General features: G+C 71.8%; 96 protein-coding genes, 1 pseudogene and 2 riboswitches (2 of these 99 running past the window's edge). Of the genes and pseudogenes, 40 read left to right on the forward strand and 57 right to left on the reverse strand.

Features of this window, described 5'->3' with window-relative positions; all coding sequences use genetic code 11:
- The 3 genes from ENE75_RS11690 to ENE75_RS11700 form a co-directional block, all read right to left on the reverse strand.
- Nucleotides 1-1235: the 5' portion of an MFS transporter gene (locus ENE75_RS11690; RefSeq protein ID WP_128198480.1), read on the reverse strand. 1 nt of this gene lie to the left of the window's left edge; only the first 1235 of its 1236 coding nucleotides appear in the window; the start codon lies at nucleotides 1233-1235; the stop codon is cut by the window's left edge — 2 of its three bases fall inside, at nucleotides 1-2.
- Complete coding sequence (gene glpK / locus ENE75_RS11695) at nucleotides 1232-2734, reverse strand: glycerol kinase GlpK (protein ID WP_128198481.1); 1503 nt, start codon at nucleotides 2732-2734, stop codon at nucleotides 1232-1234. Before glpK ends, ENE75_RS11690 begins: the two co-directional genes overlap by 4 nt.
- A gap of 76 nt (nucleotides 2735-2810) precedes the next feature.
- On the reverse strand, nucleotides 2811-3740 hold the full coding sequence (locus ENE75_RS11700) for a porin (protein WP_128198482.1): 930 nt from the start codon (nucleotides 3738-3740) through the stop codon (nucleotides 2811-2813).
- A 196-nt stretch (nucleotides 3741-3936) separates the two neighbouring features.
- Between ENE75_RS11700 and ENE75_RS11705 the strand changes: the two genes are divergently transcribed.
- Entirely contained in the window at nucleotides 3937-5757 is a 1821-nt protein-coding gene (locus ENE75_RS11705) for an SLC13 family permease (RefSeq protein WP_128198483.1), read from the forward strand.
- Between the two features lie 25 nt (nucleotides 5758-5782).
- On the opposite strand, the gene ENE75_RS11710 is transcribed toward ENE75_RS11705, so the two are convergent.
- The 11 genes from ENE75_RS11710 to ENE75_RS11760 all read right to left on the reverse strand — a co-directional run bounded on the left by ENE75_RS11710 (nucleotide 5783) and on the right by ENE75_RS11760 (nucleotide 16298).
- Nucleotides 5783-6775, reverse strand: coding sequence for a porin (locus tag ENE75_RS11710; RefSeq protein ID WP_128198484.1), 993 nt, complete (start codon nucleotides 6773-6775; stop codon nucleotides 5783-5785).
- A 147-nt stretch (nucleotides 6776-6922) separates the two neighbouring features.
- Entirely contained in the window at nucleotides 6923-7837 is a 915-nt protein-coding gene (locus tag ENE75_RS11715) for a mechanosensitive ion channel family protein (RefSeq protein WP_128198485.1), read from the reverse strand.
- Complete coding sequence (locus ENE75_RS11720) at nucleotides 7834-8334, reverse strand: universal stress protein (protein WP_158288923.1); 501 nt, start codon at nucleotides 8332-8334, stop codon at nucleotides 7834-7836. The genes ENE75_RS11715 and ENE75_RS11720 overlap by 4 nt, the downstream gene beginning before the upstream one ends.
- Nucleotides 8335-8428: 94 nt before the next feature.
- The gene (gene glcF / locus ENE75_RS11725; protein WP_128198487.1) at nucleotides 8429-9679 is read right to left on the reverse strand and encodes a glycolate oxidase subunit GlcF; all 1251 of its coding nucleotides are present in this window, start codon (nucleotides 9677-9679) and stop codon (nucleotides 8429-8431) included.
- Nucleotides 9679-10314 (reverse strand): class I SAM-dependent methyltransferase, encoded by a 636-nt coding sequence (locus tag ENE75_RS11730; RefSeq protein WP_128198488.1) that lies wholly within the window; start codon nucleotides 10312-10314, stop codon nucleotides 9679-9681. Before ENE75_RS11730 ends, glcF begins: the two co-directional genes overlap by 1 nt.
- Nucleotides 10314-11405, reverse strand: a complete 1092-nt coding sequence (glcE, locus tag ENE75_RS11735) for a glycolate oxidase subunit GlcE (protein WP_375138490.1) — start codon at nucleotides 11403-11405, stop codon at nucleotides 10314-10316. The genes ENE75_RS11730 and glcE overlap by 1 nt, the downstream gene beginning before the upstream one ends.
- Complete coding sequence (locus tag ENE75_RS11740; RefSeq protein WP_128198490.1) at nucleotides 11402-12895, reverse strand: FAD-linked oxidase C-terminal domain-containing protein; 1494 nt, start codon at nucleotides 12893-12895, stop codon at nucleotides 11402-11404. Before ENE75_RS11740 ends, glcE begins: the two co-directional genes overlap by 4 nt.
- A 76-nt stretch (nucleotides 12896-12971) precedes the next feature.
- On the reverse strand, nucleotides 12972-14177 hold the full coding sequence (locus tag ENE75_RS11745; RefSeq protein ID WP_128198491.1) for an FIST signal transduction protein: 1206 nt from the start codon (nucleotides 14175-14177) through the stop codon (nucleotides 12972-12974).
- 22 nt (nucleotides 14178-14199) lie between these two features.
- Nucleotides 14200-14760, reverse strand: a complete 561-nt coding sequence (locus ENE75_RS11750; RefSeq protein ID WP_128198492.1) for a PhaM family polyhydroxyalkanoate granule multifunctional regulatory protein — start codon at nucleotides 14758-14760, stop codon at nucleotides 14200-14202.
- Nucleotides 14761-14832: 72 nt separating this feature from the next.
- On the reverse strand, nucleotides 14833-15315 hold the full coding sequence (locus ENE75_RS11755; RefSeq protein ID WP_128198493.1) for a retropepsin-like aspartic protease family protein: 483 nt from the start codon (nucleotides 15313-15315) through the stop codon (nucleotides 14833-14835).
- Nucleotides 15312-16298 (reverse strand): fumarylacetoacetate hydrolase family protein, encoded by a 987-nt coding sequence (locus ENE75_RS11760; RefSeq protein ID WP_128198494.1) that lies wholly within the window; start codon nucleotides 16296-16298, stop codon nucleotides 15312-15314. Before ENE75_RS11760 ends, ENE75_RS11755 begins: the two co-directional genes overlap by 4 nt.
- 96 nt (nucleotides 16299-16394) lie before the next feature.
- On the opposite strand from ENE75_RS11760, the gene ENE75_RS11765 reads away from it, so the two are divergent.
- The 5 genes from ENE75_RS11765 (at nucleotide 16395) to ENE75_RS11785 (ending at nucleotide 21773) form a co-directional block, all read left to right on the forward strand.
- Entirely contained in the window at nucleotides 16395-16682 is a 288-nt protein-coding gene (locus ENE75_RS11765; protein ID WP_128198495.1) for a BTH_I0359 family protein, read from the forward strand.
- Between the two features lie 121 nt (nucleotides 16683-16803).
- Nucleotides 16804-18306 (forward strand): putative bifunctional diguanylate cyclase/phosphodiesterase, encoded by a 1503-nt coding sequence (locus tag ENE75_RS11770; protein ID WP_128198496.1) that lies wholly within the window; start codon nucleotides 16804-16806, stop codon nucleotides 18304-18306.
- Nucleotides 18307-18436: 130 nt separating this feature from the next.
- Nucleotides 18437-20155, forward strand: a complete 1719-nt coding sequence (locus ENE75_RS11775; RefSeq protein ID WP_199232295.1) for a sensor domain-containing diguanylate cyclase — start codon at nucleotides 18437-18439, stop codon at nucleotides 20153-20155.
- Nucleotides 20156-20176: 21 nt separating this feature from the next.
- Entirely contained in the window at nucleotides 20177-21226 is a 1050-nt protein-coding gene (locus tag ENE75_RS11780) for a homocysteine S-methyltransferase family protein (RefSeq protein WP_128198498.1), read from the forward strand.
- Nucleotides 21227-21257: 31 nt separating this feature from the next.
- The gene (locus ENE75_RS11785) at nucleotides 21258-21773 is read left to right on the forward strand and encodes an OmpA family protein (RefSeq protein ID WP_128198499.1); all 516 of its coding nucleotides are present in this window, start codon (nucleotides 21258-21260) and stop codon (nucleotides 21771-21773) included.
- A 32-nt stretch (nucleotides 21774-21805) separates the two neighbouring features.
- On the opposite strand, the pseudogene malQ reads toward ENE75_RS11785, so the two are convergent.
- The 3 genes and pseudogenes from malQ to glgB form a co-directional block, all read right to left on the reverse strand.
- Nucleotides 21806-23362 (reverse strand): annotated as a pseudogene (malQ, locus tag ENE75_RS11790) (4-alpha-glucanotransferase); the annotation flags it as partial.
- An 18-nt stretch (nucleotides 23363-23380) separates the two neighbouring features.
- Nucleotides 23381-25477 (reverse strand): glycogen debranching protein GlgX, encoded by a 2097-nt coding sequence (gene glgX, locus ENE75_RS11795; protein WP_128198501.1) that lies wholly within the window; start codon nucleotides 25475-25477, stop codon nucleotides 23381-23383.
- On the reverse strand, nucleotides 25474-27663 hold the full coding sequence (glgB, locus tag ENE75_RS11800; RefSeq protein ID WP_128198502.1) for a 1,4-alpha-glucan branching protein GlgB: 2190 nt from the start codon (nucleotides 27661-27663) through the stop codon (nucleotides 25474-25476). The genes glgX and glgB overlap by 4 nt, the downstream gene beginning before the upstream one ends.
- A gap of 394 nt (nucleotides 27664-28057) precedes the next feature.
- Here glgB and malG point away from each other — a divergent pair, with 394 nt between their 5' ends.
- From malG to ENE75_RS11835, 7 genes are read left to right on the forward strand one after another with little or no spacing between them, the layout of a single operon-like run.
- Nucleotides 28058-28948 carry a maltose ABC transporter permease MalG gene (malG, locus tag ENE75_RS11805; protein ID WP_128198503.1) on the forward strand — a complete coding sequence of 297 codons (891 nt, stop codon included), beginning with the start codon at nucleotides 28058-28060 and terminating at the stop codon, nucleotides 28946-28948.
- Entirely contained in the window at nucleotides 28945-31596 is a 2652-nt protein-coding gene (locus ENE75_RS11810; RefSeq protein WP_128198504.1) for a glycoside hydrolase family 13 protein, read from the forward strand. The genes malG and ENE75_RS11810 overlap by 4 nt, the downstream gene beginning before the upstream one ends.
- A gap of 26 nt (nucleotides 31597-31622) precedes the next feature.
- The gene (locus tag ENE75_RS11815; protein WP_375138486.1) at nucleotides 31623-32042 is read left to right on the forward strand and encodes a DUF1924 domain-containing protein; all 420 of its coding nucleotides are present in this window, start codon (nucleotides 31623-31625) and stop codon (nucleotides 32040-32042) included.
- The gene (locus ENE75_RS11820; RefSeq protein WP_128198506.1) at nucleotides 32039-32506 is read left to right on the forward strand and encodes a diheme cytochrome c; all 468 of its coding nucleotides are present in this window, start codon (nucleotides 32039-32041) and stop codon (nucleotides 32504-32506) included. Before ENE75_RS11815 ends, ENE75_RS11820 begins: the two co-directional genes overlap by 4 nt.
- Nucleotides 32478-33233, forward strand: coding sequence for a cytochrome b/b6 domain-containing protein (locus tag ENE75_RS11825; RefSeq protein WP_128198507.1), 756 nt, complete (start codon nucleotides 32478-32480; stop codon nucleotides 33231-33233). The genes ENE75_RS11820 and ENE75_RS11825 overlap by 29 nt, the downstream gene beginning before the upstream one ends.
- Before the next feature lie 9 nt (nucleotides 33234-33242).
- Nucleotides 33243-33914 carry a response regulator gene (locus ENE75_RS11830; RefSeq protein ID WP_128198508.1) on the forward strand — a complete coding sequence of 224 codons (672 nt, stop codon included), beginning with the start codon at nucleotides 33243-33245 and terminating at the stop codon, nucleotides 33912-33914.
- Entirely contained in the window at nucleotides 33911-35266 is a 1356-nt protein-coding gene (locus tag ENE75_RS11835; protein WP_128198509.1) for an ATP-binding protein, read from the forward strand. The genes ENE75_RS11830 and ENE75_RS11835 overlap by 4 nt, the downstream gene beginning before the upstream one ends.
- Here the strand turns inward: ENE75_RS11835 and ENE75_RS11840 are convergent.
- The 6 genes from ENE75_RS11840 to ENE75_RS11865 form a co-directional block, all read right to left on the reverse strand.
- Nucleotides 35254-35826 (reverse strand): TMEM165/GDT1 family protein, encoded by a 573-nt coding sequence (locus ENE75_RS11840; protein ID WP_128198510.1) that lies wholly within the window; start codon nucleotides 35824-35826, stop codon nucleotides 35254-35256. The genes ENE75_RS11835 and ENE75_RS11840 overlap by 13 nt on opposite strands.
- 10 nt (nucleotides 35827-35836) lie before the next feature.
- Nucleotides 35837-36013, reverse strand: a riboswitch (yybP-ykoY riboswitch).
- 37 nt (nucleotides 36014-36050) lie between these two features.
- Nucleotides 36051-36413 carry a DnaJ family domain-containing protein gene (locus ENE75_RS11845; RefSeq protein ID WP_233259036.1) on the reverse strand — a complete coding sequence of 121 codons (363 nt, stop codon included), beginning with the start codon at nucleotides 36411-36413 and terminating at the stop codon, nucleotides 36051-36053.
- A 16-nt stretch (nucleotides 36414-36429) separates the two neighbouring features.
- Nucleotides 36430-37785 carry a tetratricopeptide repeat protein gene (locus ENE75_RS11850; RefSeq protein WP_128198512.1) on the reverse strand — a complete coding sequence of 452 codons (1356 nt, stop codon included), beginning with the start codon at nucleotides 37783-37785 and terminating at the stop codon, nucleotides 36430-36432.
- Between the two features lie 31 nt (nucleotides 37786-37816).
- A complete protein-coding gene (locus ENE75_RS11855; protein ID WP_128198513.1) occupies nucleotides 37817-38191 on the reverse strand; it encodes a diacylglycerol kinase in 375 nt (124 codons plus the stop codon).
- Nucleotides 38188-39471: a sensor histidine kinase gene (locus ENE75_RS11860; RefSeq protein WP_128198514.1), complete on the reverse strand. Its 1284-nt coding sequence runs from the start codon at nucleotides 39469-39471 to the stop codon at nucleotides 38188-38190. The genes ENE75_RS11855 and ENE75_RS11860 overlap by 4 nt, the downstream gene beginning before the upstream one ends.
- On the reverse strand, nucleotides 39468-40121 hold the full coding sequence (locus ENE75_RS11865) for a response regulator transcription factor (RefSeq protein WP_128198760.1): 654 nt from the start codon (nucleotides 40119-40121) through the stop codon (nucleotides 39468-39470). The genes ENE75_RS11860 and ENE75_RS11865 overlap by 4 nt, the downstream gene beginning before the upstream one ends.
- 7 nt (nucleotides 40122-40128) lie before the next feature.
- On the opposite strand from ENE75_RS11865, the gene ENE75_RS11870 reads away from it, so the two are divergent.
- Together ENE75_RS11870 and ENE75_RS11875 are read left to right on the forward strand one after the other, a co-directional pair.
- Nucleotides 40129-41922, forward strand: coding sequence for a phosphoethanolamine transferase (locus ENE75_RS11870; RefSeq protein WP_128198515.1), 1794 nt, complete (start codon nucleotides 40129-40131; stop codon nucleotides 41920-41922).
- Nucleotides 41919-42653 carry a phosphatase PAP2 family protein gene (locus ENE75_RS11875; protein WP_233259037.1) on the forward strand — a complete coding sequence of 245 codons (735 nt, stop codon included), beginning with the start codon at nucleotides 41919-41921 and terminating at the stop codon, nucleotides 42651-42653. The genes ENE75_RS11870 and ENE75_RS11875 overlap by 4 nt, the downstream gene beginning before the upstream one ends.
- Here ENE75_RS11875 and ENE75_RS11880 read toward each other — a convergent pair.
- The 8 genes from ENE75_RS11880 to ENE75_RS11915 all read right to left on the reverse strand — a co-directional run bounded on the left by ENE75_RS11880 (nucleotide 42586) and on the right by ENE75_RS11915 (nucleotide 54067).
- Nucleotides 42586-44310, reverse strand: a complete 1725-nt coding sequence (locus ENE75_RS11880) for an ArnT family glycosyltransferase (protein WP_128198516.1) — start codon at nucleotides 44308-44310, stop codon at nucleotides 42586-42588. The two genes, ENE75_RS11875 and ENE75_RS11880, sit on opposite strands and share 68 nt — an antisense overlap.
- A gap of 7 nt (nucleotides 44311-44317) precedes the next feature.
- Nucleotides 44318-44605 carry a lipid-A-disaccharide synthase N-terminal domain-containing protein gene (locus ENE75_RS11885; RefSeq protein WP_128198517.1) on the reverse strand — a complete coding sequence of 96 codons (288 nt, stop codon included), beginning with the start codon at nucleotides 44603-44605 and terminating at the stop codon, nucleotides 44318-44320.
- A 10-nt stretch (nucleotides 44606-44615) separates the two neighbouring features.
- Complete coding sequence (locus ENE75_RS11890; protein WP_233259038.1) at nucleotides 44616-45353, reverse strand: glycosyltransferase family 2 protein; 738 nt, start codon at nucleotides 45351-45353, stop codon at nucleotides 44616-44618.
- A 79-nt stretch (nucleotides 45354-45432) separates the two neighbouring features.
- Nucleotides 45433-46821: an amidase gene (locus ENE75_RS11895; RefSeq protein WP_128198519.1), complete on the reverse strand. Its 1389-nt coding sequence runs from the start codon at nucleotides 46819-46821 to the stop codon at nucleotides 45433-45435.
- Between the two features lie 90 nt (nucleotides 46822-46911).
- A complete protein-coding gene (gene malF, locus ENE75_RS11900) occupies nucleotides 46912-48411 on the reverse strand; it encodes a maltose ABC transporter permease MalF (RefSeq protein ID WP_128198520.1) in 1500 nt (499 codons plus the stop codon).
- Nucleotides 48408-49628, reverse strand: a complete 1221-nt coding sequence (gene malE, locus ENE75_RS11905; RefSeq protein ID WP_128198521.1) for a maltose/maltodextrin ABC transporter substrate-binding protein MalE — start codon at nucleotides 49626-49628, stop codon at nucleotides 48408-48410. Before malE ends, malF begins: the two co-directional genes overlap by 4 nt.
- Nucleotides 49585-51105 carry a tryptophan halogenase family protein gene (locus ENE75_RS11910; protein WP_128198522.1) on the reverse strand — a complete coding sequence of 507 codons (1521 nt, stop codon included), beginning with the start codon at nucleotides 51103-51105 and terminating at the stop codon, nucleotides 49585-49587. Before ENE75_RS11910 ends, malE begins: the two co-directional genes overlap by 44 nt.
- A 121-nt stretch (nucleotides 51106-51226) precedes the next feature.
- Nucleotides 51227-54067: a TonB-dependent receptor gene (locus ENE75_RS11915; RefSeq protein WP_233259040.1), complete on the reverse strand. Its 2841-nt coding sequence runs from the start codon at nucleotides 54065-54067 to the stop codon at nucleotides 51227-51229.
- Between the two features lie 295 nt (nucleotides 54068-54362).
- Here ENE75_RS11915 and ENE75_RS11920 point away from each other — a divergent pair, with 295 nt between their 5' ends.
- Together ENE75_RS11920 and ENE75_RS11925 are read left to right on the forward strand one after the other, a co-directional pair.
- Nucleotides 54363-56966, forward strand: coding sequence for an alpha-amylase family glycosyl hydrolase (locus tag ENE75_RS11920; RefSeq protein ID WP_158288924.1), 2604 nt, complete (start codon nucleotides 54363-54365; stop codon nucleotides 56964-56966).
- A 28-nt stretch (nucleotides 56967-56994) separates the two neighbouring features.
- Entirely contained in the window at nucleotides 56995-58338 is a 1344-nt protein-coding gene (locus tag ENE75_RS11925) for an MATE family efflux transporter (protein ID WP_128198524.1), read from the forward strand.
- On the opposite strand, the gene ENE75_RS11930 is transcribed toward ENE75_RS11925, so the two are convergent.
- Together ENE75_RS11930 and glk are read right to left on the reverse strand one after the other, a co-directional pair.
- Nucleotides 58315-59061, reverse strand: a complete 747-nt coding sequence (locus ENE75_RS11930) for a sugar nucleotide-binding protein (RefSeq protein ID WP_128198525.1) — start codon at nucleotides 59059-59061, stop codon at nucleotides 58315-58317. The two genes, ENE75_RS11925 and ENE75_RS11930, sit on opposite strands and share 24 nt — an antisense overlap.
- Before the next feature lie 34 nt (nucleotides 59062-59095).
- The gene (gene glk, locus ENE75_RS11935) at nucleotides 59096-60139 is read right to left on the reverse strand and encodes a glucokinase (RefSeq protein ID WP_233259058.1); all 1044 of its coding nucleotides are present in this window, start codon (nucleotides 60137-60139) and stop codon (nucleotides 59096-59098) included.
- A gap of 224 nt (nucleotides 60140-60363) precedes the next feature.
- Here glk and ENE75_RS11940 point away from each other — a divergent pair, with 224 nt between their 5' ends.
- The 3 genes from ENE75_RS11940 to metH all read left to right on the forward strand — a co-directional run bounded on the left by ENE75_RS11940 (nucleotide 60364) and on the right by metH (nucleotide 66103).
- Entirely contained in the window at nucleotides 60364-62274 is a 1911-nt protein-coding gene (locus ENE75_RS11940) for a glucokinase (protein ID WP_128198526.1), read from the forward strand.
- A 92-nt stretch (nucleotides 62275-62366) separates the two neighbouring features.
- A complete protein-coding gene (locus ENE75_RS11945; protein WP_128198527.1) occupies nucleotides 62367-63161 on the forward strand; it encodes a PEP-CTERM sorting domain-containing protein in 795 nt (264 codons plus the stop codon).
- Nucleotides 63162-63246: 85 nt separating this feature from the next.
- Nucleotides 63247-63339, forward strand: a riboswitch (S-adenosyl-L-homocysteine riboswitch).
- 19 nt (nucleotides 63340-63358) lie between these two features.
- Complete coding sequence (metH, locus tag ENE75_RS11950; protein ID WP_128198528.1) at nucleotides 63359-66103, forward strand: methionine synthase; 2745 nt, start codon at nucleotides 63359-63361, stop codon at nucleotides 66101-66103.
- 3 nt (nucleotides 66104-66106) lie between these two features.
- Here the strand turns inward: metH and ENE75_RS11955 are convergent, their stop codons facing one another.
- The gene (locus tag ENE75_RS11955) at nucleotides 66107-66760 is read right to left on the reverse strand and encodes a trimeric intracellular cation channel family protein (RefSeq protein ID WP_128198529.1); all 654 of its coding nucleotides are present in this window, start codon (nucleotides 66758-66760) and stop codon (nucleotides 66107-66109) included.
- A 153-nt stretch (nucleotides 66761-66913) separates the two neighbouring features.
- Here ENE75_RS11955 and pobA point away from each other — a divergent pair, with 153 nt between their 5' ends.
- From pobA to ENE75_RS11975, 4 genes are all read left to right on the forward strand, one after another.
- The gene (pobA, locus tag ENE75_RS11960) at nucleotides 66914-68083 is read left to right on the forward strand and encodes a 4-hydroxybenzoate 3-monooxygenase (RefSeq protein WP_128198530.1); all 1170 of its coding nucleotides are present in this window, start codon (nucleotides 66914-66916) and stop codon (nucleotides 68081-68083) included.
- A gap of 105 nt (nucleotides 68084-68188) precedes the next feature.
- Nucleotides 68189-69346, forward strand: a complete 1158-nt coding sequence (locus tag ENE75_RS11965) for an ABC transporter substrate-binding protein (protein WP_128198531.1) — start codon at nucleotides 68189-68191, stop codon at nucleotides 69344-69346.
- Between the two features lie 75 nt (nucleotides 69347-69421).
- Nucleotides 69422-69724 carry an antibiotic biosynthesis monooxygenase family protein gene (locus ENE75_RS11970; RefSeq protein ID WP_128198532.1) on the forward strand — a complete coding sequence of 101 codons (303 nt, stop codon included), beginning with the start codon at nucleotides 69422-69424 and terminating at the stop codon, nucleotides 69722-69724.
- 2 nt (nucleotides 69725-69726) lie between these two features.
- Entirely contained in the window at nucleotides 69727-71142 is a 1416-nt protein-coding gene (locus tag ENE75_RS11975) for a M20 family metallopeptidase (protein ID WP_128198533.1), read from the forward strand.
- Here ENE75_RS11975 and ENE75_RS11980 read toward each other — a convergent pair.
- The 3 genes from ENE75_RS11980 to ENE75_RS11990 are packed head-to-tail and all read right to left on the reverse strand — an operon-like array spanning nucleotide 71099 to nucleotide 74170.
- A complete protein-coding gene (locus tag ENE75_RS11980) occupies nucleotides 71099-71563 on the reverse strand; it encodes a MarR family winged helix-turn-helix transcriptional regulator (protein WP_128198534.1) in 465 nt (154 codons plus the stop codon). The genes ENE75_RS11975 and ENE75_RS11980 overlap by 44 nt on opposite strands.
- The gene (locus ENE75_RS11985) at nucleotides 71535-73391 is read right to left on the reverse strand and encodes a feruloyl-CoA synthase (RefSeq protein ID WP_128198535.1); all 1857 of its coding nucleotides are present in this window, start codon (nucleotides 73389-73391) and stop codon (nucleotides 71535-71537) included. Before ENE75_RS11985 ends, ENE75_RS11980 begins: the two co-directional genes overlap by 29 nt.
- Nucleotides 73388-74170 (reverse strand): crotonase/enoyl-CoA hydratase family protein, encoded by a 783-nt coding sequence (locus ENE75_RS11990; protein WP_128198536.1) that lies wholly within the window; start codon nucleotides 74168-74170, stop codon nucleotides 73388-73390. The genes ENE75_RS11985 and ENE75_RS11990 overlap by 4 nt, the downstream gene beginning before the upstream one ends.
- 78 nt (nucleotides 74171-74248) lie before the next feature.
- Between ENE75_RS11990 and ENE75_RS11995 the strand changes: the two genes are divergently transcribed.
- The gene (locus tag ENE75_RS11995) at nucleotides 74249-75127 is read left to right on the forward strand and encodes an amidohydrolase family protein (protein WP_128198537.1); all 879 of its coding nucleotides are present in this window, start codon (nucleotides 74249-74251) and stop codon (nucleotides 75125-75127) included.
- Nucleotides 75128-75152: 25 nt separating this feature from the next.
- On the opposite strand, the gene ENE75_RS12000 is transcribed toward ENE75_RS11995, so the two are convergent.
- A complete protein-coding gene (locus ENE75_RS12000; RefSeq protein ID WP_128198538.1) occupies nucleotides 75153-75665 on the reverse strand; it encodes a hypothetical protein in 513 nt (170 codons plus the stop codon).
- A 47-nt stretch (nucleotides 75666-75712) separates the two neighbouring features.
- Between ENE75_RS12000 and ENE75_RS12005 the strand changes: the two genes are divergently transcribed.
- Together ENE75_RS12005 and ENE75_RS12010 are read left to right on the forward strand one after the other, a co-directional pair.
- Nucleotides 75713-76333: a Crp/Fnr family transcriptional regulator gene (locus ENE75_RS12005; RefSeq protein WP_158288925.1), complete on the forward strand. Its 621-nt coding sequence runs from the start codon at nucleotides 75713-75715 to the stop codon at nucleotides 76331-76333.
- 121 nt (nucleotides 76334-76454) lie between these two features.
- A complete protein-coding gene (locus tag ENE75_RS12010; RefSeq protein ID WP_128198540.1) occupies nucleotides 76455-76808 on the forward strand; it encodes a 2TM domain-containing protein in 354 nt (117 codons plus the stop codon).
- Nucleotides 76809-76849: 41 nt separating this feature from the next.
- Here the strand turns inward: ENE75_RS12010 and ENE75_RS12015 are convergent, their stop codons facing one another.
- Both ENE75_RS12015 and ENE75_RS12020 read right to left on the reverse strand, forming a co-directional pair.
- Nucleotides 76850-78448, reverse strand: a complete 1599-nt coding sequence (locus tag ENE75_RS12015) for a M81 family metallopeptidase (RefSeq protein ID WP_128198541.1) — start codon at nucleotides 78446-78448, stop codon at nucleotides 76850-76852.
- Entirely contained in the window at nucleotides 78445-79425 is a 981-nt protein-coding gene (locus tag ENE75_RS12020; RefSeq protein ID WP_128198542.1) for a Bug family tripartite tricarboxylate transporter substrate binding protein, read from the reverse strand. Before ENE75_RS12020 ends, ENE75_RS12015 begins: the two co-directional genes overlap by 4 nt.
- Nucleotides 79426-79520: 95 nt before the next feature.
- Between ENE75_RS12020 and ENE75_RS12025 the strand changes: the two genes are divergently transcribed.
- On the forward strand, nucleotides 79521-80540 hold the full coding sequence (locus tag ENE75_RS12025; RefSeq protein ID WP_128198543.1) for a GlxA family transcriptional regulator: 1020 nt from the start codon (nucleotides 79521-79523) through the stop codon (nucleotides 80538-80540).
- Between the two features lie 33 nt (nucleotides 80541-80573).
- Here the strand turns inward: ENE75_RS12025 and ENE75_RS12030 are convergent, their stop codons facing one another.
- Nucleotides 80574-81755, reverse strand: a complete 1182-nt coding sequence (locus ENE75_RS12030; RefSeq protein WP_128198544.1) for a class I SAM-dependent rRNA methyltransferase — start codon at nucleotides 81753-81755, stop codon at nucleotides 80574-80576.
- Between the two features lie 146 nt (nucleotides 81756-81901).
- Between ENE75_RS12030 and ENE75_RS12035 the strand changes: the two genes are divergently transcribed.
- Nucleotides 81902-83860 (forward strand): hypothetical protein, encoded by a 1959-nt coding sequence (locus tag ENE75_RS12035; RefSeq protein ID WP_128198545.1) that lies wholly within the window; start codon nucleotides 81902-81904, stop codon nucleotides 83858-83860.
- Nucleotides 83861-84026: 166 nt separating this feature from the next.
- Here ENE75_RS12035 and xerC read toward each other — a convergent pair whose 3' ends face one another.
- The 9 genes from xerC to phnC are packed head-to-tail and all read right to left on the reverse strand — an operon-like array spanning nucleotide 84027 to nucleotide 92236.
- The gene (xerC, locus tag ENE75_RS12040) at nucleotides 84027-84938 is read right to left on the reverse strand and encodes a tyrosine recombinase XerC (protein WP_128198546.1); all 912 of its coding nucleotides are present in this window, start codon (nucleotides 84936-84938) and stop codon (nucleotides 84027-84029) included.
- 2 nt (nucleotides 84939-84940) lie between these two features.
- Entirely contained in the window at nucleotides 84941-85615 is a 675-nt protein-coding gene (locus ENE75_RS12045; RefSeq protein WP_128198547.1) for a DUF484 family protein, read from the reverse strand.
- A 34-nt stretch (nucleotides 85616-85649) separates the two neighbouring features.
- A complete protein-coding gene (gene dapF / locus ENE75_RS12050) occupies nucleotides 85650-86498 on the reverse strand; it encodes a diaminopimelate epimerase (RefSeq protein WP_128198548.1) in 849 nt (282 codons plus the stop codon).
- A 34-nt stretch (nucleotides 86499-86532) separates the two neighbouring features.
- Nucleotides 86533-87351, reverse strand: coding sequence for a phosphonoacetaldehyde hydrolase (phnX, locus tag ENE75_RS12055; RefSeq protein ID WP_128198549.1), 819 nt, complete (start codon nucleotides 87349-87351; stop codon nucleotides 86533-86535).
- Entirely contained in the window at nucleotides 87338-88432 is a 1095-nt protein-coding gene (locus ENE75_RS12060; RefSeq protein ID WP_128198764.1) for a TIGR03364 family FAD-dependent oxidoreductase, read from the reverse strand. Before ENE75_RS12060 ends, phnX begins: the two co-directional genes overlap by 14 nt.
- A gap of 17 nt (nucleotides 88433-88449) precedes the next feature.
- Nucleotides 88450-89556, reverse strand: a complete 1107-nt coding sequence (locus tag ENE75_RS12065; protein WP_158288926.1) for an iron-containing alcohol dehydrogenase — start codon at nucleotides 89554-89556, stop codon at nucleotides 88450-88452.
- Nucleotides 89557-89576: 20 nt separating this feature from the next.
- Nucleotides 89577-90395: a phosphonate ABC transporter, permease protein PhnE gene (gene phnE / locus ENE75_RS12070; RefSeq protein WP_128198551.1), complete on the reverse strand. Its 819-nt coding sequence runs from the start codon at nucleotides 90393-90395 to the stop codon at nucleotides 89577-89579.
- Between the two features lie 16 nt (nucleotides 90396-90411).
- Nucleotides 90412-91368, reverse strand: a complete 957-nt coding sequence (gene phnD, locus ENE75_RS12075; RefSeq protein ID WP_128198765.1) for a phosphonate ABC transporter substrate-binding protein — start codon at nucleotides 91366-91368, stop codon at nucleotides 90412-90414.
- Between the two features lie 37 nt (nucleotides 91369-91405).
- On the reverse strand, nucleotides 91406-92236 hold the full coding sequence (gene phnC, locus ENE75_RS12080) for a phosphonate ABC transporter ATP-binding protein (protein ID WP_128198552.1): 831 nt from the start codon (nucleotides 92234-92236) through the stop codon (nucleotides 91406-91408).
- Nucleotides 92237-92322: 86 nt separating this feature from the next.
- Between phnC and ENE75_RS12085 the strand changes: the two genes are divergently transcribed.
- A complete protein-coding gene (locus ENE75_RS12085) occupies nucleotides 92323-92886 on the forward strand; it encodes an HD domain-containing protein (RefSeq protein ID WP_128198553.1) in 564 nt (187 codons plus the stop codon).
- Nucleotide 92887: 1 nt separating this feature from the next.
- Here the strand turns inward: ENE75_RS12085 and ENE75_RS12090 are convergent, their stop codons facing one another.
- Both ENE75_RS12090 and ENE75_RS12095 read right to left on the reverse strand, forming a co-directional pair.
- On the reverse strand, nucleotides 92888-93769 hold the full coding sequence (locus ENE75_RS12090) for an LpxL/LpxP family acyltransferase (RefSeq protein WP_375138487.1): 882 nt from the start codon (nucleotides 93767-93769) through the stop codon (nucleotides 92888-92890).
- Between the two features lie 11 nt (nucleotides 93770-93780).
- Nucleotides 93781-94623, reverse strand: a complete 843-nt coding sequence (locus tag ENE75_RS12095) for a lysophospholipid acyltransferase family protein (RefSeq protein WP_128198554.1) — start codon at nucleotides 94621-94623, stop codon at nucleotides 93781-93783.
- A gap of 147 nt (nucleotides 94624-94770) precedes the next feature.
- Here ENE75_RS12095 and metK point away from each other — a divergent pair, with 147 nt between their 5' ends.
- The 4 genes from metK (at nucleotide 94771) to ENE75_RS12115 (ending at nucleotide 100292) form a co-directional block, all read left to right on the forward strand.
- Nucleotides 94771-95952: a methionine adenosyltransferase gene (metK, locus tag ENE75_RS12100; RefSeq protein ID WP_128198555.1), complete on the forward strand. Its 1182-nt coding sequence runs from the start codon at nucleotides 94771-94773 to the stop codon at nucleotides 95950-95952.
- Nucleotides 95953-96221: 269 nt separating this feature from the next.
- On the forward strand, nucleotides 96222-97367 hold the full coding sequence (locus tag ENE75_RS12105; RefSeq protein ID WP_128198556.1) for an ATP-binding protein: 1146 nt from the start codon (nucleotides 96222-96224) through the stop codon (nucleotides 97365-97367).
- 116 nt (nucleotides 97368-97483) lie between these two features.
- Nucleotides 97484-97834 carry a nucleotide pyrophosphohydrolase gene (locus ENE75_RS12110; RefSeq protein ID WP_128198557.1) on the forward strand — a complete coding sequence of 117 codons (351 nt, stop codon included), beginning with the start codon at nucleotides 97484-97486 and terminating at the stop codon, nucleotides 97832-97834.
- Between the two features lie 25 nt (nucleotides 97835-97859).
- A complete protein-coding gene (locus tag ENE75_RS12115; RefSeq protein ID WP_128198558.1) occupies nucleotides 97860-100292 on the forward strand; it encodes a DNA/RNA helicase domain-containing protein in 2433 nt (810 codons plus the stop codon).
- A 43-nt stretch (nucleotides 100293-100335) separates the two neighbouring features.
- Here the strand turns inward: ENE75_RS12115 and ENE75_RS12120 are convergent, their stop codons facing one another.
- Nucleotides 100336-100617, reverse strand: coding sequence for a hypothetical protein (locus ENE75_RS12120; RefSeq protein ID WP_128198559.1), 282 nt, complete (start codon nucleotides 100615-100617; stop codon nucleotides 100336-100338).
- Between the two features lie 151 nt (nucleotides 100618-100768).
- Between ENE75_RS12120 and ENE75_RS12125 the strand changes: the two genes are divergently transcribed.
- Complete coding sequence (locus ENE75_RS12125) at nucleotides 100769-101401, forward strand: glutathione S-transferase family protein (protein ID WP_128198560.1); 633 nt, start codon at nucleotides 100769-100771, stop codon at nucleotides 101399-101401.
- Here ENE75_RS12125 and ENE75_RS12130 read toward each other — a convergent pair whose 3' ends face one another.
- The 3 genes from ENE75_RS12130 to ocd all read right to left on the reverse strand — a co-directional run bounded on the left by ENE75_RS12130 (nucleotide 101402) and on the right by ocd (nucleotide 107422).
- On the reverse strand, nucleotides 101402-102334 hold the full coding sequence (locus ENE75_RS12130; protein ID WP_128198561.1) for an MBL fold metallo-hydrolase: 933 nt from the start codon (nucleotides 102332-102334) through the stop codon (nucleotides 101402-101404). It abuts the gene before it with no gap.
- Between the two features lie 112 nt (nucleotides 102335-102446).
- Nucleotides 102447-106184 (reverse strand): trifunctional transcriptional regulator/proline dehydrogenase/L-glutamate gamma-semialdehyde dehydrogenase, encoded by a 3738-nt coding sequence (gene putA, locus ENE75_RS12135; protein ID WP_128198562.1) that lies wholly within the window; start codon nucleotides 106182-106184, stop codon nucleotides 102447-102449.
- A gap of 110 nt (nucleotides 106185-106294) precedes the next feature.
- Entirely contained in the window at nucleotides 106295-107422 is a 1128-nt protein-coding gene (gene ocd / locus ENE75_RS12140) for an ornithine cyclodeaminase (protein ID WP_128198563.1), read from the reverse strand.
- 260 nt (nucleotides 107423-107682) lie between these two features.
- On the opposite strand from ocd, the gene ENE75_RS12145 reads away from it, so the two are divergent.
- Complete coding sequence (locus tag ENE75_RS12145) at nucleotides 107683-108015, forward strand: hypothetical protein (protein WP_128198564.1); 333 nt, start codon at nucleotides 107683-107685, stop codon at nucleotides 108013-108015.
- Here the strand turns inward: ENE75_RS12145 and ENE75_RS12150 are convergent, their stop codons facing one another.
- A complete protein-coding gene (locus tag ENE75_RS12150; RefSeq protein WP_128198565.1) occupies nucleotides 108016-108948 on the reverse strand; it encodes a LysR family transcriptional regulator in 933 nt (310 codons plus the stop codon).
- A gap of 81 nt (nucleotides 108949-109029) precedes the next feature.
- Between ENE75_RS12150 and ENE75_RS12155 the strand changes: the two genes are divergently transcribed.
- The 4 genes in view from ENE75_RS12155 to ENE75_RS12170 are tightly spaced (at most 55 nt apart) and all read left to right on the forward strand, a layout consistent with a single transcriptional unit that may run on beyond the window.
- Entirely contained in the window at nucleotides 109030-110223 is a 1194-nt protein-coding gene (locus ENE75_RS12155; protein ID WP_128198566.1) for a M20 aminoacylase family protein, read from the forward strand.
- Between the two features lie 55 nt (nucleotides 110224-110278).
- Nucleotides 110279-111274: a Bug family tripartite tricarboxylate transporter substrate binding protein gene (locus ENE75_RS12160; RefSeq protein ID WP_128198567.1), complete on the forward strand. Its 996-nt coding sequence runs from the start codon at nucleotides 110279-110281 to the stop codon at nucleotides 111272-111274.
- A gap of 17 nt (nucleotides 111275-111291) precedes the next feature.
- Nucleotides 111292-112704, forward strand: coding sequence for an amidase (locus ENE75_RS12165; protein ID WP_128198568.1), 1413 nt, complete (start codon nucleotides 111292-111294; stop codon nucleotides 112702-112704).
- A 42-nt stretch (nucleotides 112705-112746) separates the two neighbouring features.
- Nucleotides 112747-113133, forward strand: the 5' portion of a protein-coding gene (locus ENE75_RS12170; RefSeq protein WP_128198569.1) for an Lrp/AsnC family transcriptional regulator. Its footprint extends 36 nt past the window's final position; only the first 387 of its 423 coding nucleotides appear in the window; it begins with the start codon at nucleotides 112747-112749; its stop codon lies beyond the right edge, outside the window.

Here is a 113133-nt window from a genome sequence, read left to right on the forward strand (position 1 = left end):
CAGCCGCGCGGTGTGGCCCAGCGCTGCACCGCCGCGGCCAGCAGCGTGAAGCCCAGCATCAGCGCGAGAAGCCCTGCTGCGCCGTCATGGGGCACGAATCCCACCGCGTAGCCGCCCAGCGCACCGGTGAGCTGCTGCGTCAGCCCGGCCCCGGCCGCCGCGGCGCCCGCCAGCGCCGGCACCACGCCCACGGTGCCGGCCAGCGTGGGCGGCATGAGCAGGCCGTGGCCCAGGCCCAGCAGCACCAGCGGCGCGGCAAAGGCCACCGGCCCGCTCAGGGCCGGCGCGCCGGTCAGCGCCAGACCCAGGCCCAGCGCCAGGCCCGCCACCGACAGTGCCTGCCCCCAACGCATCAGCCGCCGGTCACCCACGCCACGCGCCCAGCGCGTGGCCAGGCCGTTGCCGACGATGTAGCTCAGCGGGATGGCCATGATCACCCAGCCCATCTGCGCCGGCCCCACACCCATGGCGGCCAGCACCTGCGGCGCGCCGCCCAGGAAGGCGTAGAAGGTGGCGGTGGTCAGGCCCAGGATGCCCACGAAGCGCAGGTAGGCGCGCTCGCGCAGCAGCCGCGCATAGGCTGCGGCCATGGTGCGGGCCCACGGCTGCGCGGTGGGTGAAGCGTGTGCCGCGGACCGTCCCGTGGGCAGCAGCCGCCACGACGCGGCGGCCAGCACGAGCGCCAACGCGGCCACGAACCAGAAGTTCGCCGCCCAGCCCAGACGCTCGTGCAGTTGCCCGCCCAGCAGCGTGGCCCCGGGCGGGCACAGGCCCATGGCCATGCCGACGAAGCCCATCACGCGGGTGCGCTCCGGGCCCTGGAACAGGTCCTGCACCAGGGCGCGGCCCACCACCATGCCGGCGGCCGCACCCGCGCCCTGCAGCACGCGCGCGGCCACCAGGGCCGGCAGGCTGGGCGCCAGGGCCGCCACCACCGAACCGGCTGCGGCCACCGCCAGCCCGGCCAGCAGCACCGGCCGCCGGCCCAGGCGGTCCGACAGCGGGCCGTACAGCAGCTGAAACACCCCGTAGGCGAGCACGAAGCCGCTGAAGCTCAGCTGCACGGCGGCCGTCGAGGCGCCGAACGTGCGGCCCCAGTCGGGCATCGACGGCAGGCAGATCGTCATGGCCACGAGGCCGAAGGCGATCTGCGCGATCAGCGCGACCACGGTGGCCGGTGTCGGGGCCGCACGCGCCGGCGCGACGTCTGCCGTGGCGCCGGTGGGCGATGTCACGCGGCGGTCGCCTGCCGCACCGCGTGCGCCCAGCGGGCCATGCGCTCGGCGGCCTCGTCGCGTGTCATCGCCGGCTCGAAACGGCGCTCGGCCTGCCAGAGCGCGGCCAGTTCGTCGCGCCCCGCGTAGACGCCGGTGGCCAGGCCGGCCAGGTAGGCCGCGCCCAGTGCCGTGGTCTCCACCACCTGCGGCCGCACCACGGGCACGCCCAGCAGGTCGGCCTGGAACTGCATCAGGTCGTCGTTGACGCTGGCACCGCCGTCCACGCGCAGCTCGGTCAGCGGCGGCGCGCCCATGGCCTTGGCGTCGGCCTGCATGGCGTCGAGCAGCGCGGCACTCTGGTAGGCAATGCTTTCCACCGCCGCGCGCGCGATGTGCGCCACCGTGCTGCCGCGCGTCAGGCCGGTGATGGTGCCGCGCGCGTCGGCGTTCCAGTAGGGTGCGCCCAGGCCGGTGAAGGCCGGCACCACCATCACGCCGCCGCTGTCGGGCACGCTGGCGGCCAGGGCCTGGACCTCGGCGCTGGACGAGATGGCCTTCAGCCCGTCGCGCAGCCACTGCACCACGGCGCCGGCGACGAAGACGCTGCCTTCCAGCGCGAACTCCGGCGTGGCGGAGGTCTGCGCCGCGCTGGTGGTCACCAGCCCGTGGGCCGACGGGCGGAAGCGCTCGCCGGCGTGCATCAGAAGGAAGCACCCCGTGCCGTAGGTGTTCTTCGCCAGCCCGGGCGTGAAGCAGGCCTGGCCGAACAGTGCGCTCTGCTGGTCGCCGGCGACGCCGGCGATCGGGATCGGCGCGCCGAACAGCGCCGGGTCGGTCTCGCCGTAGACGTGGGCCGACGGGAAGACCTTGGGCAGCACGCTCTCCGGGATGTGCAGCAGCTTGAGCAGCTCGTGGTCCCACACGTTGTGGCGCACGTCGAACAGCATCGTGCGCGATGCGTTGCTCACGTCGGTGGCATGCACACGCCCGCCGGTGAGCTTCCACAGCAGCCAGCTGTCGATGGTGCCGAAGGCCAGGTAGCCGCCGGCGGCCTCCTGGTGCGCGCCGGGCACGGCGTCGAGCAGCCAGCGCAGCTTGGTGCCGGAGAAGTAGGGGTCGATCAGCAGGCCGGTGTCGGCCCGTACCAGGTCGAGTGCGCCCTCCTGCGCGCGCAGCCTGGCGCAGACGGGTTCGGTGCGGCGGTCCTGCCAGACGATGGCGCGGTGCACGGGCTTGCCGCTCTGGCGGCCCCAGAGCACCGTGGTCTCGCGCTGGTTCGTGATGCCGATGGCGGCGATGTCCGCCGCCGACAGGCCGCTGGCGGCCAGGGCCTCGCGCGCGACGACCAGCTGCGTGTCCCAGATCTCCTCGGCGTCGTGCTCCACCCAGCCGGGCTGCGGGAAGTGCTGCGTGAACTCGCGCTGGGCGCTGGCCACGATGCGCCCGCTGCGGTGGAACACGATGGCACGTGAACTGGACGTGCCCTGGTCGAGGGCGAGCAGATGCTCCTTCGGCATGGCGGCGGGTCTCCTGGTCTTGTGCCGCCGACTCTAACGCCGGCCGGCACACGACCCTGAGCCACGCCGCCGGGCTTCAGAAGTTGTGGCGGATGCCCAGGTCCCAGCCGGTCTTCTCGCGGCCGGCGGCCACGGGCTTGACGTTGACCAGGTCGGCATACACCGTGGTGAGCTTGGACAGCGGGTAGTGGTAGCCCACACCCAGCTGCTTGAACGGGTCGGCCACGCCTTCGTTGTCGCGCTGGCCATAGCTGGCACGCAGTTCGCCGCCGCCGACCTTGGTCTTCAGCGCCAGCAGCCAGGCGTCGACGTCGCGGTCGTTGCGGTCGGTGCCGGTGCCGTACAGCGCCGACAAGGTCACGCCGGCCACCGTGTAGCGCGCCATCACGCTGGTGAACTGGTCGTCGGCGTTGCCCGGGTTGTCCAGGCCCAGGGCCACGTAGAGCGGGCCGCTGCCGTAGCTGATGGCAAAGTTCATCGGTCGGTCGTCCAGCCCATCGCCCTCGGCGATCTGCGCGCCCAGGCCCAGGCCGCCGAAGCTGGCGCGCCAGGTGATGGTGTTGCTGTAGCGGCTGCTGCCGACGTTGCCGTCGTAGATGTTGCCGTTGCCGGCAACCGTGTCGCCGGCCCAAGGGTCGGCGGCTTCCTGCACCATCTTGACGGCCGGGTTGTCGTCGCGGCCGAAGGTCACGGTGCCGAAGCTGCCGGCCAGGCCAACGACCGACTTGCCGCCCCAGAACGGCTCGCCGGCGGCGCCGGTGTCGGCGTCGAAGCGGTGCTCCAGGCCGAAGACGGCGCGCAGGCCGCCGCCCAGGTCTTCGCTGCCGCGCACGCCCAGGCGGCTGCCGGAGCCATTGCGCAGTTCGGTGTTGTCGGCCGCGTTGGCGCGCTGGGCGATGGACAGGTCGACCCGGCCGTACAGCGTGACCTGCTGGGCACTGGCGGAGGTGGACAGGCCGGCCAGCAGGGCCAGGGCGGTGCCGGTGAGGGCAGTAGAGGAGCGCATGGGAAACCTCGATGCAGATGACGGTGATGGCGGCCGAAACCGCTGCGACAGCCGTCTTCGTGGGCAGCCGCCGGGACGGGTCCATGACAGCCCGAAAGGACCATGCAGGTTCGGGCGCTGTCACGCCGCTGTCGCAACGGCGTGTCCGCCGTGGGGCTGCTTCCCTGGGCACGCCGCGTTCCGCTAGCCTGCGCACATGTCGCTCGAACTCCTGGCCATCGGCCCCCTGTCCGGCCACGCGGTGCTGATGCTGGTCTTTGCGCTGGGCGTGTTCGCCACCTTCGCGCTCGACCGCTTCCAGATCGGCTCGGTCTGCCTGGCGGTGCTGATCCTGCTGCCCACGCTGTTCTTCGTCTTTCCGCACCCGGACGTCGAGCCGTACCGCTTCTTCGGCGGCTTCGGCCATCCGGCGCTGGTGGCCATCTGCGCGCTGATGGTGCTGGGCCATGCGCTGGTGCTCACCGGCGCGCTGGAACCGGCGGCGCGGCGGCTGGCGGTGCTGGTGGAGAAGTCGCCTCGGCTGGCGCTGCTGGCGGTGCTGCTGCTGGCCGCGGCGGCCAGCGGCGTGATGAACGACACGCCGGTGGTGGTGCTGCTGATGCCGCTGCTGATCGCCGCGCTCAAGCGCGCCGGCCAAGGGCCGGGCTTCATGTTGATGCCGATGAACTTCGCGGTGCTCATCGGCGGCATGGCCACCACCATCGGCACCTCCACCAACCTGATCGTCGTCTCGCTGGCGGCGTCGCTCGGCGCCCAGGCCTTTGGCATCTTCGAGTTCTTCCCGCTGGTGGCGCTGGCCGCAGCGCCGGCGCTGGTGTACCTGTGGCTGGTGGCGCCCTGGCTGCTGCGCCACGTGAGCCCTGCGCCCACGGCCGAGGCGCAGCCGGTGTTCGAGGCCGAGCTGCGCGTGGCAGCCGGCAGCTGGCTGGACGGCGCGCAGGTGCGCGAGGTGCTCAAACGCAGCCGCGGCCGCCTGCCGCTGCGGCGCATCCGGCGCGCCGGCGGTTCCCTGCTGGCGCCGCTGCCCACGGCCACGCTGCGTGCCGGCGACAGCCTGGTGGTGCAGGACACGGCCGAGCGGCTGAAGGAGCACGAACAGCGCCTGGAGGCCAAGCTGCATGCCATCGACGAGGAGCGCGCGCCCGACGCCGAGCACGCCGTGGTGGCGGCGCAGCTGGTGGTGACGCCGGAGTCCCCGCTGGTGGGCCGCACCGCACGCGGCGCGCGCTTTGCCGACACCTACGGCCTGATCCTCATCGGCCTGCGCAAGGCCTCGGGCGCCACGTCCACCCGCGAGCAGCTGCCCGACCAGCGCCTGGCCCCCGGCGACGTGCTGCTGCTGCAGGGCCCCACGGAAGCGCTGCAGGCCCTGCAGCGCGACGCGCTGGGCCTGCTGCTGGACGAGCGGCTGGCGCTGCCGCGGCAGCGCAAGTCGCTGCTGGCGCTGGGCACGCTGGCCGGCGTGGTGGGCAGCGCCAGCCTGGGCGGGGTGCCGATCGCGCTGGCGGCGCTGGTGGGCGTGCTGGTGCTGCTGGGCACGCGCACGGTGGCCTGGAAGGAGGTGGGCAGCGCGCTGTCGGTCAACGTGGTGCTCATCGTCGCGGCCAGCCTGGCGCTGGGCGACGCGCTCACCGTCACCGGGGCCACCGGCTTCCTGGCCGGCGGCTTCGTGCAGCTCACGCAGGGCTGGCCGGCGATGGCGGTGCTGGCGGCGCTGATGGGGCTGGTGGGCGTGCTGACCAACTTCGTCAGCAACAACGCCGCGGCGGCCATCGGCACGCCGCTGGCGGTGGAGGTGGCGCGGCTGCTGGGCCTGCCGCCGGAGCCCTACGTGCTGGCGGTGCTGTTCGGCTGCAACCTCTGCTACGTCACGCCGATGGCCTACCAGACCAATCTGCTGGTGATGAACGCCGCAGGCTACGCCTTCCGCGACTTCGTGCGCGTGGGCGGCCCGCTGTTCCTGCTGATGTGGGCCAGCCTGAGCTGGGTGTTGGCCCGGCACTACGGCCTGGTGTGACCGCCGCCGTGCCGGGCCGCTGCCGTCAGAACCGGTGGCGGATGCCCACCGCGTAGCTGGTGCCCGAGCTCAGGCCGCTGAGCTTGTCGCTCATGTAGACGGCGTAGAGGTCGGTGCGCTTGGACACGAAGTAGTCGTAGCCCAGGCTGAAGGTGGTGCGCTTGGCGCCGGTGTCGGGGCTGATGCGGCCCCACTGCGCCAGCAGGCTGCCGGCGCCGAACTTGACGCTGGTGCCCAGGCCGGTGATGTCGTAGCCGTTGCCGGTGGCGTCGTTGTCGACGTTGCCGTACTGCGCGAACAGCTTCGCGTCGCCCAGCGCGTAGGAGCCTCCCAGCTGCCAGGCCTTGGTGTTGTCCACCGTGTCGCCCTTGGACACCGACTGCCAGGCGAAGCCCAGCGCCAGCGGGCCGCCGAAGTACAGCGCGCTCAGGCCGCCGTTCTTGCCGCCATTGGCTTCGCCGGCTGCCACGTGGGCGGTGAAGCTCAGGCCGCCGAACTTCGGGCTGCTGTACTTGATGGAGTCGCTCCAGCCGGTGTCGCCGGTGACGGTGCCGCTGGTGAAGGTGTGGCGGATCGACGGCGAGAAGCCGAAGCTGTCGCCGAAGGCGTTGAACAGCAGCGTGTTGACGAACAGCGACGTGGTGTTGCGGCCGATGTTCAGCGCACCCAGGCTGGGCGTGGACAGGCCGACCCAGCTGCTGCGCGCCCAGAAGGTGTCGCCGTTAAAGCGGCCGGCGGCGCCGGTGTCGCTGCGCATGAAGGACTCGATGGCGAACGACGCGGTCAGGCCGCCGCCCAGGTCCTCGCTGCCCTTGAGGCCGAAGTAGCTGGTGGTCATGTTGCCGCTGACCACGCCCTTGGTGGCGTCAGCGCCCGGGTTCTTGAAGCTGCCGACCGACATGTCGACCAGGCCGTACATCGACAGGCTGCTCTGGGCCGACGCGGGCAGCGCTGCGACCAGGCATGCACCAGCAGCGAGCGCGGCACGGGCGGCCACGGCAAGGGATTGCACTCTCATGGGGACTCCGACGGTTGTGGGCCGGTGACGTCCGGCTTCTCCGCAAGACCGCCAGCAAGCACCGTGCCCGTCAGGGAAGGCGCCGGGCCGCCCCAAGCTCTTCAGCGCCCCTCGGGGGCCGGGACGGGCCTGCCCGTTCCTTGGGGCTCACGCGTTCGTCAGGCGTACGTCGATCGCACCGCTCTTGACGTGCAGGTCGCGCTGCGGGAACGGGATCTCGATACCGCGTTCGGCCAGCGCGTCGTCCAGTGCCCACATCAACCGTGCGTGCGTGCCGGCGGGCGAGGTGGTCAGCCGGCGGTCGGCCCAGACCACGAGTTCGTAGTTCACCGCGCTGTCGCCGTAGGACACCAGCCAGGCCGTGGGCTCGTGGCCGGCGTCGTCGAGCACGCCCTCGACGGTGCGGGCCGCCGCGATGGCGGCCTCGCGGACCTTTTCCTTGGGCGTGCCGTAGGCCACGCCGAAGGGCACGCGCATGCGGCGGTAGGTGGCGTCGAAGGTCCAGTTGATGACGCGGCCGTTGATGAACTCGGAGTTCGGCACCAGCACGTCGATGGCGTCGTTGGTGGTCACGCGGGTGTAGCGCATCGCGATCTCGCGCACGTGGCCACGCACGCCGGACTCCAGGTCGACGAAGTCGCCCACGCGCAGGCCGCCTTCGAGCAGGATGATGATGCCGCTGATGAAGTTGGAGAAGACGTTCTGCAGCCCGAAGCCCAGGCCGAAGGCCAACGCGCCGCCCACCAGCGCCACGCTGCTGAGGTCCAGCCCCACGTAGTTGAGCACCACGATCGTGCCGAGCACCCACACCGTGTAGCGGGCCAGGCGCGAGACCATGTGCAGGCGCGCCAGGTGGGCCGGGTTGTCGGCATGCGCGCCGGCACCGCGGCGGGCGGCACGCAGCAGCAGGCGTTCCAGCGCTCCGGCCAGCCACCAGATGGCCAGCACCAGCACCACCGCCAGCGCCAGCGACGCCAGCGTCACCGGCGTCACCGGCGTCTCGCCGACCTTGAACAGCGGCTGCTGCAGCCAGCGGGTGACGGTCGACAGGTCCAGGTTCATGTGGCGGCGGCCGGGGCAGCCGCCGACGCATCGCCATGCAGCTTGACCACCAGCACCGGCCGGTCGGCGATCTTGGTCAGGTGCGCCATCACGCTGCCCAGCACCAGCCGCGCCAGCGCACCACGGCCGTGAGAGCCGACGATGATCATCGCGCAGTCGTGTTCGTTGGCTGCGTGGTTGGCCGCCTCGGCCGGGTCGGCGCCCACCGTGACGAGGGTGCGCGAGGGCACGCCCGCGGCCTGAGCCAGGCCCTGCGCGCTGGCGAAGGCGCGGCCGGCCTGCTCGCGGCCAAGTCGCTCGTGGTCAGCCGTGGGGTCGAACATGGCCACGTCCACCTCGGCCATCATCGGCGGCGCAGGCGGGATGGCGGCCAGGAACAGCAGCTCACTGCCCAGGGCGCGCGCCAGCCGCACTGCTTCTTCGGCCGTGGCGTGGCCCAGCGGGGAGTCGTCGACGAGGGCGAGCAGACGGGGGTAGGTGGCCGGGGCGGTGGTCATGCTGGGCTCCAGGCGGAGGATCGATGACGACGAATGTACCCGCGCCCGTTTGCGCTGGCCCTCGGGATGCCCCGCAGGCCCACGGCGCCGGTCTTCAGCGCAGGGCCTCGTCCACCACCTCCACCCAGTGCCGCACCGGCGTGCGGCTGGCATCGCCCAGGTGCTGGATGCAGCCGATGTTGGCCGAGACGATGGTCTCGCCCGGCTCGGCCGCCAGCGCGGCGAGCTTGCGGTCGCGCAGCTGCTTGGACAGTTCAGGCTGCAGCACGCTGTAGGTGCCGGCGCTGCCGCAGCACAGGTGGCTGTCGCTGCCAGCCAGGCGCACGGCGAAGCCCAGTTCGCGCAGGCCGACCTCGACGCCGCCGCGCAGCTGCTGGCCGTGCTGCAGCGTGCACGGCGGATGGAAGACCAGTTCCGTCGTCGGCTGGAAGCCCTTGCCCAAGCGCGACTTCAGCCGCGGCAGCAGGTCGGGCAGCAGTTCCGACAGGTCCTTCGTCAGCGCCGAGATGCGGGCGGCCTTCTGGGCGTAGGCCGGGTCGCCGGCCAGCGCGTGGCCGTAGTCCTTGACGGTGACGCCGCAGCCGCTGGCGTTCGTCACGATGGCCTCGACCTGGCCCTCGCTGGTGAGGCCCTCGACCAGCGGCCACCAGGCGTCGATGTTGCGGCGCATGTCGGCCAGGCCGCCTTCGTGGTCGCCCAGGTGGTCGCGGATGGCGCCGCAGCAGCCGGCACCGTCGGCCACCAGGGTCTGGATACCGGTGGCGTCCAGCACGCGCGCGGTGGCACTGTTGATGTTCGGCATCATGGCCGGCTGCACGCAGCCCAGCAGCATCAGCACCTTGCGCGGGTGCGTCTGCGTGGGCCATCGGTGGGCGTCGGGGCCAGGCTTAGGCGGCACCTTGCCCTTCAGCGCGGCCGGCACCAGCGGGCGGAACAGCTGCCCGAGCTTCATCGCCGGACCGAACATCGGGCTGGTCAGGCCGGCCTTCAGCGCGCCACGCAGCAGGCGTTCCCCGCGCGGGCGCTCCACCTTGGCCTCCACCACGCGGCGGCCGATGTCCACCAGGTGGCCGTACTGCACGCCGCTGGGGCAGGTGCTCTCGCAGTTGCGGCAGGTCAGGCAGCGGTCCAGGTGCAGCTGGGTGGCGCGCGTGGGCTCGGCGCCTTCGAGCACCTGCTTGATCAGGTAGATGCGCCCGCGCGGGCCGTCGAGCTCGTCGCCCAACAGCTGATAGGTGGGGCAGGTGGCGGTGCAGAAGCCGCAATGCACGCACTTGCGCAGGATGGCCTCGGCCGCGTCGCCGTCGGGCGTGCCCTTGAACTCGGGGGAAAGGTTGGTCTGCATCAGTCGAGTTCGTAGCTCAGCACCCAGTAGTGCGTGTGGTCGGTCCAGCGCGGGTCGCGGGCGCGCGGGCCCAGCATCGAGAACGCCTGGTCGGCCGTAGGGAAGTTCTTCAGCACCTCGTGGGTGCTGCCATCGTCCAGCGGGCGCTGCTGCCAGGTGTTGCCGTCGGCATCGCGCCGCGAGATCGGCGTGCTGCTGCCGGCCACGAAGTGGTTGTCCAGCATCACCACACGCGCACCGGGTTCCAGCCGTGCGTGCAGCGTGCTTAGCCAGGCGGCCAGCCGCTGCAGCGGCACATGGCTCCACCAGAAGCCGGCGAACGCGGCATCGAAACGCTCGTCGCCCACCTCGGCCAGCGTCCAGGCGTCGGCCACGCGCAGCTCCACGCAGGCCGGCATCGGCTTGGTGCCGGCGATGGCCAGCGTCTCCGGGTTCAGGTCGGTGGCCAGCCAGCGCCGTGCGTCGCGCGCGCCGTGCGGTGTCCACCAGCCGGTGCCTGCCGCCACCTCGACCACGCGCCGGCCGGTGAACAGCGCCGGCAGCGCCGCCTCCATCGCGCGCAGGTCGGCCTGGCGCTCCGGCTTGGCGTAGACGCGCTCGTAGATCCGCGCGCGCTGGCGGTAGTAGTCCTGCATCAGAGGCCGGGGTAGAGCCGCCCGGGGTTGAGGATGCCCGCCGGATCGAAGGCCGACTTGAGCTCGCGGTGGATGCGGTCCAGCGGCGGCTTCAGCGGTGCGAAGACGCCCGCGGCCCTGTCCTTGCCGCGGAACAGCACCGCGTGGCCGCCGGCGTTGGCCGCCGCCTCGCGCACCTGCGCGGCCGGTAGCGGCGTGCACAGCCAGCGTTGGCCACCGCCCCATTCCAGCAGTTGTTCACCCGGCAGCTTGATGGGGCCGATGACCTGCGGCACCGACAGCCGCCACAGCGTGGCACCGCCGTCGACCGCCTTCTTTGCGCCGACGAAGAACTCGTCGGTGTGGTCGCGCAGACCATTCCAGAACGACGCCGCCATGACCGGGTCGACGACCTCGCCGCCCAACTGCTTGGCCGCCGCATCGACCGCGGCCGCCGCACCCGACAGCCGCAGCACCAGCATGCCGTCCCACCAGGCGCTGGCCGACAGCGGCAGCGGCTGGCCGCCCCAGCGGTTGACCTGGCCCAGGGCCTGGGTCTGGTCGAGCTCGAAGCGCAGCGTCAAGGTGGCCGGCGGCAGCGGCAGCACCTTCAGCGAGACCTCGCAGATCACGCCCAGCACCCCCATCGACCCGGCCAGCAGGCGCGAGACGTCGTAGCCGGCCACGTTCTTCATCACCTGGCCGCCGAAGCTCAGCAGTTCGCCCTGGCCGTTGAGCATCGTGGCGCCGAGCACGTAGTCGCGCACGCCGCCCGCGGTGGCGCGCGCCGGGCCGGCCAGGCCGGCGGCGACCATGCCGCCGACGGTGCCGCCCGCGGCGAAACGCGGCGGCTCGAACGGCAGGCACTGGCCATGGGCCGCGAGTGCAGCTTCCAGGTCGGCGAGCGGCGTGCCCGCGCGCACGGTGACCACGAGCTCGCTGGGTTCGTGGCTGCTGATGCCGGCCAGCGGCGTCAGGTCGAGCACCTCGCCCTGCAGGGCACCGCCGTAGAAATCCTTGGTGCCGCCACCGCGCAGGCACAGCGGGGTCTTCGACGCGTGCGCCGACTTGATGCGCTCGACGAGCGATTCGAGTGCCTGATCAGCCATCAGAACCTTTCGAGCTCCGGGAACGGCAGCAACCCCTTCTTCACATGCATCTTCCCGTACTCGGCGCAGCGCTGCAGCGTGGGAATGACCTTGCCCGGGTTCAGCGTGCCGGCGGGATCGAAGGCGCGCTTCAGCGCGAACATCGCCTCGCGCTCCGCGGCGCTGAACTGCACGCACATGCTGCTGAGCTTCTCCACGCCCACGCCGTGTTCGCCGGTGACGGTGCCGCCCAGCGCCACGCTGGTTTCCAGGATGTCGGCGCCGAACTGCTCGCAGCGGTGCAGCTGGTCGGGGTCGTTGGCATCGAACAGGATCAGCGGGTGCAGGTTGCCGTCGCCGGCATGGAACACGTTGGCGCAGCGCAGGCCGTACTTCTGCTCCATCTCGGCGATGGCGCGCAGGATGTCCGCGAGACGCTTGCGCGGGATGGTGCTGTCCATGCACATGTAGTCGGGGCTGATGCGGCCGCTGGCGGGAAAGGCGTTCTTGCGCCCGCTCCAGAACCGCAGCCGCTGCGCCTCGTCCTTGCTGACCTCCATCCGGGTGGCGCCGCAGCCGGTCAGCACGTCCAGCATGCGCTGGATCTCCTCGGCCACCTCCTCCGGCGTGCCGTCGCTCTCGCAGAGCAGGATGGCCTCGGCCGTCAGGTCGTAGCCGGCCTTGACGAAGTCCTCCACGGCGGCGGTCATCGGCTTGTCCATCATCTCCAGCCCGGCAGGGATGATGCCGTGGGCGATGATGGCGGCCACCGCATCACCTGCGCGGCCGATGTCATCGAAGCTGGCCATGATGCAGCGCGCCAGCTTCGGCTTGGGCACGAGCTTGACCGTGACCTCGGTGGTCACGGCCAGCATGCCCTCGCTGCCGACGACGATGGGCAGCAGGTCCAGTCCCGGCGCGTCCAGCGCGCCGCCGCCGAACTCCACCGGCTCGCCCTCCACCGTGAACCCGCGCACGCGCAGCACGTTGTGCAGCGTCAGGCCGTACTTCAGGCAGTGCACGCCGCCGGAGTTCTCGGCCACGTTGCCGCCGATGGTGCAGGCGATCTGGCTGCTGGGATCGGGCGCGTAGTACAGACCGTGCGGCGCCGCCGCCTCGCTGATGGCCAGATTGCGCACACCGCACTGCACGGTGGCCGTGCGCGCCAGCGGATCGACCTGCACGATCTTGTTGAACTTGGCCAGGCTGAGCGTGACGCCCAGCGCGTGCGGCAGCGCACCGCCGGACAGCCCGGTGCCGGCGCCGCGCGCCACCACCGGCAGTGCCAGGGCGTGGCAGGCCTTGAGCACCGCGGCCACCTGGGCCTCGGTCTCCGGCAGCGCCACCACCAGCGGGCGTTCGCGGTAGGCGGTGAGCCCGTCGCACTCGTAGGGCGTGGTGTCCTCGGGCTGCCACAGCAGGGCATGGGCCGGTAGCACGGCCGACAGGGCCGCCACCGCCTCGCGCTGACGCGCTGCGCGGTCGGCGCCGACGAGAGTTTCGGGCGCGTTCATGGGCGGGACTGTAGCCGTTCGCCGGGGCCGTACCTCCCTGCCCGGATCAAGACCGCTGCAACCGCCGGGTGCGGAATCAACCCGGCGCGACGAACACCGTCAGCACCCCCGTGTAGCCGTACACGTGGTGCCTGGCGATCTCGCCGGCGGCAAAGAACCCGGCCAGCGGCACGTCGCCCAGGGCGTGGCGCACGATCTGCAGTTCCGCCGACGGCCCGCCGAAGTGCGGGCCACCGCGGCCGGAGCAGCTGATGTAGAGCGCGCCCAGGATGCGCCGCGCTGGATCCGCGGGCGGGGTGCCGGGCACGGTCTCCGCCGGCAGGGCCTCGGCCACCTCCTCGCGGATCTCGCTGCAGATGCGCACGAGGTCGCGCCGCGCAGCGGCCACGTCGCGCTGGCAGAAGGCCAGGCGCATGCCGGGTTCGACCATGTCGGCCACGGCGAAGGCACGGCGGCCGGGGTCCAGGCCGATCAGGTGGCGCACGCGGGTGTCGGTGCCGAACTGGCCGCCGCGGCCGATCAGCGTCTCGCCGGCATCCGACAGGCCCACCAACGTGGCCCGCAGCCGCGGCAGCACGGCGCGCGGGTTGTCCAGGTCAGCGATGCCCAGGTCGGCCAGCAGCTGCGGCAGCGCGGGCTGGCCGTCGAGTTCCAGCACCACGTGGCGGTCGGCGGCGGTAACGGTACGCACCGGCCCCACGGGCTGGCTGCCCTGGGTCACGCGGGACAGCAGCGGCACGTCGGCGCCGAAGGCCACGCCCGACAGGCCGCCTTCCCAGACGCCGTTGGCCAGCGTCAGCGTGTGGCTGCGCGACGCGGCCAGGCCACCGAAGAGGTAGCCGCTGTCGGTGCGTTCGCTGAGCTCGTGGATGAGCCCGGCCACGTCGGGCGTGGACGGGTCGGCGTGCACCAGCGCCGCGAAGGCGCCAGGGGTGTTCAAGGGGTGGGCGCCGGAGAAGACCCGGTAGCCGTGGCGCGGCAGCGTGCTCAGCAGCAGCACCAGCGCCGGTTCGTCGAAGTACTCGACGCCGCTTGCCGCGACGCCCACGCCCACGCAGCCCACCCAGTCGGTGCCGGGCCAGCGGCTGCGCAGTGCCGCGCGCAGGGTCTCGGCCTGCGGCGCGTAGGCGTCGGTGAAATAGCACCAGCCCAGCGTGGGCGACACGGTCTCGCCCTGGGCGTCGCGATGAGCGTCCAGTTGGGCATCCACCTGGGCCACGGCCATGGCCAGCGCCATGCGCCAGTCCGGGTGCGCCGCATGGCCGCTGCAGAACGGGGACATGCCGGGTGTGCTCCCGCGGCGGTCAGCGCCGGGCTCGGGTCCGCGCCGGCTTCTTGCGTGCCGGGGCCGGCTTGGCCGCCGGCGACGTCGGCGACGCCGCAGCGGTGGCCGCTGCGGCAGCGGCCGGCAGGTCCTTCATCGCATTGGCCGCGATGTCGCCGAACTGCTTGGTCAGCGCCCCCCACCAGGCCATCGGGTCGACGCCCGGCGCGGCCGGCGCCTCGGCGGCCTTGGCGGCGGCCGGCTTGCGCGCCGCGGCGGGCGCCGTCGCCTCGGCCGCCGCCGGCTTCATCGTCATCGCCTCGCGCAGCGCATCCACGGGCACGTTCATGCCCTGCAGCGTGTTGAGCGTCATGCGCTGCACCTCCAGGGCCTGGATGGTGGCACCGATCATCTTGGCGTTCTGCTCCAGCCAGAACTGCACGGTGCGCAGGTCGCGGATGCGCTTGTCGATCTCCTCAGGATCCAGCGACGGGGCGATCCACTGACCCATGCCGGGCAAGCTGTCGCCGGCGCCCTTGATCAGGCCCTGCAGGAAGTCGAAACCGGGCATCAGGCGGGCGAAGCTGGCGGGGTCGGCCATGGCGGAAGGCTCCTGGGGTTCGTCGAGAGACCGGCCCATTGTGCGCGGTCTGCCCAGGCGGTCAACGCGGGGTCAGCGCGACGGCCCCTCGAAGGTGAGCCGCCCGTCCTGCTGCGTGAAGCGCATCCGGCCCAGCACGTCCATGCCCAGCAGCGGCGAGCGCAGGTCCGGCAGCACCGTCACGCGCAGGCGCTGCACAGCGATGCCGCCCTCGAGCACCAGGTCCACGCGCGCCTCGTAGCCGGTGGCGATGCCGCCGGCGGTGGCCGACTGCACTTCACGCTCCGGCTCCAGCCCCAGCTGCTCGGCCAGCGGCCCGGGCAGCGCCGTGCGCGTGGCGCCGGTGTCGACCAGGAACTCGATCTGGCGCCCATTGATGCGGCCCGGCCAGTGGAAGTGGCCGTCGCCCTGGCGCTGGAGCACCAGGCCGCTGCCTTCGATCAGCCAGCTGGTCTGGCGCCCGGCCGCCAGGAAGGCCTGCACGGCCAGGAACAGCGCCGTGCCCAGCACGAGCCAGACGGTGGCGATCTTCAGGCTGCGGGGCAGCTCCCTCATGCCGCGTCCACGCCGGCAACGGTCTGGGCGATGGCGCCGAACACGCTGAGGCCGTCCGTGCCCTTGACCTCGATGCGCACGGTGTCGCCAAACGCCATGTACGGCGTGCGCGCCTCGCCGTGCTCGATGGTCTCCAACGCCCGCTTCTCGGCGATGCAGGCGTAGCCGGCGGCCGCGTCGGCATTGCTGACCGTGCCGCCGCCGACGATGCTGCCGGCGCGCACGTGCCGGGTGCGCGCCAGATGGGCCAGCAGCTGGCCGAAGTGGAAGTGCATCTCGGCCGCATCCAGCCGTGCCACCGGCTTGCCGTTCCAGGCCACGCTCACCGGCAGGTGCAGGCGGCCACCCTGCCAGGCGGCACCCAGCTCGTCGGGCGTCACCGCCACCGGCGCCCAGGCGGTGGCCGGCTTGCTCTGCACCAAGCCCAGCAGCTTGTCCAGCTCGGCCGGCACCAGGTGGCGCAACGTCCAGTCGTTGCCCAGCATCAGCAGGCGCACCCCTTCGAGTGCGGTGTCGGGGGCCACGCCCATGGGCAGATCGCCCGTGACCACCGCGATCTCGGCCTCGAAGTCGATGCCGGCCTCGGCGCTGGGGAAGACGGCGTCCTCGCAGGGGCCGAGGAAGTCGTCGCTGCCGCCCTGGTACATCAGCGGGTCGCTGCGCAGGTTCTGCGGGATCTCGGCACCACGCGCGTGCCACACGCGCTCGGCGTGCGACAGGTAGGCCGAGCCGTCGGCCCACTGGTAGGCGCGCGGCAGCGGCGCCATGCACAGGCGCGGGTCGAAGGCGAAGGCGTGGCGCGCCTTGCCGTGATTCAGCGTGACGTACAGGTCCTGCAGCTGCGGGCTGACGAAGTTCCAGTCGTCCAGCAGCTGCTGCATCCGGGTGGCGATGCCGGTGGCGTAGTGCGCCTGCGTCAGGTCGCGCGAGACGACGACGAGCTGGCCGTCGCGCGAACCGTCACGGTAGGTGGCGAGTTTCATGGCGTCCGTATTGTGCGTGCGCGTCGGCGCCACGGGCCGCTCGAGGGCTTGAATCCGGCGGGGCGGGCCCCAACTGCCCGGCAAGGAGATCCACCCATGCAGATGCTCTACCACTCGGACAGCTTCGTCGTCGTGCGCTTCGACGTGCCGGCCCCCGGCGGCTCGGGCAGCGCACAGGGCGACGGCGGACCGGCGCTGACCCGCGGCGGCTTCGAGATCGTCGACCGCCGTGCGCAACGCGAGATCTTCCTCGAAGGCGCGCTGGCCGAACACTTCCAGCAGGGCGTTCAGGCTCTGGTGGACAGCAACCCCACGGAGGAGGCGCTCGACGAGTTCATCGGGCGCTGGACGGCAAGCGCCCAGCAGCCGGTGACGCTGCACTGAGCGCCTGCGCGGCCCCTGACAACGGCCGCATCCCGGGCCGCCGTGCGACGGATTGCACACGGGGCCCTGCCGAGGTCGGGCAGGCCCTCAAGCGCCCTTCGCGGCGGCCGATGACCCCCGGATGGATCCTGTTCTCGGTCAGTCCGGCGGGCTGGCCACGCCCCTCCTGGCCGTGCTGGCTGCAGCCACGCTGGTCGCTGCCGTGGCCGTGGGCGTGGCCTGGCACCTCTGGCAACGTCTGCAACGCCTGACCCGGCAGGCCGCCGACACGGTGCCCGCCGCGCCGACCGACACGCACGTAGACGCCCGCACCGGGCTGGTGACGCTCGAGGGGTTGGAGCTCGCACTGGCGCGGGCCGAGGAGCGTGCCCCGCCGGGACCGGGCAGCCTGTGCGTGCTGCTGATCGACCTCGACGGCTTCTCGGCAGTCAACGACGCCGTGGGGCACGCCGTGGCCGACGAGGTGCTGCGCACGGTGGCGAAGCGGCTGGCCAAGCTCGCACCCGGTCGGCTGGCCCTGAGCCGCCTCGGTGGCGACGAGTTCGTGCTTGCCGTGGCGGGTCCGCTGGCGCAGGCCCAGGCGCTGGCCGGGCGGGTGCTCGATGTCGTGCGCGAGCCCTTGCTGGCGGGTGACGGGCGCCCGCTGGCGCTGCAGGCGTCGGTGGGCATCGCGGCCTGGCCGCAGCACGGCGCACGCGAGCGCCTGCTGGCCCAGGCCCAGGTGGCCGTTCGCACGGTCAAGCAGACCGGCGGCAATGCCTGGGCCGTGTTCGACCCGCAGATGGCGGTGGACGAGCGCGCGCAGGCGGCCCTGGTGGCGGCCCTGCGCTCGGCCGTGGCACGGCGCCAGCTCGAACTGTTCTACCAGCCCAAGATCGATGCCCGCACCCTGCGCGTGACCGCCGCCGAGGCCCTGCTGCGCTGGCACCACCCCGAGCGCGGCATCGTCAGCCCGGCGGTCTTCATCCCGCTGGCCGAACGCCACGGGCTGATCGGCGAGATCGGCAACTGGGTCATCGGCGAGGCCTGCCGGCAGGCCGGCGTCTGGCGGCAGCAGGGGTTGCGCATGCGCGTGGCCATCAACCTGTCGCCCTTCCAGATGCGCCAGGACGACCTGGTGGACCGCCTGCAGGAGGCGCTGGCCGCCAACCAGTTGCAGCCGGCGCGCTTCACCGTGGAGATCACCGAAACGCTGGCGCTGGAGAACACCCAGGCCACGCAGCGCACCTTCGAGCGCCTGCGCGAGGCCGGCCTGCACGTGGCGATCGACGACTTCGGCGCCGGCCAGACCAGCCTGGCGTACCTGAAGAGCCTGCCAGCGTCCGAGCTGAAGATGGACATGGGCCTGGTGCGAGATCTGGCCACCAGCGAGGACGCGCGCAAGATCGCCGACGCCGTGATCCGCCTGTCGCATGCGCTGGACAAGCGCGTGGTGGCCGAGGGCGTGGAGACCACCGAGCAGCGCGACCTGCTGGTGGCCATGGGCTGCGACGAACTGCAGGGCTACCTGTTCGCGCGCCCTATGTCGGCCGCGGCACTCGGGCTCTGGGCCATGGACGACGGTGCCAACGCGAGCCCGGTCTTCGCCCACTCGCTGTTCCAGGAAACCCAGCCGGTGCCCTGAGTCGTCTCGCCCGGCGTGCATCGCTGGGTCCGCCGTCCCTTGGCAGGCGCAAGGCGGCCATCGGCTAGCATCCGCTTCACACAGAAGAAGAGCCGGGCGACCCCGTCGAAGCACCGGGCGCTCCATCACCGTGAACCCACTGGCCAGGCTACCGCTGCGGGCGCTGCTGACCCTGCCCTACGTCGGCCTCGTGCTGGTGTTGGCGGTCATCGTCGGCCTGTTGTCGCTGCGCGCCGGCCAGGATGCCGTCGACACCTGGTCGGAACAGCTGCTGGTGGAGACGGTCAAGCGCATCGAGCAGGCGGTGGACCGCCACGTGGCCGGCTCGGCCGCAGTGCTGGAGGCGGCTTTCCCGCGCGGCGTGGCGGCGCCGATGTCGCTCGACGGCGAGATGGACGCCTTGCGCACGCGCTTCTGGCTCGCCACCTCCGTGCACCGGGACCCGAACAACTACGCCTACTACGGCGACCGCGAAGGCCGCTTCTTCGGCCTCTGGCGCCACGACGAGCAGGCCGCCGAGCTGCGGCTGCGCCTGACGGGCAGCGGGCCGCGCAGCATCCACCGCTTCAGCGGCATCCATGGCGCGCTGGGCGCGCTGGAAGAGGAGTCGCGCATCTTCGACCCGCGCGAACGCCCCTGGTTCAAGGCCGGCGAATCGAACGCGCTGCACACCTGGACCTCGATCTACATCGACTTCCGCACCGAGGCGCTGGTGGCCACGCGGGCACGCCGCGTGCTGGACGCGCAGGGCGCCTTCGCCGGCGTGGTGGCCACCGACCTGTCGCTGCAGCAGGTCAACCACTTCCTGCGCCGGCTCACGCTCAGCCCCAACGGCATCGCGCTGGTCACCGAACCCGGCGGGCTGATGATCGGCGTCTCGCGCGGCGCCCACATGCAGGCCGGTGGCGATGGCGCGGCACAGCGGCTCAACGCAGCCGACAGCCCCGATGCCTTCGTCGCCGCCACCTATGGCGCCGTGTCGGCCATGCTGGCGGCATCGCCGCAGGGCGAGGCACAGGCGGCGCACTTCACGCTGCCCGACGGCGAGGTGGTGCAGGTGGGCTACTCGCGCCTGCGCGACGACGCCGGCCTGGACTGGCAGGTGATGGTGGCGGTGCCGCGCGACGATTTCGTGCAGGGCGTGCAGGCCGGCTTTCGGCGCAGCCTGTGGCTGGGCATCGGTGCCGCGGTGGTGGTGACGTTGCTGGGCCTGTGGATCGTGGCCACCATCACCCGCGAGCTGCGCCAGGTGGCCGACGCCGCCACGCGCCTGGGCGAGGGAGCGCTGGACACGCCGCTGCACAGCAGCCGCCGTGACGAGCTGGGGCAGCTGGTGCGCAGCTTTACCGCCATGCGCTCGCGGCTGCTGACCGACCCGCTGACCCATCTGGCCAACCGCACCGCGCTGCAGCGCCGCATCGAGCAGCGGCTGCAACGCCACCGCCGTCGCGACGACAGCAGTCCCTTCGCCCTGCTCTTCATCGACTTCAACCACTTCAAGGCCATCAACGACCGCCATGGCCATGACGTGGGCGACGCCGTGCTGCGCGAGATGGCCGAGCGACTGAGCGGCGCCGTGCGCGCGCTTGACCTCGTCGCACGCTACGCCGGCGACGAATTCGTGGTGCTGCTGGACGGCATCGGCGGGCGGGCCGACGCCGAGGCCGTGCGCGAGCACCTGGACCGGTTGCTGCGTCAGCCGCTGCAGGCGCTGCCGCCGGGCACGGCCGATGTCGCAACCCCTGAAGGCGCAGCCATCGGCCTGGCAGTCTGTCCCGAAGACGGCGAGGATGCTGACGCGCTGATCCGCCACGCCGACGCCGACATGTACCGGCGCAAGCCCGGGTAGCCCCGCTCCTTACAATCGGGCATGCCCGAAACCGCCTACACCCGCGGTGCGGCCCTGCCCGCGCTGCTTGCCCGCCGCATCGCCATCATCGACGGGGCGATGGGCACGATGATCCAGCGCCACGCGCTGACCGAGGCCGACTTCCGCGACACGCGCCTGGCCGATCACCCGAAGGACCTGAAGGGCAACAACGACCTGCTGGTGCTGACCCGGCCCGACGTGATCCGCAGCATCCACGACGCCTACCTGGCCGCTGGCGCCGACATCATCGAGACCAACACCTTCGGCGCCACGTCGATTGCGCAGGAAGACTACGCGCTGGCCCCGCTGGCGCGCGAGATGAACGTGGCCGCCGCGCGCATTGCGCGCGAGGCGGCCGATGCCGCGTCCACACCGGAGTGGCCGCGCTTCGTGGCCGGTGCGCTGGGCCCCACGCCGCGCACCGCGAGCATCAGCCCCGACGTCAACGACCCCGGCGCGCGCAACGTGAGCTTCGACGAGCTGCGTGCCGCCTACCGTGAACAGGCCGAAGGCCTGCTCGAGGGCGGCGTGGACCTGTACCTGGTCGAGACCATCTTCGACACGCTCAACGCCAAGGCCGCCATCTTCGCGCTCGACGAGCTGATGGCCGACACCGGCGAGCGGCTGCCGGTGATCCTCAGCGGCACCGTCACCGACGCCTCGGGCCGCATCCTCAGCGGGCAGACGGTGCCGGCCTTCTGGCATTCGGTGCGCCACGCGCGGCCGCTGGCCGTGGGCCTGAACTGCGCGCTCGGCGCGGCGCTGATGCGCCCGTACATCGAGGAACTGGGCAAGGTGGCGGCCGACACCTACATCAGCTGCTACCCCAACGCCGGCCTGCCCAACCCGATGAGCGAGACCGGTTTCGACGAGACGCCACCGGTCACCGCCGGCCTGATGGCCGAGTTCGCCAAGGCCGGTTTCCTGAACATCGCCGGCGGCTGCTGCGGCACGACGCCGGAACACATCGCGGCCATCCGCCAGCAGGTGTCGGCCTACCGGCCGCGCTCGCGCCACGACCCGTTGTTCAGCGGCCTGCTGGCCGCCTGAACCACCTGCATTCGCTTTCAAGGAGATCCTGATGTTCGACGAACTGGATGATGGCGCCCGCACCGGCGTCTGGGTGGCCCTGGGGGTCGTGGCCTTCGTGCTCTTCGGCCTGCTGGGCGGCCTGGCGATCCGGCAAATCAAGCCAGCCGCTGCGCCGCTGGCTTCCGCCGCGGCCCCGGCCGCCGCGGTGGACCTGGACGCGCTGCTCGACGTGCCGCTGGCCGGCGACCTGGCCGGCACGCTGTACTTTGAGGTCGGCCAGTCGGGGCTCACGCAGGCCGACGGGCCGGCGGTGCTGGCGGCCATCCGCGGTGCGGCCGATGCCGCGCCGGCGCGCCGGCTGGTGATCTCCGGCTTCCACGACGCCAGCGGCGACCCGCAGATGAACCACGACCTGGCCAAGCAGCGCGCGATCGCGGTGCGTGATGCGCTCGTCGGCGCCGGCGTGGCGCGCGAGCGCCTGCAACTGCGCAAGCCGGCGTCCACCGACGGCGGCAGCGCCGACGACCCGCAGGCGCGTCGCGTCGAGGTGCACCTGGTCGACTGAGCCCCGCTGCCCGGCGGGTGCCGGGCGGCCGCTCAGTACGTGGGCGGCTCCGCCGGCGGCGGCGCCACGCCGATGGGCGCGAACGGGCCACGGCCGCTCGCCGCCGTCAGCAGCCCCAGCACGCGCCCAGGCTCCGGACCGACCTGGTCCCAGCCGAAGCGCCAGGTCCAATTCGGGCCACCCAGCGTGCCCGGCGTGTTCATGCGCTGATCGCTGCCCAGGCCCAGTACGTCCTGCAGCGGGAAGACGGCCAGGTTGGCCACCGAGTTCAGCGCGGCGCGGATCATGGCCCAGTGCACGTCGTGCTCGCCGCAGGCCAGGTAGGTGCCGGCGAAGCGGCGTTCCTGGTCCTTGGCGCTGCGCCACCAGCCCAGGGCGGTGTCGTTGTCGTGGGTGCCGGTGTAGACCACGGTGGCGCGCTCGTACATGTGCGGCAGGAACTCGTGGTCGCCGCCGCCGCCGAAGGCGAACTGCAGGATCTTCATGCCCGGGTAGCCGCAGCCCTGGCGCAGCGCGTGCACGTCGGGCGTGATGTAGCCCAGGTCCTCGGCGACGATGGGCAGCGTGCCCAGTTCGGCGGCGATGGCGTCGAACAGCGCCTGCCCCGGGCCCTTGAGCCAGCGGCCCTGCTGCGCCGTGGGGCTATCGGCCGGGATCTCCCAGTAGCCGGCAAAGCCGCGGAAGTGGTCGATGCGGAACACGTCGGCCTGGTGCAGCATGCGCTTCACGCGCGCCGTCCACCAAGCGTAGCCTTCCTTCTTCATGCGGTCCCAGCGGTACAGCGGGTTGCCCCAGCGCTGGCCCAGCGGTCCCAGGTCGTCGGGCGGCACACCGGCGACAACCTTCGGCTGGAAGTCCTTGTCCAGCAGGTACAGGTCGGGCCGGCTCCAGCAGTCGGCGCTGTGGTGGGCGATGAAGATGGGCAGGTCGCCCATCAGGTGGATGCCCCGGGTGTTGCAGTAGGCCTTGAGCAGCGCCGCCTGGGTGTCGAAGCACCACTGCACCCACTGCCAAAAGCCGATCTCGGCGGCGTGTTCGGCACGCGCCTGCTTCATGGCCGCAGCCTTGCGCGACGCCAGCGGAGGTGCCCACTGCCACCAGGGCTGGCCGCCGTGGGCGGTTTCCAGCGCCATGAACAGGGCGTAGTCGTCCAGCCAGCCGGCCTGCTCGGCGGCGTAGTTGGCCAGCGCGGCACGGTCGGCGTCGCTGGCGCCGGCACCAAAGCCGGCGTAGGCCGCACGCAGCTGCGCCATGCGCCAGGGCACGACACGGCCGAAGTCCACGCGCTGCGGGTCGAAGCCGCCCTCCGGCAGCGTGGGCTCGGGCAGCCAGCCCTTCTCCACCAGCGGTTCCAGCGCCACCATCAGCGGGCTGCCGGCGAAGGCGGAGACGCTCTGGTAGGGCGAATCGCCCGGGCCGATGGGCGTGGTGGGCAACCACTGCCACAGGCGCTGGCCGGCGCCGGCCAGCCAGTCAGCGAAGTGGTAGGCGCCGGGGCCGAAGTCGCCGATGCCGTGAGGGCCGGGCAGGGAGGTGACGTGCAGCAGCACGCCGCTGGCGCGTTGGTTCAGATCCATCGTGGCTCGCGAGGCGGATGAGGGGGTGGGTCAGTCGGTGTCGTGCAGCAGCACCACCGTCCACGGCGGCACCACCAGCGGTGTGTGCGCCGGTGGCTCGCCGGCGGGCAGTTCGCCGCTGCTGTCCAGCGCCAGGGTCCAGCGGTAGGCCGGCAGCGTGAACGGCGTCGGCTGGTCTTCCGGGTTGAAGAGCAGCAGCACGCGGTGGCCCTGGCCGGGGCTGATCTGGCAGGCGAAGGCGTGTTCGTGCGGGCTGTGCCAGTCGCCGTCGATCATCGGCCGGCCGCCGGGACGCAGCCAGACGATGGCGCAGTCGTCGCCGCTGCAGGGGCCGGGCGCGTACCAGCGGTCGTGGTGCAGCGCCGGCAGCGCACGGCGCAGCGCGATGCAGCGCGCGGCGAAGGCGCGCAGGTCGGCATCGGCGTTCGCCCAGTCCAGCCAGCCGGTGGGGTTGTCCTGGTTGTAGGCGTTGTTGTTGCCGCCCTGGCTGTTGGCGATCTCGTCGCCGGCGCAGAACATGGGTGTGCCCTGGGCGAAGGCCAGCGTGGCCAGCATGGCGCGGCGCACGCGGTCGCGGCGCAGTCGGATCGCCGGGTCGGCGGTGGGCCCTTCGACGCCGAAGCTGGCCGCCGGTTCGCCGTCGCGGCCGTCGCGGTTGTGCTCGCCGTTGGCCTCGTTGTGCTTGCGGCTGTAGCTGGTCAGGTCGGCCAGCGTGAAGCCGTCGTGCACGGCGATGAAGTTGACCGAGGCGCTGGGCCGGCGCTGGCCGTGGTGAAAGAGGTCGCTGCTGGCGGTGAAGCGGCGCGCGAAGTCACCCCGGTGCACGCCGCGCTGCAGCCAGTAGCGGCGCACGGTGTCGCGGAACTGGTCGTTCCATTCCAGGAAGCGGCCCGGGAAGCGGCCCACCTGGTAGCCGTCGTAGGCCGCGTCCCAGGGCTCGGCGATCAGGTGCACGCGGGCCAGCACAGGGTCCTGCCGCAGCGCGGTGAAGAAGGCGGCGTTGGGGTCGAAGCCATGCGCGGTGCGGCCGAGCACCGGCGCGAGATCGAAGCGGAAACCGTCCACGCCATAGGCTTCGACCCAGTGGCGCAGCGAGTCGAGCACGAACTGCGTCACCCGCGGGTGCGCCACGTTGAGCGTGTTGCCGCAGCCGGTGAGGTTCTCGCAGCGACCGCGGTTGTCGGGCGCCAGCCGGTACCAGCTGGCGTGGTCCAGCCCGCGCCAGCTGAGCGTGGTGCCGTGTTCGTCGCCTTCGGGCGTGTGGTTGTAGACCACGTCGAGCACCACCTCCAGGCCGTGGGCGTGCAGCGTGTCGACCATCTGGCGGAACTCGGCGGCCACCGCGGCGGGGTCGACGTCACCCGAGCGGGCGCAAGCGGCGTAGCGCGGGCTGGGGCAGAAGAAGCCCAGCGTGTTGTAGCCCCAGTGGTTGACGGCACCGCGCGCGGCCAGCGCCGGCTCGTCCAGCGCGTAGAACACCGGCAGCAGCGACAGCGTGGTGACGCCCAGCGCCTGGAAGTGCGCGATGGCCGCCGGGTGCGCCAGGCCCGCGTAGGTGCCGCGCAGCGCCTCCGGGATCTCCGGGTGCTGCATCGTGAAGCCCTTGACGTGCAGCTCCAGCAGCACCAGGTCGGACACCGCGTGGCGCGGCGGCGTGCTGGCCGGCGGCGGCAGCGGCGCGGCCACCCGCGCCTTCAGCGCCCAGGCGGCGTTGTCGCGGGCATCGAAGCTGCTGGCGTTGTCCGGGTGGCCGGGTTCGTAGCCGTGGTGCTCCGGCCGCCAGACGTGGGTGCCGACGATCTCGCGCGCCCACGGGTCCAGCAGCAGCTTGTGCGGGTTGAAGCGGTGGCCCTGCTCGGGTGCATAGGGACCATGCGCACGCAGGCCGTAGACCAGGCCCGGCCCGGCGCCCGGGAGGAAGCCGTGGAAGACGCCGTCGTGCGGGCCGTGCAGGGCCAGCCGCTTCAGTTCGGTGTGGCCATCGGCGCTGAACAGGCAGAGTTCGATGCGCGTGGCGTGTTCGCTGAAGACGACGACGTTCACGCCGCCGTCGCGCGCCACGGCACCGAAGGGCTCGTGGCGGCCTTCGTCCAGGGTGTCGGGAAACGTCTCTGGCAGGGGCATCATGCGGGGGCCAGGAACAGGGTGGCCAGCGGCGGCAGCGTCAGGGCCAGCGACTGCGCCCGCCCATGCGCCTGCACCGGCTGCACGTCGACCACACCACCGTTGCCCAGGTTGCTGCCGCCGTAGAAGGCGGAATCCGTGTTCAGCAGTTCACGCCACTGCAGCGCGCCCTCCGGTACACCGAGGCGGAAGCCGTGCCGCGGCACCGGCGTCATGTTGCAGACCACGATCACCGGGCGGCCGGCCTCGTCCTGGCGCAGCCAGGCGTACACCGACAGCGCGCGCTCGTCGGCCGCCAGCCACTCGAAACCGTGTCCGTCGCAGTCCAGCCGGTGCAGCGCAGGCTGCTCGCGGTAGAGCCGGTTGAGGTCGCGCACCAGCTGCTGCACACCGGCATGCGCGGGCTGCTGAAGGTCACCCCAGGGCAGTTCGACGTCGTGGTTCCACTCGCTGCGCTGGCCCCATTCCTGGCCCATGAACAGCAGCTTCTTGCCCGGGTGACCCCACATGAAGCCGTAGTAGGCGCGCAGGTTGGCAAAGCGCTGCCACTCGTCGCCCGGCATCTTGCCCAGGAGAGAGCCCTTGCCGTGCACCACCTCGTCGTGCGAGAGCGGCAGCACGAAGTTCTCGCTGAAGGCGTAGACCAGGCCGAAGGTCATGCGGTCGTGGTGCCAGGGACGGTGCACCGGATCCTCGGCCATGTACTTCAGCGTGTCGTGCATCCAGCCCATGTTCCACTTGTAGTGGAAGCCCAGGCCCCCCAGGTACGTGGGCGCGGACACGCCGGGGAAGGCGGTGCTCTCCTCGGCCAGCGTGATGGCGCCGGGGCACTCGCTGCCCAGCACCTCGTTGACACGGCGCAGCAGCGCGATGGCCTCGAGGTTCTCGCGCCCGCCGTGCACGTTGGGGATCCACTCGCCGGCTTTGCGCGAATAGTCGCGGTAGAGCATGGACGCCACGGCGTCCACGCGCAGCCCGTCGGCGCCCATGCGCTCGCACCAGTACAGCGCACTGCCGGCCAGGAAGTTGCGCACCTCGTGCCGGCCGAAGTTGTAGATCAGGGTGTTCCAGTCGCGGTGGAAACCCTCGCGCGGGTCGGCGTACTCGTACAGCGGTGTGCCGTCGAACTTCGCCAGGCCATGGGCATCGGACGGAAAGTGCGCCGGCACCCAGTCCAGGATCAGGCCGACGCCGGCGGCCCGGCAGGCCTGCACAAAGCGCGCGAAGCCGGCCGCGTCGCCGAAGCGCGAGGTGGGCGCGTAGAGCCCCAGCGTCTGGTAGCCCCAGCTGCCGTCGAAGGGATGTTCGGTGACCGGCAGCAGCTCCAGGTGCGTGAAGCCCAGATCAGCGGCATAGGCCGGCAGCGTGGCGGCCAGCGTGTCCCAGTCGTGGAACGAGCCGTCGGGGTGGCGCCGCCAGGAGCCCAGATGCACCTCGTAGATGCTGACCGGCGCCTGGCGTGCGTTGGCCTCGGCGCGACCTGGCGGGAGCGGTTGGGGCGGCGGCAGGGGCCTGGCCACGACGCTGGCGGTCTCGGGCCGGTTCTGCGCGGCACGGGCGTAGGGGTCGCCCTTGAGTGGCAGCACGGCACCGTCGGGCGTGCGGATCTCGAACTTGTAGCGGTCACCCGGGGTGGCGTGCGGCACGAACAGTTCCCACACGCCGCTGGCGCCTCGCGTGCGCATGGGGTGGCGGCGGCCGTCCCAGCCGTTGAAGTCGCCGACGACGCTGACGCGCGCGGCGTTGGGCGCCCAGACGGCGAAGCGCACGCCGTCGACGGCGTAGACGCCTTCACCCAGCGTCAGCGGGTGCGCACCCAGCACCTCGAAGGGCCGCAGATGCGTGCCCTCCATCAGGTAGTGCAGGTCGGCGTCGGCGATCAGTGTTCCGATGCGGTAGGGGTCGGCCAGGCGCTGCGTGTGGCCGGCAGCCCAGGTGACGCCGAGCCGGTAGTCGAAGGGCGTGCGCCGGCGCGGCACCACGCCTTCGAAGAGGCCGTCCTCGTGGCGACGGTCCAGCTCGGCCAGCGTGCGGCCGGTCTTCGTCTCGACGACGTCGACCTGGGTGGCGCCTGGCAGCCAGGCGCGTACCCACAGATGCCGCTGGGCATCGGTGTGCATGCCCAGCACCCCAAACGGGTCGGGATGGCGGGCTTCGCGCAGGGCGTGGAGGTCGGCGTCGCTGATCATGGCTTCACGGTGTACCAGCCCTGAGTGTCTGCGATCGACCCAAACTCGCCTTCGGCTCCTTTGGGTCTGGCGACCCGATTTCCGTGGGCTCCCCCGAGCCCCCTCCAAGAAGGGGCTCCAGCATGTGCGACGGCTCCCCGCCAGCCCCCCTCCGAGAGGGGGACTCCAGCCAGATGGACGAGTCGGCCTGCCGGCCGACCGCTTCGCTGTGTCCGGCCGCGGAGGGCGGGTCTGGCCTGGCGCGAGGTAAAGGAGGAGGCGAGCGCCCTGCGCGAGCCGGGGGACAGGAGCGCCAGGCCAGACCCGCCCTCCGTGGCCCGCGCCAATGCAAACGGACATAGGTCCAACGTCCGCTCCGGGTCGGAAGAGGACGCTCGAAGAGGAGTCCGCTGACATGGCCATCGTCACCGGCAGGAAGCATCAATGGCGCGTCTGGGCGCTGCATGCCGCGTTGTGGGCACTGCTCGCGCTCACTTTGTTTCCATTGCTGGCCGTGGTCAGCATCTCGCTGCGGCCGGGCAACTTCGCCACCGGCAGCCTGATCCCGAGCGAGATCAGCCTCGAGCACTGGAAGCTCGCGCTGGGCATCCCCACCGTGGACGCCCAGGGCAACCTGGTGCAGCCGCCGTTCCCGGTGCTGCTGTGGCTGTGGAACTCGGTGAAGATCGCCTTCGTCTCCGCAGCGCTCATCGTCACCCTCAGTGCCACCGCGGCCTATGCCTTCGCGCGCATGCGGTTCGCGCACAAGGGGCTCATCCTCAACAGCATGCTCGTGCTGCAGATGTTCCCGGTGGCGGTGGCGCTGGTGGCCATCTACGCCATCTTCGAGGGCATCGGCCGCACCATCCCGTGGCTGGGCGTGGAGACGCACGCCGGGCTCATCGTGGCGTACCTGGGCGGCGTGGCCACGCACATCTGGACCATCAAGGGCTACTACGACACCGTCCCGGCCGAGATCGAGGAAAGCGCCAAGGTCGACGGCGCAACGCCCTGGCAGGCCTTCCGCCACGTGCTGCTGCCGATGGCCGTGCCCATCCTGATGGTGGTGTTCGTGCTCGCCTTCATCGGCGTGATCATCGAGTACCCCGTGGCCAGCATCCTGCTGCGCGAGGAGCCCAACCTCACGCTGGCCGTGGGCTCCAAGTTCTTCCTCTACGACCAGCGCTACCTGTGGGGCGACTTTGCCGCGGCGGCCGTGCTGTCGGGCCTGCCGATCACGCTGGTGTTCCTGCTCGCGCAGCGCTGGATCGTCTCCGGCCTCACCGCAGGCGGCGTCAAGGGATGAGGGCGGCGTTCGCCGCGCTGCTGCTCGCGGGCCTGCCCGCCGTCGCTTCCGCGGCCGATTGCGCCCACCCGCTGGACGGGCGCGAGCTCTACCTGCGCGGCACGTTCAACAGCTGGAACGCGGCAGACGCGCAGCGCTTCGTCTGGGCCTGCGACCGCTTCGAGCTGGTCACCCCGTTGCAGGGCGAGCACCGCTTCAAGGTGGCCGACGAAGGCTGGAGCGCCGATGCCGATCTGGGCGGCACGCCCGAGGCGCTGGCGCTGCGCGGCACCGAGATGCAGCGCCGCTTCGAGCCCGGCCACTACCGCTTCACGGTGGACCCGGCGCGCACGCGGCTGCGCATCGAGGCCTGCCCCGGCCCGGCACCCTTCGGCGACACGGTGCTGTTCCTGCGCGGCACGATGAACAACTGGGCCGCGCTGGACGACAACGCGCTGCAGTACCACTGCGACGCCTACTACCTGAACCTCACGCTGCAGGGCCGCCACGAGTTCAAGCTCGCCGACGCCGCCTGGACGCCGCGCACCAGCTTCGGCGTCGGGCTGGGCAACCACGTCGGCGAGTTCCGCGGGGCGCACACGCTGCGCCTGAGCTTCGAGCCCGACGGCCGCCACCGCGTGGAGATCGGCCCGCGCCGCTTCGCCGACCCGCAGGCCGCCGCGGTGGACGACCCGGTGGCGCTGGGCTTGCGCTTCGACTCGCGCAACCCGGTGCACAAGCGGCCCTTCGGCGCCCAGCCTGCGGGCACGGCCTTCGACTACGCCGTGACGGCACCGGCTGGCGTGGACGCGCTGACCCTGGTGATCGAGCGCCGCCGGCACGAGGGCAACCAGGAGGTGCTCGAGTACACCGAGGCGGCCCGGGTGGCGATGACCCGCGAGGCCGACGGCACGCGCTGGACCGCAAGCCACCGCTTCGACGCCGTCGGCATCTGGGGCTACTGGTTCGAGGCCCGCATCGGCACCCGCGTGTTCGCGCTGCAGAACAACGCCGCCCCCATCTTCTGGACGCGCGAGAAGGGCAGCAGCGGCCGTGCCGAGGTGACGGCGTTGCCCGCCTCGCCGCGCGTGATCCGCCGCTTCCGCCAGACCATCCACGCGCCGGACTTCCGCGTGCCCGACTGGGCGGCCGACGCCGTCTACTACTACGTCTTCCCCGAGCGCTTTCGCAACGGCAACCCGGCCAACGACCCCGTGCCCGGCCGCGACCGATCCCACCGCGGCACGGTGGAGAAGCACGCCAACTGGCTGGACAAGCCGTTCCGCCCCGGCAGCGGCGACGGCTCCGACGCGCGGCACAACAACGACTTCTTCGGTGGCGACCTCCAGGGCCTGATCGACAAGCTCGACCACGTCCAGGCCCTGGGCGCCAACGTGCTCTACCTGACCCCGGTCTTCCAGGCCGCCAGCAACCACAAGTACGACACCGCCGACTACCACCGCATCGACCCCGCCTTCGGCACGAACGCGGACTTCACGCGCCTGACGCGCGAGGCCGCCCGGCGCGGCATCCGCGTCGTCGTCGACACCAGCCTCAACCACACCGGTGCCGACTCGCGCTACTTCGACCGCTACGGCAACTTCGGCGGCCAGGGCGCCTACAGCGGCAGCGTGATCCGCGCCGATTCGCCCTACGCCTCCTGGTACCGCTTCGACCCCACGCAGGTCGACCCCGACAAGCGCTTCACCGGCTGGGTGGGCGTGACCGACCTGCCGGAACTCGACAAGGCCTCGCCCGCCTGGCGCGACTTCGCCTACCGTGCGCCGGACTCGGTGACGAAGCGCTGGCTGGACGCCGGCGCCGCCGGGTGGCGCATGGACGTCGCGCCCTGGGTACCGGATGACTTCTGGCGCGAGTGGCGCGCCGCCCTCAAGGCCCACCGGCCCGATGCCATCACGATTGCCGAGACCTGGTTCGACGCCGCCAAGTACTTCCTCGGCGACAGCTTCGACTCGACGATGAACTACATCTTCCGCAACACCGCGCTGGCCTATGCCGCCGGTGGTGATGCGAGACAGCTCGTCGGCAACCTGGAACTGATGCGCGAGCACTACCCGCCGCAGGCCCTGCACGCGCTGATGAACCTGCTGTCCAGCCACGACCAGGCGCGCAGCCTGCACGTGCTGGGCTGGCACGACGATGCCGACGCCGAACAGGCCGCCGAGGCCAAAGCCCGCTACCGCGTGGCCCTGCTGCTGCAGATGACCTGGCCCGGCGCGCCGGCCGTGTACTACGGCGACGAGGTGGGCCTGGGCGGTGGCGACGACCCCGACAACCGCCGCCCCTTCCCCTGGGCCGACCTCGGCGGCCGGCCCGACGAGGCGATGCACGCCGAGTTCCGCCGCCTGATCGCGCTGCGCCATGCGCTGCCGGTGCTGCGCCGGGGCGAACTCGGCGCGCCGCTGCACGTTGACGCCCAGGTGATGGCCTGGCCGCGCCGGCTGGGCGACACCTTCGCCGTCACCGCGACCAACAACGCGGCCGAGCCACGCACCGTGACGCTGACGCTGCCGGCCGGCAGCCCGCAGGTCTTCGAGGACCGGCTGGACGGCTCGCGGCACGACGCCGTCGATGGCCGGCTGACCGTGACCCTGCCCGCGCGCTGGGGCCGCGTGCTGGTCAACACGGCCGGCGCGCAGCGGCCTTAAGACGGCCCTAAGCCGGCGCCGCGACGATGCGGCGCATGGACATACCACGCACCCTTTCCCTCCGCACCGCAGGGCTTGCGGTGGCCCTGGCGGGCCTGGTCGGCCTGGCTTCGGCCGCCACCCCGGCAGACCTGCTGGCCGGCTACCAGGCGCAGGCCGGCGAGGCGCCTTCCGCCACCCGCGGCCAGGCCTTCTTCACCCAGCGCCACGGCGGCGAGTGGGCCTGCGGCAGCTGCCACGGCCACCAGCCGGTGGGCACCGGCCGCCACGCCAGCACCGGCAAGCCCATCGAGCCGCTGGCGCCTGCGGCCAACGCCCAGCGCTTCACCGACGCGGCCAAAGTGGAGAAGTGGTTCCGCCGCAACTGCAAGGACGTGCTCAGCCGCGAGTGCTCGGCCGCCGAGAAGGCCGACGTGCTGGCCTGGCTGATGGAGGTCAAGCCATGACGCGTTGGATGATCCCGCTGATGGGCGCGGCGCTGCTGCTGGCCGCGGTCTCGGCGCGTGCCGACCTGCCACGGCAGGAGCTCTCCGCCGCCTACAAGGCCGATTGCGCCGCCTGCCACGTGGCCTACCCGCCGGCCCTGCTGCCGGCCGAATCCTGGCAGCGCCTGATGGGCGGGCTGGACAAGCACTTCGGCATCGACGCGTCGCTGGACGCCGCCACCACGAAGGCCATCGGCGACTGGCTGGCCGCCCGGGCCGGCACCTACAAGAAGGTGCAGCGCGAGCGCGCCGCGCCGCCGCAGGACCGCATCACCCGCAGCGCCTGGTTCGTGCGTGAGCACGACGAGGTGCCGGCTTCCACCTGGCAGCGCGCCGACGTGCGCAGCCCCGCCAACTGCAGCGCCTGCCACCGGCAGGCCGACCAGGGTCTCTACGATGAACACGACATCCGCATCCCCCGCTGACCTCCCGGGCCAGGCTGGAGAAAGGCCCCGCCCCGCCGCTGCCGCCGGCACCGTGCGCATCCTCGTCTGGGACGCGCCGGTACGCGTCTTCCACTGGCTGATGGTGGCCTGCTTCGCCACCGCCTACCTCACGGCCGAGACCGAGCGCTGGCGGCTGCTGCACGTGACCGCCGGCTACACCATGGCCGGCCTGGTGGCCTTCCGGCTGCTGTGGGGCCTGCTGGGCACCCGGCATGCGCGTTTTGCCAGCTTCGTGCGCGGCCCGCAGGCCATTGGGCGCTACCTGAAGTCGCTGGTGGCGGGGCACCCGGAACACCACGTCGGCCACAACCCGGCCGGGGCCGTGGCCATCCTGCTGCTGCTGGGCTTGACCATCGTCAGCACGGCCACCGGCTACGCGATCTACAACGAACTCGGGCCCGAGGCGCTGGAAGAGGTGCACGAGTTCGCCGGCAACGCCATGCTCGCGGTGGTCATCGCCCACGTGGCGGCGGTGCTGCTGTCGAGCCGGCTGCATGGCGAGAACCTGGTGCGCGCCATGGTCACCGGCTTCAAGACCGGCCCGGCGGCCGACGGTGTGCGCAGCGCCTGGCGCAGCCTGGCGGCCCTGATGCTGGTGGCCGTGCTGGGCTTCTGGGCCTGGCAGTGGCAGACCGCGCCGGTGCCGGGCGATCTGGCGACGGCAGGCCAGCACGCCACGCACGACCACGACGACGATGACGACTGACTGAACCGCATGCGCATCCTGCTTGCCGAAGACGACCCGCTGCTCGGTGACGCCCTGCGCGCCGGCCTGCGCCAGGCCGGCTGCCAGGTGGACTGGGTGCGCGACGGCGCGGCGGCGGAGCGGGAACTGCGCGCCGAACCCTACGCCGCGGCGGTGCTCGACCTGGGCCTGCCCCGGCGCGACGGCCTGGACGTGCTGGCCAGCGTGCGCCGCGCCGGCGTCACGCTGCCGGTGCTGGTGCTCACCGCCCGCGACGCCGTGCCCGACCGCATCCGCGGCCTGGACCTGGGCGCCGACGACTACGTGGTCAAGCCGGTGGACCTGGACGAGCTGGCCGCCCGCCTGCGCGCCCTGGTGCGCCGCGCGCACGGTCAGGCCGACGCCACGCTGCACGCCGGCAGCGTGGCGCTGGACCCGGCGGCGCGCACGGTCACGCGGGACGCTGCGCCCGTGAGCCTGTCCACGCGCGAGTTCGACCTGCTGCACGCGCTGATGCTGGACGCCGGCCGCGTGCTCAGCCGCGAACAGCTGGAACAGCGGCTCTACGGCTGGGGCGCCGAGGTCGACAGCAACGCGGTGGAGGTGCACGTGCACCACCTGCGGCGCAAGCTCGGTGCCGGCCTGATCCAGACCGTGCGCGGCGTCGGTTACCTGCTGTCGGCCGACGGCGGCGGCGCGTGAGCACGCCGTCGCTGTCGCGCCGCCTGCTGGTGCTGGTGATGGCACTGGTTGGCCTCACCTGGATCGGTGCGGCCGTCTACACCTGGATCGACGTGCGCCACGAGCTCGACGAGCTCTTCGACGGCCACCTGGCCCAGGCCGCGGCGCTGCTGGTGGTGCAGGCCGCCGACTTCCACGAGGACGACGACGACGAGGTGCCGGAGTCGCCGGTGCTGCACCGCTATGCGCCGCGCGTGGCCTTCCAGGTGTTCCACGAGGACCGGCTCGTGCGCCGCTCGGCCAACGCGCCGGTGCAGCCGATGGTGGCCGCCGGCGCGCGCACCGACCATGGCTTTGCGCGCGTGCGCATCAGCGGTGAGCCGTGGCGGGTGTTCGTGGCGCGCGGTGCGGAACAGGACGTGCGTGTCTACGTCGGCGAGCACGAACACGCGCGCGGCGCCGTGCTGCGCGCCGTGCTGCGCGGCACGCTGTGGCCGCTGGCGCTGGCGCTGCCGGTGCTGGCGCTGGCCGTGGCCTGGGGCGTGCACGGCGGCCTGGCGCCACTGCGCCGGCTGGGCCGCACGCTGGCCGCCCGCGTGCCCGGGGACGTGTCGCCGGTGGGCACGCCCGATGCGCCGGCCGAGATGCGGCCGATGCTCGATGCGCTGGACGGCCTGTTCACGCGCATCGCCACGCTGATCGATGGAGAGCGCCGCTTCACCGCCGACGCGGCGCACGAGTTGCGCACGCCGATCGCCGCCATCCGCGCCCAGGCGCAGGTGGTCCTGGGGGCGCAGGACGACGCCGAACGCCGGCACGCGCTGCAGTCGGTGCTGGCCGGCTGCGACCGCGCCACGCGGCTGGTGGCGCAGCTGCTGGCGCTGGCGCGGGTGGAATCGACGGCCGCTGCCCGCGCCGATGGCACGCCGACCGACCTGGCCGCCCTGGCGCGCCGCACCGTGGCCGATCTCGCGCCGGCGGCGTTGGCGCGCCAGCAGACCCTGGGGCTGGAATCGCCTGCCGCCTGCCCCGTGCCGGCCGACGAGACGCTGCTGGGCGTGCTGCTGCGCAACCTGGTGGACAACGCGCTGCGCTACAGCCCGCCCGGGGCCGAGGTGCGCGTTTCCGTGGCTGCCGGCGGCACGCTGACGGTGGAAGACGGCGGGCCGGGCCTGGACGCAGACGCGCGCGTACATCTGGGCCAGCGCTTCTACCGTGCCGACACTGCCGCGGCCAGTGGTGCGGCGGGCAGCGGCCTGGGCTGGTCCATCGTGCGGCGCATCGCCGAACGCGAGCGACTGCTCGTCGACGTCGACACGTCGCCGGCACTCGGCGGCCTGCGCGTGCGGGTCACGCCGCGTCAGAACAGCTGACCGACGTTCAGCAGCGTCAGCGCACCCAGCACGGCGAAGATCAGCGCGCTGACGCCATGCACCAGGCGCATCGGCACCGCACGCGCCACGCGGTCGCCCAGGAACACCGCCGGCACGTTGGCCAGCATCATGCCCAGCGTGGTGCCGGCCACCACCGCCCACAGGTCGCTGAAGCGCGCCGCCAGCGCCACGGTGGCGATCTGCGTCTTGTCGCCCATCTCGGCCAGGAAAAAGGCCACCACCGTGGTGCCGAAGACACCGAAGCGCAGGCGGTCCGGGGTGGCGTCGTCGTCGACCTTGTCGGGGATCAGCATCCACGCCGCCATCGCGACGAAGCCACCGCCGACCACCCAGCGCAGCAGGTCCGGCCCCAGCCAGGCGGCGATCCAGCCGCCCACCAGGCCCGCGGCGGCATGGTTGGCCAGCGTGGCCACCAGGATGCCGGCGACGATGGGCCAGGGCCGGCGAAAGCGGGCGGCCAGCAACAGCGCCAGCAGCTGCGTCTTGTCGCCCATTTCGCCGAGGGCGACGATGCCGGTGGAGACGAGGAAGGCTTCCATGCGGGGAACGGATTCCGGGGCCGAGGCAACCGATGACCACACCCCCGCGGGCCCGAGGCGCGGCGGTGCGGTCAGCGGTCTGGCCAGGCCTGTGCGGCTGCCGGCGCCATGGCCCGGATGATCCAGGCCAAGTCTGTTGACGCGGGCCCCTGCGGCGGCAGGGCGGCTACTCCCCGATGACGAGTGCGCCCGATTCTACGGGGCCGGTGCCACGCACATGAGGCCTACAGGCTGCCGGAGTGCCTGAGCTTCTCCAGCCGCAGCGCCAGGTGCTGGCGCTTCTCGGCGATGCGCTGCATCAGCGCGCGCTGCATGGCGGCGTCCGTGGTCGCGGCCAGCTCGCGTTCGAGTGCCGTGATCTCGCGCATCACCTCCACCTCCGGCGGCACCACGCCGGCGTCCTTCAGGATCTTGTAGGGCTGGCGCAGTTCGACCGGCGTCTCGTCCCAGCCGTCGGCCACCGCCAGCGGCTTGCCCCAGCTGGGCGCGGCACGCAGTTCGCCGGTGGCCTCGCTGGCCCGCAGCGCCTGGCCGATGTGGTCGTCCAGCAGCTGCAGGCGCTGAGCGCGCTTGTCTTCGGCGTTCACGGAAGAACCGGCGGGCTCATGCGCGCGCCATCTCGCCATCGCCCAGCTGCTCGATCCAGTGCCGCGTGAGCGGCGTGGCCGGCTTGGCCATGCGGCGTTCGTTGAGCAGCGCTCGGCCAAGCGCGCGGCGCTGGCCGCGGGCAGCCGCAGCGAGCAGGGTCTGGTCGATGAGGTCGCGCTGCGCATGGCTGCCGCCGAAACGCTGCGCCTGCTGGCGCGCGGGGTAGAGCGCGTCCACCGCACCGTCGGCGTCGCCGCGGGCCAGGGCCAGCATGCCGCGCATCAGCGGCAGGCCGACCTCGCGCGCCATCGCGTGGTTGTCGCGCCGCACGTCGTCGGCGGCCAGCGCACGCTGGGCGCAGCGCGCCACCCAGTGTTCGGCACGCGCCACGTCGTCGGCCGCCAGCAGCGCCAGCACCGCGTGCAGGTCGTTGAAGGCGTAGTGACCGGCGTGCGCCGGGTCCAGGTCCCAGCCAGCGGCCAGCTGGGCGCAGCGCTCGGCCACGTCGGTGCCGTGCAGGTGCAGCCGCCAGAGCATGGCGGCCGCGTCCACGCGGTTGAGCGTGACCTGCAGCGCGTCACCGCTGAGGTGCTTGTCCACCAGGCGCAGCACGCCGGCCAGGTCCATGGCCTCGAGCCGGAACAGCGCCTTGTGCCACCACAGGTGCACCGCGAAGCCGTTGCCCTCCGCCCACTGGCCCTGCTGCTGGCGCAGCCACGCGGAGCCGTCGTCGAAGCGGCCCTGCATCTCCATCACGTGGGCCACGGCGTGCACGGCCCAGGGCACGCGCGGGTCGGCGGCCAAGGCCTGGCGGCCGATGTCCTCGGCGGCGGCGTACTCGTGGTTCTCCTCCAGGCCGAAGGCGTAGAGGCCGAGCACGCAGGGGTACAGCGGGTCGCCGGCCTCCCATTCGGGCAGCACGCGGGCCGGGCGCGCGCGCAGCTGCGAGGCGTCGCCGCGGTAGAAGTCCCACAGGTGGGCCCACTGCAGCGCCAGCGCGTCGCGGGGGTGTTCCTGCAGCAGCTGATCCCAGAGCCGGCCGGCCTGGGCCCAGCGCCCTTCCAGCACCTGCTGCAGCGCCGCGTGGTGGGCACGCTCGCGCTCCGGGGTGTCGGGGCGCAACCGATCCTCGGCCGCCTGCAACTGCGCGGCGGCCTCGGGCACCAGGGCCGGTTCGGTGAGGCTGAGCAGGAAGCCGGCGTGCATCAGGTGCGGCAGGCACCAGCCGTCGTCGGCGGCGCGGGCAGCGTCCAGGTCGGCCAGCGGCACGTCGTAGAACGACATCATCCGCCACAGCGCGGTGTCGACGGCGTCGCGCGCTGCGGCCGAACCACTGCCGGTTGGCAGGCCTCGCCGGTCCGGTTGCCCCATGGGGCGGACTGTACTTCAGCCCGGCTTCAGGTCAGGCGGGCCACAGCGCCACCGTCCACGTGGCCACGGCCAGCAGCAGGCTGAGCATCACCGCCGCACTGCCCAGGTCCTTCGCGCGGCCGAGCAGCGGGTGATGTTCCACGCTCAGCGCATCGGCCAGCGCCTCCACCGCGGAGTTCAGCAGTTCGACGATCCAGACGAACAGCACGCTGGCGATCATCGCCAGCGCCGCCCAGCGCGAGGGCGCGGCGAACAGCGCCACCACGATCATCGGCAGGCCCAGCGCCAGCTCCTGCCGGAAGGCCGCCTCGTGGCGCACGGCGGCGCGCAGCCCGGCCCAGGAGTAGCGCGCGGCGTTGGCGATGCGGCGCAGGCCGCCGCGGCTCTTGAAGGCGGAGTCGTTCATGTCGACGAGGTCTCGGCGGTCAGGTGCAGCCGGGCGACGAAGCCCTGCGCGCTGTCGGGCAGTTCGAGGCGGCCACCGTGCGCACGCGCCACCAGGTGGGCCAGCACGAGGCCCAGGCCCGAGGCACCACCCGCGTCGCCCGACGCGATGCGCGCGCGCAGCGCCGCCAGCCGCTCGGCGTCGAGCCCGGGCCCGTCATCGGCCACCTCGACGACGCCCGGCGCCGGCAGACGCACCCACACCTGGTGCGCGCCGTGGCGCAACGCGTTGTCCAGCAGGTTCATCAATGCGGCGGCCAGCAGATCCGCGTCGGCGTCGGTCTCGACGCCCGGGGCCACCGTGACCGTCAGCCCATCCACCGGCAGCCGGGCCAGCAGCGCGTCCAGGCGCAGCGGCGCGCGCTGCAGCTCCACGCCGCTGCGGAACAGCGCCAGCAGCGCCGCCACCACGCGTTGCAGCCGGCCGGCGGCCGACCGCACGCGTTGCAAGCGCGGCTGCAGCGCGTCCGGGGCCTCGCGCAGCGCCACGGCCAGCTGGGCGTCGATGCCGGCCAGCGGGGTGCGCAGCGCATGGGCCGCGTGGGCGCTGAACGCGCGCTCCTGCGCCAGCCGCTGGCCGAGCTGCAGCGCCAGCTGGTCGATGGCCTGGTGCATCGGCTGCAGCTCGGCCCGCTCCGCCGTGCCCAGGGTGGCGCCCGGGGCCAGCAGGTCGTGGCCGCGCAGGCGTTCACCCAGACGTTGCAGCGGGGCCAGTTCGCCGGCCACGCGCAGGCGCAGCCACAGGTGGGACAGCAGTGCGATCGCCAGCGTGGCCAGCGCGGCGTTGAGCACCACTTCGAGCGTGGCCTCCACCTGCTCCTCGCGCGACTGCGCCACGTACAGCATGCGCCCGTCTACACCCACCGCGGTGCCGAACACGCGCCAGCCGGCACGGTCGGCAAAGCCGGCGCAGGGGGCCGCGCTCAACGGCGCCACCGGCGCCCGCGACGAGCGCTGCAGCACCTTGGGCATGGCGTCGGCACCGTACTCGACCACCTGCCACGCATAGCGGTCGCTGGCACGTTCCGGCGCCCCGATGCCGGCGTGCAGATTGCCAGGCTCGTGGGCCAGGTGAGGCCGCATCGCCTCGGCCGCCCCCTGCAGCGTGTCGTCCAGCAGTTCATCGACCTCGTGCCGCACCGCCAGCCACACGGCTGCGGCCACGGCCAGGCTGGACGCCAGCGCCGCGGCCAGCAGCGTCCACGCAAGCCGCCGTGCGATCGAGGGCAGCGGCGGCGTCACCCGGCGATCCGGTAGCCCAGCCCGCGCACCGTTTCGATCAGCGTGCGGCCGAGCTTGCGGCGCAGCGCCGAGACGTGCACCTCCAGCGCATTGCTGGCCAGCTCGGCCTCGAAGCCGAGCACCAGGCGCTCGAGATCGGTCTTGGGCACGATGCGCCCGGCGCGCAGCACCAGCGCCTCCAGCACCGCCCACTCGCGGGCCGTGAGCTCGGTGCGCACGCCATGCAGCCACACCACCTTGGCACCGACGTCGACCTCGACGTCGCCGAAGCGCTGACGGGCGCCGGCGGCACCGGCCAGCCGGCGGCTGACGGCGCGCAGACGGGCCGACAGCTCCTCCGGGGCGAAGGGCTTGACCAGGTAGTCGTCGGCACCGCTGTCGAGGCCTTCGATGCGCTCGCTGAGCCGGTCGCGGGCGGTCAGCATCAGCGCCGGCGTGGTGTCGCCGCGGGCCCGGCGGTGGCGCAGCCACTGCAGGCCGGAACCGTCGGGCAGCTGCCAGTCCACCAGCAGCGCGTCGAAGGGCTCGCCACGGCGCGCGTCGACAGCGGCGAGGTCACGGCACCAGTCCACCACGTGCCCCTCGGCGCGCAGGTAGTCCGCCAGGCCCTCGCCCAGGATGTCGTCGTCCTCGATCAGCAGCAGTCGCATCGCGGGCATGACGGTAGCACTCCGGGCGGCCACGTGGCTTCAGCCCGGCTTCAGCCGCCTTCAGGGGTGCTTCAGCGCGGTGGCCTGCAATGCATGGGTGAGCGAACGCATTCCCACGCGCCGTGCAGCGCCCTTCCGTTTCAGCGCCACCGTGGAGCAGGTGGTGGCGATGTCCAGCCTGTTCTGGCTGCTGTCGGCCAATCCGCTGTTCTTCAGCGCGGCGCTGCAGGGTCGCACCCTGTCGGCGCCGTCCACCTGGGCCTTCGGCACCGGCCTGGCCGCGCTCGTCTTCGGCGTGCACTTCCTGCTGCTGTCCCTGGTGGCCAACCGCTGGACCGTCAAGCCGCTGGTGGCCGTGCTGCTGGTGGCATCGGCGGCGGCGGCCTGGTTCATGCAGGCCTACGGGGTCTACATGGACCCGACCATGCTGCGCAACGTGCTGCGCACCGACGTGGCCGAGGCGCGCGAGCTGTGGTCCTGGGGCCTGCTGGCCCACATGGCGCTGTATGCCGGGCTGCCGCTGGCGCTGCTGTGGCGCGTACGCATCGAGCCGCGTCCCTGGGGCCGGGCGGCCCTGCGGCGCGGCGTGGCGGTGGCCCTGGCCGTCGGTGGGGTGGTCGCGGTGCTGGCAGCCATGTTCCAGCCGCTCGCCTCGCTGATGCGCAACCACAGGGAGATGCGCTACCTGGTCACGCCGGCCAACCTGGTGTGGTCCACCGGTGCCGTGCTGGCGCGCGACGCCCGCGGTGCGGCCCAGCCGCGGCAGCCGCTGGGCACCGATGCCGTGCTGGTGCGCGACGGCAACCCGCGTCCCCGCGTGCTGGTGATGGTGGTGGGCGAGACCGCGCGGGCCGCGAACTGGGGGTTGTCCGGCTACGCCCGCCAGACGACCCCGGAACTGGCGCGGCTGCCGGTGCTGAACTTTGCGCAGGTCAGCAGCTGCGGCACCAACACCGAAACCTCGCTGCCCTGCATGTTCGCGCCGGTGGGCCGGCGCGACTACGACGAGGGCCGCATCCGCGGCGGCGAGTCACTGCTGCACGTGCTGGCCCATGCCGGGGTGGACGTGCACTGGCGCGACAACCAGTCCGGCTGCAAGGGCGTGTGCGACGGCCTGCCGCAGGACACCGTGGCCGGCCTCAACCCGCCGGGACTCTGCGAGGGCGGCCGCTGCCTGGACGAAGGCCTGTTGTCCGGCCTGGACGAGCGGCTGGCGCGCATCGCCGGCCAGGGCGGCACCCACGTGTGGGTGCTGCACATGCTGGGCAACCACGGGCCGTCGTACTTCCGCCGCTACCCGCCGGCCTTCGCGCGCTTCCAGCCGACCTGCAACGACGACGACCTGCGCAACTGCAGCACCGAGCAGATCGCCAACGCCTACGACAACGCGCTGCTCTACACCGACCACGTGCTGGGCAGCCTGGTGGCCACACTGCAGGCCCATGCGGCGCAGGTGGACAGCAGCATGCTCTTCGTGTCGGACCACGGTGAGTCGCTGGGCGAGAAGAACCTCTACCTGCACGGCATGCCCTACGCGATCGCGCCGGACGAGCAGACGCAGGTGCCCATGGTGATGTGGTGGTCCGACGGCATGGTGCGCCGCACCGGGCTGGACCTGGCCTGCCTGCGTCAGCGCGCCACCGAGCCGGCGGCGCACGACCACCTCTTCCACACCGTGCTGGGCCTGCTGGACGTGCGCACCTCGACGCTGGAGACCGACTGGGACCTGACGGCCGGCTGCCGCGCCCCGGGGGCCGCCGGCACTCAGGCCGCGGGCGAGCAGGCGCCGGCACGGCCGTGACGGTCTCGATGGCCGTGCCGGGACCCCGGCCACCGGCGTGGGGGCGGGACCTCGCCGTCACGCTGCTCGCGGCGCTGCTGCTGCTGTGCTGGGACGCCAGCGGCGCCGACCTTTGGGTGTCCCGTGCCGTGGGTGGCGACGCCGGCTTCCCCTGGCGGGACGCCTGGCTCACGCGCCACCTGCTGCACGATGGCGGGCGCTGGGCCGCCGGCGTGCTGCTGGCCGGCCTGGTCTGGCGCGCCTGGCGCTGCCCATCCGGTGATCCGCTGGGCGCACGCGCCCGCTGGGGCACGCTCGGCGTCGTGCTGCTGAACCTCGTGGCCGTGCCGGCGTTCAAGCGCGCCAGCGCCACCAGCTGCCCCTGGGATCTGGCCGAGTTCGGCGGCTCGGCGCAGTGGGTGTCGCACTGGTCCTGGGGTGTGCTCGACGGTGGCCCGGGGCACTGCTTCCCGTCGGGCCACGCCGTGGCCGCGTTCTGCTTCCTGGCGCTGTACTTTGCGTGGCGCGACGTGCGGCCAGCCGTGGCCCGGCGCTGGCTCCGGGCCGTGCTGGCATTCGGGGCGCTTTTCGGCGCTGCGCAGGTGCTGCGTGGCGCGCACTACGTGAGCCACGTGGCCTGGTCGGCCTGGGTCTGCTGGGCACTGTCGGCCGGGGTGGATGCGCTCAGTCGCCTTCGTCGTCGGCCGCGGCCTCGGCCGGCCGGCGCAGCGGCAGCCGACAGCCCGGCCTGACGGCGTCGAGCTGGAACATCCACCACTGCCAGCGGTTGGCGTGGCCGGCCAGCGTCACGCGGTCGCGGTCCACGCAGGCCTGCACCGCCACGTGGCGGGCGAAGATCCAGCGCCGCTCCGGCGCCTCGCGCAGCCAGGCCACCGCGCGTTCGAACTGCTCGGCCGGCTCGTTGCGGAAGCCGAAGTCGTGCATCGGCCGCGGTGCCATCAGCAGGTTCTGCTCCTTCCAGGCCACCATGACGATCTCGCCATCGGGGCCGGCGATGCGGTCGGCCGCCTGCATCACCTCGGCCGAGGTGACGCTGGGATTGGCCAGCGGCGCCACGCCCACGCCCCAGACCACCCAGAAGGCGCCCAGGCCGGCCAGCAGCGCCGGCACCCCGCGCCTGGCGCGGAACACCGCCGCCGCGACGAGGAAGGCCGCACCGGCCACCAGCACCCAGATGAAGATGGGGCGCAGTTCGTCGGCGTGCAGGCCGCGCTCCAGCATCGTGGCCTGCAGCCGTGCCCAGCGGCCCGACAGCGCCCAGGCTGACAAGCCCAGCAGCACGGCCCCGAAACCCACCGCCAGCGCCAGCGCCGTGCGGTGCAGCCAGGCGGCGTGCTCCAGGCGCAGCAGCGTGGGCGCCAGCGCCACCGCCAGCATCGGCAGCATCGGCATCACGTAGACCTCACGCTTGCCGGCGGCCAGCGTGAAGAACAGCAGCACCAGCGCGCACCAGCCCACCAGCACTGCCAGCCGGCCATCGCGCTCTCGCCAGCCGGCGGCCCAGTCGCGCACGCCGGCCACATAGGCCAGCGACAGCGGGAAGAAATGCAGCAGCAGCACCGGGCCGAAGTACCACCAGCCCTTGCCGTAGTGCCCGCCCACCTGCCCGGCATAGCGCCGTGCCGTCTGGTCGAACAGGATGTTGCGCATGTAGTCCAGGTATTCCGGCTGCCCGCGCGTCAGGGCCACGCTGGCCATGGGCACCAGCCACAGCGCGATGGCGCCCAGGAACGCCGGCGCACCCAGCGCCCAGCGCCAGCCGTCGCCCTGCTTGCGCGCCAGCCCCGGCCAACCGGCACGGCGGGCCAGCACATAGGGCAGCAGCATCAGCAGCGCGATCACGCCCACGCCCTTGGTGATCACGCCCAGGCCGGCGACGAAGCAGCCGGCCCAGTACCAGCGCCAGGCCGGACCGAGCAGCAGGTGGCGCGCCAGGGCGTAGCAGGCCAGGGTGATCTCGAAGGTGATCAGCGGGTCGATCTGGGCGCGCTTGAACTGGAAGCCGAACATCAGCGCCGACAGCACGCCGATGGCCGCCAGCAGGCCGGCGCGCGGGCTCCACAGGCGTCGGGCCAGGTCCCACACCAGCACCAGCGTGCCCAGGCCGGCCAGCAGCGAGGGCAACAGGAAGGCCACGCGCCACTCGCGCACGATCAGGTAGCTGGCCGCCTGCAGCCACATCAGCATCGGCGGCTTGTCGGGGTAGAGCTCGCTGCCACGGCGCGGGAACAGCCAGTCGCCGCTTTCGACCATGGTCTTGGCCACGAGCGCGAAGCGCGGCTCGTCCGACGGCCAGGGGTCGCGCAGGCCGATGCCGGCGCCCAGCACCAGCAGCGCGGCCAGCAGCAGCCAGGCCAGCGCGCGACGGTCGGCCGCGGTGGTGTTCACGCCGGGCTCACTCGCCGGGCGTCGGGGTCTGGCGCTCGCGCCACAGGAACTGCAGGTTGCGCGCGTAGATGAACAGGCCCGCGGCCTGGCCGACGATGAACACCGGGTCCTGGCGATGGATGGCGTAGGCCAGCAACGTGGCGCCGCCGGCGACGCTGAAGTACCAGAAGGCCTTGGGGATCACGCTCTTCTTGAGCTTCTCGCTGCTGAGCCACTGCACGATGAAGCGTGCCGAGAACAGCGCCTGCCCCAGGAAGCCCACGGCCAGCCAGCCGCCGTCGATGTCGAAGTTCATGCTCTGTTCCTCAGCCGCTGACGCGCTCGGCCACCGGCACCTTGGCGCGGCGCTGCAGCCACATCACGCCGCACAGGTCCACCAGGCCCACCCACAGGCGGTTGTGCACGCCGTAGTGCGACTTGCCCATCGTGCGGTGCCGGTGCGTCACCGGCACCGATTCCGTGCGCCCGCCGGCACGGCGGAACAGCGCGGGCATGAAGCGGTGCACGTGGTCGAACCAGGGCAGGGCCAGGAAGTCGTCGCGCGCGAAGACCTTGAGCCCGCAGCCGGTGTCGGGCGTGGCGTCGCCCAGCAGCGACGAGCGCACGCCGTTGGCGATGCGCGAGCTGAGCTTGCGCAGCGCCGTGTCCTGCCGCTTGTTGCGCCAGCCGGCGATCAGCACCGGGCCCGTGCCCGAGCCCTGCAGTTCGCGCCAGCGCCGCGCGAGTGCCGGGATGTCGGCCGGGGCGTTCTGCCCGTCGCCGTCCAGCGTGGCGATCAGCGGCCCCTTGGCGGCGCGCACACCCGTGAGCAGCGCAGCGCTCTGGCCGCAGTTGTTGCGGTGGGCCATCACCGTCAGCCAGGGGCGCGTGCGGGCCAGGTCCTGCAGCACGGCCAGTGTGTCGTCGCTGCTGCGGTCGTCGACGAAGACGGCCTCGTAGGCGCCGAGTTCATCGACGCAGGGCGCCAGCGCCGCCTCGATCTCGGCCACCAGCGGCGGCACGTTGGGCGATTCGTTGTGGACGGGGACGACGACGGAGATCACGGCAGGTCCGGCTTCGGGCAAACCCGGGATTGTGCCGTGCCGACCCTCTGCAGCACAGCGCGTGCGCTTCAGGCTGGCTTCAGGTTCGTAACGGTGGCGGCGGGGGCAGCGGGTCGCACAACTGCTCCCACAGACGCGCCACGCGCAGCACACCGACATCGTCGTGCCGGTGACCGACGATCTGCAGGCCGATCGGTGCGCCAGCCGACGACATCGCGCAGGGCACGCTGATGGCCGGCTGCTCGCTCATGTTGAAGGGCACGGTGAAGGCGATGTGGTCCATCGCCGTGGCCGGGTCGTTGGTGGGGCCTGCCCACTCGGCCGGGAAGCGCGAGACCGGCGCCACCGGCGAGATCAGCACGTCGTACGGTGCGGTGGCCGCCACCGCGGCATCACGGAAGGCGCCCATCTGGCTGTAGCCGTGGAAGACGTCGGCGGCGCCGAGTTCGGCGCCCTTGGCGATCCAGGTGCGGATGTAGGGCAGCACCTGCTGCTGGCGTTCGGGCGGCAGGGCCTGGAAATCCAGCCAAGAGCGCATGCGCCAGAAGGCGTCCATGCCGTCGCCCATGGTGCGTGTGGTGAAGGGCGCCACGGGTTCGACGACGGCGCCGGCGGCCTCGAACCGTCGCGCTGCGGCCTGGACCGCGGCCAGGATCTCCGGCTCGACGGGCAGGCCCCAGCCGGCGTCAAGCCACAGGCCGATGCGCAGGCCCCTGGCGTCGCGCGCGGGGGCCATCCAGTCCAGCGCCTGGAAGGGCAGGCTCATGCTGTCGCGCACATCGGGTTGCGACAGCACGGCCATCATGCGGGCGGCGTCGTCCACCGTGCGTGTCATCGGCCCGGCCACGCGGCCGGCATAGGGCGGGTGGATGGGCACGCGGCCGAGGCTGGGCTTCAGGCCAACGACGCCGCACCAGGCCGCGGGCAGGCGGATGGAGCCGCCGATGTCCGTGCCCACGTGCAGCGGCCCGTAGCCGGCCCCCGCCGCGGCGCCGGCGCCGGCGCTGCTGCCGCCGGGGTTGGTGGCCGGGTCCCAGGGGTTGCGGGCCAGCGCATGGAAGCTCGACAGGCCCGACGACAGCATGCCCCAGTCGGGCATCGTGGTCTTGGCCAGCAGCACCGCGCCGGCCTCCTTCAGGCGTGCGGCGGGCGGGGCATCCGCCGGCGCCGGGGCCAGCACGGTGGCCGCGGTGCCCAGCGGCACCGGCAGGCCGGCGGTGGCGATGTTCTCCTTGATCGTGCACGGCACGCCTTCCAGCGCCCGCGCGTTGCCGGCGCGCCAGCGTGCCTCGGCGGCGCGGGCCTGCGCCAGCACCTGCTCGGGTTCGAAGGCCCACAGCGCGTGCAGTACCGGCTCCCAGCGCTGGACGTGGTCGATCAGGTCCTGCGCCACCTCCACCGGCGAGAGGCTGCCCGCCTCGTAGCGGGTCAGCAGTTCGTGCGTGGACAGGGCGTGCAGGGCAGTCATGTGATGGGCCTGGATGAAGTGGGGCCGGCGGCAGCCTGCGCCGCCGGCCCTGGCCATTGTGCGCGGTCGACCGGTCAAGGTCGACGCCGCTCAGCGCCGCGCCGCCTCGTCAGCCACCCGCGTGAAGCGCATCTGAAGCAGCGTGATCGCCGCGACGATCAGGAAGATCACGGTGGAGATGGCGGCAGCCAGCCCGAACTGCTGGCCCGAATCCTGGAACGCGATGCGCCAGGTGTACGACACCAGGATGTCGGTGGTGCCCGCAGGCAGCGTGGTGTCCAGGCGGTCGGGACGCCCGCCGGTGAGCAGGCTCACGAGCACGAAGTTGTTGAAGTTGAAGGCGAAGGCCGCGATCAGCAGCGGCGTCAGCGGCTTGACGATCAGCGGCGCGGTGATGCGGCTGAAGTTCACCCAGGGTCCGGCGCCGGAGACGGCCGAGGCCTCGTACAGGTCGGCCGGGATCGACTTGATCAGCCCCGAGCACAGCACCATGATGTACGGGAAGCCCAGCCAGACGTTGACGATCAGCAGCATCGTGCGCGCCAGCGTGGGGTCGCTTAACCAGGCCGGGCGGATGCCGAACAGGCCGTCGAGGATGAAGTTGATCTCGCCCAGGTTCTGGTTGAACAGGCCCTTGAAGACCAGGATGCTGATGAAGCCCGGCACCGCGTAGGGCAGGAACAGCACCAGCCGGTAGGCGCCACGGAACGGCAGCGCCTCCCAGTTCAGCAGCACGGCCAGCAGCAGACCCAGCGCGCCGGCGATCACCACGGTGGCGGCGGAGAAGACCACCGTCCACACCAGCACGCCCAGGAAGGGTTCGCGGAAGCGGCCTTCGCTGAACACGGTGGCGTAGTGCGAGAAGCCCACGGCGACGCGGTAGCCGGGCTGCAGGCGGTCACCGTCGGCACTGGTGTAGAAGCCGGTGGCGTCGTCGGGGCGGTAGGCGATGCCGGTGATGCGGTCGGTCAACGCACCGTCGGTGGCCTCCTCGTACAGCGGCTGGACGTGGCCGAAGCTGCGCAGACTGGCCAGGCGCAGTGGCGGGCCCGACGGTGGTTGCAGCGTCAGCTGGCGCAGCGCCGGCAGCAGGGCCACACGTTCGGCCATGGACAGCGTGGTCGCCGGCGGGTCGGCAGGTGTCAGCGCCGCCGTCAGCGGTGCATCGCGCAGGGCCAGCGGTGGCGTGGCCAGGCCGCCGTCCAGGTGCACCCGCACGCCATCGGGCCCACCCTCGAGCGCGAAGCTTCGCAGGCTGCCAGGGGCCAGCGTGGACGATTCGCGCAGCACCTCGCGCGCGCGCTCGAACTCCAGCAGGTTGCTGGCGCTGTAGTTGGTGAAGCCTATGCCCACGGTGTAGAGCATCGGGAAGATCACGAACACCACGGCCGCGCCGATGCCCGGCAGCAGGTAGCGCAGCGCATGGGTGCGCGGGCTGGTGTAGGCCCACACCGCCAGGCCGCCGCAGACCAGCAGCAGCACCGCCAGCAGCGTCTGCCCCACGGCGTGCACCTGCACCACGGCAGCCAGGATGATCGCCACGCACGCGGCCGCCAAGGCCGTCGATCGCCATCGCCGGGCCATGGTCATTCGCCCCGGATGCGGCGCGCCGCCGCCTGCAGTGCCGCGGCCGGGTCCTGCCGGCCTTCGGTGAGGTTGGTCAGCGCCGTCTTCAGTGCCGCCCAGAACCGGCCCATCTCGGGCACGCTGGGCGTGGGCACGCCGTCGCGTGCGCAATCCATGATGCCGGCGATGCGCGGGTCCACGGTCTGCTGCGCAAAGAAGCGGCGGCTGGCGGCGGCGCCGATGGGCTCGGCGCGGTCGATGGCGCGCAGGCCTTCGGGCTGCAGCAGGTAGTGCTCGATGAACTCCACCGCCAGCTCGCGCTGGCGCGTGGCGCGGTTGATCATCAGCCCCTTGATGCCGACGAAGGGTGCAGCCGGCCGGCCCGCCAGCGCCGGGATGCGCGCGATGCCGAAGTCCATGCCCACGCGCCGGAGGTTCACCCAGGCCCAGGGCCCGTTGATGACCATCGCCACGCGGCCCTGGGCCATGGCGGCCTCCATGTCGGCGTAGCCGCTGCCGGTAGGCATGCGGCCCTCGCGGATCAGCCGGTCCAGCAGTCGAGCGCCCTGCAGCGCCCCGGCGTTGGCGACGCCGGTGTCGCTCGGGTCCCAGCCGCCGTCGGCACGCTGGCGGAAGGCGTAGCCGCCGTGGGCCGCCAGCAGCGGCCAGCTGAAGTAGCCGTTGGTGTAATCCCAGAGCACGGCGCGGCGGCCGTCGCGAGCCAGGCGGTCGTCGAGCGCGATCAGCGATGCCCAGTCGCGCGGCGGCTCGGGCACCAGGGCCAGGTTGTGGATCAGCGTGATCGCCTCGATGGCGTACGGGTAGCCCCAGGTGCGGCCGCGCAGCGTGAAGCCGCGCCAGGCCAGCGGGTCGATGTCGGCCCACAAGTCGGGGGAAGGATCCACCGCATGCAGCAGACCAGCAGCGATCCACTCGCCGATGCGGTCGTGCGCGTAGACGTAGATGTCCGGGCCCTTGCCGGCACCGGCGGCCTGCTGGAACTTGGCAGGTCCCTCGTCGGGCGTCTCCACCACCACCGGCACGCCGGTGTCGGCGGTGAAGCGTTCGCCGACGGCACGCATGGCCTTGGCACCTTCCACCGTGAACCAGCAGACCAGCGGGGCAGGCGCGGCGCGCAACGCGCGGGGCATGGCCAGCGCAGCGGCCGTCGCGCCCAGCAGCAGGCGCCGCCGCGGTTCAGTTCGCCGGCGCGCGGCAGTGCTGGCCGATGAACTGCGCATGGTCGGGCATGGCCTCGGCACAACGCCCGATCAGCGCGTGCACCTCCTGCAGGTAGCGCGCCACCTCGGCGCCGTCCAGGCTGTCGACCAGCGGGTGGTAGCCCTCGGGCACCAGGCCCTGCCCCAGCATCACCTGCAGCCAGGCCACCTCGGAGAACAGCTCGTTGTTCTCGCGCAGGATGCGGCCGTGCGTGCGGAAGAGCATCAGCTTGGCCTGCAGCGTTTCCGGCACCGCCATCTCGCGGCAGGCCGTCCAGAACGGCGAATCGGTGCGCTCGTTGAGGTGGTAGTGCAGGATGATGAAGTCGCGGATGCGCTCGTACTCGAAGCGCGACAACCGGTTGTATTCGTCGATGTCGACGGCACTGAAGCGCTGCGCCGGGAAGAAGTCGATCAGGCGGGCGATGGCCGTCTGGATCAGGTGGATGCTGGTGGACTCCAGCGGCTCGAGGAAGCCGCTGGACAGGCCGATGGCCACCACGTTGCCCTGCCAGCAGTGCCGGCGCATGCCAGTGGCAAAGCGCAGCGTGCGCGGCTCGGCCAGCGCTTCGCCGTCCAGGTTGGCCAGCAGCACGGCGGTGGCCTCGTCCTCGCTGACGTGGGCGCTGCAGAACACATGGCCGTTGCCGGTGCGGTGCTGCAGCGGGATGCGCCACTGCCAGCCCGCCCGGTGGGCCGTGCTGCGCGTGTACGGGGTGAAGGGCGAGGCCGAACTGCAGGGCACGGCGATCGCGCGGTCGCACGGCAGCCAGTGCGTCCAGTCCTCCCATCCGGCCTTGAGCGTCTGTTCGATGAGCAGGGCACGAAAGCCGGTGCAGTCGATGAACAGGTCGCCTTCGATGCGCCGGCCGTCGGTGAGCGTCAGCGCCGTCACGTGCCCCCGACCAGGGTCGACCGCCACTTCGGCGATGCGGCCTTCCTCGCGCACCACGCCGCGCGCCTCGGCCTGCCGGCGCAGGTAGGCCGCATAGAGCCCGGCATCGAAGTGGTAGGCGTAGGCGATGTCGTTCAGCGGCGAGTTCTGCACGTCGCCCGGCGGCCGCATGAACCGGTTCCGGTAGGCCGCGCGGTGCGTGATCGCGAAGTCGCCCAGCGGCGGTGCGTCGCCGGCCAGGTGCTGCTTCAGCCAGTACTGGTAGAACGGCACCGTCCAGAGGTCCTGCCCGAAGCGGCCGAAGGCGTGCATGTAGCGCGCACCCAGCCGCCCCCAGTTCACGAACTCGATGCCCAGCTTGAAGCTGCCGCGCGTCTCGCGGATGAACTCGTCCTCGTCGATCTCCAGCACCCGGTTGAAGAGCTGGATCATCGGGATCGTGGCCTCGCCGACGCCGACGGTGCCGATCTCCTCGCTTTCCACCAGCGTCACCGCGATGCGGCCGCGCAGCACCTTGGACAGCGCCGCGGCCGTCATCCAGCCGGCTGTGCCGCCGCCAGCGATCACGACACGTTGCAACGGGGCCTGGGTGTTCGGGTTCATGGCTTTGGTGGCAAGAGGCAGGACATGCGGGTTGTAGCAGCGCGGGCCTGAAGTGACACCACCCCGGCAGCCCGGAGGCCGGCGGGGTGGCGCGCGTGAAGCGGGCTCGCGCCCGCCGGCGTCAGAACTTGTAGTTCGCGCCGAACAGGTAGGTCTTGCCGTAGCGCTTGGTGTCGGTCGGATTGTTCCGGTCCGTCTGGTACTGGCGGAACAGCGCGTCGGTCATGTTGTTGCCCTGGAACAGCAGCGACAGGCCCTTCAGGAACGAGGTGTCCGGGAAGGTGTAGCCCACCTGCAGGTCGACCACGGTCTCGCCACGGATGAAGGTGACCGCGGTGTCGTCCTTGTAGTCGGTGATTTCACCCAGGAAGTCCGAGCGGGTGCGCGACGCGACGGCTATCTGCAGGCCGTGCTTCTCGTAGTACAGCTTGAAGTTCGTGACCTTGCGCGACAGCCCTGGCAGCGGGATGTTGAAGGCGCCGCCCACGTCCAGGCCAGACAGCTGGCCCGGGCGGATCGTGATCGAGCTGCTCGTGTCGCTGTGGTTCACGAACAGGCCGAAGCCGTCGAGCACCGGCGTGAGCATCGAGAACGGCAGGTTCACGGCCAGTTCGAAGCCGTGGATGCTGCCGCCGCTGCCGTTGGTCGGCCGCGTCAGGATGCCCACGGTGCCGCGGTCAGGCACCGCCGCCCCCGGCGCCAGGACCGGCGCGAAGTCGAAGGCCTGGGGCAGGGTCAGCACATAGGTCTGGATGTCCTTGTAGAAGCCGGCGAACGAGACATAACCCTTGTTGCCGCCGAAGTACTTCTCCAGCGAGATGTCCAGCGCGGTGGCTCGGAACGGCTCGAGTTCCGGGTTGCCGCCGCCAGCCGCGAAGTACGACTGCTCACCCGGGTCGGTCGGCGTGACGATCGACGGCGCGTCGATGCTGGCGCGCATGTCGTTCATCTTCGGCCGCGACAGCGTCTTGCCCAGGCCCAGGCGGGCCACGGTGTCGGGCGCGACTTCCAGCGACAGGTTCAGGCTGGGCAGCACATCGCTGTAGGTCTTGCCACCGCTCTGGCTGGTGCAGGTGTCGGGCGTGGTGCCGGCGCATTGCCCGGCGTCGTTGACGAAGCCGCTGGAGCGTTGCTTGGTGCGCACCAGCTGGGCGCCGAAGTTGCCGCTGAACGGGAAGCCGAACAGCTCGCCGTCCATGTCGGCCTTCGCGTAGCCGGTGGTGACGTCCTCGTCGACACCCCAGTTGCGGTTGATCACCGTGCCGTAGGTGTTGGGGCGCAGCTGGTAGATGCTGCCCAGCGAGTTGCGCGGGTCCCAGGTGGCGATGTTGATGCCGTCGACCACCAGCGTGCTGCTGCCGGGCACGGCCACGCCGGCAAAGCCGTCGGCTCCGCCGTTGATGACCAGGAAGCCCTCCTGCGTCGTCGACCGCTTCTCGCGGTTGACCTGGTTCAGGCCCAGCGAAACGCGGCTGACCGGCCCCCAGGACAGGTCGTGCTGGGCGCTCAGGCGCAGGTTGTCGATGGTGTCCGACAACTTGGGCGACGCCACGTAGCCGGCCTGCGGCGAGTTCGGGCCACCGCCCCAGCCCATCACGTCGGTGAGCTGCACCACGCTGCGGTCGGCGAAGTCGGTGCTCGACGTGAACTTCAGGTCGCCGTGGTTGCTGCCGTCGAAGCCCGTCCAGCTGACGGTGCCGGTGGCCCCCGGCGTGGCGGGGAAGCCCTGGCTCTGCGCCGTGTTGCCGTTGCCCGGCAGGCCGGCGGTGGTCTCGTAGCGGGCGCTGGTCTTGGTGACCTTGGACTGCGCGATGTCGCCGGTCAGCGTCCAGGTGTCGAGCTTCCACTTGGCGTTCAGGCCCCAGGCGTCGGCCTTGTCGTCGGCGCCCTCGTTGTGGTTGCGGATCACACCCTTGAAGTTGTCGATCGTGCCGCTGGTGGCGATGCCGTTGGCCACCGTGGCATTGACCAGGGTAGGCGGGCTGGTGCGGTAGTTGTGGCCATCGGAGTTGCCGCCGACGAAACCTTCGATGCCCTTCTTGAAGGCCGCCGAACGGCCCTTGGACTGGAACACGTCCAGCACCGTCTCGAAGTTCTTGCTCGGGCGCCACTGCAGCACGCCCATCAGGCCTTCGCGCTCCTGGTCGGAGTACTCGATGTCGCGGCCGAAGCCGCCCGGCACGCCGACCTGCTCGCCGTTGTAGTCCAGCGTCGGCGTCCAGCCGCCCCAGGTGTTCACGCGCAGCTGCGCCGCACCCTTCTCGGTGAACTTCACGGCCCCGATGCCGACGCCCAGCGTGCGGTTCATAAACTGGTCGACGTAGGAGAACGACATGCGGTCGCCCGAGCCCTCGCCATTGGGCACGCCGTTGTCGATGCCGGTGCGCTGGTCGCGGTAGTTCAGCGCGACCTGGCGCTCGCGCGAGTCCAGCGGGCGGATCGTCCGCAGGTCGATCGTCGACGACAGGCCCTGGCCCATCAGGCCGGCGTGCGGCGTCTTGTAGACGAGCACGCTGTTGAGCAGTTCAGCGGGGTAGAGGTCGAAGTCGACGCCGCGGCTGTTGCCCGACGAGGCCACTTCACGCCCGTTGAGCAGGCCGCCGTTGAAGTCGGGGGACATGCCGCGCACGCTGATGCTCTGCGCCTTGCCGCTGCCCTTGTTGCGCTGCGCCGCCACGCCGGGCAGGCGCGCCATCGCGTCGGCCACCGACGGCTCGGGCAGCTTGCCCAGGTCTTCCGAGGTGATCGCCTCGACGATGGTGTCGGCGTCCTTCTTGGTGCTGATGGCCGACTCGATGGCGGCACGGATGCCGGTCACGGTGACGGTCTGGGTTTCGGCCACCTGCTGTGCCATCGCGGCACCGGAGGCCAGCAGCATGGCCGCTCCGGCCACCGCAGTGAGCACCGGACGACCGGCGACGGAACGGGTGGCGCGCGCGCGCCGGGAAGGATGGGTGTTCACCAACAGTCTCCTGGTCGTCTTGGAAGCGCCTGCGCCCGCGGCCTGGCAGCCGGAGCGCGGCGAGAAGTTCGGACGACTTTGTATCAAAACTAGCTACATCATCAGCCTTAGGTAAACCCTAGGTGATGTTGCGTTTCTGTCTGTTCCGGGCCGCATTTGAGCCTCCTTTTGGCGTTTTCCCTGAGGGCCGATGATGTCCACGAAGCACTCGGACCGCCAGAATGTAGTGGGACTACATGTCATGCCATCGCTTCTGACTTCGACACGTCTTCGACGCATCACCGCTGCGGTGTCCATGGCGGCAGCCTTGCCGTGGTCCGCAGGGGCCGCAGCGTCCCTTGATGGCCCGCTGCACCGCCCCTCGCCGGACTGGCGCGACCAGGTGCTGTACTTCGTGCTCACCGACCGCTTCGACAACGGCGACCCGCGCAACGACGACCAGGGCGCAGGCGAGTTCGACCCGGCACGCCATGACCGCTACAGCGGCGGCGACCTCGCCGGCGTGCAGCGGCGGCTGGGCTACCTGCAGGGCCTGGGTGTCACCGGCCTGTGGCTCACACCCTGGGTGGCCAACCAGTGGCTCGACGGTGCGTATGCCGGCTACCACGGCTACTGGGCCAGCGACTTCATCACGGTGGACCCGCACCAGGGCCGGCTGGCCGATCTGCAGGCCCTGTCGCGCGCCCTGCACGCGCGCGACATGCTGCTGGTGCAGGACATCGTGGTGAACCATGTCGGCAACTTCTTCGACATCGCCCTGGGCACCGACCTGTCCTCACCCGAAGCCGCCGCGGGCGGCTGGCAGGTGAACCCGGCGTCGCGGCCGGTGACGGCGCCGACGCAGCCCCCCTTCCACCTGAACGACCCACGGCGCGCTGCCGACCGCGCCGCCGGCATCTACCACTGGACCCCGCCGGTGGCCGACTACACCGACCGCCACCAGGAACTGAACTTCCAGATGTCGCGGCTGGACGACCTGAACACGGAGAACCCTGCCGTGCGCCAGGCCCTGCGCCGCAGCTACGGCCACTGGATCCGCGAGGCCGGTGTCGACGCCTTCCGGGTGGACACCGCGTTCTACGTGCCGCCGGACTTCTTCACCGACTTCCTGCACGCCGACGACCCGGCGGCGCCGGGCATCCTGGCCGTGGCCCGCGCCACCGGCCGGCAGGACTTCCATGTGTTCGGCGAAGGCTTCGGCATCGACCGCGCGGGCGAGGACGCACAGATGCGGCGCATCGAGTCCTACATGACCGGCGCCGACGGCCGGCCCGTCCTGCCGGGCATGCTGAACTTCCCGCTCTACGGCGCACTGGGCGACGTGTTCGCGCGCGGCCGGCCGCCGGCGGAGCTGGGCTGGCGCATCACGCGCACCATGGCGCTGCACGCACGCCCGCACCGCATGCCCAGCTTCGTGGACAACCACGACGTCGACCGCTTCCTGGCCGCTGGCACGCCGCAGGGGCTGCGCCAGGCGCTGCTGGCGATGTTCACGCTGCCCGGCATCCCGGTGATCTACCAGGGCACCGAACAGGGTTTCACGCAGCCGCGCGCCGCGATGTTCGCCGGTGGCTGGGGTTCCGGCGGCCGCGACCACTTCGATGCAGAGGCACCGCTGTACCGGCACATCGCCGCGCTGGCCGCGCTGCGGCGCACGCACCGCAGCCTGTCGCGCGGCGTGCCCACGGTGCTGCACGCCGACGCCGCCGGGCCGGGCGCGATCGTCTGGCGCATGGACGCGGCTCCGGGTGACGGCCCGCCGATGCTGGTGGCATTCAACACGGCGGCGCACACGGCGCTGGTGGAAGCGCTGCCGCTGCCGCCAGGCACGGCGTTGACGCCGAGATGGGCCGATGGCGAGGCCCCGCGCACGCAAGCGCGGCCCGACGGGACGGTGACCCTGTCACTGGCGCCCGGTGCCGCCGCGGTCTGGTCGCTGGAAACCACCTCACCGGCCGCAGGCCAGGCGGCCGCCGCTGATGCGCCGATCTTGCTGCCCCCGTCGGGCGCACAGGCCGGGCCCGCGCGCGTCGAGGGCGACCTGCTGCTCGACGGGCGCGCGACGCCCGGCGCGCGGCTGCAACTGGCGGTGGACGGCGCACTGCAGGCCGGCCCGGTGGTGACCGCTGACGCCCAGGGGCGCTTCCAGGTCCGCGTCGACACGGCATCGATGGTCGACCCGGCGCTGGCGCACCGCGCGGCGGTGCTCGACATAGCCAGCGGGCTGGCCTCGGCGCCAGTACTGTTCCAGGTCGAGCGCCGCTGGCAGCTGCTGGCCGACGTGCCCGACCCGGTGGGCGACGACCATGGCATCGGTCCATTGGCCGAAGGCCGCCTGCGCTACCCGCTCGATCCCAGCTGGGGCGAGAACCGCCAACTGGACCTGACCCGCGTGCGCGCCTGGGGCGCCGGCGGCGCGCTGCGGCTGGAACTCGGCCTGCGCCGCATCACCCGCAGCTGGAACCCGGCCAACGGTTTCGACCACGTCGCCTTCACCATCTTCGTCGAGCTGCCGGGCGAACCCGGCGGCGCCACCGTGATGCCTGGCCAGGATGGGCAGCTGCCCGCCGGCCTGCGCTGGCACCGCCGGCTGCGCCTGCACGGCTGGTCCAACGCGATGTTCACCGCCGAAGGGGCCAGCGCCACGCACGAGGGCACGCCGGCGGCGCCGGCCCCGGTGCTGCGTGTGGATCCGGAACGCCACACGCTGGAGCTGACGCTGCCGCCAGCGGCGCTGGGCGGCCGGCGCGACCTGTCCGGGGTGCGCCTGTGGGTCAGCACCTGGGACTGGGATGCAGGCTACCGCGCGCTGCAGGCGCAGCCTGGCGGCCACCACTTTGGCGGCCCGCCGGGCGCGCCCAAGGTGATGGACGGCAGCGCCATCATCACGCTGCCCTGAACCGGACTGTCACCTACAACCCGCCACCATGAAACCCCGCCTGGCACCGGTGGCGGTGCCGCTGTTCCTGGAACTGGGCCTGGGCATGGCCGTGGGCCTGGCCGGCACGGCCATGGCGGCCCGCCAGGCCGACGCCGCCGCAGCGGGCTTCGCGCTGGCGCACCAGGTGGCAGCCATGCTGTTCATCGTGCTGCGCATCGTGGGTGCCGGCGTCTCGGTGGTGGTGGCCCAGGCGCTGGGCGCGGGCCGCCGCGCCGAGGCCGATGCCGTCGCCCGCGCCGTGCTCGGCGCCAGCAGCTGGGTGGGGGGTGCATGCGCCGTGGCAGCGTGGCTGGGTGCCGAGGCCCTGATGCGCGGGCTCAACGCGCCGCCGGCCGTTCTGGTGCTGGCCGCACCATTGCTGCAGTGGATGGCGCCAGCCCTGCTGCTGGACGCCTGGAACGCCGCCATGGCCAGCGTGATGCGCGCCCATCTGCGCGCCCGCGAGGTGCTGGGTGTGGTGCTGGCCATGCACGCGCTGCACCTGGCGCTGGCGCTGTGGTGGATGCCCCGCTTCGGGCTGGGCGGCTTCGCCGCTGCGCTGGTCGCCAGCAGGCTGCTCGGGCTGAGCCTGCACCAATGGCTGTGGCGGCGCCAGCTGCATCTGAAGCCGCGCGTCGCCGACCTCTGGCGCTTGCCGCGCCAGGAACTGGCCGCCGTGCTGCGCATCGGCGTGCCCGGCGCGGCCGAGAACGTGGCCTACCGCCTGGCCTTCGTGGCCAGCGTGGCGGCCGTGGGCACGCTGGGGGCGCCGGCACTGGCCACCCAGGCGTATGTGCTGCAGTTCAACCACTTCACGCTGCTGGCCGGACTGGCCATCGGGCTGGCCGGCGAGGTGGTGGTGGGGCATCACATCGGCAGCGGCCGGCTGCATGCGGCGCACCGGCTGGTCACCCGCGCCCTCGCGCTTGGCCTGGGCCTGAGCGTGGCGGTGGCCGGCGCCGCCGCGCTTGCCGCGCCCTGGCTGCTGCGTCTGTTCACGCAGGACAAGGCCATCCTGGCCGCCGGCGCCACGCTGATGGCCTGGTCGGTGCTGCTGGAACCCGGGCGCACCTTCAACCTGGTCGTCATCAACGCACTGCGCGCTGCCGGCGATGCGCGCTTCCCGGTGGCGGTGGGCGCGGTGTCGATGGCCGTGGTGCTGGCCGGCGGCAGCTGGTGGCTGGGCGTTCACCTGGGCTGGGGGCTGGTAGGCGTGTGGATCGCCTATGCCGCCGACGAGTGGCTGCGCGGCCTGCTGATGTGGTGGCGCTGGCGGCGGCTGGCCTGGGTGCCGGCCGCGCGTGCGTCGCGCCGGCGCCTGCGGGCCCTACAGCGGCAGGCGGGCCGATAGCGGCGGCACGGCCAGGCCGTCGATCAGGCGCTGGTCGTGCACGTACCCCACGTGTTCGCGCACCCGCCAGTGGCGGCGGTCGAAGCGGCGGCGCAGGGCATGCACCACCGCGGCGAAGGTGTGGCCCTCGGCCGCGTTGCTGTCCAGGTGCACGACCCCGGGGCTCGGTCGGGCCAGCAGGCCGACGATGGCCGCCGCCGTGTCGGTCATGAACGAGCAGGCCGGCCGCCAGGCGGTGCTGGCGGCCACCTCGCCGTCGCGCGCCTGCCAGTCGTCGAGCTGCATCAGCATGTTGTTGCCTGAGCGCTCCGGGTCGATCTGCCAGCCGATGCGCAGCACGCTGGCCTGGGGGTGTGCTGCCAGCACGGCGTCCTCGCAGCGGATCTTGCGGCGGCCGTAGTCGTCACGCGCCGTGCGGACGTCGCCAGGACGGTGCGGCCCGTCGGGCTCGGCATCGAACACCATCGCGGTACTGGTGAACACCAAGGGCAAGCCGGCCGCGGCGGCGTGGTGCGCCAGCAGGCCGGCCCATGCCTCGTCGCCCGTCGCCAGGTGCGCGATGGCGTCCGGACGCTCGGCCCGCAGCCATGCCTGCACCACGGCAGGGTCTTCGGGCGGCACGGCACGGCGGTCCCAGCTCCGCACGGTCCAGCCGGCGGCCGTCGCAGCCTCGGCCACGCGCGGGGCCAGCGTGCCGTTCAGGCCGGTGAGCAGCAGGCGCATGGCCACGTCGCCGGCGTCAGTGCTTGTGCAGCGCTCAGCCGTGGCGCTGTTCGATCGCGAACGCAGCGCCCGCCAGGGCCGCCAGCGTGTCGGTGATCAGCGCCGTGGGCACGGCCGCCAGGTAGTCGCTGAAGCGGCCCTTGGCCTCGAAGCGTGCGCGGAAGGGCGACGTGAAGAAGCGGTCGCCCAGCCGCGGCACGATGCCGCCGCCAATGAACACCGCCCGTGCGCCCAGGGTCAGCGCCACGTTGCCGGCGAAGCCGCCGAGCAGGGCGCAGAAGACGTCCAGCGTGCGTGCGCAGGCGGCGTCACCGGCCACGCCACGTTCGACCACCTGCTCGGCCGACAAGGCCTCCGGCGCCCGCCCCTCGGCCTGTGCCACACAGGTGTGCAGCAGCGGCAGGCCGATGCCGGAAAGCAAGCGCTCGGCCGACACGTGGGGCCACTGCCCACGCGCGTGGCGCAGCACCTCGCTCTCGAGGTCGTCCGACGGCGCCAGCGTGGCGTGCCCGCCTTCACCTGGCAGTGCCACCCAGCCGGCCTCGGTCTGCACCACGCCGCCCACGCCCAGGCCGGTGCCCGGGCCGATGACGGCCAGGGTGCCGGCGGCCACCGGTGCAGCGCCGTGGGCGCGCCACTGCGTCGGCCGCAGGCGTGGCAACGACAGCGCCAGGGCCTCGAAGTCGTTGAGCACCTGCAGCGACGCCAGGCCCAGGTCCGTCTGCAGTTCGGCGCACGAGAACGCCCACGGGCTGTTGGTGAGTTCCACCCGGTCGCCGCGCACGGCCGTGGCCACGGCGATGGCCGCACGCCGCGGCGCCGCCGCCACATCCGCCGGCAGGCCGGCCAGGTAGGCGCGCACGGCCTCGGCCGGCCCGGCGCTGCCGGCCACCGGGAAACGACGCACGTGCTCCACGCCGCGGGCCGGCGACACCACCCAGCCGAAGCGCGCGTTGGTGCCGCCGACGTCGGCTACCAGCCACGGCAGCGCCAGCCCGGCGCCGGCCGGCGCACGGCTGCCGCCAGGCTCGGTCAGGGGCGTGTCCGGGTCAGGGCGGCACGCGGCTTGCTGCGGCACAGGCAAGGATTCATCCAGGGGTTCTGCAAGCAACCCACGGTAGCAAAACTACATCACCTGATCAAGACGGATCGACCCGTCAGCCGCTCGAATATCGAGCAACGAAGCGGGTCTGTTGGCGCGCACTGTAGTGGAGCTACCTTGTGGAACCCCTGATGCCCGGCCGGTGACCACGCCCCACAATAGGGCCACCGAGGGCGCCAGGCGGCGCCGACCGCGACCGCATGACCCCCTTCGACCGCCCACGCCTGATCGCCGACATCGGCGGCACCTATGCCCGCTTCGCGCTGGAAAGCGCCGCCGGGCACTTCGAGCACGCCACCTCGCTGCGCTGCGCCGACCACGCCGACTTCCACGCCGCCGTCAGCGCCTACCTGGCCAGCGTGCCGGCGCCGCGGCCCGACCATGCCGCCGTGGCCATCGCCAACCCGGTCGAGGGCGACCAGGTGCGCATGACCAACTACCACTGGCAGTTCTCCATCGAGCAGATGCGTGAGCAGCTGGCGCTGGAGACGCTGGTGGTGGTCAACGACTTCACCGCGCTGGCCATGGCCCTGCCCCGCCTGGGCCGGCACGACACCCGGCAGGTGGGCGGCGGCGAGCCGCGGCCGCGCAGCGTGATCGGCCTGCTCGGGGCCGGCACCGGCCTGGGCGTGTCGGGCCTGATCCCGGCGGGCGACGGCCACGTGGCCCTGGGCACCGAAGGCGGGCACGTCAGCTTCGGCCCGCGCGACGCGCGCGAGCACGCCATCCTGGCCTTTGCCGAGCGCGAGCACGACCACGTCTCCTTCGAGCGCCTGGTCTCCGGCCCCGGGCTGGAGCTGATCCACCGCGCCCTGCGCGACCGCGCCGGCCTGCCGCCGGAGCCGCTGGCGGCACCGGAGATCACCCGCCGCGGCCTGGAGGGCCGCGACGCGCTGTGCCGGGAAACGCTGGACGCGTTCTGCGCCATGCTGGGCACGGCGGCGTCGAACCTGGCCGTCACGCTGGGCGCGATGGGCGGCATCTTCATCGGCGGCGGCATCGTGCCGCGGCTCGGCGCGTACTTCGACAGTTCGCCTTTCCGCGCCCGTTTCGAGGACAAGGGGCGCTTCTCGGCCTACCTGGCCGGCATCCCCACCTACGTGATCACGGCCGAGCACGCCACCTTCATCGGTGCCTCGGCCATCCTGTCGGAACAGCTGCGCGGACGGCATGGCCACACCGGTTCCACGGTGCTGGGGCAGATCCAGCGCACGCGCGGCAGCCTGTCGCCGGCCGAGATGCGGGTGGCCGACCACGTGCTGGCCCACCCGCGCTCGGTGCTCAACGACCCCATCGCCCGCATCGCCCGCGCCGCGGCGGTGAGCCAGCCGACGGTGATCCGCTTCTGCCGCAGCCTGGGTTGCGAGGGCCTGTCGGACTTCAAGCTGCGCCTGGCCGCCAGCCTGACGGGCACCATCCCGGTCACGCACACCCAGGTCACCGGCGAGGACACCATGCTGGAGCTGGGCGTCAAGGTGCTGAGCAACAGCGCCGCGGCCGTGCTTCAGCTGCGCGACCAGCTCAACCGCGAGACCATCGACCGCGCGATCGACCTGCTCACCGCCGCCGAGCGCGTGGAGTTCTACGCCGTGGGCCACTACGGCGTGGTGGCTGACGATGCCCAGTTCAAGTTCCTGCGCTTCGGCGTGGCCAGCAGTGCCATCACCGACCAGCGCCTGCAGCGCATGGCCGCCAGCGTGCTGCGCCCGGCCGACGTGGCGGTGGTCATCAGCAGCAGCGGACGGGTGGAGGACCTGCTGGCCGTGGCCGACATCGCCGGCGAACGCGGCGCCGCGGTGCTGGCGATCACCGCCAGCCACTCGCCGCTGGCCAAGAAGGCCGACGTGGCGCTGATCGTCGACCACGTGGAGGACACCGCCACCCACGTGCCGATGGTCAGCCGTATCCTGCACCTGCTGGTGGTGGACATCCTGGCCGTGGGCGTGGCGATGCGCCGCGGCGCGCAGGCCGTGCTGCCGCAGGAGACGCTGGGCGCGCTGGACGAGGTGCGGCCCGCCGCCGCGCCCCAGCCGCCCCGGATCGCGCGCCGGGAGGCGCCCGGGGTGAGCGCTGCCATGCCGCTGTCGCACCTGACCTCGCACAGCCGCTGACCCCACGTTCGCGGGGATGCGGGCCGCTCCGCCGCCGCCGGCCGGTCGCGCGCTTCACGGCATCATCGCGCCACAACGATCAGGAGTTCTCCGTGCGCGCTTCGTCCCCCCTCTCCATGGCCGCGATGGCCGCCCTGCTGGCCACGGCGGTGCCCGCCTTTGCAGCCAGCAGTGCCACCGCCACCGCCGGCACGGTGTCGATCACGCTGTTCGACCTGAACCCCGCGGACGGCCTGGACGCCAGCCTCACGTTCCTCGGCGAGTCCAGTGCTTCCTACGCTTACGCCAATGGCAGCTCGGCCTCCGACATCGCCAGCGGGCTGAACGCCGCCACGTCGGTGGCCCTGGATGTGCCCGGGGTCAGCGCGGCCGGATCGACCGGCGCCGGCGGCGCCTTCGGCCACGCGGCCGTGGCCGGCGGTGACGGCAGCGGCAACTGGACCAGTGGCGACGGTCAGGGCGTATTCTTCGCCTCGATCGAGGTCGGCGCCTGGACCGGCGTGCTGATCGAGATGGACTACGCCGGCACGGCCACCACCACCGTCGGCCAGACGGTCGACGGCTACGGCGAGGCCGCACAGGCCTATGTCTCGGTGCTGATCAACATCTTCGGCGCCGATGGCCAGGAAAGCCACAGCGCCACCCGTTCGCTCTACGCCTCCAGCGTCTGGGACGGCAACGGCTTCAGCGGGCAGGACCTGAGCTTCAGCGGCAACCTGCGCCTGACCTACGCCAACCTGTCCGACGACCTGCTCACCGGCAGCTACGTGACCTCGGCCTACGCCTATGCCGCGTCGGCCATCCCGGCAGTGCCGGAGCCGGGCACCTACGGTCTGATGCTGGCTGGCCTGGCCGGCGTGGCCGCGGTGGCGCGCCGCCGGCGCTGAAGCCGCCGCCCGCGCCCGAGAAGCCGGCCATGGGCCGGCCTTTTTCAAGGCATCGGGGCCGGCCGACCACCGATAAAATGCGCTTCTTCCCGAGGAGCGTTGCGATGGCCGGCCAGGCCACCAGGCTCGGGACCCGCGCAGCCCAGGCCAGCGCGGCCGGCAACGACGCTCGCCCCCGAATCCGAGGAGCGAGCCGCATGTCCACCGACACCCCACCGCAACCGCGCACGACACCCCCGATGCGGCTGTCCGGCCTCGAGCCGGTGTCCATCGGCCAGGGCCACCTGTTCGTCAACATCGGCGAGCGCACCAACGTCACCGGCTCCAAGGCCTTCGCGCGCATGATCCTCGCGGGCCAGTTCGAGGAGGCGCTGGCCGTGGCGCGCCAGCAGGTGGAGAACGGCGCGCAGATCATCGACGTCAACATGGACGAGGCCATGCTGGACAGCGAGGCCGCCATGGTGCGCTTCCTGAACCTGCTGGCCGGCGAGCCGGAGATCGCGCGCGTCCCGATCATGATCGACTCGTCCAAGTGGTCGGTCATCGAGGCCGGCCTGAAGTGCATCCAGGGCAAGGGCATCGTCAACAGCATCAGCCTCAAGGAAGGCGAGGCCGAGTTCCGCCGCCAGGCCACGCTGGTGCGCCGCTACGGCGCCGCGGCCGTGGTGATGGCCTTCGACGAGACCGGCCAGGCCGACACCTTCCAGCGCAAGATCGACATCTGCGCGCGCGCCTACCGGATCCTGGTGGACGAGGTGGGCTTCCCGCCCGAGGACATCGTCTTCGACCCCAACATCTTCGCCATCGCCACCGGCATCGAGGAGCACGACAACTACGCCGTCGACTTCATCGAGGCCACGCGCTGGATCAAGCAGAACCTGCCGGGTGCCAAGGTCAGCGGCGGCGTCAGCAACGTGAGCTTCAGCTTCCGCGGAAACGACCCGGTGCGCGAAGCCATCCACACCGTGTTCCTGTACCACGCCATCGCCGCCGGGCTGGACATGGGCATCGTCAACGCCGGCATGGTGGGCGTCTACGACGACCTGGAGCCGGAGCTGCGGGAGCGCGTCGAGGACGTGGTGCTCAACCGCCGCAAGGATTCCGGCGAGCGCCTGATCGAGATCGCCGAACGCGCAAAGGGTCTGGCCAAGGACGACAGCGCGCGACTGGCCTGGCGCGCCGGCAGCGTGAACGAGCGCCTGAGCCACGCGCTGGTGCACGGCATCACCGAGTTCATCACCGCCGACACAGAGGAGGCCTGGCAGGCCATCCAGGCCACGGGCGGCCGGCCGCTGCACGTGATCGAAGGCCCGCTGATGGCGGGCATGAACATCGTCGGCGACCTCTTCGGCCAGGGCAAGATGTTCCTGCCGCAGGTGGTCAAGAGCGCGCGCGTGATGAAGCAGGCGGTGGCCCACCTGCTGCCCTACATCGAGGCCGAGAAGCAGGCGGTCATCGACGCCGGCGGCGACGTGAAACCCAAGGGCAAGATCGTCATCGCCACCGTGAAGGGCGACGTGCACGACATCGGCAAGAACATCGTCACCGTCGTGCTCCAGTGCAACAACTTCGAGGTCGTCAACATGGGCGTGATGGTCCCGTGCCAGGACATCCTCGCCAAGGCCAAGGTGGAAGGCGCCGACATCATCGGGCTGAGCGGCCTGATCACGCCCAGCCTGGAGGAGATGCAGCACGTGGCCGCGGAGATGCAGCGCGACGACTGGTTCCGGCTGAAGAAGATCCCGCTGCTCATCGGCGGCGCCACCACGAGCCGCGTGCACACGGCGGTGAAGATTGCGCCGCACTACGAGGGCCCGGTGGTCTACGTGCCGGACGCCAGCCGCAGCGTGGGCGTCTGTGCCGATCTGCTGAGCGACGAGCGCGCTGCGAGCTACATCGCGGAACTGGAAGCCGACTACGCCCGCGTGCGCGAGCTGCACGCGAACAGGAAGGCCACGCCGCTGGTGACGCTGGCGCAGGCGCGTGCCAACAGGACGCCCATCGACTGGGCGGCCTACACGCCGCCGGCGCCGAAGTTCACCGGCCGGCGCCTCTTCCGCAACCAGGACCTGGCGGAACTGGCCGCGTGCATCGACTGGACGCCGTTCTTTCAGACCTGGGACCTGCACGGCAAGTTTCCCGCCATCCTGCGCGACGAGGTGGTGGGCGCGGAGGCGCAGCGCGTGTTCAGCGACGGCAAGCGCATGCTGCAGCGGGCCATCGAAGGGCGCTGGCTGCAGGCCAATGGCGTGATCGCGCTGCTGCCGGCCAACACGGTGGACGACGACACGATCGAGGTCTACACGGACGAGTCCCGCACGCAGGTGGCGCTGCGCTGGAGCCCGCTGAGGCTGCAGAGCGAACGCCCGGTGATCGACGGTGTGCCGCGCCCGAACCGCTGCCTGGCGGACTTCGTCGCGCCCAAGGGGGTGAAGCCCGACTGGATCGGCCTCTTCGCCGTCACGGCCGGCCTCGGCGTCGAGAAGAAGGTGGCGCAGTTCGAGGCCGACCACGACGACTACGGCGCCATCATGCTCAAGGCCATCGCCGACCGCCTGGCGGAAGCCTTTGCCGAGCGCCTGCACCAGCGCGTGCGCACCGAGTTCTGGGGCTACGCACCCGACGAACAGCTCGACAACGACGCGCTGATCGCCGAGCAGTACCGCGGCATCCGCCCGGCGCCCGGCTACCCGGCCTGCCCCGACCACAGCGTCAAGCGCGCGATGTTCGAGGTGCTGGGTGCCGGCGAGATCGGCATGGGCCTGACCGAAAGCCTGGCCATGACCCCCGCGGCCAGCGTCAGCGGCTTCTACCTGGCCCACCCGGACAGCACCTACTTCAACGTCGGCCGCATCGGCGAGGACCAGCTGGCCGACTGGGCCGCGCGGCAGGCGATGGACGAGGCCGACGCGCGGCGCGCGCTGGCGCCGGTGCTGAACTGACGATCACTCCGCGGCGCCAGGTTCCCAGCGCGGCAGTTCGTAGTCGGCCCACACCGCGGCGGCGCGCAGGCCGGCGGCCACCACGGTGGCCAGCAGCAGGCCCAGCCAGCCGGGCGCACCCAGCGCCTGCGCGCCGACCAGCGTCCAGCCGCCGAAGAAGGCGCAGATGGCGTAGGGGCGGTGGTCGCTGAAGGCGCGCGGCACCTCGTTGCAGACGATGTCGCGCAGCACGCCGCCAAAGACCGCCGTCACCAGGCCCATCAGCACCGCGACGATGGCCGGCAGGCCCTGCTCGAGCGCAATCTGCGTGCCGTTCGCGGTGAACAGGCCCAGGCCCAGTGCATCGGGCCACTGCATGGCGCGCTCGGTGGGGGCGAAGTGGCGGACCCGCATCAGCGCCATCGCCGCGGCCGACAGCCCCAGGATCACCCACAGCCAGGCCGAGTGCTCCACCCAGAAGAACGGGCGCCGGTCCAGCAGCACGTCGCGCAGCGTGCCGCCGCCGAAGGCCGCCAGGCCAGTGACCACGCACACACCCACGGCGTCCAGCCGCTGCCGTGCGGCGGCCAGCAGGCCCGACAGCGCAAAGGCCAGCGTCGCCAGCACCTCGACGACGACCAGGATCTCGGACAGCGCGGCGGGAGGCGTAGGGTTCATGCCCGCGATGGTGCCGGGTTTTCGGGTCATCAGCTGCCACACCGCAGGCCTGCCCAATCGGCACGACAAAAGTGCAAGTTTTCGCGGCGCGGGATCCAGCATCCAGGCACGGCGCACGTTCAGACTTGAGCGCCGTCAAGAACAGGAGACCCCATGCGCACCCAAGTAGCGATCATCGGTGCCGGCCCGTCGGGCCTGCTGCTCGGTGCCCTGCTGCACAAGCACGGCGTGGATGCCGTGGTCGTCGAGCAGCGCAGCCCCGACTACGTGCTCGGCCGCATCCGCGCCGGTGTGCTGGAACAGGTGATGGTGGACCTGATGGACGAGGCCGGCGTCGGCGCCCGGCTGCACCGCGAGGGCCTGGTCGACGAAGGCTTCGTGCTCGCGTTCGGCGGTCAGTCGCACCGCATCGAGCTCAAGCGGCTGACCGGCAAGACGGTGGTCGTGTACGGCCAGACCGAGGTCACGCGCGACCTGATGGACGCCCGCGCCGCCGCCGGCCTGCCGACGGTCTACGAGGCCGAGGACGTGGCCATCCACGACTTCGAGGGCACCGCCCCCTTCGTGACGTTCAGGAAGGACGGTGTCGCGCAGCGCCTGGATTGCGACTTCATCGCCGGCTGCGACGGCTTCCACGGCGTGTGCCGCGCCAGCGTGCCTGCCGACCGCATCCAGACCTTCGAGAAGGTCTACCCCTTCGGCTGGCTGGGCATCCTGGCCGACGTGAAGCCGATCTCGCACGAGATCGTCTACGCCAACCACGAGCGCGGCTTCGCGCTGGCCAGCCTGCGCAGCCCCACGCGCAGCCGCTACTACGTGCAGTGCCCGCTGGACGACAAGCCCGAGGACTGGTCGGACGCGCGCTTCTGGGACGAGTTCGCGCGCCGTCTGCCGGCGGACCTGGCGGGCAAGCTGGTCACCGGGGCGTCGTTCGAGAAGAGCATCGCGCCGCTGCGCAGCTTCGTCGCCGAGCCGATGCGCTTCGGCCGGCTGTTCCTGGCTGGCGACGCGGCGCACATCGTGCCGCCCACCGGCGCCAAGGGCCTGAACCTGGCGGCGGGCGACGTGGGGCTGCTGTCGCGGGCGCTGGCCGAGCACTACCGCGAGCGCAGCAGCGCGGGGCTGGACGACTATTCCCGCCGCGCGCTGGCGCGCGTGTGGAAGGCGGAGCGCTTCTCCTGGTGGTTCACGACGATGATGCACCTGTTCCCCGAGAACGGCGCCTTCGGCGCGCGCATGCAGATCGCCGAGCTGGACTACCTGATGAGCTCCGAGGCGATGCAGACCGCGGTGGCGGAGAACTACGTCGGCCTGCCGCTGTGACGCGCCGCGGTTCCCTTCGCTAGGGCAATTCCGCTGGCGTTGACGTCGGTGGGCGGTGCATGCTCGCGGGCTGTTTTCACCGCCTGCCCCGCGAAGGACTGCACCATGAAGAAGACCCTCCCGTTCACCCTCGGCGCCGTGGCGCTGGCCACCCACCTGGCCGCCGGCGCCGCCGAGCCCATCAAGGTCGGCCTGATGCTGCCGTCCACCGGCACCTTTGCCGCGCTGGGCGACATGATCACCAAGGGCTTCAAGCTCGCCATCGACGAGCAGGGCGGCAAGCTCGCCGGGCGCGAGGTGCAGTACTACACCGTCGACGACGAGAGCGACCCGAGCAAGGCCACCGACAACGTCAACAAGCTCATCAAGCGAGACAACGTCGACGTGCTCATCGGCACCGTGCACTCCGGCGTGGCCGTGGGCATGGCGCGTGCGGCCAAGGAAAGCGGCACCCTGCTGATCATCCCCAACGCCGGGGCCGACGCCATCACCGGCCCGCTGTGCGCGAAGAACATCTTCCGCTCCAGTTTCAGCAACTGGCAGCCCGGCTACGCCACGGGTGTGGTGGCCGCGAAGAAGGGCTACAAGACCGCGATGACCATCACCTGGAACTACGGTGCGGGTGCGGACACCGTCAAGGGCTTCCGCGAAGCCTTCGAGAAAGGCGGCGGCAAGGTCACCAAGGACCTGAACCTGCCGTTCCCGAACGTCGAGTTCCAGGCCCTGCTGACGCAGATCGCCTCGGAGAAGCCCGACGTGGTCTACGCCTTCTTCGCCGGCGGTGGCGCGGTCAAGTTCGTCAAGGACTGGGCTGCCGCGGGGCTGAAGAACACCGTGCCGCTGATGGGCTCGGGCTTCCTGACCGACGGAACGCTGGCTGCGCAGGGCGAAGCGGCGCAGGGGCTGATCACGGCGCTGCACTACGGCGACGAGATCAGGAACCCGCGCAACGAGGCCTTCCGCAACAAGTTTGCCGTGGCCTACAAGGCCAACCCCGACGTGTACGCCATGCAGGGATTCGACGCCGCGCAGATGCTCATTGCCGGGGTCAACGCCGTCAAGGGCGACATCAGCCGCAAGGACGACCTGTACAAGGCCATCGCCGGGGCGAAGATCGACAGCCCGCGCGGCACCTTCACGCTGAGCAAGGCACACAACCCGGTGCAGGACTTCTACATCCGCGAGGTCAAGGGCGAGTACAACGTCGTCACCGGCATCGCCGTGAAGGCGCTGGCCGACCCGGCGCGCGGCTGCAGGATGTGAGTCTCCAGGGCGGCGGCGGGCCCGGCCTGGGCCGCTGCCGCCACAATGCAGCCCGACCCCACCCAGGAGCCCGCCGTGATCCTCGAAGTCGCCGACATCCGCATCCAGCCCGGCCAGCAGGCCGCGTTCGAAGCCGCCATCCAGCGCGGCGCCTCCGAGGTCATCGCGCAGGCCAAGGGCTTCCGCGGGTTCAAGGTCAACCGCGGTGTCGAGAGCCCCGAGCGCTACCTGCTGCACATCTTCTGGGACACGCTGGAGGACCACACCGTGGCCTTCCGCGAAGGCCCGCTGTTCCCGCAGTGGCGCGCCATCGTCGGGCCCTTCTTCGCGGCGCCGCCGCAGGTGGAGCACTTCGAACTCGTCACCAAGAGCGCCTGAAGGTGGGCAGCCGGGAGGCCGCGCTTGCCGCGGCGGCAGCGCACCTCGACAGCGGTGCGTTCGAGGCCGAACTCGCGCGCCGGGTGGCCATCCGCAGTGCCAGCCAGGAGGCCGATGCCGGCCCCGCGCTGCAGGCCTACCTGACCGAAGAGCTGGTGCCGACGCTGGCAGCGCTGGGCTTCACGCACACGATCCACGCCAACCCGGTGCCAGGCGGTGGGCCGTTCCTGATCGCCACGCGGGTGGAGGATCCGACCCGACCCACCGTGCTGATGTACGGCCACGGCGACGTCATCCGGGGCCAGGACGCGTCCTGGACGCGCGGCGCCGGCCCGTGGACGCTGGCGCGCGATGGTGACCGGCTCTACGGCCGGGGCACCGCCGACAACAAGGGTCAGCACAGCGTCAATCTCGCCGCGCTGGCGCAGGTGCTGGCTGCGCGGGGCGGGCGTCTGGGTTTCAACCTCACCTGGCTGTTCGAGACCAGCGAGGAGACCGGGTCGCCCGGCCTCGCGACCTTCTGCACCGCGCAGCGCGAGGCCCTGCGCGCGGACGTGCTGATCGCCAGCGACGGCCCGCGCCTGACCGCGCCCATGCCCACCGTGTTCCTGGGTTCACGCGGCGTCGTCAACTTCGACCTGAAGCTCACGCTGCGCGACGGCGCGCACCATTCCGGCAACTGGGGCGGCCTGCTGCGCAACCCGGGCACGGTGCTGGCCAACGCCATCGCCAGCCTGGTGGATGGGCAGGGCCGCATCCGCATCGCCGCGCTGCGCCCGCCGCCGATCCCGGCCAACGTGCGCGCCGCACTGGCGGGCCTGGACGTGGGCGGCGGACCCGACGATCCGGTGGTCGACACCGACTGGGGCGAACCCGGCCTGACGCCGGCCGAACGCGTGTTCGGCTGGAACACGCTGGAGGTACTGGCCTTCGCCACCGGCAACCCGGCGCACCCGGTCAACGCCATCCCGCCGTCCGCCCAGGCCACGCTGCACCTGCGCTTCGTCGTCGGCACCGACGTGTCACGGATGGCCGAGGTGGTGGACGCGCACCTGCGCGCGCAGGGTCTCCCGCCGTTCGAGATCACGGTGGGCGAGGTCATGGCCGCGACGCGGCTGGACCCTGACGACCCCTGGGTGCACTTCACGCTGGAGGCCATCGCGCGCACCACCGGCAGCAAGCCGGTGCTGCTGCCCAACCTCGGCGGCTCGCTGCCCAACGACGTGTTCGCGCACATCCTGGGCCTGCCCACGGTGTGGATCCCGCACAGCTACCCGGGCTGCCGCCAGCACGCGCCGGACGAGCACCTGCTGCGGCCGGTGGCGCGCGAGGCGCTGCAGATCATGGCCGGGCTGTTCTGGGATCTTGCAGACTTCAACCCGCCGGCGCGCCGGCCAGCTTCTTCAGCAGCCGCCTGAGCATGGTGCGCTCCGCCGGTGTCAAGGCGGCCTGCACCTCGTCTTCCATGTGCACCGCCACCGCCTGCAGGCGGCCAGCCAGCGCCGTGCCTTCGGGGGTGAGCGTGATGCGCACCGCACGGCCGTCGTGCGGGTCGCGCCCGCGTTGCAGCAGGCCGCGCTCGGCCAGCCGGTCCACCAGCGTGGTCACGTGCGGCGCCGGCATGCGCAGCGCATGCCGGATCTGCGTGGCCGAGGCGCGCGCGTTGGCCTGCAGCAGCATCAGCAGCGTGAACTCCACCGGCCGCAGGCCGAAGGGTTCCCCCACGTGGCGGCGGAAGGCCGCCGTGGTGGGCACCTCGGCCAGCGCCAGCAGGTAGCCCAGCAGATGCTCGACCGGCGCCGCGGACAGCTCAGCGCCGCGGGACGATGACCTCGGCATCCTGCGTCTCCGCGTACAGCCGCTCCACCTCCGCCGCGCGATGCGCCAGCACCGCACGCTGGTTGATCGAGCCCTTGTCGGTGACCTCGCCGAGGTCGATCGACGGCGGCTCGGCGAGCAGCAGCGCCGCGGCCGGGCGCGTGGCGCTGCCCGTGCCTTCCGCCCACAGGCGGTCCATCAGCGTCTGGAAGGCGTCGCGCACCGCCGGCGCGGCCAGCACCTGGGCAGCGTTCAGGTCGTCCGCCAGACCGAACTTGCGCCGGATGTCGGCCACGCGCGGAAACACCAGCAGGCCGATGAAGTCGCGGTTCAGGCCGGCCACCACCACGTCCTGCACCATCGGGTCGCCGGCTAGCACGACCTTGGCCCGCAGCGGACCCACGCTGACGAAGGTGCCGGTGGCGAGCTTGAAGTCCTCCGCGATGCGGCCGTCGAAGCGCAGGCCCTTCAACGGGTTTGCCGGGTCCTTGAACACCACCGCGTCGCCGGTGCGGTAGAAGCCCTCGTCGTCGAAGGCCTCGGCCGTCTGCTCGGGCATGCGCCAGTAGCCGGGCATCACGTTCGGGCCGCGGAAGCGGATCTCGGTCTTGCCGCTGCCTTCGGCATTGGGCACCAGCTTGACCTCCACCCCCGGCACCGGCAGGCCGATGTCGCCGCTCTGCACGTCCGTGCCCAGGGCAAAGGTGCACGACGGCGCGGTCTCGGTCATGCCCAGGCCGGTGAAGATGGGGATGCGCTCGCCCACGGTCTGCTCGCCCAGGTGGTCCAGGTGGTCCCACACCGCCTGGCTCAGGCCGGCGCCGGCGAACATGAAGGCCTTGACGCGCGAGAACAGCGAACGGCGCAGCGGCTCGTCGTGGTCCATCGCGTTGGCGATCTCCTCGAAGCCCTTGGGCACGTTGAAGTAGATCGTCGGCGCGATCTCGCGCAGGTTGCGCAGCGTCTGCGCCATGCCGGCCGGCGTGGGCTTGCCGTCGTCGATGTACAGCGTGCCGCCGTTGTAGAGCGCGATGCCCACGTTGTGGTTGCCGCCGAAGGTGTGGTTCCAGGGCAGCCAGTCCACCAGCACCGGCGGCTCGCTGGCCAGGAAGGCGAAGCACTGGCGGATCTGCTGCAGGTTCGCGCACAGCATGCGGTGCGTGTTGACCACACCCTTGGGCTGCTTGGTGGAGCCGCTGGTGAACAGGAACTTGGCAATGGTGTCCGGGCCCACCGCCGCATGCGCCGCCGCGGCTGCGGCACCCGCCGTCGTCCCCAGCAGATCGTCGAATGTCAGGTGCCTGCGCCCTTCGAGCACCCCGCGGGCGAGCACCACGGCCGCGTCCGGCAGGCAGGTGGTGATGGCACGCCCGTAGGCCGCGCCGTCGCTGGCGAACACCAGGCCCGGCGTCAGCGTGCCCAGGATCTGGCGCAGCTTGCCGAAGTCCTGCGACACGGTCGAATACGCCGGCGAGATCGGCGCGTAGGGCACGCCGACCCACATCGCGCCCAGCGCCAGCGTCAGGTGCTCAAGGTCGTTCTCCGACAGGATGGCCACCGGCCGCTCGGCCGACAGGCCATGCGCCAGCAGCGCCTGGCCGACGCGCTGTGCGCGGTCCAGCATCTGCGCGTAGGTGATGGTGAGCCAGGCGCCGTCGGCGCCGCGGCGGGCGACGAAGACGCGGTCCGGCGCGGTGGCGGCCCAGTGTTCCAGCCGGTCGGTCAGCCTGTCGGGGAAGTCGCCCAGCGCGTCGGTGGAACGCAGGATCTGCGTGCCGTCGAGGCGCGTTTCCAGGGTGGCGTGCAGCACGCCACCCACCTCGGCCTGGCGATACCGCGGGCCGCTCATTGCGGCTTCTCCACCTTGGCCGCACGCTTCTCCAGGAAGGCGCGCAGCCGCTCCTTCGCCGCCGGCTCGCCCTGGGCGATGGCGGCCACCAGCGACTCGACGAACAGGCCCTGTTCCGGCGCCAGCTCGGCGATGCGCGGCAGCGCCTGGATCACCGCGTAGTTGGACATCGGCGCGTTGGCCGCGATCTTCTGCGCCAGCGCCAGGCCCTTGGCCAGGCCTTCGCCGGGCTGCACCAAGTAGGTCGACAGGCCCGTGGCCTGGCCCTCGTCGGCGTCCAGCACGCGGCCGGTGAGCATCATGTCGGCCACGCGCGCGGCGCCGATCAGGCGCGGCACGCGCACCGAGCCGCCACCGCCGACGAAGATGCCGCGCTGGCCTTCGGGGAAGGCGTAGAAGGCATTGTTCTCCGCCACGCGGACGTGACAGGCGGCGGCGATCTCCAGCCCGCCGCCGACCACCGCGCCGTGCAGCACCGCCACCACCGGCACCGGCGCGTACTGGATGCGGTCCAGCGCCGCGTGCCAGCCGCGCGAGTGCAGGATGCCCTCGAAGACGTTGCGCTCGCTGAGCTCCGACAGGTCCAGCCCGGCGCAGAAGTGCTCGCCGTTTCCGCTGAGCGCGATGGCGCGCACGTCGGCCGGGATGTGGGCGAACTGCGCGTCCAGCGCCGCGATGAGCGCATCATTGGCCGCGTTGCGCTTGGCCGGGCGGTTGAGCGCCAGGTGCAGCACTTCGCCGTGGCGGGTGCTCTGGATCAGGGTTTCGGCATCGGCCATCGCGTCGGTCTCCATCGACAAAGTACTTACATTATGTAAGCATCACGCCCGAGCAAGCAAGCCTGCAGGAGCCAGCCCATGAACATCGACGACCTGGTCGCCATCGACATCCACACGCACGCCGAGGTGTCGTGCTGGAACCCGTTCGACAACTACGGCGAGGAATACGACCGCGCCGCGGACAAGTACTTCGGCTCCAACCGGCGGCCGACGATCGCCGAGACGATCGAGTACTACCGCAAGATCAAGGTCGGCCTGGTGATGTTCACCGTCGACAGCGAGAGCCAGCTCGGCCGTCGCCGCATCCCCAACGAGGAGATCGCCGAGGCCGCAGCGCAGAACAGCGACATGATGATCGCCTTCGGCAGCATCGATCCGCACAAGGGGAAGATGGGCGCGCGCGAGGCGCGGCGGCTGATCACCGAGCACGGCGTCAAGGGCTTCAAGTTCCACCCCACGGTGCAGGGCTTCCTGCCCTACGACAAGATGGCGTGGCCGCTGTACGAGGTGATCGCCGAATACAAGCTGCCGGCGATCTTCCACAGCGGCCACAGCGGCATCGGCAGCGGCATGCGCTGTGGCGGCGGGCTGCGCCTGCAGAACAGCAACCCGATGCTGCTGGAGGACGTGGCGATCGACTTCCCCGACATGAACATCATCGTCGCCCACCCCAGCTGGCCCTGGCAGGACGAGGCGCTGAGCCTGGCGCTGCACAAGCCCAACGTCTACATCGACCTCAGCGGCTGGAGCCCCAAGTACTTCCCGCCGCAGCTGGTGCAGTACGCCAACACGCTGCTCAAGGACCGCATGCTCTTCGGCAGCGACTTCCCGCTCATCACCCCCGAGCGCTGGATGAAGGACTTCGACGAGGCCGGCTTCAAGGACAAGGTCAAGCCCGGCATCCTGAAGGACAACGCGGTGCGGCTGCTGGGGCTGGAGTCCGCCACCGCAGCCTGACCCTGGCGCCGTTGCTGGCGCGCCGTCACTCCAGCCGGAAACCGGCGTGGCAGGCCACGCAGGTCTGCGTCAGGGCCGCCAGCGCCGCCTGCGCAGGCAGGATGTCCCCGGTGGCACCGGCATCGCGGGCCACCACCGCCAGCCGGCTGGCGCTGCGGTGCATCGCAGTGCCGGCGGCCTGCATGGCCGGCGGCATGAACCCAGCCACCTCGTGGGCGCCGTGGTCGTGCAGCGACGACATGCCCAGCCGGCGTTCCGCCACTTCGGCCGCGGCGTCGGAGCGGCCGTCGGCCAGGGCTTGCTGGATCTCAGCCAGGGCCGCGAGATGGTCACGCATGTTGGCCAGGGTGTGGGCACGCAGCATGGGCGGAAAGTGCACCGGGGTGCGCGTGTCGGACGGCATCGCCGCACCGTGGCCGGCATGGGCGCCCCCCTGGCCGGCGTGCATGGACGCGGCATCGTGGGACGAAGCGCAACCAGCCATCAGGCTGGCGGCAACGAGAACGGACGCGATGGGCGGCAGGGGGTGGCTCGGCATGGCGTGATGCTGCCCGTCGCCGGGTGCAGGTGCCTATGATCCGGATCATGCCGCACCCTGCCAACCCGCCGCGTCGCGCGGCCACGCCCCTGCCCTGGCCACCGGCCCTGGAGGCCATGGCCGAGCGTCGGCGCCTTGCACCCGGTACCGCGCTGTTCCGTGCGGGCGACCCGGCCCGCCACGTGTTCGGCCTGGCCCAGGGCCAGGTGGCGCTGCGCCGGGTGGGTGTGGCCGGCGAGGACATCGTCATCCACCTGGCCCAGGCTGGCGAGTGTTTCGCTGAAGCCTCGCTGCACGGCGGGCACTACCACTGCACCGCCGAGGCCGTTGGCACGGCCGACGTGGCCGCCGTGCCGGCCGAGGCGCTGCGGGCGCGCCTGCGCGACGACCCCGACTTCGCGCTGCAGTGGTCGGCCCTGCTGGCGGCCCAGCTGCGCCGCACCCGCGCCCGCGTCGAGCGCCTGTGCCTGCGCAGCGCCGCCGACCGCGTGCTGCACCTGCTGCAGACCGAGGGCCATGGCCGCGATGGCGCCTACACGCCGCGGTCGACCCTGCGCGCGCTGGCCGCCGAACTGGGGCTGACGCCCGAGGCGCTATACCGCACCCTGGCGGCACTGCAACGCGCCGGCCGCCTGCGCCGCGACGGCCCAGTGCTGCGCCTGCGCTGACGGGCCGACCGGCTGTCGATTCGCGCCGCCTGGCGGCATTTCGTCGCATGCCGCTCGCCCGCCGTGCCGCCCGGAGGCACAGTCACGCCATCGACAACCCGCCCCGCACAGAAGCCCCACCATGCGCCCGATCAAGGACCTCACCGACGCCGTCACGATGCCGTTCCGCGCCCTCTTCGTGGTCGGCATCTGCTGGGTGATCAACGCCATGACCTCGCCGGGTCACTGGTGGGTCTGGTGGGTCGCGCTGGGCATGGGCATCGCCACCCTGGTGGCCTGGGGCCGCGGCCTGCGCACCGCCGCCGTGCTGGCCCTGGTCTACTTTGGCGGCCGCTGGGTCTACCGGCGCTACGGCGAGCAGGCCCGCGCCGCCTTCGACCAGTGGGTGAACAGCACCCAGCCCAAGGCCGGCGAGGTGGTCCGCGCCTTCCTGCAACCGGATCAACGCTTCGGCAGCGAAGGCATGCGGCACTGACATCCCGGGCCGCGGGCCGTGGTGCCGGCACGGCTGTCGGATCAGGACGGGTCCGGAGCCCACTCCGCGTCGAGGTCCAGCGGGTACACCGGCCGCGGGATGCGCTGCAGCGGCAGCCGGGCCAGGTTGGGCGTGGTGAGGCCGGGCCCGTCGACCTCCACGATGCGGTCGGCCGGCGCAAACCCGTCGAACGCCGCGCGGAAGTGCCCTCGGCTCTTGACCACCAGGGTGCGCATGTCGTCGCGCGCCAGGTCCACGCCCAGCACCTCCAGTTGCGCCGGGTCCAGCAGCTGCTGGCGGTGCGAGATCACCGCCACGCGCACACCGCCCAGGTCGAGCAGGGCGCTCGGGCCCATGCGCTGCGCACTGCCGGCCAGCAGGCCGCGGCGGCCGACGAAGTCGCCATCCGACAGGGCCACCACGCGGGCCTCGCGGGCCAGTGGCTCGGCGAACGCGTGGCCGGCCGGGTTGGCCACGGCGTCGCGGTTGAACCGGGCGGCAAAGCTCGCGCCCACGCCCCGGGCGTGGGCCTCGCTCGCCAGCGCGGGATCGCAGAAGACGCCCAGCAGCACATGCTGCGCACCGGCCTGCAACAGCGCCTGCAGCAGCGCAGTCACGTTGCCCCCACCGCCGCCGCCGGGGTTGTCGGCCACGTCGGCCAGGATCAGACGGACGTCCTCGCCCCCGCCGTCGCGCTGCGCTGCCGCACCTGCCTGCACCGCCAGTGCCACGGCATCGGCCAGCGGCGTCAGCCGGGTCGGGAAGTCGTGCCGGCGCGCCCAGACCTCGGCCGCCAACCGTCGGGCCAGCAAGCGCGCGGCGTCGCGCCTGCCGTGGCGCGCCGTGACCACGACCGAGAAGCCGCACTTGGCGGCATCGGCCAGTGGAAAGCCGCCGCAAAGGGAGACGTTCAGGATGTCGCCGTCCGCCGGCGCACCCACGCCGGCCACGTGCTGCTGGCCCGCGTCCACCAGCGCCTGGTAGGGCGTGCCCGGCGCGATGAGCTGGTCGGTGGACGCCGGCAGGAAGGGCAGCCGCACTGCCGCCACCTCGCCAGGGCCGTCGTGCAGCATGCGGCGCATCAGCGCGGCCGCTTCGCGCCCGCGGTCGGCCAGGTCCACGTGCGGGTTGGTGCGGTACGCGACGAAGGCCGACAGAGCCTCGGTCATGCGCGACGACACGTTGGTGTGCAGGTCCAGCACGGCGATCACCGGTACGCCAGGGCCGACGATGGCCCGGATGCGTGCGAACAGCCGACCATCGGGGTCGTCGTCTTCGGTGGTCAGGGCCGCGCCGTGCGACGACAGGAAGACGCCGTCGAGCGGCAGCGCCGCACGCAGGCGGGCTTCCAGGTCGTGCAGGAAAGCGTCGAACCACGCCTGGTCGGCCGGGCCGCCGGGGTAGGCCGCGGCGGCGCGCAGGGCCACCGGCGTCCACGGCCCCTGCGCCGCCATGCCGTCGACGAAGCCGGCGATGTCCGGCAGGGTGCGCGGCGGTCGGGCCAGCAGTTGCGCCTGCAGCGCGTCACCGCCGAGGTCGAAGGCGCGGGCGAAGTCCTCGCCATGCGTGACCGGTGCGAACCGGTTCGCCTCCAGGAAGAAGCCGGCCACGCCGATGCGCGGGCCGCCGGACGCCGTCATTCGAACTTGATTGTGCGGACCAGCGACGCGTACTTGGCCCGCTCGGCAGCCACGAAGGCCTGCGTCTGCGCCGGCGTCATCACGGCCGGCAGCTCGGCGCCGAGCCTCGCGCGCATCTGCACGTTGGCCGGCAGCATCAGCGCGGCGTTGATGGCGCCGTTGAGCTGCTGCACCACCGCTGCAGGTGTGCCGGCGGGCGCGAACACCGCGGCCCAGGTGGCCAGTTCCAGGCCCTTGAGCGGGACCGACTCGCCAAACGGCTGCGCGCTGCCCAGCGCCGCCAGCCGGCCGGCCGACGTGACCCCGATCGCCTTCAGCCGGCCCTTGGACACGAAACCCGCAGCGTTGACGGCCGACGTGATGCCGACGTCGATCTGGCCGCCGATCACGTCCGCCAGGATCTGCGCACCGCCGCGGTAGGGGATGTGCACCATGAAGACGCCGGCGCGGGCCTTGAAGGCCTCCCCGATGACGTGCTGGAAGGTGCCGATGCCCGGCGAGCCGTAGCTGAAGCGGCCTGGGTTGCGACGGGCCAGCGCGATGAAGGCGTCGAGGTCGTCGGCAGGGAAGTCCGGGCGCACCACGTAGACCGCCGGCGTGCCGCCGGTGTAGGCCACCGGCACCAGTGCGTCGGCCGAGTAGCCCACCTTCGGATTGACAAGGGGCACCAGCAGCGTCTCGCTCAGCGAGCCGTACAGCAAGGTGTGCCCGTCGGCGGGCGCGCGCACCGCCTTCATCACCCCCAGCGCGCCGCCGGCGCCGGCCACGTTGTCGATGATCACGGTCTGGCCGAGCTGGCGGCCGATCTCCTGGTCGAGCATGCGTGCGGCGATGTCCGACGCGCCACCGGCCGTGTACGGCACGATCATCGTCAGCGCCTTGGTCGGGAAGGCCTGCGCGCGGGCACACAACGGCCAGGCCGCGGCGGCGGTCCAGCCCAGCAGGGTACGGCGGGACGGTGAAAAGCGCTGGTGCATGCGGGGTCTCCTTCGTCGTCGTGGCCGCACTCTAGGCGTGGGGCGGCCCCGCCAGCCAGGGTCGATCCCGCCAAATCGCGTGGCAATATCGCCAGATGCATCGCGCCCGCCCCGCTCCCCTGATCGTCGAGATCCTGGTGCTCGAAGACGGGCTGGAGGCCCCCGGTGCGGCCGTGGTCGACGCGCTGAAGCTGGTCAACCACCTCGCCGCGACCCGCGGCGGCCGGCGGCCGCCGTGCACCTGGCGCTGGACCGCGTCCGATGGCCAGGCTGTGCGCCGGGCAGGCGCCCCACCGCGCACGCGCGGCCGTGCTGACCTCGTGGTCGTGGGCGGCTGGCTGGCGCGCAACGGCCCCCACCTGGACCAGCTGGTGCGGCGCGACGGCAGCGTCGGCGACCGCGTGGCCGCCGTACACGCGGCCGGCGGCCAGGTGCTGGCGCTGTACACCGGCGTGGCACTGCTGGGCGCTGCCGGCCTGCTGCAGGGCCGGCGTGCGGTGACGCCATGGCCTTTCGCCGCCAGCATGCAGCGCCACGCGCCCGGGCTGCTGCCCGCCGAAGACGCCGCCTGGGCCGAATGCGAGGGCATCTGGACCGCGGACTCGCCCACGCTGGCCACGGAGCTGCTGCTGCGCGCCCTGCACGCCAGCGGCCTGCAAGACCTGGCGGAATCCGGCCGCAGCGTACTGCTGCACGCGCCGCAGCGGCAGCGGCTGGCCCAGGCCATCGCACAGGGCAGCGGCACGCGGGTGGCGCCGGGTTCGCTGGAACGCGCAAGGCGCTGGCTGGAGGACCACCTGCACGAACCCTACAGCCTGGCGGCCACGGCACGCGCGGCCAACACCAGTGGCCGGTCACTGCTGCGGCACTTCCGCGCCACCTTCGAGCGCACGCCGCTGCAGATGCTGCACGAGCTGCGCGTGACGCAGGCGCGCATGCTGCTGGAGACGACCTACCTGCCGTTGGAGACGATCGCCGAGCGCTGCGGCTGGCGCGACCCGGCCATGCTGCGCACCGTGTTCCAGAGGCTCACCGGACAGAGCCCCGCCCACTACCGCGAGCGCCACCGCCTGCGCAGCGAGCGCCGGCAGTGGGGGCGCGACATCGCTCGCTGAAACGGTCGGCCGGTCGGTGGGCTCGCGCGGCGTTCAGCGCCGCCGCAGCACCAGGCCCTTGAGGTAGTCGCCCTCGGGGAAGAACAGCGTGGCCGCGTGGTCCGGCGCCGCTGCCAGCCGCTCGAGGATGAAGGCGTCGACGCCCGCGTCCATCGCCGCGCCGGCCACGATCTTGTGGAACAGGTCGGGCGCGATGCCGCCGGAACAGGAGAACGTCAGCAGCAGCCCGCCCGGCGCCAGCAACTGCAGCGCCAGCCGGTTGATGTCCTTGTAGGCCCGGGCCGCGCGGTCGGCGCTGGCCGCGGTTGGCGCGAACTTCGGCGGGTCGAGCACGATGGCGTCGAAGCGCTCGCCGGCAGCCAGCGCCTCGCGCAGGAAGCGATTGGCGTCGGCTTCCACGGTGCGGCTGGCCGCGGTGACGAAGCCATTGAGCCGCACGTGGTCGGCCACGTGGGCCAGCGCCGGGCCCGAGGAATCCACGCTGATCACCTCGTGCGCGCCGCCGGCCAGCGCCGCCACGGTGAAGCCGCCGGTGTAGCTGAAGCAGTTCAGCACCCGCTTTGCGCCGAACTGGCGCACCAGGGTGGCGAAGCGCGCGCGGTTGTCGCGCTGGTCCAGGTAGTAGCCGGTCTTGTGGCCGCGCGCCACGTCCAGCGTCAGGCGCCAGCCGTGCTCGCGGATCGTGACGGCCGTGTCCCCATCGCCTCGCAGCCAGCCGGTCCGCTCATCCAGACCCTCGAGCTGGCGTAACGCGGCGTCGGAGCGTTCGTACAGGCGCGTGCATCCCGTGGTCGCCAGCAATGCGTCGGCAATCGTCTCGCGCCAGCGCTCCACGCCCGCGGCGCCGAACTGCGCCACCAGCGTGTCGCCATAGCGGTCCACCACCAGCGCCGGCAGGCCGTCGGCCTCGGCGTGCACCAGGCGTTGGCCGTCGCTGTCGATGGCCAGGGCCTGGCGTGAGGCCACCGCAGAGGCGACGCAGCGCGCGAAGAAGCCGCGGTCGATGCGCTCGGCCTCGTCGAAGCTCCAGGCCCGCACGCGGATACGGCTGGCCGGGCTGAACGCGCCCCAGGCCAGGAAGGTACCGTCGGCCGACTCCACGCGCACGGTCTCGCCGGCATCGGCCCGGCCGCTCGCGACGGCGCCGTCGAAGACCCAGGGGTGACGGTGCCGCAGGCTGCGTTCGCGCCCCGGGCGCAAGCGGATGACTTTCATCGAAACCGATTCTCCGCGGGATCGATCGTGACGATCTGCAGATCCAACGTGCGGGGGCAATCGCCTCAGCCTGATTTCGTTGCAGAATGCCCGGCCATGTGGAGGGGCACCCGCCCGCCCTTGCAGCGCTGCCAGAGCGGTGCGCGATGATCGCGCACAACATGATCCTTCGCATCGCCATGCGCCTTAGTGTTGCGCTGATCGTAATCGCGTCGTCGATGCTTTCCGCTTGTGACCTGGTGGACCGGTTCGGTTCCCCGGAAGACAGGATCAACGCGGCCGTGCCGCCGGACACGGCGGTGCAGGTGTCGCGGCAACTGCTGCTGGCGCAGGTGGCGGATCGGCCTGATGCCCGCCAGACGATCGAGCCGCAATGGACGACTCGCTTGCGACTGCGCGCCTTGTCCTGCAGTCGGGACGAACTGCCCAATTGGCGCCAGGGTCTGGCCGAGGTCCGTGCGCGCTTTCAAGGCAGCGATTGCCTGGCTGAGCAGGACCGTCTGCTCGGGCGGTGGTTGGGGCTGCAGCGACTGCGGCTGATGCTGGCGCAAGCGCCGCTGGGCACGGTGCAATCGGAGCCTCCACCCCTGGTCAACCACCGGGAGCCCATCAGGACAATGTCGACCGCTCGTCATGCACCTGTGGCAATCCTCCAAGGCGCAAACGGGTTCGACATCGTCGACCTCGGCAACGGCAAGTCCATCTTGCACGAGGGCGGCAGGTCGGCGTCGCTGGTCAAGATGACCTTGGCACCCAACGGTCGCGTCTTCGCTCAGACCTCGGGCGGCAACCTGTCGTTCCGCGCCACCGAGGGTGGCGATACCCTGCTCACACTACCGGATACGGACACCGTTCATTGGCTTCCGATGGACGCATTGCTTCTGCACGGCCCGAACGATCGCCAGGCGCGCCTGCTGGACTTGGCCTCGGGTGACGAAAGCCTGGTGCCGGGCCAGTGGAGCCGCTTCGCGGTCGCCGTGACACCGGTTCCGGACGATGCGCAACGGTTCAATATGCTCTGGCACCGTGGGGTCGCACAGTTCGAGATTCTGAGCAACGGCGGACGCATGGAAGCGCTGCTGCGAGAGGAAGCGCAGGTCACTTCGAATGGCGGCTTCTCCGGCAGCACCGGTGGCATTTCCGTGGACGGATTGCGCTGGCTCGACGGCTTTCAAGGCGTTCGCGTCGTCGACCTGAAGACACTGGTCATCGACGAACTCGACTTCGGGCCGATCCAATCGCGTGGCGCCATGCCGTTGCCAGGCCCACAGCAGTTCTTGCTCACGCTGCAGTTGCCCGCCGTCGTGGGCATGAACGCGGCCTCAAGCAGCTACATCTACGACCACCAGGCCAGCACGTTGGCCCTGATTTCTGGCGGTCTTGGCGCCGGCACCCGATTCCAGTTTCTCGATGCAATGCAGCGCCTGGCGGCGATCGAGAGCGCCAACGTGCGCATCCTGGGGCCCTTGAAAACGGAGCCTGCGCAGCCTGTGCGGGTCGTGACGGCCGCTCTCATCGAAGAGTTGAATCAGCGCCGCCTGAGTATTGCTGCGGCTCGCGAACCTCAAGGGTTGGCTGCCGAACGAATCGCGAACTTGCAGTCTTCCCTCGAACGGTTGCGCGCAGGGTCGCCGGTACGGGGGGCGCCCAGTGCCCCGGCCGCGGCCGATCGCTCAGCGGGCGGCCGGCCCGTGCTGTCGTTGACGAAGGAGACACAGGTCGAGGGTGTCGGCGTGTACGAGGGTCAGGGGGCCAAACACGGCTACGACAAACCTAGAACCGCGGGAGCCGTGGAAGTGCGCGTGCGCCGATCCTCCAAGCCCATCGCGCTGGTGCTGTCGTCATACGAACCCGTGCAATGGGTGGTCGTTCTGGAGCCGGGGGCCAGGCTGGCAGCCGTTCTGCTCAGCGGGTACCACGAATCGACGGTCAAGGGCGCAAGCACGGCGCCCGTCTACCAGATCGGCCGCACCTACGCCTATTCGATGGGCGGCGGGGGCTACGCCGCGCTTCAGCATGAGGTGGTGCGATGGACCGGCAAGCCGATCTCCGCGTTCCAGGGCCGCTACGATGGCAGCCGCTTCACCGTGGGCCAGGGGCCGTAGCGGGCTGGTCGATACGATCAACGCCTTCGCCGTGCCAGCGGATGCACCGCGTCGAACACCTTGACCAGGTGCTGACGGCGCGCGCCAGCGCGTTGCGTCGCAGGCTCACATCGCGCAGCGATGTGAAGGCGCGCAGCGCCGGGCCGCAGACAAAGTCCAGCCGGCTTCATTTGCGCCTGGCGCGCGGGTGCGCAGCATCGTAGACCTTGGCCAGGTGCTGGAAATCCAGCCGCGTATACACCTGCGTGGTGGCGATGCTGGCGTGGCCCAGAAGTTCCTGCACCGCGCGCAGGTCGCCGCTGCTCTGCAGCAGGTGCGACGCAAAGCTGTGGCGCAGCATGTGCGGGTGCACGTGCGTGGGCAGGCCGGCCTGCAGCGCCAGCGCCTTCAGCCGGCTGCGCACCTGGCTGGCGCCCAGACGCGCGCCGCGACGGCCGACGAACAGCGCCGGCTCGCCGGAGGCCGCCAGCGTCGCCCGCTGCGCCAGCCAGGCCCGCAGCGCCTGCAGCGCGGCACGGCCCACCGGCACGCTGCGGCGCTTGCCGCCCTTGCCCAGCACGTGGGCGGTGGCATCGGCCACGTCGACCCAGCCGGCGGCCGTGGCCGACGGCCCGATGTCGAGCGACACCAGCTCGCCCACGCGCAGGCCGCAGCCGTAGAGCAGTTCCACCACGCAATGGTCGCGCGCGGCCAATGCCGGGTCGTCGGCCTGCGGCACTTCGTCGGCCAGGGCCACGGCATGGTCCACCGACAGCGCCTTGGGCAGCGGGCGGCCGGCCTTGGGCGCGCGCACGCCGTCCACCGGGTTCAGGGCCACCGCACCGGCCTGGCCCCACCAGCGGTACAGCCCGCGCCAGGCCGACAGCTGCAGCGCCAGGCTGCGCGGCGCCAGACCCTGACGGTGCAGCCGCGCCACCCAGCCGCGCACGTGGTGAGGCTGCACGGCGGCGAGCTCGATGCCGTCGGCGGACGCCAGCGTGCGCAGCCGCGCCAGCGCATCGGCATAGGCCTGCAGCGTGCGCGGCGAGGCCCGGCGCTCGACCCGCAGGTGCTCGAGCCAGGCCTCGGGGGGCAACATGCTCAGTTGACCAGCAGCCGCGACAGCCCGGCGCTGGCGATCTCGCCGATGCGCACCAGGAACTCGGTGCCCATGTCCGCCGCGTAGCGGGTGGGGTCGGGCGAACCCAGCACCAGCAGGCCGAAGCAGGCGTCGGCGCCGTCGCTGCGGTGGTCGCGCAGTGGGATCATGGCCATCGACGCCGGCTGGTCCAGCCAGCCCGCGGCTTCGAAGCCGGCGTTCAGGCCGCAGTAGGGCAGCGTCAGGCTGGCGGCGAAGGTGCGCGCATCGTCACTGACCGGCTGCGCGAAGTCCTCGCCCTCGAAGCCGCCGGGCAGCGCCCACAGCCGCAGCGCCGCCTGCGGGATCATGAACTCGTGCTGCAGGGTGGACAGCAGCACGCCGGGCAGCGTGCGCGGCACGGGGGTCAGCAAGATGGCGCGCATCCAGCGGTGCAGGCGGTCGGCGATGACCACGTTCTCCTGCCCGTGGCGGATCATCTCGACGATCTTGCGCTCCAGGCCCTTGATGCGCTCGCGCAGCATTTCCATCTGCCGCTCCTGCAGCGAGACGGCGCGCTGGCCGTGCGGGCTGGTGAGCTGGATGCTAGCCAGCAGCTCGGCGTGGCGCTCGAAGAAGCCCGGCGTCTGCGCCAGGTAGTTCGCGATGTCGGCTTCGGTGATGCCTTCGATGCTCATCTTGATTCCTTGACGCGCCGCGGTGCGCGGCGGCTCACAGTTCGATCTCGCCTTCATACACGGTCTCGGCCGGCCCGGTCATGCGCACCGCGCCGCCGGCCCATTCGATGGTCAGCGTGCCACCGCGCAGTTCCGCGTCCACACGGCTGTCCAGCCAGCCCAGACGGATGCCGGCCACCACCGCGGCACAGGCACCGGTGCCGCAGGCCAGGGTCTCGCCAGCGTCGCGCTCGTGCACGCGCAGACGCACGCGCTGGCGCGAGACCACCTGCAGGAAGCCGACGTTGACCCGGCGCGCGAAGCGCGGGTGGTTCTCGATGGCCGGGCCCACGGTGGCCACCGGTGCGGTGTCGACGTCGTCCACCCACAGCACGGCGTGCGGGTTGCCCATGGACAGCACGGCCACCTCCACACCGTGGTGGTCCACGGCCAGCGGCCACAGCGGGAAGCCGTTCTCCACCCGCGGGGTCAGGCCGGCCGGGTCGAAAGGCAGCGCGCTGGGCTCGAAGGCCGGCGCACCCATGTCCACGGTGACGCGGCCATCGGCCTGTTCGGTGAGTTCGAGCACACGGTTGACGGTGCGCACGCGCACGCTGGCCTTGTCGGTCAGGCCGTGCCCTCGCACGTAGCGCACGAAGCAGCGCGCGCCGTTGCCGCAGTGCTCCACCTCGGCGCCGCTGGCACCGTTGAAGATGCGGTAGCCGAAGTCCACGTCGGGCGACGGCGCCGGCTCGACGACCAGGATCTGGTCGGCACCGACGCCGAAACGGCGGTCGCCCAGGCGCTGCAGCTGCGCCGTGTCCAGGGCCAGCGGCGCGCGCGTGGCGTCGAGCACGACGAAGTCGTTGCCCGCGCCGTGCATCTTGGTGAATGGCAGCCGCATGGCCGGGATTATCGGCCCCGGCCGTGGGCCCTGGTCAGTGCGGCGATTCGCCGGCGACCAGCCGCCGCTCGATGGCATCAAGCACCGGCAGCAGGTCGGCCACGGTCCTGATCGTGTAGTCGGGGCTGGCGGCGGCCAGGCGGCGCATGGCCCCGCGCCGGCGGTCTTCCTGTTCGGCCTGAGGCATCGCCTGCCAGTCGGCGGCCGACACGCCGGTCTCGTTGCCGCTGTCGGTGATCGCCACCGTCCAGCAACCGGCCGCCCGGCCTTCCATCAGCCCCGGCACCGTGTCGTCGACCTTCACGACACGTCGTGCCGGCCAGACACCGAGGTCGATGAAGGTCCGGTACATGCCCAGCGGCGCCGGGCGGTTCTGGCTCACGTCTCCGGCGCACACGAGATTGTCCGGCTCGAAGCCCTGCTCGGCAGCCAACGGTGCGAGCACTGCCATGATCTCGCGGTTGTAGCCGGTCGTGCTGCCGATCTTCAAGCCCCGTGTGCGCAGGGCCTGCACCAGCGCCGGGACGCCCTCGACCAGGGTCGCGTGCCGCGGCACGGCGGCCATGTTCATCGGGGTGAAACGCTCATAGAGCCGGTCGACGTCGGCATCGGTCAGCGCGCCGCCGTGGCGGGCCTGCCAAGCCGCGGCCACGCGCGGCAACCGCCCCAGCGCCTGGATGTGCTGCCACTTGGGCAAACCCATCGGCACGCGCGCGTCCTCGATGGTGATGTGCACACCTTCAGATGCGAACAGTTCAACGAAGGCCCCCATCGGTGCGAGGCTGCCGAAGTCGACCACTGTGCCTGCCCAGTCGAAGACCACGGCCGCCAGGCCTACCTCATTCCCAACCATCAAAGACCTCCTCGGCGATGCCGAATGCCGTGCTGGCGCCGGTGCCGCTGGTGACGACGACCACACGCGTGTCCGCGTCCGGGGCTTCGATCACGCAATCGACCGGCGCGCCGGTGGGGTAGACGCCCGTCCAGCGCTCGACCACGTCAACCTGGTCTAGCTTCAGCGACTCGCGCAGATGCTTCAGGATCAGCTGGTCCACCTGCTCGTCGGCAAACGGCTCCGGCGTCGCGAAGCGGTGATGCGAGTCGCCGACCACCAGCGTGCCGTCGGCGCTCTGCACCACGATCAGGTGGATGCCGGCGGCCAGGCTGGCCGCTGCTTCGGACTGCAGCTGTGCAAGCAGCGGCGCCGCCTCGGGCAGCGCCGCATAGCCGCCGTAGCGCACCAGGCTGAGGTCGGCCATGACCGCGCTTCCCAACCGGAAGCCCGGCGGCGGGCGCACGCGCAGCATCTGCAGTCGCGTCAGGTCCAATCGGTGGCGGGCGATCGCCGGTGCGGCCACGCCGGTCAGCGCGGTGCCCGGGCACAGCACCACGCGGCCGGCTTCGAGCGTGCGCGCGGACGTGCGCACGCGTCCGCCGCCGGCCTCCAGCACCGCCTCGCCCCAGTGGAACACCACGCCGTGCTGTTCGGCCAGCCAGGCCGCCAGGCGCGGGATCGCCGCGCGTGATTCGACCCGCAGTTCGTGTGGCGACCACATGGCCGCGGTGGCGCCGTCGGTCCGCAGCGCCGGGGACCGGGCCGCAGCTTCCGAGGGGTCGACCAGTTCGTTGCCCTGCGCCATCGGCGTACGCATGAAGGCCTTCAGCACCTCGGCAGCCCTGGGCCGGTGCGCCAGCAGCCACAGGCCGCTGTGCTCGATCGCAATGCCGGCCTGCGGCGCCACGCGGGCCCAGATGTCACGACTGGCCCGAGCGCGGCGCCAGGTGTCGCCAGCCGGCTGCCCGGTGACAGTGACGAAACCGAAGTTGCGGATGGACGCGCCCACGCATCGATGATCACGCTCCACCACCGCCACCCGCAGGCCGCGCCGCGCGGCGGCCAGGGCGTGGGCCAGGCCGACGATGCCGGCCCCCATGACGACCACGTCGAAACTCACGAAAGGCCTCCCATGACGTCTGCACCGATGAAGTTGCGGCCCCGTGGACTGCGCAAGGCGGCCTGCACCCGCGCCTCGCCGTCCCTGACGCCGTAGGCCAGCGCATCGGTGGCCACGCCCAGACCGGCCAGCCAGTCCTCCAGTGTCGCGGCGGCCGCCGTCGCAGGCACGCCGAAGACGGCTTCGAGCCGGGCATCGATGCCGGCGTCCCGGCCGGTGGCCAGCCGGCAGGCAGTGGGCAACCAGGCCGCCACGGCCTGGCCGTGCGGCACACCCTGCTCCAGCGTGAGGGTATAGCTCAGGGCATGGGCCAGCGCCGTGCGCGTCTGCGAGAAGGCAATCCCGGCCTCCGCCGCGGCCAGCGCCAGCTGTTCCCGGCCCTCCAGGCGCTGCGGTGCGGCAAGCACTGCGGGCAGGTGCGCCCGGATGCGGCACGCCGCCTGGACCGCCAGCGCATCGCTCACCGGGTTGGCGTGCCGGTTCCAGAGGGCCTCCAGCGCGTGGGCCAGGCTGTCGAGCGCTGTGTCACGGGTCAGTGCCAGCGGGGCACTGAGGGTCAGCGTCGGGTCGATCCAGGCGCGGTCGGCATAGCCCCAGGGTTCATCGAAGGAACGCTTGAGCGCCACCGCCCCGTCGGTATCCCAAATCGTGGCCCAGCGGGTGACCTCGCTGCCCGTGCCTGCGGTGGTCGGCACCAGCCACAAGGGTGCACGGGCAAGCGCGGGCCAAGGGGCCTGGCTGCGTACTGCAGCCGCCACAGCATCAAAGTCAGTCACCGCGGGCCGCGCCCTCAACAGCTTGGCCAGATCGAGCACGCTGCCGCCGCCCAGGCCCAGCAGCACCGTTTCCGGCGCATGATCCAGGGCTTGCCACACGCGCGGTGCCAGCTGCCGCGCCACGGCCAGGGTGGACAGGCCCTCGGGCACGTCCACCCAGTCGAGCAGCCGATCACCCAGGCCTTCCGCCCAGGCCGCCTGCAGGCCCAACGGCCGGGCCGGCGCGAAGGCCATCACGACCACCGGGCGACTGCCCAGTTCGCCGGGCAGTGCCTGCGTGCATCCGCTCCCAAAGCGCACGGCCACCGGCATGTGCCAGTCGAACACAGCGGGCGCCGCCGAGGGCATCAGATGAAGCGCTTTCGCAGGGTGGCGGACAGCAGGTCGATCGCCGAGACACTGACCACCAGGATCAACAGCACCGCGCAGGTCTGCGCGTACTGGAAGCCCCGGATCACCTCGAACAGCACGACGCCGATACCGCCGGCACCGACCATGCCCACCACGCTGGCGCTGCGCACGTTGCTCTCGAAACGGTAGAGCGTGAAGCTCAGCCAGAGCGGCATGACCTGTGGCAGCACGCCGTAGACGATCTCCACCAGTTTGTGGGCGCCAGTGGCACGGATGCCCTCCACCGGCCGGGGGTCGATGGCCTCCACCGCCTCGGAGAACAGCTTGGCCAGGGTGCCCGTGGTGTGCACCGCCAGCGCCAGCACCCCCGCAAACGGGCCCAGGCCGACGGCAACGATGAACAGCATCGCGAACACCATCTCATTGATGGCGCGGCACGCGTCCATCAGACGGCGGACCGGCTGGTACAACCAGCGCGGCGCGATGTTGGCGCTGCTCATCAACCCCATCGGCACCGCCGCCAGCACCGCCAGCAGCGTACCCCAGATGGCGATGTGGACCGTGATCACCATCTCGCGCAGGTAGATGCGCCAGTCGGTGAAGTCGGGGGGGAAGAAATCGGCCGCGTAGGTGCCGATGTTGCCGCTGTCGCGCCACAGGTCCAGCGGCCGGATCTCAGCCCCGTGCCAGGCCCAGGCCAGCACCAGCGCCACGGCGGCCCACCCGGCGTGACGCAGCCAGCCGGGCCGCTCGGCGGCGGCCTGGCGGGCGATGCGTTCCAGCGAAGCCGCACTCGGGGCGGCAGCAGCGTTCATGACGCTTGCGGAGAGCTCACCTGCCGCTGAGCGCGTTCAGCTTGCCGTCGATCTCGGCCAGCGCCTTGGCCTTCTCCTCGGCCGACAGCTTGTCGTCGCCCTGAACCTTGGCACGACTCTTGAAGAGCTCGAGCTGGCGGATCGGGATCAGCTGGTCGTTGTTGCTGTCCCGGAAGCCGCCATAGTTGTAGATGACACCCAGGATCTTCTTCTCCTCGGGATCGGTCTTCGCGTAGCCGAGGACGAAGTTCTTGAGCTTGGCCTTGACCGCAGGGTCGAGGTCGGTGCGCCAGACGAACGGGTCGCTCGGGATCAGCGGGCTCTTCCAGAGCACCTTGAGCTGGCTGGCCAGTTCTGGCTTGCTGCTCTGCAGCTTGCCGAAGTCTTCGGTGTTGTTGGTGGCCACGTCCACCTGCCTGGCCAGCACCGCCTGCAGGTTGGCGCCGTGGCTGGCATTGCGGATCGACTTGAACGCGGTGCGGTGATCGACGCCGTTCTTCGCAAAGACATAGAACGTAGGGACCAGGAAGCCGGACGTCGAGTTCGGATCGCCGATGCTGAAGTTGATGTTCTTCGCGTTCTTCAATACATCATCGAGGTTGTTGTACGGGCTGTCCTTGTGCGCAATCAACAGCGCGTGATACCCAAAGGTTCCATCGGCGTACATCACCTGGGCAAAGATCTCGCCGCTGGCGCGGTCGACGGCCTCCATCGCCGACTTGTTGCCGAACCAGGCCACCTGCACCTTGTTGAAGCGCATGGCCTCGATCACGCCGGCATAGTCGGGCGCGTAGAAGCTCCTGATCTTCAGGCCGGTCTTCTTCTCCATGTCGCGGAAGAAGGGCTCCCAGCGTTCGCGCTGGGTGCTGGCGCTGTCGGTGGCGATGACGCCGAAGTTGATCTCCTGGGCCTGCACGGCCGCGGTAGCGCAACTCAACGCGGCAAGGCTGGCCAGGGCCAGTCGACGGGTCATGGACGACATGTCTTGTTTCTCCTCGGTTTCGGTTCGATCAGGCCGCGGCCAGCAGGGACATCGGCGGGGGTTCGGACAAGGGATCCTCGATCTCCAGCTCCTCGACGGCCGTGCCGTAGAGGTCACGCAGGAAGGCAGGCGTCAGCTGCCGCGTCGGGCCGTCGAAGACGAGCTCGCCGTCGCGCAGCGCAATCACGCGCTCGCAGTAGCGGCGTGCCAGCGCCACGTGGTGCAGGCTCACGATCACCGTCATGCCACGTTCGCGGTTGATCTGCAGCAGCAGGTCCATCACGCGCCGCGTGGACTCCGGGTCCAGCGACGCCACGGGCTCGTCGGCCAGCAGCAACTGCGCACCCTGCACCAGCACTCTAGCGATGGCTGCACGCTGCTGCTGCCCGCCGGACAAGGTGCTGGCCCGCTGGAAGGCTTGTTCCGCCAGCCCGATGGCATCCAGGGCATCCAGGGCACGGGCCTTTTCGCTGGTGTCGAAGCGGCCCAGCACCGCGCGCCATAGCGGCAGCTCCGGGGCCAGACCCGTGAGCACATTCGTCAGCACGGGCAGACGGCCAACCAGGTTGAACTGCTGGAAAATCACCCCGATGGCGCGTCGCTGCACCCGGATGTCGTCGGCCAAGCGGCCACCCGCCTGCAACGGCCGGCCGAGCACAGCCACCTCTCCGCCGCGGGCGTCGAGCGTCTCAAGGCCGCACAGCGCACGGATCAGGGTCGACTTGCCCGAGCCCGAGGCGCCAAGCAGGGCCACGCGCTCGCCGGCGCGGACTTCGAAGCCGACCCCACGCAACGCCCGGCGACCGCCGGGGAACGTCTTGTCGGCTTTCGCCACGCGCACGGCAACATCCAGCACCATGGGGCGCGACGGTAGGCAGCATCGGTGACGATGCCGTGACGGTTGCGTGTCAAAGAGCCGTCACACAAGTGGCCGATCGTTGGAACATGACCGCAGACGACATTGCAGCGCTCTACGCCAGCCGTGGTGACCTGGCCTATGACGGCGAGGGCATCACCCAATGGCAGCACGCCTGGCAGTGCGGCGAACTCGCGCGCGAAGCTGGCGCGACCCCGGCGCTGCAGCTGGCCGCTTGGCTGCACGACCTGGGCCATCTGATGACGGGCCTGGACGGCACGCCCACGCTGCAGGGTCACGACGACCGCCACGAGTCCCTGGCCGCTCGCGTGCTCGAGCCGCTGTTCGGCACAGCGGTGGCCGCACCGGTGGCGCTGCATGTGCTGGCCAAGCGGTACCTGGTCAGCACGCAGCCACGCTACCGGGATCGCCTTTCGCCCGACTCCGTGCGCAGCTTGGCCCTGCAGGGTGGGACGATGGACGATGCGGCCTGCGGGGCGTTCGCCCGCCAGGCCTTTGCCGACGATGCCGTGCGGCTGCGGGTCTGGGATGACACAGGCAAGCGCAGCGACTGGCAACCGGTGGTCGACGCCTCGGCTCGGCTGCGCAAGCTGATGGACGCGGTAGCCGCAGCCGAAGGCGGCCGACGCTGACCTATTGGTACAGCCCGGCCTCGCCCTCCGGCCGCGTCTTGAAGCGCCGGTGCACCCACAGGTACTGCGCCGGCATGCGCCGGATCTCGGTCTCGATCCAGGCGTTCATCGTGGCGGCGTCGGCCGCCGCATCGTCGGTGGGCCAGTGGGTCCAGGGTTCGCCGAAGCGCACGCGCCAGCCCTGGCCGCCGGGCAGCATTTCGGCCACCACCGGCTGCACCACCATCTTCAGGCTGCGGGCCATCTTCGAAGGCGCCAGCAGCGTGGACGCCGGCACGCCGAAGAAGGGCGCGAACACGGTCTCCTTGCGGCCGAAGTCCATGTCCGGCAGGTTGAAGAAGGCCATGCGCCGCTTGCGGATGGCGCGCACCAGCGGCAGCGCGCCCTGGTCGTGCCGCTCGAAGACCTCGCCGCCGCCGAAACGCAGCCGGCCGCGGCGCATCGCGGTGTCGAACACCGGGTTGCTCTGCGCCTGGTAGATCGAGCCCACCCACTGGGTCTGGAACAGTTGCGTAGCCACGCCGGCGACGTCCAGCGCCATGAAGTGCGGCACCAGCCACATCACCGGCTGCGCGCTGCGTGCGGCCAGGCCGATGTCGCCTTCCACATGGATCAGCCGCTTCAGCCGCTCGGGGCGGGCGTACCAGAGCAGCCCGCGCTCGAGCAGGCTGCGGCCCAACCAGCCGAAGTGGTCGCGCACCAGGGCCTCGCGCTCGGCAGTGCCCATCTCGGGAAAGCAGAGTTCCAGGTTGCGCCTCGCGATGCGCCGGCGGCTGCCGCCCACGCGGTACAGCAGGGCGCCGAAGCTGCGGCCAACCGCCGCCTGCACCGACAGCGGCAGCCACTGCAGCCACCACAGCAGCCCCAGCAGCAGTCGGGCCATCATCCGCCCCATCATTCGCTGGGCCCCTTGTAGCGAAAGTAGCCCCACAGGTACTGCTGCGGGCACTGGCGGATGACGGCTTCCATCGACGCGTTGATGGCGGTGGCCGCGGCCACTTCGTCGGCGTCCTCCGCCGGCGGGTGCGCCAGCGGCTGCGCATGCACCACGTAGCCCTGGCCCCGAGGCAGCCGTTCGCACCACAGCACGGCCAGTGCCGCGCCGCTCTGGCGTGCCAGGCGCACCGCCAGCGTCATCGTGAAGGCCGGCTTGCCGAAGAACGGCGCCCACACGCCCATGCCCTTGGGCGGCACCTGGTCGGGCAGCATGCCCACGGTCTGCCCGGCCTTGAGCACGCGCAGCAGCTGACGCACGCCGCCCACCGAAGCGGGCGCCGTCATCAGCCCCGGGCGGGCGCGTGCGGTCTCCTCCAGCCGGCGCACGAAGGCGTTCTCGGCCGGGCGGTACAGCGCGGTCATCGGCCATTGCTCGCCAAAGCGTTCGGCATAGGCCTGGCCGGCCACCTCGAAGCTGCCCAGGTGCGGTGTCAGCAGCACCACGCCGCGGTGGGCCTCCAGCAGCCCGGCCAGCCAGGTGTCGCCGTCCCAGCGCACCGGGTCGGCCAGCGGCCGGCCCGGCGGGCGCAGCCACAGCCGCGGCAGCTCGGCAATCATGCGGCCGGCCTCGTGCACCGCCGCGCGCACGGTGGCCTCGTCCACGCCGGCCAGCGCCGCATTCGTGCGCATGCGCCGGCGGTAGCGCTCCGAGCCCCACCAGGCCAGGCGCCCCAGCCCCGCGCCCAGCGCGTGCAGAAGCCACAGCGGGCGCCGGCCCAGCCAGCGCAACAGGAACATCATGCTTCGTATAATCGGCACGTCGCCGAGTTAAAGGACAACTTGCGGGGCGACAGCACCGGCCACGGTGCGCCAAGTACCGCTAAAGCGTTCGCCGCATTCCAGGCAGTTCGGGTTGGCGACGCAACACTGCAACCTCTGGAGTCTATTGTGGCGAACGATTTCCTCTTCACATCCGAATCCGTCTCCGAAGGTCACCCCGACAAGGTGGCCGACCAGGTCTCGGATGCCATCCTCGACGCGATCTTCAAGCAGGACCCCAAGAGCCGGGTCGCGGCCGAGACGCTGACCAACACCGGCCTCGTGGTGCTGGCCGGTGAGATCACCACCAACGCGGTGGTCGACTACATCCAGGTCGCGCGCGACACCATCAAGCGCATCGGCTACGACAACACCGAGTACGGCATCGACTACAAGGGCTGCGCGGTGCTGGTGGCCTACGACAAGCAGAGCAACGACATCGCGCAGGGCGTGGACCACGCCAGCGACGACCACCTGAACACCGGCGCCGGCGACCAGGGCCTGATGTTCGGCTACGCCTGCGACGAGACGCCGGAGCTGATGCCCGCGCCGATCTACTACGCGCATCGCCTGGTGGAGCGCCAGGCCCAGCTGCGCAAGGACGGCCGCCTGCCCTTCCTGCGCCCGGACGCCAAGAGCCAGGTGACGATGCGCTACGTGGACGGCAAGCCGCACAGCATCGACACCGTGGTGCTGAGCAGCCAGCACAGCCCCGACCAGAGCGAGACCGCCACCAAGATGAAGGCCAGCTTCATCGAGGCCGTGATCGAGGAGATCATCAAGCCGGTGCTGCCCAAGGAATGGCTGCAGGACACCAAGTACCTGATCAACCCCACCGGCCGTTTCGTCGTCGGCGGCCCGCAGGGCGACTGCGGTCTGACCGGCCGCAAGATCATCGTCGACACCTACGGCGGCGCCTGCCCGCACGGCGGCGGCGCCTTCAGCGGCAAGGACCCGAGCAAGGTCGACCGTTCCGCCGCCTACGCCACACGCTACGTGGCCAAGAACGTGGTGGCCGCCGGCCTGGCCAAGCAGTGCCAGATCCAGGTGGCCTATGCCATCGGCGTGGCGCGGCCGATGAACATCACCGTCTACACCGAAGGCACCGGTGTCATCCCCGACGAGCAGATCGCCAAGCTGGTGCAGGAGCACTTCGACCTGCGGCCCAAGGGCATCATCCAGATGCTGGACCTGCTGCGCCCGATCTACGAGAAGACCGCGGCCTACGGCCACTTCGGCCGCGAAGAGCCCGAGTTCACGTGGGAGAGGACCGACAAGGCAGCCGCGCTGCGCGCGGCTGCGGGCCTGTAAGGCCCTGAGCGAAGCGAGCTTGGCAGTTCTGGGGCTGCACTCATATCGCGTCAGCGATGTGAGTGCGGACCAAGGTACCGACAAGGCTGCGGCGCTACGCGCTGCGGCCGGCCTGTAAGCCCGCCGCGCGAAGCGCGGCTTGTCCTTGCGCGGGCGACGCTCATGTCCGCGCAGCGGATGTGGGCGAAGACCAAGGCACAGTCAAGGCCGCTCAGGACGCACCTTGAAATTCCCGCATGTCGTGCGGGAATTTCAAGGTAGCATCCCGCATGCTCGATCGCCCACTCCTGGCTGCCGCGCTGGACCGCGCACTCGCCCGCAGTCCGGCGGTAGCGCTGGTGGGTCCGCGGCAGGTGGGCAAGACCACGCTGGCGCGCGCACGGTTGCCGGCCGACTCGCCGAACTGGTTCGATCTGGAGGACCCCGCCGCAGCGGCAGCACTGACGCAGCCGCTGAGCGTGCTGCGCGACCTGCGCGGCCTGGTGGTGATCGACGAGGTGCAGCATGCGCCCGACCTGTTCAAGCCGCTGCGCGTGCTGATCGACAGGCCGGGCCAATCCACACGCTTCCTTCTGCTGGGCAGCGCATCGCCGACGCTGCTGCGCCAGGCCGCCGAATCGCTGACCGGCCGCATCGAGATCATCGAAGCTGGCGGCTTCACGCTCGCCGACACCGGGCCTACCAGTGCGGCCGGACTGTGGTGGCGCGGTGGCTTCCCGCGCTCCTTCCTCTCGGCCAGCGACGCCGACAGCCGTGCCTGGCGGCAGGGCTTCATCCGCAACACCGTCGAGCGCGACCTGCCGCAACTCGGCCTGAACGCGCCGGCGCCGGCCATCCACCGCTTCTGGTCGATGCTGGCGCACTACCACGGCCAGGTCTGGAACGCCGCGGATCCCGCGCGCTCGCTGGGCGTCAACGAGAGCACGGTGCGCCGCTACCTCGACTGGATGACGCAGGCCTACCTGGTGCGCCAGCTGCAGCCCTGGCATGCCAACCTGGGCAAGCGGCAGGTGAAGGCGCCCAAGGTCTACCTGCGCGACAGCGGCCTGTTGCACGAACTGTTGGGTGCCGGTGACGCCACGGCGCTGCTCCGGCACCCCAAGGCCGGTGCCTCCTGGGAAGGATTCGCGCTCGACCAGGTGCTGCGCATCGCGCAGCCGGACGAAGCCTGGTTCTGGGCCACGCACGGCGGCGCCGAACTCGACCTGCTGATGATCAAGGACGGCCGGCGCGTCGGTGTCGAATTCAAGCTGAGCGACGCCCCGGCGCTGACACCGTCGATGCGCATCGCGCTCGGCGACTTGGGACTGGAACGCCTCTACGTCGTGTACCCCGGCAGCCGACGCTACGCGCTGGCCGACCGGGTCGAGGCCGTGCCGTTGACCGCACTGCTGCCGGAGCCGGACGTCGCCTGAGCGCACGCCCGGGGCTGACCCCGTGACCGTTAGGATTGCCTCGAACGACGCCAACCGGCAACTACCCGGCCAGACGACATCACGCCCACGGTGCGTCCATGCACCGGGAGACCCGCATGCCCGACTCCCTTGCCGATCTCGCGCAGCAGTTGCAGCAGTTCAACACCGACCGGGACTGGCAGCAGTTCCATTCGCCCAAGAACCTCGCCTCGGCATTAGTGGTGGAGGCGGCCGAATTGCTGGAGCACTTCCAGTGGATGACGGAGGCCCAGAGCCGGGACCTGCCGCAGGAGAAGCGCACGGCGGTGGGCGCCGAGGTGGCCGACGTGCTGCTGTACCTGATCCAGCTGGCCGACGCGCTGGGCATCGACCCCATCGCCGCGGCCCAAGCGAAGTTGGCGCTCAACGCGCAGAAGTACCCGGTCGAACGCGCCCGAGGCAGCAGCCGGAAGTACGACGAGCTTTGAGCGACATGAGGGCAATTCCTCCCGCATGATCATCTACCAGGCGAACAAGCGGCAGTTTCTGCGCCACGCGCTGCGGGACGACATCGAGGACGTGGTCTCCCGCCACTTCCGCCATGCCACGGGCCACGGCGCCAGCCCCGCCGAAGTGCGGGCCTGGAAACATTCACTGCTGGAGATGGCCAAGGTGCTCGGCGACGACGAGATCCCGGAGGACGCCGGGGTGGCCATCGAGTACCAGCTGCCCCAGAGCTCGAAACGGATCGACTTCCTGATCACCGGGGAGGACGCCGGGGCCCGCAGCATGGTCATCATCGTCGAGCTCAAGCAGTGGTCGGCGTCGCGCCGCAGCGAGAAGGACGCGATCGTGTGGGCAAGACGCGGCGGCGCTACCGCAGAGCGCGAGGGGCCGCACCCGTCGTACCAGGCATGGTCGTATGCCGCCTACCTGCAGGACTTCAACGCCGCAGTGCAGGACGGCGACATGGCCCTGCAGCCCTGCGCCTACCTGCACAACCACCCGCGCGACGGCGAGATCGACCATGCGCACTACCAGGCCCACCTGGCCCGCGCACCGTTGTTCCTGGCCAGGGAACGCGCCAGGCTGCAGGCCTTCATCCGCGAACACGTGCGTCACGGCGATCGCAAGGGCGCGCTGTACGCGATCGAGAACGGACGCATCAGACCATCGAAGCTGCTGATCGACAGCGTCGCCGGGCTGCTACAGGGCAAGCCGGAGTTCGTGCTCATCGACGACCAGAAGCTGGTGCACGAGACCATCCTCGCCGTCGACGCCAGAGCCGACGCGCGCAAGCAGGTCGTCATCGTGCAGGGCGGGCCGGGCACCGGGAAATCGGTGGTCGCCATCAATCTGCTGGGCACCCTGATCGGTCGTGGACGCAATGCGCGCTACGTGTCCAAGAACGCGGCGCCGCGCGCCGTCTACGAAGCCCGGCTGGCCGGGGCGTTCACCAAGACCCGCATCAGCAACCTGTTCAGCGGCTCTGGCGCCTTCGTGAACGATGCGTCGGACACCTACGACACGCTGATCGTCGACGAGGCCCACCGGCTCAACGAGAAGAGTGGCCTGTACCGCAACCTCGGCGAGAACCAGGTGAAGGAACTGATCCAGGCATCGCGCTGCACCATCTTCTTCGTCGACGACGACCAGCGGGTGACGTTGCTGGACATCGGACACACCGAGGAACTCCGGCGCCAAGCACAGGCGCTCGGCGCCGAGGTGACCGAGCTGGCACTCGCGTCCCAGTTCCGATGCAACGGCTCGGACGGCTACCTGGCCTGGCTGGACCACACGCTGGGCATCCGCGAGACGGCGAACCCGACGCTGGACACCAGCGAGTACGACTTCCGGGTACTGGACAGCCCGGCCGAACTGCACGACCTCATCGTGCGGAAGAACCGCGCCAGCAATCGCGCCCGGGTGGTGGCGGGCTACTGCTGGACCTGGCCGAGCAAGCGCGATCCAGCCGCGTGGGACATCGAGATGGAGGCCTTCGACTACCGCCGCCGCTGGAACCTGGACAAGGACGGCAGCCTGTGGATCGTCACGCCGGGTTCGGTGGAACAGGTCGGGTGCATCCACACCTGCCAGGGTCTCGAACTGGACCATGTCGGGGTCATCATCGGGCCTGATCTGGTCTATCGCGACGGGCAGGTCGTGACCGATGCGAGCCAGCGGGCGTCGTCGGACCAGTCGGTCAAGGGGCTCAAGCAACTGCGCAAGTCCGATCCCGGCCGCGCGCAGGCGCTGGCGGACACCATCGTCAAGAACACCTACCGCACCCTCATGACGCGCGGCATGAAGGGCTGCTACGTGTACTGCACCGATGCGCCGCTGGCCGCGTACCTGCGCTCGAGGTTGCGGGCTGAAAGTGCGAGTCAAGACACGAGCCCCGCCGCAGCAGTGCCCGCTGCTGCGGTCGAAGACACGGGATCCAACGTCGTCCCCCTCAGGCGGGTGACGCGAGAAGAACGCGTGGCAGGCGTGCCGGCAGCGCCGGTCGTCGAACTGCGTTTCGCCGCGGGCAGCTTCTCCGGTGTCCAGTCACTGGACGAGCACGCGATCGACTGGGTCGCGCTGCCGGACTGGATTCACCCTCAGCCCGGTCTCTTCGTGGCCCAGGTCGTGGGCGAGTCGATGAACCGGCGCATCCCCAACGGGGCGTGGTGCCTGTTCCGTGCCAACCCCAGGGGAACGCGCCAGGGCAAGGTGGTGGTAGTCCAGCACCGCGACATCTCCGACCCGGACACGGGCGGGCGGTACACCGTCAAGGTCTACCGCAGCGAGAAGGTGCCCGAGGGCGAAGATGGTTGGCGGCACGAACGCATCACGCTGCATCCCGACTCGGATCAGCCGGGCTACGTACCGATCGTGATCGAGGTGGGCGATGAGGGCGACGGGTTCGTGGTGGTCGCGGAGCTGTTGACCGTCATCGGATAGGGCCAGACGCGTGGCACCAGGCAGACCGCCTCGGCTTCGACCGTCAGTGCACCTGCCCTGCCGCCGGCAGCCGCTCGTAATCCGCGAACAGCGTCACCGCGGCCGCGCGCAGCCGCCGGCAGGCGCTGGTGTGGCCCAGGGCCATGCGTTCGTAGGCGTAGAGCCGGTCGTGGCACATGCGCGGCAGGTCCACCGGCCAGCCCTCGGCGGCCATCAGGTCGCGGAAGGCGGCCAGACGCGACACGGGCACGTCGGCCACCACGACATGCAGCGGCGCCGGCTCGTAGGACGGGCGGCAAGGCGGGCGGCGGGTCGTCGTCGGCATCTGCGACTCCTGCGCCGAAGAACAGGGATCGACGCATGGGCATCGTGCCCCCGGTGGGCAGCAGGCATTGCGCCGATCAGCAGGGCGACGCCGGTCCATCTTTGCCGCGACAGACGCCATACTGCTCCACTGCCGCCCACGGAGCCCCGCCATGCCCGCCCTGACCCTCTACACCAACCCCCAGTCCCGCGGCCGCATCGCACGCTGGATGCTCGAGGAGACCGGCCAGCCCTACGAGACGGTGGTGCTCGACTACGGCACGACGATGAAGGCGCCGGACTACCTGGCCGTCAACCCGATGGGCAAGGTGCCGGCGCTGAAGATCGGCGGCACCGTGGTCACCGAGGTGCCGGCCATCCTGGCCACGCTGGCGGATGCCTTCCCCGCCGCCGGTCTGGCACCGCCGCCGGCCGAACGCGGTGCCTACTTCCGCTGGCTGTTCTTCGCCGCCGGGCCGCTGGAGGCGGCCATCACCAACCGCGCACTGGGCGTGACGGTGCCGCCGGAGAAGCAGGGTTTCGTCGGCTATGGCGACTTCGACCGCGTGATGGACACGCTGTCCGCGGCCGTGGCCGGGCGCCGCTTCATCGCCGGCGACCGCTTCAGCGCGGCCGACCTGTACGTGGCGTCGCACCTGAGCTTCGGGCTGATGTTCAAGTCGATCCCGGAGCGGCCGGAGTTCGTGGCCTACGTGCAGGCGCATGCGCAGCGGCCGGCGCGGCTGCGCGCAAACGCGGCCGATGACGCGCTGATCGCGGCGGCCGCCGCGAAGCCCGTGGGCTGATCAGGCGTCGCGGATCACGCCGCCGTCGCGCCGCAGCGCGCCGCCGTTCACCAGGTCGGCCACCACGGCCTGCAGCCACGCGCGCGGCGACGCGGCGCCGGCCGGTGGCCAGCGTTCCCAGACGCCGCGCAGCAGCGGCGTGGTCTCCGCCCAGTCCAGCAGCGCGTCCAGCGGCTGTTCGCGCTCTTCCATCAGGTGGTACTTCACCAGCACCTTCACGGCATGGCGGGCGTGGCGCGCCGGGTCGGCCTGGAAGCCGCGGATGCGGGCGAAGCTGCGTTCCAGAGCAGCACCCACATCGGTGAACGGGCGGCCATGGCCGGGGATCACCACGCGCACCGGCAGGGCGGCGATGCGCTCCAGCACCATGGCCACGTCGTCGAAGCCGGGTTCGCCGTCGATCTCCGGGAAGACGACACCGAAGCCGTGTTCCCACAGCGCGTCGGCGCTCACGAGCACGCCGTGCGCGCGGTCGAACAGCATCACCGAATGCGGGTCGTGGCCCGGTGCGGCCAGCACCTCCCAGCTGCGGCCGCCGGACTCGACGGCGTCGCCGGGGTTCAGCAGTGCCTGCGGCTCGAAGCGCTCCATGCGCTGGCCGGTGGCGGCATAGCTCAGCGCCGCGTCGTCCCAGGCCTTCACCGCATCGGCCAGGCCAGGCGGGATGGCCACCGGCACGCCGAAGGCACGCTGCAGGCTGGCGTTGCCGCCGCAGTGGTCGGAGTGCAGGTGGGTGTTGAGCACATGCGCCAACGGCTCGCCGTGGAGTGCCTCGCGCACCAGGGCCACGGTCTGAGCGGCATGGTTGACATGGGCGGTGTCCACCAGCACCGCGCCGGGTTCGCCCGGCGCAGGATGGATCAGCAGGTTGTTCGACGAGAGCCAGCCACGTTCGAGCACGGTCAGGCCGTGCAGGGGATCAGAAAACCGCATCGCCGCATTGTGTGCGCCCGCGCGGCGCGGCGCAGCCTCCCCCACGGCCTCGCAGAGCTCGGCCGCTTCGGCAGGCTGAAGCCAGTCCGCAGGGACTGTCTTCAGTCCGGCCTCAGCCAATCGTCATCAGCGACGCATTGCCGCCCGCCGCCGCCGTGTTGATGCTCAGCGCGCGCTCGTGCACCAGACGCTCCAGCGGCACGCTGGCGCCGGGCGGCACGTGCGTCAGGCCCACGATGGCACCGGGCCGCGTGGCCAGCCGCTGCTGCAGCGCCGGCAGTTCTGCGGCCGGGCCGGCATGCAGCACGGCGTCCAGCGGCACGGTGCCGGCCCAGGGGTCCTGCGCGGTCACGATGCGCTCGCGCACGGCCTCGGGCAGGCGCGCCGCCAGGGCCAGCGCATCGGCCGGCCAGACGGCCGTGGCACCCACGGCCAGCACGGTGGCCAGCAGATGCAGGCGCGCCGCGTCGTCGGTGGCCAGGCAAAGCACGCGCTCGCGCGGCAGCACGGCGTAGAGGTTGGCCTCACCGGTGGGGCCAGTCAGCGTGCGCCAGCGGCCAGCAGGCGACGCCGCCACGGCGTCGCGAACGGCCTGGGCCAGCGCTGCGTCGCGATGCACTTCGGCCCAGGCGGCCAGCGCCTGCGGCGCGCTGCCGGCGCGCGCTGCCACCACGTCGAAGCCGCGCACCGGCGCGGTGGCGTCGGTGCCGGCGGCCTCCACCGCGCGCCGTGCAGCGTCGGGCGGGCAGGCGGCCAGCAGCCGCAGCAGGTACAGCGGCCCCCCGGCCTTGGGGCCGGTACCGGACAGCCCTTCGCCGCCGAAGGGCTGCACGCCCACCACGGCGCCGACCATGTTGCGGTTGACGTAGAGGTTGCCGGCGCGCAGGCCGGCGGCCACGTGCACCACGGTCTCGTCGATGCGCGTGTGCACGCCACCCGTCAGGCCGTAGCCCGCGGCATTGACCTGGGCCAGCAGCGACGGCAACTGCTCGCGCTCGTAGGTGACGAGATGCAGCACCGGGCCGAAGACCTCGCGCGCCAGCGCCTGTGGCGACGGCAGGTCGATCAGCGTCGGCGGCACGAAGCAGCCGCCGTCCGGTGCGGGCACCGGTTGCGTGACGGCGTAGCCACTGGCGCGCATGGCGTCGATGTGACGCTCCAGGCCCGCTCGCGCGTCGTCGTCGATCACCGGGCCGACGTCGGTGGCCAGCTGGCGCGGATCGCCGATGCGCAGTTCCTGCATCGCGCCCAGCAGCATCGCGCGGACGCGCGGCGCGGCCTCGCGCTGCACGCACAGCAGGCGCAGCGCGCTGCAGCGCTGGCCGGCACTGTCGAAGGCCGAGCCGATGACGTCCTGCACCACCTGCTCCGGCAGCGCCGAGGTGTCGACCACCATCGCGTTGAGACCCCCGGTTTCCGCGATCAACGGCACCGGCTGGCCGTCGGGGTTCAGCCGCGCGGCCAGCGTGCGCTGCAGCAGGCGCGCCACCTCGGTGGAGCCGGTGAACAGCACGCCGCGCACGCGGGCGTCGGCCACCAGCGCGGCGCCGACGGTCTCCCCGCGGCCGGGCAGCAGCTGCAGCGCGGCGCGCGGCACGCCGGCGGCGTGCAGCAGGCGCACGGCCTCGGCGGCCACGAGCGGCGTCTGCTCCGCCGGCTTGGCCAGCACGACGTTGCCAGCGGCCAGCGCCGCGGCCACCTGGCCGGTGAAGATGGCCAGCGGGAAGTTCCAGGGGCTGATGCAGACGACCGGGCCAAGCGCGCGGTGCGTGGCGTTGTCCCAGCCTTGACGCAGCTGCTGCGCGTCGTAGCGCAGGAAGTCCACCGCCTCGCGCACCTCGGCCACGCCGTTGGCCGCAGTCTTGCCGGCTTCGCGCATCAGCAGCGGCAGCAGGCGTTCGGTGGCGGCCTCCAGGACGTCGGCGGCGGCCTCCAGGATCCGTGCGCGCCGCGCCGGCGGCTCGGCGGCCCAGGCCGGCGCCGCGGCCTCGGCGGCGGCCAGCGCGGCGGCCACGTCGGCGGCGCTGGCCGGCTGCACGGTGCCCACGCGGTCGGCTGGGTCGGCGGGGTTGTGCACCGGCTCGGCAGGATCGGGCTGGGCGTCGGTGGCCAGCAGCGGCTCGGCCGTCCAGGGCGTTGCGGCATCGGCCGTCAGCGCGGCGTCGATGTGCGCAAGCTGGGCGTCGTCGGCCAGGTCCAGGCCGCGCGAGTTCACGCGCACCGCGCCGAACAGCGCCAACGGCAGCGGGATCTTCGGGTGCGGCAGGCCCACGGCGCCTTCGGCCGCCGCCAGGCGCTCCACGGTCGCCACTGGGTCTTCCACCAGCGTCGCCAGCGCCAGCGATTCGTCGGCCACGCGGTTGACGAAGCTGGTGTTGGCGCCGTTCTCCAGCAGCCGGCGCACCAGGTAAGCCAGCAGCGTCTCGTGCGACCCCACCGGCGCATAGATGCGGCACGGTCGGCCCAGGCCGCCCTTCGAGGCCGGCCCCACCACCTGCTCGTACAGCGGCTCGCCCATGCCGTGCAGGCACTGGAACTCGTAACGGTCCGCGGGTGCGTCGGCACCGCCGGCCATCTCGTGGAGGGCGGCCAGCGTCTGCGCGTTGTGGGTGGCGAACTGCGGGTAGATGGCGTCCGGTGCGGCCAGCATCTTCCGTGCGCAGGCCAGGTAGGCGACGTCGGTGTAGGCCTTGCGCGTGTAGACCGGGTAGCCGGCCTGGCCGTCGAGCTGCGCGCGCTTGATCTCGCTGTCCCAGTAGGCGCCCTTGACCAGGCGGACCATCAAGCGCCGTTGCGTGCGTCGCGCCAGATCGACGAGGAAGTCCACCACCGCCGGGCAACGTTTGCCGTAGCCCTGGATGACAAAGCCCACGCCGTGCCAGCCCGTCAGGGCCGGGTCCTCGCACAGGCGCTCCAGCAGGTCCAGCGACAGGTCCAGCCGGTCGGCTTCCTCGGCGTCGATGTTCAGGCCGATGTCGTGCCGTCTCGCGCGCGTCGCCAGCGCCAGCAAACGCGGGTAGAGCTCGTCCATCACGCGCGCGGACTGGCCGCGGGCGTAGCGCGGGTGCAGCGCCGAAAGCTTGATGGAGATGCCCGGGCCGGCGACGATGCCACGGCCGGCGGACGCCGCACCGATGGCGTCGATGGCCTGCTCGTAGGCGGCCAGGTACTGCGCCGCATCCGTCTCGGTCAGCGCCGCCTCGCCCAGCATGTCATAGCTGTAGCGGAAGCCCTGGGCCTCACGCGGCTGGGCGTTCTGCAGCGCCTCGGCGATGGTCTCGCCGGTGACGAACTGCTCGCCCATCATGCGCATCGCCACGTCCACGCCCTTGCGCACCAGCGGCTCGCCGCCACGGCCGACGATGCGGCGCAGCGCGGCGGTCAGCCCTTCGTCGCTGTGCGTGCCCACGAGCTTGCCGGTGAGCAGCAGGCCCCAGGCGGCGGCGTTGACGAACAGCGAGGGGCTGCGGCCCACGTGGGCCTGCCAGTCGCCGCGGCTGATCTTGTCGCGGATCAGCGCATCGCGCGTGGCGGCGTCGGGGATGCGCAGCAGCGCCTCGGCCAGGCACATCAGCGCCACGCCCTCCTGCGACGAGAGCGCGAATTCCTGCAGCAGGCCCTGCACCAGGCCAGCGCGGCCGCGGTCGCGGCTGCGTTCGCGCACGCCCTTGGCGATGCGCAGCGCCAGCGCCTGGGCCCGCGCCGAGGCCTCGGGCGCCAGCCGCGCCTGGTCCAGCAGGCCGGGCAGCAGGTCGGGCTCGGGCGTGCGGGTCAGCGCGGCGATGGCCTGGCGCAGCGGCGGACGCGCGGGCAGCGGAGTGAACGGGGCGGGCGAAACGGGCGCGGTCATGGCGACTCCGGCGGAACGGCAGCGACGGCCCGCAGTGTGGCGCGCCAGCCAACGAATCTTGCGCGGTTCGGGGGCCTGGCAGGCGCAGAAGCTGCGCCCGGCCCGGGGTTTCAGGCGGCGATGGCCGTGGCTTGTTCGGTGGCGGCCAGACGCGCTGCGGATTCGCCCGCCGGCGCCAGCGTGCCGAACAGGTTCTTCGGGTCCGCCGGCGCGGCCACCAGGTCCAGCGGACGGCCCAGCCCCTGGCGAGCCGCCGCGTCGGCCAGCCAGACCAGTGCGGCGTGGTCCTCCAACGCGAAACCCACCGAGTCGAAGACGGTGATCTCGTCGACCGTTGCCCGGCCCGGCGCTTCGCCGGACAGCACGCGCCAGAACTCGATGACCGGGAAGTCGGCCGGCATCTGCTGCACGTCGCCCTCGATGCGGCTCTGCGGCTCGTACTCGACGAACACGCGCGCGGCGCGCAGCACGTCCGGGTGCAGCTCGGTCTTGCCGGGGCAGTCGCCACCCACGGCATTGAAGTGGCGGCCCGGGGCCAGCATGGCGGGCGTGACGATGGTGGCCCGCGTCTTGTCGGCGGTGACGGTGGTGACGATGTCGGCACCCTGCGCCGCGTCGGCGGCGCTGGCGCAGACCCGCATCGTCAGCCCCTGGCCGGCCAGATTGGCCTGCAGCTTGGCGGTGGCGGCGGGATCGGTGTCGAACAGGCGCAGCGTGGTGATGCCGACCAGGTCACGGAAGGCCAGGGCCTGGAACTCGGCCTGCGCGCCGTTGCCGATCAGCGCCATCGTGCCGCTGCCCGGCCGCGCCAGGTGTCGCGCAGCCAGGGCCGACATGGCGGCGGTGCGGATGGCGGTGAGCAGCGTCAGCTCGGCCAGCAGCGTCGGCGTGCCCGTGGCCACGTCGGCCAGCAGGCCGAAGGCCATCACGGTGGGCAGGCCGGCGGCGGTGTTCTTCGGGTGGCCGTTGACGTACTTGAAGGCGAAGCGCGCCGCGTCGGCCACCGGCATCAGCTCGATGACGCCGACGTCGCTGTGCGCGGCGACGCGCGCGCTCTTGTCGAAGTCGGGCCAGCGGCGGAAGTCGGCCTCGATCTGCGCGGCCACGCCGGCAATGCAGGCCGGCAAGCCCAGGCGATGCACCAGACGCTGGAGGTCGGCAGCGCCGAGGAACAGGGTGGTGGCCCCGCCGTCGGCGGTTCGGACAGGCGTGCAGGCGGGGGTGGTTGGGAAGGTCATCACGGGCCTCATGCAGTTTTTTGCAGTTTCCCGGGGCCTGGCGGCAGGCGGAACGGCGCAGCCTGCACGATTCGCACTGAAGTCTGCTCACTTCGGCGACGTCCTTCGCCGACTTGATCGGATCACGCACCTTCCGGTGCTGCCGCTCGCCGCTGGCCGTGCCAGAGCGGCGCGGCGCCCCGGGATCGGGTCAGCCCGGTTGCCGGCGCCGCATGGCCCCGTGTACACCGGGGTCGTCGCAGCAGCACGCCAGCCGCCCCATGGACGAACTCGACCGACTGCCCAGCGTGAAACACGGCCTGTGGTTCCACGGCGGCGTGACGACCTGCCACGTGCGCATCGTGCGCCATCACCTGCTCTACGGCAGCCATGACGCCGATGACCCGCCTGAACTGGCGCACGACCGGGCCATGGAGTGCTACTACGTGCGCTACGACCTGCCGGTGCGGCAGGCGGCCCGCGGCAGCCGTGCCGGTCGGGGGGCCATGACCACGGCCATGGCCTGGCACGACGGCGGCGCCGCCCTGTCGCTGCGCGAGGCGGTGTTCCTGGCCCAGCGCAAGCTCGGGCCGGTGATCAGCTGGAACGACTGATCAGCCGGCCGGCCTGACCTGGCCGTCGCCCCGCCCGGCCACCTCGGCCAGGCAGTGCGCGAAGTAGGCCGCCGCGGGCGTCAGCGGCACGTCCGGTCGCGTCAGCAATGTCAGCTCGATGTCGCCCGGGTGCAGCGGTGACGCCGGCAGGGCCACGATGCCGCGCGTCTCCGGATGGCCGAGCAGCGGCGCCGGGAAGATGCTCAGCGCGTCGGAATGACGCAGCAGCGTCATCGCAGCCAGCGTCTCGCAGACCAGCACCCGGCGCGGTGGCGCGACACCAGCAGCAGCGAACATCGCGGCGAGTCGTGGCGGGTCTTCGTGGCGAACCGCGGCCGTGAGCACCCACTCCTGCTCGACGAGCCGCTCGGCCGTTCGTTCGGTCGCCGGCAGCGCGAGCAGCGGATGGCCTTCGCGCAGCACCACGTGCTGTGACGCCCGGCGGATCGGCTGGCAGTGGAACTCGCCGTCGCGCAGTTCGCCCACGTCGGGCGCCACCACGGCCAGGTCCAGCGTGCCGTCGCGCAGCCGGGGCAGCACGCGCGCCATCAGGCCCTCGATGGTGTGCACCTCCACCTGCCGGTAGCGCTGGCGGAACCACGCGAACGCTTCGCCCAGCGCCGTCAGCGTGGCAAAGGGCGTGATGCCCAGGCGCACGCTGCCGGCGTCGGCGCCGGCCGCCTGCTGCAGGTCGTCGCGCGCCAGCGCCACCTGGCGCGTGACCACGCGCGCCCGCGCCAGCAGGCGCTCGCCGGCTGGCGTGAGCGCCACGCCCCGCGAGCCGCGCAGCAGCAGGGGCACGCCGGCCTCGTCCTCCAGCGTGCGCATCGCCTTGGTCACCGCCGCCGGTGACAGGTGCATCGCCCGCGCCGCCGCGCGGATGCCGCCCTGGTCCACCACCAGGGCCAGGGCTTGAAGCTGCTGCAGCGTCATGGGCGACTGTCAACCTGAGGTTGTCATGTTGACTTCATTCTGCCTTCCGGTTGCCAGATTGGCCACCTAGCATGCACTTTCATGCAAGCCGTCGTCGAACATCCGCTGATCACCGCGCTGCGGCAGCGTGCGCCGGCCTTCGTCGAGCTGCGGCGCGACCTGCACCGCCACCCGGAACTGGGCCTGCACGAGACACGGACCGCGGCCGTGGTGGCCGAACGGCTGCAGGCCTTCGGTTACGCCGTCCACCGCGGCCTGGCCACCACCGGCGTGGTGGGCACGCTGCAGCGCGGCAACGGCCCCCGCCGGCTGGGCCTGCGCGCCGACATGGACGCGCTGCCGCTGCAGGAGACCAGCGGCCGCGCCTGGGCCAGCGTGCACGCGGGCGTGATGCACGCCTGCGGCCACGACGGCCACACCGCCACGCTGCTGGCGGCGGCCGAGCACCTGGCCAGCGAAGGGCGTTTCAACGGCACGCTGCACCTGATCTTCCAGCCAGCCGAGGAACACCCCGGCGGCGCGAAGCTGATGGTCGAGCAGGGCCTGTTCGAGCGTTTCCCCTGCGACGCCGTGTTCGCCCTGCACAACATGCCGGGCGTGCCCAGCGGCCACTTCGTGTTCCGCGACGGGGCGATGATGGCCTCGTCGGACGACGTGACCGTCACGCTCGACGGCACCGGCGGCCACGGCGCGATGCCGCACCTGGCGGCCGACCCGGTGGTGGCTGCGGCGGCCATCGTGATGGCGCTGCAGACGGTGGTGTCGCGCAATGTCGACCCGCAGGCCGCGGCCGTGGTCACCGTGGGGGCACTGCACGCCGGCGAGGCCAACAACGTGATCCCGGCGCAGGCGGTGCTGCAACTGAGCGTGCGCGCCCACGATGCCGCCGTGCGCGACCTGCTGGAGGCGCGCATCCACGCGCTGGTGCAGGCCCAGGCGGCCAGTTTCGGCGTGCACGCCACGGTGGACTACCGCCGCGACTACCCGGTGCTGGTGAACCACACGGCCGAAACGGCATTGGCGCGCGACGTGGCCCGCGAACTCGTTGGCGACACCGACTTCACCTCGCAGGGCCCGGCCCTGGGCGGCAGCGAGGACTTCGCCGTGATGCTGCAGCACGTGCCGGGCAGCTACCTGCTCATCGGCAACGGCAGCGGCCCGGGCAGCTGCATGGTGCATCACCCGGGCTACGACTTCGACGACACCAACATCGCCATCGGCGCGGCCTTCTGGGTGCGCCTGGCCGAACGCTTCCTGAGTTCCACCGCCGACTGAGTCCACCAGGACCGCTCTCGGCCCCAACCCCAGACCCCACTCAAGGAGACCGACGATGACCACCCCGACGCCGATCCGCGTGCTGCGCCGCGCCACCCTGGCCCTGCTGGCCACCGCCAGCTTCAGCGGCGCCGCGCTGGCCTGGCCGGACAAGCCGGTGACCATGGTCGTGCCCTGGCCGGCGGGCGGCCCGTCAGACTTCGTGGCCCGGCAGGTACAGAACGACACCGCCAAGGCCCTGGGGCAGACGCTGATCATCGAGAACGTCGGTGGCGTTGGCGGCGCCATGGGCGTTCAGAAGATGCTGCTGGGCAAGGATGGCCACACGGTGCTGCTGGGCAGCCCGCTGGAGCTCGTGATTCCGCCGCTGGCGCTGGCCAGCGTGAAGTACAAGCCCACCGACCTGCGCATGGTGGCGCAGCTGGTGAAGGCGCCGATGGTGCTGCTGGCGCGCAAGGACCTGCCCGCGAACACCGTGGACGAACTGCTGGCGCTCGCCGCGCAGCGCCCGGGCGGGCGGCCCCTGGCCATGGGCAACACCGGCAGCGGCAGCATGTTCCATCTCGTGGGCGAGCGCTTTGCGCAACTGGCCGGCACCGAATTCCTGCAGATCCCCTACAAGGGCTCGACGCCGGCCATGACCGACCTGATGGGCGGCCAGGTGGACCTGATGTTCACCATCTTCGCCGGCCCGGTGCCGGGCATGGTGGCCGACGGCAAGCTCAAGGCCATCGGCCTGACCATGGCGCAGCCGCTGCCGGCCTTCCCGCAGCTGGCGGCACTGGCGGCACACCCGAAACTCCTGGGCTTCGAGTTCGATTCCTGGGCCGGCATCCAGGTGCCGCGCGGCACCCCCGACGACGTGGCGCTCAAGCTCAACCAGGCGCTGTACGGCGCGATGCAGAACCCGGCCACGCGCGCCGCCTTCGAGAAGGTGGGCAACCAGGTCGTGGCGCCGATGTCGCTGGCCGACCTGGAACGCGTGTACCAGGGCGAGATCGCGCGCTACCAGGCGATCGCGAAGTCGATCAACCTGCAGCCGCAGCAGTGAACCCGGGGCGCAGCGCCATGGACACCGAGCTCTGGCGCCTGGGCGCCCTGGAACTGGCAGCGCGCATCCGCGCCGGCGACTGCAGCGCGCGGCAGGCCACCGAACAGACGCTCGCGCGCATCGCCGACGTCAACCCGGCCGTCAACGCGCTGGCGGAGGTGATGGCCGACGAGGCCCTGTCCGCCGCCGACGCCGCCGACCGCGCGCTGGCCGCCGGTCTGGCCCCCGGGCCGCTGCACGGCGTACCGGTGACGGTGAAGGTCAACGTCGACACCGCCGGCCACGCCACCACCGACGGCATCGTGGCCCAGCGCGGCAACGTGGCCACCAGCGATTCGCCGCTGGTGGCGCACCTGCGCGCCGCCGGCGCGGTGATCGTCGGCCGAAGCAACACGCCGGCCTTCAGCCTGCGCTGGTTCACAGACAACGACCTGCACGGCCGCACGCTCAACCCCTTCGACGCCGGCGTCACGCCCGGCGGCAGCAGCGGCGGTGCCGCCGCGGCCGTGGCCACCGGCATGGGCGCCATCGCGCACGGTAACGACTACGGCGGCTCCATCCGCCACCCGGCGTACGCCTGCGGCGTCGTGGGCCTGCGCACCACGGTGGGCCGGGTGCCGGCCTACAAGGCCAGCGCGCCGACGCGGCTGCCGAGCAACCAGATGATGTCGGTGCAGGGCCCACTGACGCGCAACGTCGCCGACGCCCGGCTGGCGCTGCAGGTGATGGCGCAGGGGAGGGCGCTGGACCCGCAGTGGACACCCGCCCCGTTGAGTTACGCCGACAGCGCCGAGCCGCTGCGCGTGGCGCTGTTCCTGCGCCACCCGGCCTACGACGCCGACCCGGCAGTGACCGCGGCACTGAGGCAGGCCGCACGCGCGCTGGAGGTCGCGGGCTGCGTGGTCGAGGAAGCCGAGCCGCCGCACTTCGAGGAAGGCGCCACCCTCTGGCGCCAGCTGGTGATGGACGACCTGCGCCGCGGCGGCCAGGCCGCCATCCAGACCCACGGCGACGCCGCCGTGCAGAGCGCCCTGGCCGGCTACCTGCACGGCCTGCCGGCACTCGACCGCGACGCCACGCTGGCCGCGCTGGCGCGCCGCCACGACATCGCGCGCGACTGGGCGCTGTTCCTGCAGCGCTGGCCGCTGCTGCTGATGCCGGTGAGCTGGCAGCGGCCGTTCCCGGTGGACGCCGACGTCGGCGCGCCGGAACAGGTGCTGCCGCTGCTGCGCGCACAGAGCCCGCTGCTGGGCACGGCGATGCTGGGGCTGCCGGGTCTCTCGGTGCCCACGGGGCTGGATGCCGGCGGCGTGCCCACCGGCGTGCAGCTGGTGGCCGACCGTTTCCGCGAGGACCGTCTGCTGCGCGGCGGCGAGATCATCGAGGCGGCGGCACGGTTCAGCGCCCTGGACCACCTCGCGCCGCGCTGACACCGGCGCCGCCCCGCCGCCATGCTGCGCACAATGCGGGCCATGGACGACACCGACCTGCGCCTGATCGCCCTGCTGCGCCAGGACGCGCGCACGCCCGCGGCCGTGCTGGCCGAGAAGCTGGGCGTGGCGCGCGGCACCGTGCGCCACCGGCTGCAGAAGCTGGAGGACGCCGGCATCATCACCGGTTACACGGTGACGCTGCGGCCAGAGCAGGCGGCCGACAGCGGCATCCGGGCCTGGATGGCCGTGGAGGTGGAAGGCAACCAGACGCGCGCCGTGGTCGCCCACCTGCGCGGAGAGCCCGGGCTGGTGGCACTGCACGACACCAACGGCCGCTGGGACCTGCTGGCCGAACTGCGCGCCGCCAGCACCGCCGAGCTCTCGCAGGTGCTGGAGCGCATCCGCCTGATCAAGGGCATCCGCCAC

This window comes from Rubrivivax albus (assembly GCF_004016515.1).
Taxonomy (GTDB): domain Bacteria; phylum Pseudomonadota; class Gammaproteobacteria; order Burkholderiales; family Burkholderiaceae_C; genus Rubrivivax; species Rubrivivax albus.

Bases quoted from the DNA above. Each gene is read 5' to 3' on its own strand.
- glpK (WP_128198481.1), bottom strand. From the start codon at position 2,734: ATGCCGAAGGAGCATCTGCTCGCCCTCGACCAGGGCACGTCCAGTTCA.
- ENE75_RS11700 (WP_128198482.1), bottom strand. From the start codon at position 3,740: ATGCGCTCCTCTACTGCCCTCACCGGCACCGCCCTGGCCCTGCTGGCC.
- ENE75_RS11705 (WP_128198483.1), top strand. From the start codon at position 3,937: ATGTCGCTCGAACTCCTGGCCATCGGCCCCCTGTCCGGCCACGCGGTG.
- ENE75_RS11710 (WP_128198484.1), bottom strand. From the start codon at position 6,775: ATGAGAGTGCAATCCCTTGCCGTGGCCGCCCGTGCCGCGCTCGCTGCT.
- ENE75_RS11715 (WP_128198485.1), bottom strand. From the start codon at position 7,837: ATGAACCTGGACCTGTCGACCGTCACCCGCTGGCTGCAGCAGCCGCTG.
- ENE75_RS11720 (WP_158288923.1), bottom strand. From the start codon at position 8,334: ATGACCACCGCCCCGGCCACCTACCCCCGTCTGCTCGCCCTCGTCGAC.
- glcF (WP_128198487.1), bottom strand. From the start codon at position 9,679: ATGCAGACCAACCTTTCCCCCGAGTTCAAGGGCACGCCCGACGGCGAC.
- ENE75_RS11730 (WP_128198488.1), bottom strand. From the start codon at position 10,314: ATGCAGGACTACTACCGCCAGCGCGCGCGGATCTACGAGCGCGTCTAC.
- ENE75_RS11740 (WP_128198490.1), bottom strand. From the start codon at position 12,895: ATGAACGCGCCCGAAACTCTCGTCGGCGCCGACCGCGCAGCGCGTCAG.
- ENE75_RS11745 (WP_128198491.1), bottom strand. From the start codon at position 14,177: ATGTCCCCGTTCTGCAGCGGCCATGCGGCGCACCCGGACTGGCGCATG.
- ENE75_RS11750 (WP_128198492.1), bottom strand. From the start codon at position 14,760: ATGGCCGACCCCGCCAGCTTCGCCCGCCTGATGCCCGGTTTCGACTTC.
- ENE75_RS11755 (WP_128198493.1), bottom strand. From the start codon at position 15,315: ATGAGGGAGCTGCCCCGCAGCCTGAAGATCGCCACCGTCTGGCTCGTG.
- ENE75_RS11760 (WP_128198494.1), bottom strand. From the start codon at position 16,298: ATGAAACTCGCCACCTACCGTGACGGTTCGCGCGACGGCCAGCTCGTC.
- ENE75_RS11765 (WP_128198495.1), top strand. From the start codon at position 16,395: ATGCAGATGCTCTACCACTCGGACAGCTTCGTCGTCGTGCGCTTCGAC.
- ENE75_RS11770 (WP_128198496.1), top strand. From the start codon at position 16,804: ATGGATCCTGTTCTCGGTCAGTCCGGCGGGCTGGCCACGCCCCTCCTG.
- ENE75_RS11780 (WP_128198498.1), top strand. From the start codon at position 20,177: ATGCCCGAAACCGCCTACACCCGCGGTGCGGCCCTGCCCGCGCTGCTT.
- ENE75_RS11785 (WP_128198499.1), top strand. From the start codon at position 21,258: ATGTTCGACGAACTGGATGATGGCGCCCGCACCGGCGTCTGGGTGGCC.
- glgX (WP_128198501.1), bottom strand. From the start codon at position 25,477: ATGATGCCCCTGCCAGAGACGTTTCCCGACACCCTGGACGAAGGCCGC.
- glgB (WP_128198502.1), bottom strand. From the start codon at position 27,663: ATGATCAGCGACGCCGACCTCCACGCCCTGCGCGAAGCCCGCCATCCC.
- malG (WP_128198503.1), top strand. From the start codon at position 28,058: ATGGCCATCGTCACCGGCAGGAAGCATCAATGGCGCGTCTGGGCGCTG.
- ENE75_RS11810 (WP_128198504.1), top strand. From the start codon at position 28,945: ATGAGGGCGGCGTTCGCCGCGCTGCTGCTCGCGGGCCTGCCCGCCGTC.
- ENE75_RS11815 (WP_375138486.1), top strand. From the start codon at position 31,623: ATGCGGCGCATGGACATACCACGCACCCTTTCCCTCCGCACCGCAGGG.
- ENE75_RS11820 (WP_128198506.1), top strand. From the start codon at position 32,039: ATGACGCGTTGGATGATCCCGCTGATGGGCGCGGCGCTGCTGCTGGCC.
- ENE75_RS11825 (WP_128198507.1), top strand. From the start codon at position 32,478: ATGAACACGACATCCGCATCCCCCGCTGACCTCCCGGGCCAGGCTGGA.
- ENE75_RS11830 (WP_128198508.1), top strand. From the start codon at position 33,243: ATGCGCATCCTGCTTGCCGAAGACGACCCGCTGCTCGGTGACGCCCTG.
- ENE75_RS11840 (WP_128198510.1), bottom strand. From the start codon at position 35,826: ATGGAAGCCTTCCTCGTCTCCACCGGCATCGTCGCCCTCGGCGAAATG.
- ENE75_RS11850 (WP_128198512.1), bottom strand. From the start codon at position 37,785: ATGGGGCAACCGGACCGGCGAGGCCTGCCAACCGGCAGTGGTTCGGCC.
- ENE75_RS11855 (WP_128198513.1), bottom strand. From the start codon at position 38,191: ATGAACGACTCCGCCTTCAAGAGCCGCGGCGGCCTGCGCCGCATCGCC.
- ENE75_RS11865 (WP_128198760.1), bottom strand. From the start codon at position 40,121: ATGCGACTGCTGCTGATCGAGGACGACGACATCCTGGGCGAGGGCCTG.
- ENE75_RS11870 (WP_128198515.1), top strand. From the start codon at position 40,129: ATGACGGTAGCACTCCGGGCGGCCACGTGGCTTCAGCCCGGCTTCAGC.
- ENE75_RS11885 (WP_128198517.1), bottom strand. From the start codon at position 44,605: ATGAACTTCGACATCGACGGCGGCTGGCTGGCCGTGGGCTTCCTGGGG.
- ENE75_RS11895 (WP_128198519.1), bottom strand. From the start codon at position 46,821: ATGACTGCCCTGCACGCCCTGTCCACGCACGAACTGCTGACCCGCTAC.
- malF (WP_128198520.1), bottom strand. From the start codon at position 48,411: ATGACCATGGCCCGGCGATGGCGATCGACGGCCTTGGCGGCCGCGTGC.
- malE (WP_128198521.1), bottom strand. From the start codon at position 49,628: ATGCGCAGTTCATCGGCCAGCACTGCCGCGCGCCGGCGAACTGAACCG.
- ENE75_RS11910 (WP_128198522.1), bottom strand. From the start codon at position 51,105: ATGAACCCGAACACCCAGGCCCCGTTGCAACGTGTCGTGATCGCTGGC.
- ENE75_RS11920 (WP_158288924.1), top strand. From the start codon at position 54,363: ATGGCGGCAGCCTTGCCGTGGTCCGCAGGGGCCGCAGCGTCCCTTGAT.
- ENE75_RS11925 (WP_128198524.1), top strand. From the start codon at position 56,995: ATGAAACCCCGCCTGGCACCGGTGGCGGTGCCGCTGTTCCTGGAACTG.
- ENE75_RS11930 (WP_128198525.1), bottom strand. From the start codon at position 59,061: ATGCGCCTGCTGCTCACCGGCCTGAACGGCACGCTGGCCCCGCGCGTG.
- ENE75_RS11940 (WP_128198526.1), top strand. From the start codon at position 60,364: ATGACCCCCTTCGACCGCCCACGCCTGATCGCCGACATCGGCGGCACC.
- metH (WP_128198528.1), top strand. From the start codon at position 63,359: ATGTCCACCGACACCCCACCGCAACCGCGCACGACACCCCCGATGCGG.
- ENE75_RS11955 (WP_128198529.1), bottom strand. From the start codon at position 66,760: ATGAACCCTACGCCTCCCGCCGCGCTGTCCGAGATCCTGGTCGTCGTC.
- pobA (WP_128198530.1), top strand. From the start codon at position 66,914: ATGCGCACCCAAGTAGCGATCATCGGTGCCGGCCCGTCGGGCCTGCTG.
- ENE75_RS11965 (WP_128198531.1), top strand. From the start codon at position 68,189: ATGAAGAAGACCCTCCCGTTCACCCTCGGCGCCGTGGCGCTGGCCACC.
- ENE75_RS11980 (WP_128198534.1), bottom strand. From the start codon at position 71,563: ATGCCGAGGTCATCGTCCCGCGGCGCTGAGCTGTCCGCGGCGCCGGTC.
- ENE75_RS11985 (WP_128198535.1), bottom strand. From the start codon at position 73,391: ATGAGCGGCCCGCGGTATCGCCAGGCCGAGGTGGGTGGCGTGCTGCAC.
- ENE75_RS11990 (WP_128198536.1), bottom strand. From the start codon at position 74,170: ATGGCCGATGCCGAAACCCTGATCCAGAGCACCCGCCACGGCGAAGTG.
- ENE75_RS11995 (WP_128198537.1), top strand. From the start codon at position 74,249: ATGAACATCGACGACCTGGTCGCCATCGACATCCACACGCACGCCGAG.
- ENE75_RS12000 (WP_128198538.1), bottom strand. From the start codon at position 75,665: ATGCCGAGCCACCCCCTGCCGCCCATCGCGTCCGTTCTCGTTGCCGCC.
- ENE75_RS12005 (WP_158288925.1), top strand. From the start codon at position 75,713: ATGCCGCACCCTGCCAACCCGCCGCGTCGCGCGGCCACGCCCCTGCCC.
- ENE75_RS12010 (WP_128198540.1), top strand. From the start codon at position 76,455: ATGCGCCCGATCAAGGACCTCACCGACGCCGTCACGATGCCGTTCCGC.
- ENE75_RS12015 (WP_128198541.1), bottom strand. From the start codon at position 78,448: ATGACGGCGTCCGGCGGCCCGCGCATCGGCGTGGCCGGCTTCTTCCTG.
- ENE75_RS12020 (WP_128198542.1), bottom strand. From the start codon at position 79,425: ATGCACCAGCGCTTTTCACCGTCCCGCCGTACCCTGCTGGGCTGGACC.
- ENE75_RS12025 (WP_128198543.1), top strand. From the start codon at position 79,521: ATGCATCGCGCCCGCCCCGCTCCCCTGATCGTCGAGATCCTGGTGCTC.
- ENE75_RS12030 (WP_128198544.1), bottom strand. From the start codon at position 81,755: ATGAAAGTCATCCGCTTGCGCCCGGGGCGCGAACGCAGCCTGCGGCAC.
- ENE75_RS12035 (WP_128198545.1), top strand. From the start codon at position 81,902: ATGATCGCGCACAACATGATCCTTCGCATCGCCATGCGCCTTAGTGTT.
- xerC (WP_128198546.1), bottom strand. From the start codon at position 84,938: ATGTTGCCCCCCGAGGCCTGGCTCGAGCACCTGCGGGTCGAGCGCCGG.
- ENE75_RS12045 (WP_128198547.1), bottom strand. From the start codon at position 85,615: ATGAGCATCGAAGGCATCACCGAAGCCGACATCGCGAACTACCTGGCG.
- dapF (WP_128198548.1), bottom strand. From the start codon at position 86,498: ATGCGGCTGCCATTCACCAAGATGCACGGCGCGGGCAACGACTTCGTC.
- phnX (WP_128198549.1), bottom strand. From the start codon at position 87,351: ATGGTTGGGAATGAGGTAGGCCTGGCGGCCGTGGTCTTCGACTGGGCA.
- ENE75_RS12060 (WP_128198764.1), bottom strand. From the start codon at position 88,432: ATGGGGGCCGGCATCGTCGGCCTGGCCCACGCCCTGGCCGCCGCGCGG.
- phnE (WP_128198551.1), bottom strand. From the start codon at position 90,395: ATGAACGCTGCTGCCGCCCCGAGTGCGGCTTCGCTGGAACGCATCGCC.
- phnD (WP_128198765.1), bottom strand. From the start codon at position 91,368: ATGACCCGTCGACTGGCCCTGGCCAGCCTTGCCGCGTTGAGTTGCGCT.
- phnC (WP_128198552.1), bottom strand. From the start codon at position 92,236: ATGGTGCTGGATGTTGCCGTGCGCGTGGCGAAAGCCGACAAGACGTTC.
- ENE75_RS12085 (WP_128198553.1), top strand. From the start codon at position 92,323: ATGACCGCAGACGACATTGCAGCGCTCTACGCCAGCCGTGGTGACCTG.
- ENE75_RS12090 (WP_375138487.1), bottom strand. From the start codon at position 93,769: ATGGCCCGACTGCTGCTGGGGCTGCTGTGGTGGCTGCAGTGGCTGCCG.
- ENE75_RS12095 (WP_128198554.1), bottom strand. From the start codon at position 94,623: ATGATGTTCCTGTTGCGCTGGCTGGGCCGGCGCCCGCTGTGGCTTCTG.
- ENE75_RS12105 (WP_128198556.1), top strand. From the start codon at position 96,222: ATGCTCGATCGCCCACTCCTGGCTGCCGCGCTGGACCGCGCACTCGCC.
- ENE75_RS12110 (WP_128198557.1), top strand. From the start codon at position 97,484: ATGCCCGACTCCCTTGCCGATCTCGCGCAGCAGTTGCAGCAGTTCAAC.
- ENE75_RS12115 (WP_128198558.1), top strand. From the start codon at position 97,860: ATGATCATCTACCAGGCGAACAAGCGGCAGTTTCTGCGCCACGCGCTG.
- ENE75_RS12120 (WP_128198559.1), bottom strand. From the start codon at position 100,617: ATGCCGACGACGACCCGCCGCCCGCCTTGCCGCCCGTCCTACGAGCCG.
- ENE75_RS12125 (WP_128198560.1), top strand. From the start codon at position 100,769: ATGCCCGCCCTGACCCTCTACACCAACCCCCAGTCCCGCGGCCGCATC.
- ENE75_RS12130 (WP_128198561.1), bottom strand. From the start codon at position 102,334: ATGCGGTTTTCTGATCCCCTGCACGGCCTGACCGTGCTCGAACGTGGC.
- putA (WP_128198562.1), bottom strand. From the start codon at position 106,184: ATGACCGCGCCCGTTTCGCCCGCCCCGTTCACTCCGCTGCCCGCGCGT.
- ocd (WP_128198563.1), bottom strand. From the start codon at position 107,422: ATGACCTTCCCAACCACCCCCGCCTGCACGCCTGTCCGAACCGCCGAC.
- ENE75_RS12145 (WP_128198564.1), top strand. From the start codon at position 107,683: ATGGACGAACTCGACCGACTGCCCAGCGTGAAACACGGCCTGTGGTTC.
- ENE75_RS12150 (WP_128198565.1), bottom strand. From the start codon at position 108,948: ATGACGCTGCAGCAGCTTCAAGCCCTGGCCCTGGTGGTGGACCAGGGC.
- ENE75_RS12155 (WP_128198566.1), top strand. From the start codon at position 109,030: ATGCAAGCCGTCGTCGAACATCCGCTGATCACCGCGCTGCGGCAGCGT.
- ENE75_RS12160 (WP_128198567.1), top strand. From the start codon at position 110,279: ATGACCACCCCGACGCCGATCCGCGTGCTGCGCCGCGCCACCCTGGCC.
- ENE75_RS12165 (WP_128198568.1), top strand. From the start codon at position 111,292: ATGGACACCGAGCTCTGGCGCCTGGGCGCCCTGGAACTGGCAGCGCGC.